The 85,570-nt window shown below is 69.2% G+C and carries 85 protein-coding genes and 1 CRISPR repeat array; of the genes, 34 read left to right on the top strand and 51 right to left on the bottom strand.

Annotation, left to right across the window (positions count from 1 at the left end; translation table 11 throughout):
- The 3 genes from ACTOWL_RS16845 to ACTOWL_RS16835 all read left to right on the top strand — a co-directional run.
- On the top strand, positions 1–325 hold a 325-nt coding region (locus tag ACTOWL_RS16845), incomplete at its 5' end, for an FHIPEP family type III secretion protein (protein WP_441322411.1).
- An 8-nt stretch (positions 326–333) separates the two neighbouring features.
- Entirely contained in the window at positions 334–1,929 is a 1,596-nt protein-coding gene (locus ACTOWL_RS16840) for a type II and III secretion system protein family protein (RefSeq protein ID WP_441322410.1), read from the top strand.
- A gap of 8 nt (positions 1,930–1,937) precedes the next feature.
- Positions 1,938–2,615 carry a CpaD family pilus assembly lipoprotein gene (locus tag ACTOWL_RS16835; protein ID WP_441322409.1) on the top strand — a complete coding sequence of 226 codons (678 nt, stop codon included), beginning with the start codon at positions 1,938–1,940 and terminating at the stop codon, positions 2,613–2,615.
- 25 nt (positions 2,616–2,640) lie between these two features.
- On the opposite strand, the gene ACTOWL_RS16830 is transcribed toward ACTOWL_RS16835, so the two are convergent.
- Positions 2,641–3,408: a tetratricopeptide repeat protein gene (locus ACTOWL_RS16830; protein WP_441322408.1), complete on the bottom strand. Its 768-nt coding sequence runs from the start codon at positions 3,406–3,408 to the stop codon at positions 2,641–2,643.
- A 139-nt stretch (positions 3,409–3,547) separates the two neighbouring features.
- Positions 3,548–4,144, bottom strand: a complete 597-nt coding sequence (locus tag ACTOWL_RS16825) for a YcbK family protein (protein WP_441322407.1) — start codon at positions 4,142–4,144, stop codon at positions 3,548–3,550.
- A 209-nt stretch (positions 4,145–4,353) separates the two neighbouring features.
- On the opposite strand from ACTOWL_RS16825, the gene ACTOWL_RS16820 reads away from it, so the two are divergent.
- Positions 4,354–4,959, top strand: a complete 606-nt coding sequence (locus ACTOWL_RS16820) for a CDP-alcohol phosphatidyltransferase family protein (protein ID WP_441322406.1) — start codon at positions 4,354–4,356, stop codon at positions 4,957–4,959.
- On the opposite strand, the gene ACTOWL_RS16815 is transcribed toward ACTOWL_RS16820, so the two are convergent.
- The 5 genes from ACTOWL_RS16815 to aepX all read right to left on the bottom strand — a co-directional run bounded on the left by ACTOWL_RS16815 (position 4,950) and on the right by aepX (position 10,409).
- Positions 4,950–5,369, bottom strand: coding sequence for a DUF2141 domain-containing protein (locus ACTOWL_RS16815; protein WP_441322405.1), 420 nt, complete (start codon positions 5,367–5,369; stop codon positions 4,950–4,952). The two genes, ACTOWL_RS16820 and ACTOWL_RS16815, sit on opposite strands and share 10 nt — an antisense overlap.
- The gene (locus ACTOWL_RS16810) at positions 5,366–6,472 is read right to left on the bottom strand and encodes a 2-aminoethylphosphonate--pyruvate transaminase (protein ID WP_441322404.1); all 1,107 of its coding nucleotides are present in this window, start codon (positions 6,470–6,472) and stop codon (positions 5,366–5,368) included. The genes ACTOWL_RS16815 and ACTOWL_RS16810 overlap by 4 nt, the downstream gene beginning before the upstream one ends.
- The gene (locus tag ACTOWL_RS16805) at positions 6,469–7,467 is read right to left on the bottom strand and encodes a flippase-like domain-containing protein (protein WP_441322403.1); all 999 of its coding nucleotides are present in this window, start codon (positions 7,465–7,467) and stop codon (positions 6,469–6,471) included. Before ACTOWL_RS16805 ends, ACTOWL_RS16810 begins: the two co-directional genes overlap by 4 nt.
- A complete protein-coding gene (gene aepY, locus ACTOWL_RS16800; protein WP_441322402.1) occupies positions 7,464–8,636 on the bottom strand; it encodes a phosphonopyruvate decarboxylase in 1,173 nt (390 codons plus the stop codon). Before aepY ends, ACTOWL_RS16805 begins: the two co-directional genes overlap by 4 nt.
- A 78-nt stretch (positions 8,637–8,714) precedes the next feature.
- Positions 8,715–10,409, bottom strand: a complete 1,695-nt coding sequence (gene aepX, locus ACTOWL_RS16795; protein ID WP_441322401.1) for a phosphoenolpyruvate mutase — start codon at positions 10,407–10,409, stop codon at positions 8,715–8,717.
- Between the two features lie 110 nt (positions 10,410–10,519).
- Between aepX and ACTOWL_RS16790 the strand changes: the two genes are divergently transcribed.
- Together ACTOWL_RS16790 and ACTOWL_RS16785 are read left to right on the top strand one after the other, a co-directional pair.
- Positions 10,520–11,278: an NTP transferase domain-containing protein gene (locus ACTOWL_RS16790; RefSeq protein WP_441322400.1), complete on the top strand. Its 759-nt coding sequence runs from the start codon at positions 10,520–10,522 to the stop codon at positions 11,276–11,278.
- Between the two features lie 2 nt (positions 11,279–11,280).
- The gene (locus ACTOWL_RS16785; RefSeq protein ID WP_441322399.1) at positions 11,281–12,075 is read left to right on the top strand and encodes a phytanoyl-CoA dioxygenase family protein; all 795 of its coding nucleotides are present in this window, start codon (positions 11,281–11,283) and stop codon (positions 12,073–12,075) included.
- Positions 12,076–12,143: 68 nt separating this feature from the next.
- Positions 12,144–12,904: direct repeats of the CRISPR family, unit length 36 nt; unit sequence GCTGCGGTTTGCGGCCGTTCCCGGGGTTGCTACACT.
- A 50-nt stretch (positions 12,905–12,954) separates the two neighbouring features.
- On the opposite strand, the gene cas2 is transcribed toward ACTOWL_RS16785, so the two are convergent.
- The 4 genes from cas2 to ACTOWL_RS16765 all read right to left on the bottom strand — a co-directional run bounded on the left by cas2 (position 12,955) and on the right by ACTOWL_RS16765 (position 17,843).
- Positions 12,955–13,302 (bottom strand): CRISPR-associated endonuclease Cas2, encoded by a 348-nt coding sequence (gene cas2 / locus ACTOWL_RS16780; protein WP_441322398.1) that lies wholly within the window; start codon positions 13,300–13,302, stop codon positions 12,955–12,957.
- Complete coding sequence (gene cas1 / locus ACTOWL_RS16775; RefSeq protein WP_441322397.1) at positions 13,283–14,227, bottom strand: type II CRISPR-associated endonuclease Cas1; 945 nt, start codon at positions 14,225–14,227, stop codon at positions 13,283–13,285. Before cas1 ends, cas2 begins: the two co-directional genes overlap by 20 nt.
- Positions 14,228–14,319: 92 nt before the next feature.
- A complete protein-coding gene (gene cas9 / locus ACTOWL_RS16770) occupies positions 14,320–17,355 on the bottom strand; it encodes a type II CRISPR RNA-guided endonuclease Cas9 (protein ID WP_441322396.1) in 3,036 nt (1,011 codons plus the stop codon).
- 209 nt (positions 17,356–17,564) lie between these two features.
- The gene (locus tag ACTOWL_RS16765; RefSeq protein ID WP_441322395.1) at positions 17,565–17,843 is read right to left on the bottom strand and encodes an antitoxin; all 279 of its coding nucleotides are present in this window, start codon (positions 17,841–17,843) and stop codon (positions 17,565–17,567) included.
- 126 nt (positions 17,844–17,969) lie between these two features.
- On the opposite strand from ACTOWL_RS16765, the gene ACTOWL_RS16760 reads away from it, so the two are divergent.
- The 3 genes from ACTOWL_RS16760 to ACTOWL_RS16750 all read left to right on the top strand — a co-directional run bounded on the left by ACTOWL_RS16760 (position 17,970) and on the right by ACTOWL_RS16750 (position 20,224).
- Complete coding sequence (locus ACTOWL_RS16760) at positions 17,970–18,659, top strand: hypothetical protein (protein WP_441322394.1); 690 nt, start codon at positions 17,970–17,972, stop codon at positions 18,657–18,659.
- Positions 18,660–18,818: 159 nt separating this feature from the next.
- On the top strand, positions 18,819–19,121 hold the full coding sequence (locus ACTOWL_RS16755) for a hypothetical protein (RefSeq protein WP_441322393.1): 303 nt from the start codon (positions 18,819–18,821) through the stop codon (positions 19,119–19,121).
- A 110-nt stretch (positions 19,122–19,231) separates the two neighbouring features.
- Positions 19,232–20,224, top strand: a complete 993-nt coding sequence (locus ACTOWL_RS16750; protein WP_441322392.1) for an LLM class flavin-dependent oxidoreductase — start codon at positions 19,232–19,234, stop codon at positions 20,222–20,224.
- Here ACTOWL_RS16750 and hpnE read toward each other — a convergent pair.
- Entirely contained in the window at positions 20,133–21,494 is a 1,362-nt protein-coding gene (gene hpnE, locus ACTOWL_RS16745; protein ID WP_441322391.1) for a hydroxysqualene dehydroxylase HpnE, read from the bottom strand. The two genes, ACTOWL_RS16750 and hpnE, sit on opposite strands and share 92 nt — an antisense overlap.
- Entirely contained in the window at positions 21,491–23,227 is a 1,737-nt protein-coding gene (locus ACTOWL_RS16740) for a squalene/phytoene synthase family protein (protein WP_441322390.1), read from the bottom strand. Before ACTOWL_RS16740 ends, hpnE begins: the two co-directional genes overlap by 4 nt.
- Before the next feature lie 254 nt (positions 23,228–23,481).
- Between ACTOWL_RS16740 and hpnA the strand changes: the two genes are divergently transcribed.
- Genes hpnA through ACTOWL_RS16720 form a run of 4 tightly spaced genes read left to right on the top strand, consistent with a single transcriptional unit; the run spans position 23,482 to position 28,282 of the window.
- On the top strand, positions 23,482–24,477 hold the full coding sequence (gene hpnA, locus ACTOWL_RS16735) for a hopanoid-associated sugar epimerase (RefSeq protein WP_441322389.1): 996 nt from the start codon (positions 23,482–23,484) through the stop codon (positions 24,475–24,477).
- Positions 24,474–25,655: a glycosyltransferase gene (locus ACTOWL_RS16730; protein WP_441322388.1), complete on the top strand. Its 1,182-nt coding sequence runs from the start codon at positions 24,474–24,476 to the stop codon at positions 25,653–25,655. Before hpnA ends, ACTOWL_RS16730 begins: the two co-directional genes overlap by 4 nt.
- Complete coding sequence (gene shc, locus ACTOWL_RS16725) at positions 25,652–27,607, top strand: squalene--hopene cyclase (RefSeq protein WP_441322387.1); 1,956 nt, start codon at positions 25,652–25,654, stop codon at positions 27,605–27,607. Before ACTOWL_RS16730 ends, shc begins: the two co-directional genes overlap by 4 nt.
- Positions 27,608–27,619: 12 nt before the next feature.
- A complete protein-coding gene (locus tag ACTOWL_RS16720) occupies positions 27,620–28,282 on the top strand; it encodes a phosphorylase family protein (protein ID WP_441322386.1) in 663 nt (220 codons plus the stop codon).
- Here the strand turns inward: ACTOWL_RS16720 and hpnH are convergent.
- Both hpnH and ispH read right to left on the bottom strand, forming a co-directional pair.
- On the bottom strand, positions 28,229–29,323 hold the full coding sequence (hpnH, locus tag ACTOWL_RS16715) for an adenosyl-hopene transferase HpnH (RefSeq protein WP_441322385.1): 1,095 nt from the start codon (positions 29,321–29,323) through the stop codon (positions 28,229–28,231). The genes ACTOWL_RS16720 and hpnH overlap by 54 nt on opposite strands.
- A gap of 108 nt (positions 29,324–29,431) precedes the next feature.
- Complete coding sequence (gene ispH / locus ACTOWL_RS16710; protein ID WP_441322384.1) at positions 29,432–30,370, bottom strand: 4-hydroxy-3-methylbut-2-enyl diphosphate reductase; 939 nt, start codon at positions 30,368–30,370, stop codon at positions 29,432–29,434.
- Positions 30,371–30,674: 304 nt separating this feature from the next.
- Here ispH and ACTOWL_RS16705 point away from each other — a divergent pair, with 304 nt between their 5' ends.
- The gene (locus tag ACTOWL_RS16705; RefSeq protein ID WP_441322383.1) at positions 30,675–31,292 is read left to right on the top strand and encodes an ABC transporter substrate-binding protein; all 618 of its coding nucleotides are present in this window, start codon (positions 30,675–30,677) and stop codon (positions 31,290–31,292) included.
- A gap of 42 nt (positions 31,293–31,334) precedes the next feature.
- Here the strand turns inward: ACTOWL_RS16705 and ACTOWL_RS16700 are convergent, their stop codons facing one another.
- From ACTOWL_RS16700 to ACTOWL_RS16660, 9 genes are all read right to left on the bottom strand, one after another.
- Positions 31,335–32,180, bottom strand: a complete 846-nt coding sequence (locus ACTOWL_RS16700) for an MlaA family lipoprotein (RefSeq protein ID WP_441322382.1) — start codon at positions 32,178–32,180, stop codon at positions 31,335–31,337.
- A 325-nt stretch (positions 32,181–32,505) separates the two neighbouring features.
- Positions 32,506–35,127, bottom strand: a complete 2,622-nt coding sequence (locus ACTOWL_RS16695) for an MMPL family transporter (RefSeq protein ID WP_441322381.1) — start codon at positions 35,125–35,127, stop codon at positions 32,506–32,508.
- Positions 35,128–35,223: 96 nt separating this feature from the next.
- The gene (locus ACTOWL_RS16690) at positions 35,224–36,393 is read right to left on the bottom strand and encodes an MFS transporter (protein ID WP_441322380.1); all 1,170 of its coding nucleotides are present in this window, start codon (positions 36,391–36,393) and stop codon (positions 35,224–35,226) included.
- Positions 36,394–36,403: 10 nt separating this feature from the next.
- Complete coding sequence (locus ACTOWL_RS16685) at positions 36,404–37,678, bottom strand: Gfo/Idh/MocA family protein (protein ID WP_441322379.1); 1,275 nt, start codon at positions 37,676–37,678, stop codon at positions 36,404–36,406.
- 38 nt (positions 37,679–37,716) lie between these two features.
- Positions 37,717–38,568, bottom strand: coding sequence for a carbohydrate ABC transporter permease (locus tag ACTOWL_RS16680; RefSeq protein WP_441322378.1), 852 nt, complete (start codon positions 38,566–38,568; stop codon positions 37,717–37,719).
- Complete coding sequence (locus ACTOWL_RS16675; protein ID WP_441322377.1) at positions 38,565–39,488, bottom strand: carbohydrate ABC transporter permease; 924 nt, start codon at positions 39,486–39,488, stop codon at positions 38,565–38,567. The genes ACTOWL_RS16680 and ACTOWL_RS16675 overlap by 4 nt, the downstream gene beginning before the upstream one ends.
- 4 nt (positions 39,489–39,492) lie before the next feature.
- Positions 39,493–40,737, bottom strand: a complete 1,245-nt coding sequence (locus ACTOWL_RS16670; RefSeq protein ID WP_441322376.1) for an ABC transporter substrate-binding protein — start codon at positions 40,735–40,737, stop codon at positions 39,493–39,495.
- Positions 40,738–40,792: 55 nt separating this feature from the next.
- Positions 40,793–41,938: an ROK family protein gene (locus tag ACTOWL_RS16665; protein ID WP_441322375.1), complete on the bottom strand. Its 1,146-nt coding sequence runs from the start codon at positions 41,936–41,938 to the stop codon at positions 40,793–40,795.
- 115 nt (positions 41,939–42,053) lie between these two features.
- On the bottom strand, positions 42,054–42,650 hold the full coding sequence (locus tag ACTOWL_RS16660) for a TetR/AcrR family transcriptional regulator (protein WP_441322374.1): 597 nt from the start codon (positions 42,648–42,650) through the stop codon (positions 42,054–42,056).
- Positions 42,651–42,732: 82 nt separating this feature from the next.
- On the opposite strand from ACTOWL_RS16660, the gene ACTOWL_RS16655 reads away from it, so the two are divergent.
- Together ACTOWL_RS16655 and ACTOWL_RS16650 are read left to right on the top strand one after the other, a co-directional pair.
- Positions 42,733–43,437 carry a glutathione S-transferase N-terminal domain-containing protein gene (locus ACTOWL_RS16655; RefSeq protein ID WP_441322373.1) on the top strand — a complete coding sequence of 235 codons (705 nt, stop codon included), beginning with the start codon at positions 42,733–42,735 and terminating at the stop codon, positions 43,435–43,437.
- 3 nt (positions 43,438–43,440) lie between these two features.
- Positions 43,441–44,139, top strand: a complete 699-nt coding sequence (locus tag ACTOWL_RS16650; protein ID WP_441322372.1) for a glutathione S-transferase family protein — start codon at positions 43,441–43,443, stop codon at positions 44,137–44,139.
- Here the strand turns inward: ACTOWL_RS16650 and ACTOWL_RS16645 are convergent.
- The 3 genes from ACTOWL_RS16645 to ACTOWL_RS16635 form a co-directional block, all read right to left on the bottom strand.
- The gene (locus ACTOWL_RS16645) at positions 44,136–44,633 is read right to left on the bottom strand and encodes a GNAT family N-acetyltransferase (RefSeq protein ID WP_441322371.1); all 498 of its coding nucleotides are present in this window, start codon (positions 44,631–44,633) and stop codon (positions 44,136–44,138) included. The genes ACTOWL_RS16650 and ACTOWL_RS16645 overlap by 4 nt on opposite strands.
- Positions 44,634–44,648: 15 nt before the next feature.
- Positions 44,649–44,855, bottom strand: a complete 207-nt coding sequence (locus ACTOWL_RS16640) for a hypothetical protein (protein WP_441322370.1) — start codon at positions 44,853–44,855, stop codon at positions 44,649–44,651.
- Positions 44,856–44,933: 78 nt separating this feature from the next.
- Positions 44,934–45,467, bottom strand: a complete 534-nt coding sequence (locus ACTOWL_RS16635; protein WP_441322369.1) for a DUF1579 domain-containing protein — start codon at positions 45,465–45,467, stop codon at positions 44,934–44,936.
- Positions 45,468–45,558: 91 nt separating this feature from the next.
- Between ACTOWL_RS16635 and ACTOWL_RS16630 the strand changes: the two genes are divergently transcribed.
- Positions 45,559–46,518 carry a helix-turn-helix transcriptional regulator gene (locus tag ACTOWL_RS16630; protein WP_441322368.1) on the top strand — a complete coding sequence of 320 codons (960 nt, stop codon included), beginning with the start codon at positions 45,559–45,561 and terminating at the stop codon, positions 46,516–46,518.
- Between the two features lie 2 nt (positions 46,519–46,520).
- On the opposite strand, the gene ACTOWL_RS16625 is transcribed toward ACTOWL_RS16630, so the two are convergent.
- Positions 46,521–47,183 carry a GntR family transcriptional regulator gene (locus ACTOWL_RS16625; protein WP_441322367.1) on the bottom strand — a complete coding sequence of 221 codons (663 nt, stop codon included), beginning with the start codon at positions 47,181–47,183 and terminating at the stop codon, positions 46,521–46,523.
- Positions 47,184–47,376: 193 nt separating this feature from the next.
- Here ACTOWL_RS16625 and ACTOWL_RS16620 point away from each other — a divergent pair, with 193 nt between their 5' ends.
- Positions 47,377–49,083 carry an IlvD/Edd family dehydratase gene (locus ACTOWL_RS16620; RefSeq protein WP_441322366.1) on the top strand — a complete coding sequence of 569 codons (1,707 nt, stop codon included), beginning with the start codon at positions 47,377–47,379 and terminating at the stop codon, positions 49,081–49,083.
- Positions 49,084–49,101: 18 nt separating this feature from the next.
- The gene (locus ACTOWL_RS16615; RefSeq protein ID WP_441322365.1) at positions 49,102–50,013 is read left to right on the top strand and encodes a dihydrodipicolinate synthase family protein; all 912 of its coding nucleotides are present in this window, start codon (positions 49,102–49,104) and stop codon (positions 50,011–50,013) included.
- A gap of 240 nt (positions 50,014–50,253) precedes the next feature.
- Here ACTOWL_RS16615 and ACTOWL_RS16610 read toward each other — a convergent pair whose 3' ends face one another.
- The 4 genes from ACTOWL_RS16610 to ACTOWL_RS16595 all read right to left on the bottom strand — a co-directional run bounded on the left by ACTOWL_RS16610 (position 50,254) and on the right by ACTOWL_RS16595 (position 54,448).
- Entirely contained in the window at positions 50,254–50,904 is a 651-nt protein-coding gene (locus ACTOWL_RS16610) for a hypothetical protein (protein WP_441322364.1), read from the bottom strand.
- Positions 50,905–50,966: 62 nt separating this feature from the next.
- Complete coding sequence (locus tag ACTOWL_RS16605) at positions 50,967–51,467, bottom strand: MEKHLA domain-containing protein (RefSeq protein WP_441322363.1); 501 nt, start codon at positions 51,465–51,467, stop codon at positions 50,967–50,969.
- Positions 51,467–53,209 carry a thiamine pyrophosphate-dependent enzyme gene (locus ACTOWL_RS16600; protein WP_441322362.1) on the bottom strand — a complete coding sequence of 581 codons (1,743 nt, stop codon included), beginning with the start codon at positions 53,207–53,209 and terminating at the stop codon, positions 51,467–51,469. Before ACTOWL_RS16600 ends, ACTOWL_RS16605 begins: the two co-directional genes overlap by 1 nt.
- A gap of 60 nt (positions 53,210–53,269) precedes the next feature.
- Positions 53,270–54,448: a LeuA family protein gene (locus ACTOWL_RS16595; protein ID WP_441322361.1), complete on the bottom strand. Its 1,179-nt coding sequence runs from the start codon at positions 54,446–54,448 to the stop codon at positions 53,270–53,272.
- A 458-nt stretch (positions 54,449–54,906) separates the two neighbouring features.
- On the opposite strand from ACTOWL_RS16595, the gene ACTOWL_RS16590 reads away from it, so the two are divergent.
- The 4 genes from ACTOWL_RS16590 (at position 54,907) to ACTOWL_RS16575 (ending at position 57,053) form a co-directional block, all read left to right on the top strand.
- Positions 54,907–55,224, top strand: a complete 318-nt coding sequence (locus ACTOWL_RS16590) for an ArsR/SmtB family transcription factor (protein WP_441322360.1) — start codon at positions 54,907–54,909, stop codon at positions 55,222–55,224.
- Positions 55,217–55,675, top strand: coding sequence for an SRPBCC family protein (locus ACTOWL_RS16585; RefSeq protein WP_441322359.1), 459 nt, complete (start codon positions 55,217–55,219; stop codon positions 55,673–55,675). The genes ACTOWL_RS16590 and ACTOWL_RS16585 overlap by 8 nt, the downstream gene beginning before the upstream one ends.
- Positions 55,663–56,268, top strand: a complete 606-nt coding sequence (locus tag ACTOWL_RS16580; protein WP_441322358.1) for an ATP-dependent Clp protease proteolytic subunit — start codon at positions 55,663–55,665, stop codon at positions 56,266–56,268. Before ACTOWL_RS16585 ends, ACTOWL_RS16580 begins: the two co-directional genes overlap by 13 nt.
- A gap of 383 nt (positions 56,269–56,651) precedes the next feature.
- Positions 56,652–57,053 (top strand): hypothetical protein, encoded by a 402-nt coding sequence (locus ACTOWL_RS16575; RefSeq protein WP_441322357.1) that lies wholly within the window; start codon positions 56,652–56,654, stop codon positions 57,051–57,053.
- A gap of 15 nt (positions 57,054–57,068) precedes the next feature.
- Here the strand turns inward: ACTOWL_RS16575 and ACTOWL_RS16570 are convergent, their stop codons facing one another.
- From ACTOWL_RS16570 to pcaD, 8 genes are read right to left on the bottom strand one after another with little or no spacing between them, the layout of a single operon-like run.
- Complete coding sequence (locus tag ACTOWL_RS16570) at positions 57,069–58,409, bottom strand: 3-carboxy-cis,cis-muconate cycloisomerase (protein WP_441322356.1); 1,341 nt, start codon at positions 58,407–58,409, stop codon at positions 57,069–57,071.
- Between the two features lie 10 nt (positions 58,410–58,419).
- Positions 58,420–59,625 (bottom strand): 3-oxoadipyl-CoA thiolase, encoded by a 1,206-nt coding sequence (gene pcaF / locus ACTOWL_RS16565; RefSeq protein ID WP_441322355.1) that lies wholly within the window; start codon positions 59,623–59,625, stop codon positions 58,420–58,422.
- Positions 59,622–60,404 carry a CoA-transferase subunit beta gene (locus ACTOWL_RS16560; protein ID WP_441322354.1) on the bottom strand — a complete coding sequence of 261 codons (783 nt, stop codon included), beginning with the start codon at positions 60,402–60,404 and terminating at the stop codon, positions 59,622–59,624. Before ACTOWL_RS16560 ends, pcaF begins: the two co-directional genes overlap by 4 nt.
- Before the next feature lie 2 nt (positions 60,405–60,406).
- Complete coding sequence (locus ACTOWL_RS16555; protein WP_441322353.1) at positions 60,407–61,264, bottom strand: CoA transferase subunit A; 858 nt, start codon at positions 61,262–61,264, stop codon at positions 60,407–60,409.
- 8 nt (positions 61,265–61,272) lie between these two features.
- Positions 61,273–61,848, bottom strand: coding sequence for a protocatechuate 3,4-dioxygenase subunit alpha (gene pcaG, locus ACTOWL_RS16550; RefSeq protein ID WP_441322352.1), 576 nt, complete (start codon positions 61,846–61,848; stop codon positions 61,273–61,275).
- A gap of 2 nt (positions 61,849–61,850) precedes the next feature.
- On the bottom strand, positions 61,851–62,549 hold the full coding sequence (pcaH, locus tag ACTOWL_RS16545; protein WP_441322351.1) for a protocatechuate 3,4-dioxygenase subunit beta: 699 nt from the start codon (positions 62,547–62,549) through the stop codon (positions 61,851–61,853).
- Positions 62,546–62,944: a 4-carboxymuconolactone decarboxylase gene (gene pcaC, locus ACTOWL_RS16540; RefSeq protein ID WP_441322350.1), complete on the bottom strand. Its 399-nt coding sequence runs from the start codon at positions 62,942–62,944 to the stop codon at positions 62,546–62,548. The genes pcaH and pcaC overlap by 4 nt, the downstream gene beginning before the upstream one ends.
- Positions 62,937–63,725, bottom strand: a complete 789-nt coding sequence (gene pcaD / locus ACTOWL_RS16535; RefSeq protein ID WP_441322349.1) for a 3-oxoadipate enol-lactonase — start codon at positions 63,723–63,725, stop codon at positions 62,937–62,939. Before pcaD ends, pcaC begins: the two co-directional genes overlap by 8 nt.
- 126 nt (positions 63,726–63,851) lie before the next feature.
- On the opposite strand from pcaD, the gene pcaQ reads away from it, so the two are divergent.
- On the top strand, positions 63,852–64,796 hold the full coding sequence (gene pcaQ, locus ACTOWL_RS16530) for a pca operon transcription factor PcaQ (RefSeq protein WP_441322348.1): 945 nt from the start codon (positions 63,852–63,854) through the stop codon (positions 64,794–64,796).
- A gap of 17 nt (positions 64,797–64,813) precedes the next feature.
- Here the strand turns inward: pcaQ and ACTOWL_RS16525 are convergent, their stop codons facing one another.
- On the bottom strand, positions 64,814–66,193 hold the full coding sequence (locus ACTOWL_RS16525; RefSeq protein WP_441322347.1) for a calcium-binding protein: 1,380 nt from the start codon (positions 66,191–66,193) through the stop codon (positions 64,814–64,816).
- Positions 66,194–66,374: 181 nt separating this feature from the next.
- On the opposite strand from ACTOWL_RS16525, the gene ACTOWL_RS16520 reads away from it, so the two are divergent.
- From ACTOWL_RS16520 to ACTOWL_RS16480, 9 genes are all read left to right on the top strand, one after another.
- The gene (locus ACTOWL_RS16520; RefSeq protein ID WP_441322346.1) at positions 66,375–67,775 is read left to right on the top strand and encodes a selenium-binding protein SBP56-related protein; all 1,401 of its coding nucleotides are present in this window, start codon (positions 66,375–66,377) and stop codon (positions 67,773–67,775) included.
- Positions 67,776–67,778: 3 nt separating this feature from the next.
- Positions 67,779–68,432 (top strand): hypothetical protein, encoded by a 654-nt coding sequence (locus ACTOWL_RS16515; RefSeq protein WP_441322345.1) that lies wholly within the window; start codon positions 67,779–67,781, stop codon positions 68,430–68,432.
- Positions 68,433–68,638: 206 nt separating this feature from the next.
- Entirely contained in the window at positions 68,639–69,907 is a 1,269-nt protein-coding gene (locus tag ACTOWL_RS16510) for a multidrug effflux MFS transporter (RefSeq protein WP_441322344.1), read from the top strand.
- 17 nt (positions 69,908–69,924) lie between these two features.
- Positions 69,925–70,599 (top strand): HAD family hydrolase, encoded by a 675-nt coding sequence (locus ACTOWL_RS16505; protein WP_441322343.1) that lies wholly within the window; start codon positions 69,925–69,927, stop codon positions 70,597–70,599.
- Positions 70,600–70,841: 242 nt separating this feature from the next.
- A complete protein-coding gene (locus ACTOWL_RS16500; protein ID WP_441322342.1) occupies positions 70,842–71,450 on the top strand; it encodes a helix-turn-helix transcriptional regulator in 609 nt (202 codons plus the stop codon).
- Between the two features lie 135 nt (positions 71,451–71,585).
- Complete coding sequence (locus tag ACTOWL_RS16495) at positions 71,586–72,494, top strand: metal ABC transporter substrate-binding protein (RefSeq protein ID WP_441322341.1); 909 nt, start codon at positions 71,586–71,588, stop codon at positions 72,492–72,494.
- Positions 72,481–73,278: a metal ABC transporter ATP-binding protein gene (locus ACTOWL_RS16490; RefSeq protein WP_441322340.1), complete on the top strand. Its 798-nt coding sequence runs from the start codon at positions 72,481–72,483 to the stop codon at positions 73,276–73,278. Before ACTOWL_RS16495 ends, ACTOWL_RS16490 begins: the two co-directional genes overlap by 14 nt.
- Entirely contained in the window at positions 73,275–74,117 is an 843-nt protein-coding gene (locus ACTOWL_RS16485; protein ID WP_441322339.1) for a metal ABC transporter permease, read from the top strand. Before ACTOWL_RS16490 ends, ACTOWL_RS16485 begins: the two co-directional genes overlap by 4 nt.
- Positions 74,118–74,391: 274 nt before the next feature.
- Entirely contained in the window at positions 74,392–75,249 is an 858-nt protein-coding gene (locus ACTOWL_RS16480; RefSeq protein WP_441322338.1) for a metal ABC transporter permease, read from the top strand.
- A 94-nt stretch (positions 75,250–75,343) separates the two neighbouring features.
- Here ACTOWL_RS16480 and ACTOWL_RS16475 read toward each other — a convergent pair whose 3' ends face one another.
- Positions 75,344–75,811, bottom strand: coding sequence for an NUDIX hydrolase (locus ACTOWL_RS16475; protein ID WP_441322337.1), 468 nt, complete (start codon positions 75,809–75,811; stop codon positions 75,344–75,346).
- A gap of 57 nt (positions 75,812–75,868) precedes the next feature.
- Positions 75,869–76,183: a hypothetical protein gene (locus tag ACTOWL_RS16470; protein ID WP_441322336.1), complete on the bottom strand. Its 315-nt coding sequence runs from the start codon at positions 76,181–76,183 to the stop codon at positions 75,869–75,871.
- Positions 76,184–77,112: 929 nt separating this feature from the next.
- Here ACTOWL_RS16470 and ACTOWL_RS16465 point away from each other — a divergent pair.
- A complete protein-coding gene (locus ACTOWL_RS16465; protein ID WP_441322335.1) occupies positions 77,113–77,445 on the top strand; it encodes a hypothetical protein in 333 nt (110 codons plus the stop codon).
- A 91-nt stretch (positions 77,446–77,536) separates the two neighbouring features.
- Here the strand turns inward: ACTOWL_RS16465 and ACTOWL_RS16460 are convergent, their stop codons facing one another.
- The 8 genes from ACTOWL_RS16460 to treY form a co-directional block, all read right to left on the bottom strand.
- Positions 77,537–78,430, bottom strand: a complete 894-nt coding sequence (locus ACTOWL_RS16460) for a phosphotransferase family protein (RefSeq protein ID WP_441322334.1) — start codon at positions 78,428–78,430, stop codon at positions 77,537–77,539.
- Positions 78,431–79,021, bottom strand: coding sequence for a hypothetical protein (locus ACTOWL_RS16455; protein WP_441322333.1), 591 nt, complete (start codon positions 79,019–79,021; stop codon positions 78,431–78,433). It abuts the gene before it with no gap.
- A gap of 259 nt (positions 79,022–79,280) precedes the next feature.
- Complete coding sequence (locus ACTOWL_RS16450; RefSeq protein ID WP_441322332.1) at positions 79,281–79,937, bottom strand: hypothetical protein; 657 nt, start codon at positions 79,935–79,937, stop codon at positions 79,281–79,283.
- A 109-nt stretch (positions 79,938–80,046) separates the two neighbouring features.
- Positions 80,047–80,676, bottom strand: coding sequence for a hypothetical protein (locus tag ACTOWL_RS16445; protein ID WP_441322331.1), 630 nt, complete (start codon positions 80,674–80,676; stop codon positions 80,047–80,049).
- A 3-nt stretch (positions 80,677–80,679) separates the two neighbouring features.
- Positions 80,680–80,904, bottom strand: a complete 225-nt coding sequence (locus tag ACTOWL_RS16440) for a DUF2188 domain-containing protein (RefSeq protein ID WP_441322330.1) — start codon at positions 80,902–80,904, stop codon at positions 80,680–80,682.
- Between the two features lie 148 nt (positions 80,905–81,052).
- Positions 81,053–83,188, bottom strand: coding sequence for a glycogen debranching protein GlgX (gene glgX / locus ACTOWL_RS16435; protein WP_441322329.1), 2,136 nt, complete (start codon positions 83,186–83,188; stop codon positions 81,053–81,055).
- Positions 83,189–83,235: 47 nt separating this feature from the next.
- The gene (locus tag ACTOWL_RS16430; protein WP_441322328.1) at positions 83,236–83,760 is read right to left on the bottom strand and encodes a hypothetical protein; all 525 of its coding nucleotides are present in this window, start codon (positions 83,758–83,760) and stop codon (positions 83,236–83,238) included.
- Positions 83,750–85,570, bottom strand: a 1,821-nt coding sequence (gene treY, locus ACTOWL_RS16425) for a malto-oligosyltrehalose synthase (protein WP_441322327.1), incomplete at its 5' end; no start/stop codon positions are given. The genes treY and ACTOWL_RS16430, both read right to left, overlap by 11 nt.

Below are 85,570 nucleotides of genomic sequence, written 5' to 3'. Positions count from 1 at the left end.
GCTGATGATCCTGCCGCTGCCGACGCTGCTGGTCGACGTGCTGATCGCCTGCAACATCACCTTCGCGGTCCTGCTGCTGATGGTGGCGGTCTATCTGCGCAGCCCGCTCGAGCTGTCGGTGCTGCCCCCGGTGATCCTGACCGCGCTCGACACTCGCCGCTTCCTGCGCCAGGCCCTGGCCCGCAACCATGTCGAGGCGTCGGTGCTGTCCTATGCCGAGATCGCGTCGGACTACACGGTGCAGCCGGTGGCGGTGGTCCGGCTGACCGGCCGCCGGGTCCGCCAGGATGCCGAGGCCGGGCTCGACCGGGCCGCCGCGGAGTGAGGGGGAAGATGGACCAGTCACGATCCCTGGCCCGGTTGCGTCACGCACTCACCGCCACGGCTGTCCTGGCCGCGGCCCTTGCCGCCGGCGTTCCGCTCGCGCAGGCCCAGGCCGAGCCGCCGGGCATGACCGTGCAGCCGCTGCCGCCGCAGGCCCAGCTACCGGCGGTGCCCGGCGCGACGGTGACCCCGACCGAGGACATCACCGCCATGCGCGCGCCGGCCACGGCGCCGAAGATCGTCACCCTGCCGCCGGGCGCGCCGGCCGATCCGCCGCCGCAGGTGACGCCGGCGATGCAGCCGCCGCCGTCGCTCCCGCCGGGCCAGCCGACGAGGCAGGTCTCGCCGGCGCCGCCGCGGCAGCCGGCCCAGCCGGCGCTGACGCCCAGCCGGTCGCTGATCGAGATGAAGGTCGGGCAGGGCAACCTGCTGACCTTCGCCCTGCCGGTGCAGACGGTGCTGGTGGCGAATCCGAACGTGCTCGACATCGAGATGGTGTCCGCCCGCTCGGCCTATATCTACGGCGTGTCGTCCGGCACCACCAACCTGTTCGCGCTCAGCAGCGCCGACCAGGTGGTGGCGGCGGCGAATGTCCGGGTCAGCCAGGACGAGACCGCGGCGCAGCGCGAGATGATGCGGGTGGCGCCGTCCAGCGGCGGCCAGATGGGCTACATCCAGGACCGGCCGGTCACCACCGGCACGGTGGCCGATCTCGGCAGCGCCATGAAGCTCGACGCCCTGGCCCAGCAGCTCGGCAGCAATGCCGGCGGGGCGATGAACCTGAACACGGTGCGGGGGTCGCAGCAGGTCGGCATCCGCGTCCGCTTCGCCGAGGTCCAGCGCAACGCGGTGGAGAATCTCGGCGTCAACTGGCAGGCGATGTTCGACATCGGCAAGTTCAACATCGGCCTGGTCAGCGGCGGCTTTGCCGGGGTCGGCCTGCCCGGCACCGCCAATGCCGGCTACCACAGCGGCGGCAACAACGTCGACGCGGTGATCGACGCGCTGCAGCGGGAAGGGCTGGTCAGCATCCTGGCCGAGCCGACCCTGACCGCGGTCAGCGGCGAGACCGCGAACTTCCTGGCCGGCGGCGAGTTCCCGATCCCGGTGCCGCAGGGCAACGACACGGTGACCATCGAATACAAGCAGTTCGGCGTGTCGCTGTCCTTCGTCCCGACCGTGCTGCCGGGCGACCGCATCGCCATGCGGGTGAAGCCGGAGGTCAGCGAGCTCAGCGATGACGCCCGGGTCGAGAGCGACGGAGTCTCGGTGCCGTCGCTGATCATACGCCGGGCCGAGACCACGATCGAGCTGGCCTCGGGCCAGACCTTCGCGCTGGCCGGCATGTTCCAGCGCAACATGTCGAATTCCGCCGACAAGATCCCGGTGCTCGGCGACGTGCCGATCCTCGGCAAGCTGTTCCAGTCGAGCCGGTACAAGCGCAACGAGACCGAGCTGGTGATCCTGATCACCCCGTTCCTGATGAAGCCGGTGGACTCGCCGAAGGCGGTGGCGGTGCCGGCGCAGCGCACCGCGCCGACCGTGCGGCAGGTGCGCCAGTCCCCCTCCATGACCGGCGGCAGCGCCGGCTTCGTGCTCGAATAGGACGCGCCATGAGGTTCCCGATCCACCATCTCGCGGTCATCGCCCTGGCCGGTGTCCTGGCCGCCTGCGAACACAAGATCCCGGACTGGCCCGACGACGGCTACACCACCCTGTCGACGCCGATGGCCCATCCGGTGCTGTTCGCGCCCCAGGCGTCGAGCCTGAGCCCGACCGAGCGCGCCCGGCTGGTCGAGTTCGTCCGCGGCTCCGGCCTGACGCCGGGCTCGTCGGTCACCGTCGCGGCCGGCGGCCCGAAGGCGGCGGCACGGCAGGAGGCGATCGCGGCGGTGGTGCGCAGCGCCGGGCCGTACAGCATCTCGCTGGTCAACGATCCATCCGCTTCCGACACGGTGCAGGTGGCGGCGGCCGGACAGCCGGTGCTGTGGCCGAAGCGCTGCATGAACCCCGACGGCTCGCTGCCGGAGGACTTGCCGCTCGGCTGCGCCAGCGACCTCAACCTGGCGCAGCAGGTCGAGCGCAAGAGCGACCTGTTCCAGGGCCGCCAGATGGGGCCGGCCTTCGCCAACCCGTCGGTCCGCGCGGCCGAGCGCTATCTGCAGCTGGGCGGCGACGACCAGACGGATTCCGGGACCGACTCCCGCGCCGACCACGGTCAGGCGGGCGTGGTCCTGCCGCCGGCGGCGGCCGGGTCCGGCACCACCGACATCTCCGGCGCCGCCCAGTAGCCGGGGGCGGCACCGGTGCTGCGGCTCAGCCGATCGTGCCGATCGCCTGGGCCCGCCGCACGGGGTCCTTCATGCCGCGGATCCGGCGCGCCGCGTTGAGCAGGTTGCGCGCCTCCTTCGCCGGCAGGACCGCATCGGCCACCTTGCGCGCCTCCTGGGTCTTGCCGTCCATCGCCAGAACCAGCGCCAGGTTGCGCTGCTGCACGGCGGTGGCGTCCGGCGCGGCGGCGGCCTCGCGCATCACCCGCACCGCCTCGCCGGTGTTGCCGGCCAGGGCATAGGAGAGGGCCAGGTTGGTCTTCAGGCTGACATTGGCGGGCTCCTTGGCCAGCGCCTTCTGATACAGCCCCTGCGCCTCCTGCGGCCGGCCCAGCAGGGCCAGGGCGGTGCCCTTGGCCAGCACGGTCGAGACGTCCTCCGGCTTGCGGGCCAGCGCCTGGTCGAGGACCGCGATCGCCTCCTGCGGCTTGCCCTGGGCCAGCTGCACCTTGCCCAGGCCGCGCAGGGCGTCGGCGTTGGTCGGCTCGATCGCCAGGGCGGCGTGATAGTAGCTGGCGGCGCGCACCGGGTCGCCGCCCTGCAGCGTCGCGTCGCCCAGCTTGATCATCGGCAGGGGATTGTCGGGGTCCTCGGTCGCGGCGCGCTGGTAGAAGGTGACCGCGGTCTCCGGGTCGCCGGCGGCGCGGATGCTGTCGCCCATCCGCAGCAGCGAGGTCGTCGACGATTCGCCGCAGCCCGCGACGATTAGGGCGAGGCCGAAGGCGGCGACGGCACGGGTGAACGGGAACGGCATGGCGGCGGGCTCTCCCCTTGGAAAAGCGAGTCCGGGGCGCCTCTGACGGGCGCGCCTGCGCGGTCACGCATGGCTGGAACATGGATAGGACGATCACGCGGTCGCGTCGACCCCGCGATTGGGAATCGCGTCCCTGGTCTCAACCTCCCCAGGTGCGCAGATTGCCGGAATCGATATGGGTGAAGCCGGGATACTGGCCGACGCCGCCGATCTGCAGCGCCAGGGCGCAGCCGACGAGCTGGCTCGGCGGGACCTTCTCGAAGGTCAGGTCGATGGCCCGGCCGGCCATGTGCAGGGAGTTGCGGGCCGTCCCTTCGAGCGAGGAGTTGGTCTTCAGCGTGCGATAGCCGGAATTGACCGTCGCCTTGCCGCTGAAGCCGGCCCGCTGGGTCACGGCGCGGATCACCGCCAGCGCCCAGAACAGCCGCGGGTCGATCTGCACGCTCGCGCGCTGCCGCCAGTCGCGCAGGAACCAGTCGAGCTTCTGCAGCTCCGCGACGTCATAGCCGGCGGCGCCGTAGAACCGGCCGGTATAGCTCTCGCCGGTGTGGGCGTGGCCGAGTTCGAGATAAGGCTCGACCCGGTTGTGCACCTCGTCCAGCAGCGAGCCGGGCCGGGCGGCCGGGGGCAGGGCATAGGCGGCCGGCCCGGCCAGGGCAATGCCGCCGACCACGCCGAGCGCGGCGCGGCGAGTCAGAATGGGGCCCAGGGGGCGGGAGGGTATGGGCGCAGTCATGCGAAGACAGCCTCGGCAGGCAGCGGAACCCAGCGCGACGTTTCTATCATTTCGCAGGACCGGCGACGGATTGCAATCGCGTCGGCGTGTGGAGATGCATCGCCGGTTCGACGCCGCGGCATGGCCAGACCGTTGCCTTGCTTTCGGCTTGATGGTTTAGAAACCTAGAGGGGCGCCTCCGGGACGGGCGCGGAGACAGCAGACCTAGGATGAGCCAAGACACCCTGATCCACCGTATCGTCCGCCCCGCGGTCCGGCGGGTGGCGCCGACCGGCGTCACCCCCAACCAGCTCACCACCATGCGGCTGGCCACCGGCGTGGCGGCCGCGGTTGGCTTCGCCTGCGGCGGGATCTGGGCCGATCTCGGCGGGGTCGTGTTCCTGCTGTCGATGCTGCTCGACCGCGCCGACGGCGAGCTGGCCCGGCAGACCGGGCAGGCCAGCCCCTGGGGCCACCGCTACGATCTGTGCGTCGACTGCCTGTGCGACGCGATCGCCTTCATCGGCATCGGCATCGGCTTGGCCCTGGCCGGTCTCGGCTTCGCCCCGGTCCTGCTCGGCGCCGCCGCCGGCCTCGGCATCGGCGTGCTGTTCTGGCAGCTCAACGTGACCAAGGTGATCGAGCTGTCGCGCTACGCCATGCGCCATCGCGGCGTGGTGGTCGATCCCGACGACGCCCTGGCCCTGGTGCCGGTCTTCGTCTGGCTCGGCCTGGCCTGGCCGATGCTGGTCGCGGCGGCGGTGATCACGCCGGCGGGCGCGCTCTGGCTCGGGGTGCTGGCGCGCCGCCCGAAGCCCGCGACGGTTCAGAAGTAGCGCAGCCGGACGGTGATCAGCGCCTCGCGCGGGCCGACGGTGAAGGACGCGTCCTTGAAATCCGGCGGGGCGAAGAAATAGGAGGGGTTGCGCGAGAAGGCGACGCCTTCCTCCGGCACGCCCAGCAGGGTCCGGTCGACTTCGTGGTTGTCGTTGACGTCGTGATAGCCCTGCGCCGCGTAGACGCCGGGGGCGACGTTCTGGATCACCACGGTGGCCTGCGGCACCGTGGCCGGCGCCGTGCCGCTGTAGGGGCAGTCGTCCTTCAGGAACTGCGCCTGCGGGCACAGGGCCATCCGGATCGTGCCCTTGGCTTCCCTGATGTCGGTGACGGTGATCTCGACCGTCGCCGCAGACGCCGCGGCGGCGCCGAACCCCAGAAAGGCGCAGGCGAGGAATGGGATCTTCATCGGCGCATCTCCGACAACGCGTCCTCGATGGCAACGAGCAGGGCCTGGAAATCGTTGCGGTCGAGGGCCCCGATGCAGCCGATGCGGAAGCTGTCGGCCCGGGTCAGCTTCCCTGGATAGATCAGGAAGCCGCGCGCGGCCAGCGCCTCGTAGAAGGGCTCGAAGGCGAAGTGCGGGTCGTCCAGCGGGTGGAAGGTGGCGATGATCGGCGCCTGCACCGCCGGGTCGAGGAACAGGCGGAAGCCCAGCCGGGCCATGCCGGCCGCCAGCGTGTCGAAATTGTCCTGGTAGCGGCGCAGCCGGGCGGCCGGCCCGCCCTCGGCCTCCAGCAGCCGCAGCGCCTCGACCAGCGCCGCCACCACCTGCACCGGCGGGGTGAAGCGCCACTGGCCGTTGCCCTCGAAGCCGTGCCATTGGTCGTGCAGGTCGAGGCTGACGGACGGGCTGTTGCCCTTCGCCGCCGCGATCGCCTGCCGCTCCACCAGGGCGAAGCCGATTCCGGGCACGCCCTCCAGCCCCTTGTTGCTGGAGGCCAGCACCGCCGCGGCCGGCGTGGTCGAGAGGTCGATCGGTAGCGCGCCGAAGCTGCTCATCGCGTCCAGGATCAGCGCCCGCCCGTGCTTGGCGACGACGGCAGCCACCGCCTCGAACGGATTGAGGATGCCCGAGGTGGTCTCGCAATGGACCAGGGCAACATGGGTGATGGACGGGTCGGCCGCCAGCGCCGCGTCGACCCGCTCCGGCTCCACCGGCCGGTCCTCCGGCCAGCGCAGGGCCTCGACCGACCGGCCCAGGCGGCTGGCGATGGCGACCATGCGCTCGCCATAGGCGCCGTTGGCCAGCCCCAGCAGCTTGCCGGAGGGCGGCAGCAGCGTGGCGATGGCGGCCTCGACGATGAAGGTGCCGCTGCCCTGCAGCGGGATCGCGACATGGCTGGCTTCGGCGCGGGCGACGTCCAGCAGCCGCTGCCGCAGCTCCGCCGTCAGGGCGATGAAGGCGCGGTCGCGCGAGCCCCAGTCGCGCAGCATGGCGCGGCGCGTCTCGATCCGGGTGGTCAGCGGGCCCGGGGTCAGCAGGGCCGGCTCTTCCGCGGACCAGGTCATGACGAGGCCTCCGAGGCGCGGGCGCGGCGGCGCCGGGCCAGGTGCCGGCCCTCCATGGCCTGCCAGGCCATCAGGCCGGGCACGCCCAGCGCGATCTCGCGGATGCGGCGGATCAGCGCCATGGCCACGGCGCTGTGCGGCGGGATGCCGAGCAGGCCGCAGATGACGATGAAGCCGCCCTCCTGCACGCCCAGCGCGCCGGGCACCAGCACCCCGGCGACGCGGACGGCCTGGGCCAGGCTCTCGATGATCACCGCGTCGCGCAGGCTGGGCTCGAGGCCCAGCGCCCACAGTGTCGCCCAGATCTCCAGGCAGCCGAGCAGCCAGGAGACCAGGTGCTGGCCGCCGGAGATCCAGACCCGGCGGGCATGGTTGCCATACAGCGACACGATCGAATCATGCAGGCCGGAGACCTCGCCCAGCGAGGACCAGCCGAACTTGTCGGCCAGGCGGATCAGCGCCCGCTCCAGCACCTTGAACATGCCGAAGCGCTGGGCGCCGACGAACAGCACGACAAGCACCAGGCCGACGCCGGCGCCGGCGATGATCCAGGGCGTCATCGTGCCATCATGGGCGCCGAGGAACAGCAGGACCAGACCGAAGACGGTGAACACCACCTGGCTGGCCATCTGCGTGGTCAGGTCGACGACGATGGCGGCGCCGGACCGGTTCAGCGGCACGCCGCGCATCGCCAGCAGCCGGGCGGTGATCAGCTCGCCGCCGATCTGCGCCACCGGCAGCAGCGAGTTGATCGCCTCGCGGATCCAGCGCAGCCGGATGAAGAAGCTCAGCGGCGGCACCGGCCGCTCCGGCACCAGCACGCGCCAGCCGAGCGAGGAGAACAGGAATTGCGGGAAGTGCAGGGCGATGACGGCCAGGATGCCCCAGCCGGCGCCGGTCAGCGCGGCCCAGATCTCGGCCGCGCCGGTCAGCCAGACCAGCACGACCGCGACCGTCAGGCCGACGGCGATCCCGATGCAGGCAGGCCATTTCATGATGCGGAGCCGACACCCGTTGCGGCCGGGCGCAGGCCGGCGAGGAAGGCTTTGAACCGGCGGGCGACATCGGCCGGCGACACAGTCGGTCGGCCCAGCTTCTCCATCGAGCCCGGGGCGATGCGGACATGGATCAGCGCCGGCCGCGGTGCCTCGGAGGCAGCGCGGAACGCGGCCTCGAACCCGTCCAGGCTGGCGCAGGCGGCGGCGAACTGATAGCCGCAGGCCAGCGCCACAGCGGCGAAATCGACCGAGGCGGAGACCGTGGCCTGGCCGCCGGTCGAGTCATGCACGCCGTTGTCGAGCAGGATGTGGATCAGGTTGCCGGGCGCCTGGGCGCCGATGGTGGCGAAGGTGCCCAGCTTCATCAGCGCGGCACCGTCGCCGTCCAGCACCACGACCGGCGCCGGGGTGTTCAGCGCCACGCCCAGGGCCATGCCGGAGGCGCCGCCCATCGACCCGACCTGGTAGATATGCTGCTTCCGGTCGGCCAGGGTGAACAGCTCGCGCCCGGCCTTGCCGGTGGTGGCGACCACGGCGGTGCGGTCGTCGGTCAGGGCCAGGAAGCGCTCCAGCACCGCCGCCCGGGTCGGGCGCGGCCCGACCTCCGGCCAGTCGGCGCGGCGGCCGGGGCGGGGCAGGGCGGGCGGCGGCGCCCGCAGATCCGCGTCGCGGACGTCGCCCTTCTTCATGACGAAGGCATAGGGCAGCCCGGTCTCGTCCATGCGGGCCGAGGCCTGGTCCAGCGCCGGACCCAGTGCCTCGGGCGTAGCCGGGAAGGGAGCCTGCGGCACCTCGATCAGCTCCAGCAGGTCCTGGGTGATGCGGCCCATCACCTCGTGCTGCGGCTCGTCCGGCTGACCGGGCTGGCCGCGCCAGGTGGTGATGAACAGGGTCGGGATGCGGAACGGCGCGTTCAGCGAGGTCAGCGGGTTGACCGCGTTGCCCAGGCCGGAGTTCTGGCACATCACCACGGTGCGGCGCCCGGCCAGCCAGGCGCCGGCGGCGATTGCCACCGCCTCGCCCTCGCTGGCGGCGCCGACATAGGTCAGGGCCGGGCTCGACAGCACGCCATTGATCAGCGGGGTCAGGAAGCTGCACGGAACCCCGGTGTAGAAGTCGTGGCCGCGCGCCTTCGCCGCTGCGATGAACTCGTCTGCGGTGATCATGCCGGACGTTCTAGAGCGCGATCGGCCTGGAGGGAAGCGGCGCACGGACGCATGGCAGGGTCGCGCGCCGCTTCTCCACTAGGTAAAATTGCGCGCGTCGGCCAGGTCGCTCAGCGTGTCGACATCCAGCCAATGGGCGGTGAAATACTGCACCGCCACCGGGTGGCGGACGGCCAGCCGGGTCAGCAGCAGTGGCAGGTCCGCCGTCTCCAGCAGCCCCTCGGCCTCGATCCGGTCGATCTCCTCGCGCAGCCAGACCGAGCCCTGAGCGCTGAACCGGGCCAGGCCGATCCATTCGCCGCTGACTTCGCCGGCCGGGATCGACTCCGACATCGCCCTCAGATGCACCGGGGTGTCGTCGAGATAGCTGCCGGAATAGGGCCGGTCGGCGGCCACCAGGTCACGCAGGGTCTTCTTCGGCTGCTTGACCGACAGGCTCATGGCGTCGACCGCCAGGACGATGTCGCCCTCGCTCGACATCAGCCCGTCCAGGATGTAGCGGCGGAACAGCACGTCGCCATAGGCCACCACCGTCTCGCCCTCCAGCGCCTTGCGCGCCTGGGCCAGGGAGTAGACCTCGCCGGTCTCGTCATAGCGGTCGTTGTCGACCGTCTTGATGCCCGGCACCACCACCGCCTCCTTGCGGTAGCCGCGGACCACGGTGACGTCTTTCAGGCCGCTGTCGCCCAGGGTCGAGACCAGACGCTGCAGCAGCGACTGGCCGCGCACGTCGATCATGCATTTCGGCTGGTCGCGGGTCAGCTCGTCGCCCAGGTCGCCGCGCGACGCCGCCAGCACCACGGCCTTCGGCACCGCCTTGCCGGGCAGGTAGCGCCGCTCCGCCGCCTCCAGTTCGGCATTGCCGACCAGGGCGAAGATGTCGCGGACGCTGGCGACCCGGCCCTCGACCTCGCGCAGCGACTGGTCCTCGAAGATCCGGTGCGCGGTCTCGCGCATCGCCGTGATCGAGGAGCGCAGCAGGTGGTTGGCCCAGATCACGGTCGAGATGCCGGCCTGGCGGAACAGGTCGGTCGAGGTGGCGTAGTACATGGTCGGCACGATCACCACCGGCGACCGGTTGGCCCAGCGCTCGGTGAAGCCGAAGATCTCGTTGGCCGTGGACTGCTTGGAATGGATCAGCACCGCGTCGGCACCCGCGGCGTGGTAGGCCTCTGCCCGGCGCAGCGCCTCCTCCATGCCGCGGCCGGAGATCAGCGCCTCGATCCGCGCCACCAGCACGAAGTCGTCGTCGGTCTGGCTGTCCTTGCCGGCCTTGATGCGGCCGCAGAACTCGTCGATATCGGCCAGCGGCTGGGCCTCGCCGATGAAGGAGTTGGTCTTCGGGAACAGCTTGTCCTCGATGCAGACCCCGGCGATCCGCCGCTCGCCCAGCTTGCGCACCAGGCGGCGGACATTGTTGAAGTTGCCGTAGCCGGTGTCGCCGTCGACCAGGATCGGCAGCCGGGTCGCGTCGGCCATGTATTCCAGCACGTCCAGCACCTGGGTCCAGGACGCCTCGTTGCTGTCGCGCAGGCCCAGGCTGGCCGAATTGGTCAGGCCCGAGGCCCAGATGCCGCGGAAGCCGGCTTCCTCGACGATCTTGGCGGACAGGCCGTTATGGGCCTCCATCAGGAAGGACAGCGTCGGGGAGAAGATCTCCTGGCGCAGCGCCGCGAACACCGTCTTCGGGCGGTCGGCCGGGGCGGAGGAGCCGGCGTCGGACGGGCCCGTCAGGGCGGTGTCGTCGAGAGCCTTCATCGCGTTCTCACTCATGAACCGGATGTCCGGGTTGCGGAATCTCGGCCGTCCAGCGCCTTGCCGGGCCGGCATCGCGATCTTATCTTTGGCCGGCGTCAGAAAAATGCAACCGGGACATCACGATCTTGTCATACTCGGATAGGCGGGCGGCCACCGCGATCATCCTCGCGGCCGGCGTCGGCCGGCGCCTGGGAACGGCCGCCGGCGGGCCGAAGATCCTGCTCCGGTTCGGCGGAAAGTCGCTGCTGGAACGGCATATTGCCGCGCTGCATGCGAACGGCGTCGAGGACATCTCGATCACCATCGGCCATGAGGGCGACTCGATCCGGCGCGAGATCGACCGGCTCGGACTCGGCGGCCGCATCGGCTTCGTCGAGAACCCGCGCTACCGCGAGGGCAGCTTGGTCTCGCTGTGGGTCCAGCGCGAGCAACTCGCCACCGGGGCGCCGGTGGTGCTGATGGATGGCGACGTCCTGTACCCCGAGCCGATGATCGGCCGGCTGCTGGACGGCGCGGCGGAGAACGTGCTGCTGGTCGACCGCGAGATCGAGCCGGGCGACGAGCCGGTGAAGATCTGCTTCCGCGGCGACACCATCGTCGATTTCCGCAAGAAGCCCGAGAACGCGCATGACTGGCACGGCGAGTCGGTCGGCTTCTTCCGCTTCTCGCCCGACATGGCCCGTGCGCTCGGCGACCGCACCGACTGGTATGTCCGCCAGGGCATCACCACTGTCGAGTACGAGGAAGCGATCCGCGACCTGATCCTGGCGCATCCGCACCGGTTCGGCGTGGCGGACATCAGCGACCTGCCCTGGACCGAGATCGATTTCGACGTGGATGTGGCCCGCGCGCAGCGGGAGATCCTGCCGCAGCTGGAGCCCTGAACATGCCCGATTCGCTGCCCTCAGCCGACGCCATGGCCGTCGGCCCGCTTTCGGCTGAGGATCTGTCCTGCTATGCCCGCACCGGCTGGGTCGCCGCCCGCGGCTTCTTCGACGCCGCCGAGACCGCGGCGATCACGCGCTGGACCGAGGAGCTCAGCGCCATGCCCGAGGAGCCGGGCAGGCACATGGTCTATTACGAGCCGAGCCTGCTCGACCCCAGCAAGCGGGTGGTGCAGCGGATCGAGAATTTCTGCCCTTACCATGCCCAGTTCGACGGGCTGGTCCGGCACGGCCGCCTGTTCAAGGCGGTGGAGCAACTGCTGGAGGCGCCGTCGTGCCTGTACAAGGAGAAGATCAACTTCAAGATGGCGGGCGGCGCCGGCTTCGAGCCGCACCAGGACCAGCAGGCCGGCTGGTCGCGCTATGCCCCGATCTTCCTGACCGTGATGGTCTCGGTCGACCGCGCCACGGTCGAGAACGGCTGCCTCGAGATGGCCGACATGCCGCGCCTGACCGGGCTGATCGGCGAGGAGTGGAAGCCGCTGACCGACGAGCAGATGGCCAGCTTCAAGCTGGTGCCGGTGCCGACCGAACCGGGCGACGTGCTGTTCTTCGACAGCTACGCCCCGCACGCCTCGAAGCCGAACCTGACCGGCGCGGCGCGGCGGATCCTGTACCTGACCTACAACCGCCTGGCCGATGGCGACCACCGCGAGCGCTACTTCGCCGAGAAGCGCGCCAACTTCCCGCCCGACATCGAGCGCGAGCCGGGCAAGGAGTACAAGTTCCGGGTTTGATATTGACGAACCCATTATCGAACTCCCGACCGTCATCCCGGGCGCGGCGCAGCACGAAGTGGTGCGCCGCAGCGGTTTGCGGCCGTTCCCGGGGTTGCTACACTGGCGATGGAGGACCGGACCTGCATCGAATGGCTGCGGTTTGCGGCCGTTCCCGGGGTTGCTACACTCAACGAGATCGTCTTTCGTATTGGCATTGGGCTGCGGTTTGCGGCCGTTCCCGGGGTTGCTACACTCAAACTCTGATAAAACTCAGAGTAGACCGCGCTGCGGTTTGCGGCCGTTCCCGGGGTTGCTACACTCGGCTGCCGCATACGACCGGAGAGTCCCGGGCTGCGGTTTGCGGCCGTTCCCGGGGTTGCTACACTGGGCGAGCGCCTCGATCACCTGAAAGGCCCGCTGCGGTTTGCGGCCGTTCCCGGGGTTGCTACACTGCTGGAAGCCGGCGAGGTTGAGGCGGAAAAGCTGCGGTTTGCGGCCGTTCCCGGGGTTGCTACACTGGACGAGCTGCGCGCCGAGACCAGGATCTCGCTGCGGTTTGCGGCCGTTCCCGGGGTTGCTACACTCGCCGTCGGCCCCGACACGATCGTGACCTAGCTGCGGTTTGCGGCCGTTCCCGGGGTTGCTACACTTTGACAGGATTGCCCTACCGCCGCCTTCCGCTGCGGTTTGCGGCCGTTCCCGGGGTTGCTACACTCGGTAGAACCGGCTGGTCTTGGCCTCGCCGGCTGCGGTTTGCGGCCGTTCCCGGGGTTGCTACACTTCGCAGGCGGCAGAACAGGTTCAGGCCATCGCTGCGGTTTGCGGCCGTTCCCGGGGTTGCTACACTACCCTGCGCATAAGCAGCTGAAAAAGCGGCGAAATCGCCACCCAGATGGATCAGAAAAGCTCCATCTGGGTGGGCGAGGGCGCGTTCGGCTGGCGATCCCGGCCCCAGAAGGTGGCGATATTGCCGAACTGGCGATCAGTGATCACCAGGAACCGGACCTCGCCTTCTGCCGGCAATAGCGACCCCATGCGTCGGATGCGCACATCGGCGTTCTCCCGGCTGGCGCAATGGCGCTGGTACACCGAGAACTGCATCATGGTGAAGCCGTCTTCCAGCAGGTCTTTCCGAAACCTGGCATAGGCCCGGCGATGGGCCTTGGTTTCGGTCGGCAGGTCGAACAGGGCCAGGACCCACACGCTGCGCCATCCGTAGGGGGTGTCACGGATCGTCGTCGACATTGTCGGGCTCGACCGGCAGGCCGTCGGGCAACACCAATAGCCCCTTGCCGTCGCCGAACAGCCGGGCCAGCGAGGCCGAACCCTGCGAGACCGCCAGCGATACCGGCGTCTTTCCGCCGCCTGTCAGCGGCACGACGTCGTTCAGTACCGACAGCAGAAGCCGCTTTTCCTCGCGTCCGATGCCGTCCCGCCCGTCGCCCCGCGCGGCCAATGCTGCAACCTTTCGATCGACGAGAGGTCGATATGGCTCCAGCAGGTCGTCGGCCAGGCAGAAGGGGTTGCCGCGATGGCTGTGGAACAGGCCGATGGAGGGCAGAAGGCCGGAAGCGACGACGGCCCGCGCCACTGCCGCGCGTAGCACCATGTATCCGTAGTTCAGCAAGTCATTGGGCGGCTTCCCCTCGCGATGCCGACGGAATCCGGGTCCCAACAGGCGGGGGAAATAGCGCTGCGCCGCCTGGGCTTCCAGGTTCTCGACGTCACCGGGGCGCACGCGGGCGGCCATCGCCCGCAGCCCCCAGTCGGACCCGCAGGCCTCTTCCAACACCAGCGCCTGCATCCGAATCTTCGCCACCACCACAGCCTGCCAGGCCCTCTTTCGCAAAGGCTCGCTTACGGTGATCTGTGCCTGTTGGCGTTCGGTCTGTACTGCATTGCCGACCACCGGAATCATGATCGAAGCCGGCAGGTGGCGACCGTCGCATAGAATGACGACGGCACCGGCCTCGCCCAGCCGACTCAGCACCGCCTGGGTGTAGGTGACGGTCGGATGATCGACGATCAGTACGCCGACATCCTCGATCGGCACTGTGGCCGGAGGCAGTGCCTCGCGTTCAATCACCAGTTGCGAATACGCCACCGAGAGGCGTGTTGGCACCGATGAAATTTCAATTGTGCGCTTGATCACGTAAACAAACAAATTCAATCAAAATCAGATATCAATCATGGTATCTTGCTACGATAACTCTATTCCGATTGTCAGTCTACGATCGATATACGAACAGGAGGCCATGTCGCCTAATCATTTGCTGGCAAGATCTCGCCGATCGGGCTGATTCGGACCTTCCGAGCTCCGGCGGCGAGGACGGACGCCGCCGTCGGGCGCTTCCAGACCGAGCGGTCCGCCGCACTGTGGTCGCATAGCACGATCGGGCCTGCCGCCCAGACGCTGGTGACGATGCGATAGTCGTGTCCGCCATCCCCTCTCGGGAATTCCAGCGCGTCACCCGGGCACAACGACATCACGAACGCACCGCCGTCCGGGCTCTGTCGCCTGACCACCGGTTCCCCGGCCGACAGACGACGCGCGGCATTGAAAAGGCTGACGATCTCATGCCGCACCCTGCCGTCCGGCATCCGGAATACCGCCATGTGATGGTTCGCAGCCGTGTCGGCGAAGGCGTGGATACTCTGATCCAGGGGCGCCATCAACGCTGGCTGCTGCTTGATCTCGACGCGGATCTTACGGATCTCCCGACCGATGCCATCCGGCGTGGGCAGGCGAGGATAGGGAGGAATGGCCTTTTTGAGGTCTCCTCCTCTCTCGACCACATGGTCCCGAACAATCCTGCGGATTGTGGAATCTACTACGCGGCGATCGGAATCTTCTTCCAGATCGCTGAGCTTCAGGTCCTCGATTCGCTTTCGTGTCACGTACCAGCGATAGTGAACGCCTTTGGTTACTTCATCCCGCCCGGTATCGCCCATGGCCGTCTGCGCGTGCAGCGCCCCCGACACCTTGCGCCAGACACGGTGCGACACGACGATCTGGTCGACCGACGCCTTTAGATCAGCCCGAATCGACGGCCAAGGCGGTGCCAACTCGGGCTTCTCGCCCTGTCGGTCCCGGGCGTAGTGGTCGGACAGGCGTTTCACCCGTGCCGCTGTCGCCAGCGCCACCGCGGCGGCATCCACGGCATGGTGGCGATGGTCGGCCCGGTTCTTCTCTCCTGTGTCGCCCAGGATGTTGTCCAGCCCCCAGGCATGGCGCAGCTGCGCTGTCACCCTGCCGTTGCAGCTTTCGATCGTCACGTCCCGTCCTAGGAGCTTTAAGAAATCGCGCGCGGCGACGCTGATATAGCCAGTGTCTCGCAACTGCCGTTCCGCCAATTCCTCGCTGGTCTCGGGCCGATCCTCGCGCAGGAAGGCGCGTACCTTGTGCAGTGGCAGCACGGCCTTGACGCGTGCGGTGACCGTGGCCCAATCGTCCGGACGGCCGGTGTAGAACTCAAATGGTGTTCGATTTCGCTTCAGGATGTTGGTCTGGGCATCGCACAGCGTCTTGTTGGCGAAGCCGTTGTCCAGGCTGCGCGACCGGGGGGCAATGTGTTCGACCTGGAACCGACCCAGCCGGAACAGGTCGTCGAAGCAGATCTTTGCGCCGGTATAGGGGCAGGTCTCCTTGCATTCCCGCCACAGGAGCCAAGCCTCGATCGCAGTCCGCGTTGGCTCGATGCCATTTTCGCGTAACGCGGCCTCGGCCTTCTTGCGCTCTCGTTCCTGGTCGCGATTGCGCTTGTCCAGTTCCTCCCGCTTGCGCTTCGGCAGGCGCAGGTCCCTCGCCAGCTCGATCCGGATCACGGCCGGCCGTCCGTGTGCCCGGATCAGGTTGTTGACGACTTTGCGCAGTTCGGTCAGGGCCCGATTGACGGTCGGGTTTCGGACATCCGGCATTGCCGACTGGCGGGATGGCAGCGCGTCTCGGATTTCTCCGGTCTCTTCCGCCTGGCTATGAGAGACGCCAAACACGCTGGCGACTGCCTGGTCATAGCGCTCGCCGGCCTCCAGAGCGGGTAGCAGCCGATCCACCGCCGCGCGTGAGATGCTCAGCCAGGCGCTGGGGAATGACAGATCAGACAAGGCCTCGGCCTGATGTTCGGCAATGCCCCAGTCGCGCTGCGCGGCCGCAATAAAGGCAACCTTGGCTGGCGCAACCTCGTCCTCGCGGCGGATCTCGATCCTGTCGCCAACCCGGCGATACCAGATCTCGAACCATCGATCATGCAAATCGCAACGGATCATATCGCATGCCGGATGGCTGTCCCAATCGATGCCGAAGGCGTGGCGGAGAGTGGCTTCGAACACATTGCCCTTCAGCTTGTCACGGCCGCCGATCTCGAAGTTGAATGACTGGTCACGCCGTAGGCCCAGCACCTTGCGCAACGTCGAAAAACTCACCGTGGCCTGCCGATCGAGAAGGTCGAGGACCTTCGCCCGTTCCACCGACTCCAGAGGTTGTTCGTTGCCGCCCACAAGGCGCAGGCTGTTTAACGTTTGCAGCAGGACATAGCGCTGTCCTGCCCATGAGCCGCGGGCGCAGAGTGGCGAGTCCGGCACCAAGCGGCACCTTCCCAGGGTCGACAGACGCCAGAAGGTCGGCCGCTGATGGAACGCCGTGACCCGCACGGCTTCGCGCAGCCCCTCGGTCACTATTCCGGGATGGTGCGGCGCCTGCGCGGCCCACAGCCGATCAAACTCGTCCTCGACCATGTCGCGGCCGACATAACCGCCGCGCTTCTTTTCCTGGTTGGACAGATACACACCCAGTGTTGTGCCGCCCATGCGCCCGTCAAGCGCAGCAATCGCCTGTTTGACCTTGCTGGTCTCCTTGTCTTCCGTGCCACCGTTGCGCGCCGTCTCCTCGAGGCGTGAGGATTTGAAGCCGCGCCGTTTCACGAGGTGGTACAGCGCGCGACCGACTTCCATGGGTGTCAGCGCCGCGTCCAGGCCTTTCGCTCGCAGGTTGTAAGGATCGGCAGCTATCATGCGCTGCCATGCCGACCCAGGCGATGGATCGAAAGCAGGCAATAGGCCCGCCTCATTCAGGAGGTGGCCAAGGTCGCGGCGGCGCCAGCGCCGCCGCCGGATTTGGCGCCGCAACAGCCGTTTGGCTCGCCGCTCCTTGTTGCGCGGCTCGCGCTCCTTCTCTGTCACGCCTTCTGGAAAGATGCGCACGCCAGTCCGCAGGAACCGGCTTGCACCATTGCCGTGCTCTTCAACCACGGCAAAGCCTATCGATGTGGTACCGATATCGAGCCCGAATATCAGTGTCATATGGGAAGCGCACTATTTTCTATTGAAACGAGCTAACTATGCAGCCACACTTTGCTTCGTAGCAACCCCGAGAACGGTCGCTTGCCGCAGGCAAAACGTAAAGCGTCTGTTCGTGCGGGCTGGGCGTCCCGAGACGCAACCACCGCCCACGCTTCACCCCGCCTCATGCGGGGTGTTTCGTTTTCGGGGCTATTTTACTCCCCACCGATCTATAGCCCTGGCAAGCGAACAAGGGGACACGGGCCGACCGGCGGCATCGGCGGCTGCCCGGGTCGGCCCTCGGGCAAGAAGTCGATGCCGCGCAGCCGGTCGATCTCGGCGAAGATCGCCTGGATGTCCTCGACGCTCCGCTCCATCGGCTCCAGCAGCACGCAGCGGCCATGGCGGCGCGCCCGGATCTCCTTGCCAGGCAGGTGGAACCCCTCAGGCAGACGCACGACCTGGCTGCGGCCGGTCTGGAACAGTTTGGCGATGGCCGTGTCGCTCATGGGGAACCTCCACCTGCGGACGTCGACACGGAAGATATCTGTCGCAAGAGAGGCGGCAACCGGCCGGGCGCCTGCCTCGGGCGAGTGAACAAAATGTTCAGTTGCGTTAACCCGCGACTCTCGTTCATGATACGTTCTATGGACGTGGCGCAATCCGATTCCGACGAGATCCGGCCGACCGATCCCGACATGAAGTGGACGGGGTGGGCGCTGGATTCGCTGCGTGAACTGGTCACGATCGACTTGCGCACCAAGCGGATCATCTCGACGCAGCAGCAGGCGATGCGGGCAGGGCCGGAGTCGACCCCCGATTTCGACCTGAAGCAGTCGCGGCTGTCCCGGTCGGTGCGGCTGTCGATCGCCATGACCGAGCGAATCCGCGCCAACTATCTGATGCGCCGGGAAAAGCGCAAGGAGTCGGGCGAGCAGGAGCACCGCCGGCAGCGGCGGGAGCAGGCCGCCCAGGCCGTGGCCGAAGCGGTCGCGCAGCCCGAGGACGTCGAGTACATGCGGTCCTGGGTGTGGGAGAAGCTGGTCGAGGACGAGATCCTGGACGAGCAGCTCGACACGCTGTCGGCCGAGGAGTTCGTGCGCGAGGTCTGCCGCAAGATCGGCCGCCCACCGAATCCGGCCTGGCAGCCGCGGGGCTGGGACGATGCCGCCGACATCGACGGCGATGGCACCGTCGTCACGCCCGGCAGCTGCGCGGACCTGGTCGCTGCGAGCGCCACGGCCGCGGAGGGCTGGGCCGAGCCGCCGGAGGAGTCCGGAGACGGCTGCCTGCCATCCCGACTGCCGAAGCCGGATAGCAGTTGAACGCCGCCGCGGTCGCGATATGCCCCATCTCCATGACACATCGAATTGTTTCGCCTCTCCCGCCCGCGGGAGGGGCTGGAGGCGTTGGCCAGAGGTGGTTGACCGCGCTCGCCAGGGCTGGGTTTCTATAGGGAACGACCCCCGCCACAGGATTCCCCGATGCTCGACCGTCTGAAGGATCAGTTCGAGGCCGCATCCTGCCGCTACGCCGAGGCCAACGGGCTGCGGCGCGACCCCGACTGGTTCCTGCTGAAGCTGCAGGAGGAACTGGGCGAGCTGACCCAGGTCTCGAACAAGCTGACCGGCCGCGGCCGGACGCATGGCCGGTCCGAGGCCGAACTGCGGCAGGCGCTGGCCGACGAGACCGCCGACATGCTCGGCCACATCCTGCTGTTCGCGCGGGCGAACGGGATCGACCTGGCCGCGGCGGTGGAGCGGAAATGGCGCTTCCGGCCGGAATGAGCGGGCGAAAGGTTCCAAGCTTGGGACAGTCTGTTTCCAATCGATGCAGTTGACCGGCCTCGCGGGGTGGCCATCTCTGCCGTGACCTGCCTCGTGACCCAGAGACCATCATGGCCCAGCCTCTCGAACTCGGACTCGACACCTTCGGCGACGTGACCACGGGGCCGGACGGCGCCCCGCTGCCGCATGGCCAGGTGCTGCGGAACGTGATCGAGGAGGCGGTGCTGGCCGACCAGCTCGGCATCGGCTTCTTCGGCGTCGGCGAGCATCATCGCGCCGATTTCGCCGTCTCCGCGCCCGAGGTGCTGCTGGCGGCGATCGCCGGGCGCACGACGCAGATCCATCTCGGCTCGGCGGTCACCGTGCTCAGCTCCGACGACCCGATCCGCGTGTTCCAGCGCTTCTCGACCCTGGACGCGGCCTCGGGCGGCCGGGCCGAGGTCATCCTCGGCCGCGGCTCTTTCACCGAATCCTTCCCGCTGTTCGGCTATGAGCTCAGCGACTACGAGACGCTGTTCGAGGAGAAGCTGGATCTGTTCGCGGCGCTGCTGAAGCAGGAGCCGGTGACCTGGCAGGGCAGCACCCGGCCGCCGCTCCGCAACCAGCACGTCTACCCGCCGGTCGAGAGCGGCCGGCTGAAGACCTGGATCGGCGTCGGCGGCAGCCCGGAATCGGTGGTCCGCGCCGCGCGCTACGACCTGCCGCTGGCGCTCGCCATCATCGGCGGCGACCCGAAGCGCTTCCGCCCCTATGTCGACCTCTATCACCGCGCCTTCGAACAGCTGGGCCGGCCGGTGCTGCCGATCGGCGTCCATTCGCCGGGCTATATCGCCGACACCGACATCCAGGCGCGCGAGGAGCTGTTCGCCGACTACAAGCGGATGCGCGACAAGATCGGGGCGGAGCGCGGCTGGCCGCCGATGGGGCAGGGCGAGTTCGAGCGCGAGGCCGAGCACGGCTCGCTCTATGTCGGCTCGCCCGAGACCGTGGCGCGCAAGATCGCCGCGACCGTCACCGCGCTCGGCGCCGTGCGCTTCCAGCTGAAATACAGCGCCGGGCCGCTGCCGCACGACAAGCTGATGCGCAGCATCGAGCTCTATTGACCTTGCCTTTCCGCGCCGCTCCCGGGGCCGCCCCGGCGGCGCGGACATGGTCGGCGGCGCGGAAGCCGGACAAGAGGCTGCCCTCGATCGTCGCCGGCAGGCCGGTCGCGGTCCAGTCGCCGGCCAGCCAGAGGTTGGGGTAGGGGGTCGGGCAGCCCGGCCGCCGGGCCTCGTCCGCCGGGCTCTGGCGGATCGTCGCCCGCTTCTCCTTGATGATGCGGTAGGCCGGCAGGGGGCCGGCCAGGTCCGGGAAGGCCCGCACCACATCGGCCCACAGCAGCGCCGCCAGCTCCTCCGCCGGCGCGTCGACCAGGCCGCGCGCGGCGCTGACCGTGGTGCTGGCGATGCCAGGCCGGCGGAACACCCAATGCGCGGTGGCGCCGACGATGCCGGCGATGTCGTGCGGCTCTTCCCGGAACGGGATGGCGAAATGGCCGTTGACGATAGGCTCGTCCGTCTCCGGCGGCGTCAGCCCCGGCACCAGCCGGGCGGCGATGGCCGGCGGCACCGCCAGCACCACCTGGTCGTCCGGCGCCAGGGGCAGGGTGCCCTGGTCCAGCTCCAGCGCGATGATGCGCCCCTCCTCGAACTCCAGCGCCTTGACCCGCATGCCGGTCCGGACCGTCACGCGGTGCCGGTGCAGGAAGTCCAGCGCCGGGTTGATGAAGGTGTCGGCCAGGTCGGTGCGGGCGATCAGCGGGATGGTCTGGGCGCCGCCCTTGGCCAGGGTCTGCTCGATCACCGCCCACAGGCCGCGGGCCGAGGCCTCGTCGGCCGGGGTGTTGAGGGCGGAGACGGCCAGCGGCTCGATCAGGCAGCGATACAGCTCGCCCGGCGGCACCACGCCGGCCACTGTGTCCTCCGGCCCGGCCTTGGACAGACGGCGCAGCGCCAGGTAGTCGCGCGGGCCCGTGCCGGGCACCCGGCGGCCGGAGAGCAGGACCCACCAGGGCAGCCGGCCGCGGTTCGGCCGCACGGTGAACTCACGGCCGCGCTCCAGGTCGACGAAGCGGAAGCCGGGCCGGGCCGGGGCCGCCAGCCGGTCGCCGGCGCCGATCAGGTCGAGATAGCGCCGGACGTTGCGGTTGCCGGACAGCACCAGGTGGTTGCCGTTGTCGATCACCCGGTCCAGCGCCGGCTCGTGGAAGGCGCGGCAGCGGCCGCCGGGGCGTGGCGTGGCCTCGTACACCACCGCCGGGACGCCGGTGCGGGCGAGCTCGACCGCGGCGGCGAGGCCGGCCAGCCCGCCGCCGATCACATGGACGGTCATTTCAGCAGGACCGAGAGCAGGATGCCGATCTTCTCGCCCTTCGACAGGCGCGGCCGCACCGACCGGTCGGCATAGCCGCGGGCCTGCAGCCTCTCGAAGATCCGGCGATAGCTGCGCTGCATGATCAGCGCCGCCTTCATCCGCTTCTCCGTCCCGGCTGGCATCAGCCCGGGCAGGGCGGCGTAGAGCGGCTGGATCTCCGCCGCCAGCCGGGCGCAGACCTGGGCGATGCGCGGGTCGGCGGCGATCGTCGGGATCGGCGCGTCGGTCGGGATCCCGGCTTCGCGCAGCCAGCTCTCCGGCAGGTACAGCCGACCCAGCCCGGCATCCTCGTCGACGTCGCGCAGGATGTTGGTCAGTTGCAGCGCCTCGCCCTGGGCCACGGCGAAGGCCGCGCTGGCCTGGTCCGGGCAGCCGAAGATCTTGACCGCCATGACGCCGACGGTGCCGGCGACGCAGCGGGCGTAATGCGCCAGCCCGGCGCGGTCGGCGATCCGCACCTCGGCGGCGGCGTCGATGGTCATGCCGTCCAGCATGCCGTCGAATTCGGATCGCGGCAGGTCGAAGCGGCGGATCGCCCAGATCAGCTCGCGGTCCAGCTGGTCGTCGCCGCGGCCGGCGAAGATTCGGTCCAGCCGTTGCCGCCACGCCTGGAGGCCGGCGGTCTTCTCCGCCACCGTCGCGCTGGAATCGGCGATGTCGTCGACCTGCCGGCAGAAGCCGTAGACGGCGTAGATGGCGCGGCGGCCCTCGGCCGGCAGGATGCGCATGCCGGAGGCAAAGGAGGATTTGGCCCGGAACACCGCCATCCGCACCAGCGCCGCGTCGTCCAGCGGCCTGGCGCCGAGGGCCATCACCGACAGGCCGGGGCGCAGCGCCCGGGCGAAGTCTGGCTTGCTCAGCGCCACCCGGGCCAGCAGCGGGTCGCCCCGGCGCAGCCGCGCCGCCAGCTTGCGGGCCAGCCACAGCATGACGCTGACCTCCGCCGCCAGCGGCCGCGAGGTCAGCTGCCCCGGCAGGGTGGACGCGGTGTCCAGCATGGCGTCGACCAGGTCGAGGCAGCGGTCGAGCACCGGCCGGCGCAGGCGGGCCGACGCCTCGTCCGGGGTGAAGAAGCGGTCGATGCCGCCGGCCGCGTCGATCCAGTCGGTCGGCACGTAGATCCGGCGCAGCTTGCGCCAGTCGTCGCCGCAATCCTGCAGGTGGTTCAGGATCTGCAGCACGGTGCACAGCGCGTCGCCGGCCGGGAAGGTCGATTCGGCCTGGCCGTGCAGCCGCAGCAGGTAGCGCCCGACCGGGTTGGCCGAATAGCGGCAATAGTCGATCAGGTCGTCCCGGCTATGGCAGCTGCGATTCTCGGAATCGCGGCGGAAAGCGACCAGCAGGTCGCGGCAGTCGACCAGGCCGACGCCGGTGGCGGCGATCGAGGCGCGGATCCCGGCGGCGGCCTCCGGCCCCGGCTGGACCAGACCGGTTTCCAGCGCGTCCAGCCGGGCCAGCTTCTCGGCCGCCGGCAGGTCCGGGTCGTCGCCGATGTCGTCGGCGGCACGGGCGAAGCGGTAGAAGGTGGCGATATGCGGACGATGGCGTTTCGGCAGCAGCCAGGACCCGACCGGGAAGTTCTCCTGGCCCGAGGTCTTGCTGGCCGCCAGCGCCGCGGCGCCCGGCCCGGTCGATGCGGCGCCGGCAGGCGGGGGAGAGTCGACGATGGCTCGGTCGGCCGGCACGGTCATGATCGCCTGTCTTGTCTCGGCCGGGGCCGTTCGGAAACGGTGGTGCGGCGGCTGATCCGCCGCGCGGCCCCGGACCGGGCCACCAGATCGCAGACCCCGCTGAATTGTCAAGGCAAACGGCCCCGGACCAAGGGCCGCAGCAGGGGTGGTCTACGGCTTTTTCGGTTGCGGTCGCCGGTCCGGTTCGACAGTGTCGCCGCCATGATGACAATGCCGCGACAGGCCCTACTCCCGGCAGATCCCCGCGGGGACGAATGACCGAGATCGCCCTCGTCACCGGGGCCACCGGCTTCGTCGGCTCGGCCGTGGCCCGCGCGCTGCTGGCCGAAGGCCATCGGGTCAAGGCGCTGGTGCGCCCGAACAGCGACCGCCGCAACCTCGCCGGGCTCGATGTCGAGCCGGTGACCGGCGACCTCGACGACCTGGCCTCGCTGGCGCCGGCGCTGCAAGGCTGCACCGCGCTGTTCCATGTCGCGGCCGATTATCGCCTCTGGGTCCCCGACCCCAAGGCGATGCTGCGCACCAATGTCGCGGGCACCGCGGCGATCCTGCGCGCCGCCGCGGCGGCCGGGGTGGTGCGCGCCGTCTACACCTCGAGCGTGGCGACGCTCGGCCATCATGCCGACGGCCGGCCGGCGGACGAGGCGACGCTGGCGACCGAGGCCCAGATGATCGGCCCCTACAAGCGGTCGAAGTTCCTGGCCGAGGACGCGGCCCGCCAGGCGGCCGCCGAGACCGGGCTGCCGGTGGTGGTCGTCAACCCGTCGACCCCGATCGGGCCGCGCGACGTCAAGCCGACCCCGACCGGGCGGATCATCGTCGAGGCCGCGACCGGCCGCATCCCGGCCTTCGTCGACACCGGGCTGAACCTCGTTCACGTCGACGACGTCGCCCAGGGCCATCTCGCCGCCTTCGCCCGTGGCGTGCCGGGCGAACGCTACATCCTGGGCGGGGAGGATTTCGCCCTGTCCGCCATCCTGGCCGAGATCGCCGCCCTGGTCGGCCGCAAGGCGCCGAAGATGCGGCTGCCGCTGGGGCCGATCTGGCCGGTGGCGCTGGTGGCCGAGACCGTCTCGCGCTTTACCGGCAGGGAGCCGATGGTGACGCGCGACGCGCTGCGCATGGCGCGCAAGACCATGTATTTCTCCTCGGACAAGGCCCGGGCGGCGCTGGACTACCGGCCGCGGCCGGCGCGCCAGGCCCTGGTCGACGCGCTCGGCTGGTTCCGCGAGAACGGCTACCTCCAATGATCGGTCTGGTCCTCGCCCTCGCCAGCCTCGCGGCGTGGCTCAAGCTGTGGCTGGCCCAGGGCCGGTTCTGGGAGACCGCGACCGCGCCCGCCGCGCCGCCGCCGGCCGCATGGCCCGGAGTCGTCGTGGTGATCCCGGCGCGCAACGAGGCCGAGGGCATCGGCGCCGCGGTCGGCTCGCATCTGCGCCAGGCCTATCCCGGCCGGCTGCAGGTGGTGGTGGTCGACGACCAGTCGGCCGACGGCACCGCCGATCTCGCCCGCGCCGCGGCGGCGGACGCAGGGGCGTCCGGCCGGCTGACCGTTATCTCGGGAACACCGCTGCAGCCCGGCTGGGTGGGCAAGATGTGGGCGGTGTCGCAGGGCGTCGCGGCGGCGGAGCGGACCGACCCTGAAGCGCGCTGGATCCTGCTGACCGATGGCGACATCGTTCACCGGCCGGGCAATGTGGCGCAGCTGGTGGCGCGCGGCGAGGCCGACGGGCTCGACCTGGTGTCGCTGATGGTGCGGCTGCGCTGCCTCGACTTCGCCGAGCGCTGGCTGGTGCCGCCCTTCGTCTTCTTCTTCAAGATGCTGTACCCCTTCGCCTGGGTGAACCGGGCGGACAAGGCCACGGCGGGCGCGGCCGGCGGCTGCATGCTGGTGCGGCGTGAGGCTCTGGCCCGGATCGGCGGCATCGCCGTCCTCCGCGACGCGCTGATCGACGACTGCACCCTGGCGGCGGCGCTGAAGCGCAACGGCAGGATCCAGCTCGACCTCACCGACGAGGCGGAAAGCCTGCGAATCTACGGCGATGTCGGCGAGATCTGGCGCATGGTGGCCCGCACCGCCTATACCCAGCTGCGCTACTCGCCCTGGCTGCTGCTCGGCACCGTCGCCGGCCTGATCGTCACCTATATCGCGCCGCCGGCCCTGACCCTCCTGGGGGAGGGGGCGGCACGCTATGTCGCCCTGGCCGCATGGGCGATCATGAGCGGCTGCTACGTGCCGATGCTGCGCTTCTACCGGCGCTCGCCGCTGTGGGCGCCCTTCCTGCCGCTTGCCGCGCTGGTGTATCTCGGCGCCACCATCGATTCGGCGCGGCGCCATTGGGCCGGTGTCGGCGGGGCCTGGAAGGGCCGCGTCTACGACCAGCCCGGCGCCTCCCTGTCCCGTCAGCCGTCAGACCCGTCCCCATGACCATCTCCAGCCCCTCCTTCCAGACCGACGACCTTGCCGGGCCCACGCGCGCCAGCCTCGACGACGCGATCGGCCGCGGCGTCGGCGGGCTGCTCGACCTGCAGCGCGAGGACGGCCACTGGGCCTTCATCCTGGAGGCCGACGCCACCATCCCGGCCGAATACATCCTGCTGAAGCACTTCCTCGGCGTGGTCGACCGGGAGAAGGAGGCGCTGCTGGCGACCTATATCCGCGGCATCCAGTCGGACAGACATGACGGCTGGCCGCTATGGCATGACGGGCCGTTCAACATCAGCGCCAGCGTGAAGGCCTATTTCGCGCTGAAGGCGGCGGGCGACGACCCGGACGCGCCGCACATGGCCCGTGCCCGTGCCGCCATCCTGGCCGCGGGCGGCGCCGCGCGGTCCAACGTCTTCACCCGCATCCTGCTGGCGCTGTTCGAGCAGGTGCCGTGGCGCGCCGTGCCGGTGATGCCGGTGCAGATCATGGTGCTGCCCTCCTGGTTCCCGTTCCACCTGAACAAGGTGTCGTACTGGAGCCGCACGGTGATCGCGCCGCTGCTGGTGATCATGGCGAAGAAGCCGCGGCCCGTGAGCCCGGGAGCGCTGTCGATCCAGGAGCTGATGGTCGAGCCGCCGGAGCACGTGAAGAACTGGCACGTCCATGTCGACGGCAGCTTCTGGGGCCGGTTCTTCCGCCGGCTGGACGGGGTGCTGCGGCCGATCGAGCCGTTCTTCCCGCGCCGGCAGACATCGATCGACAAGGCGGTGGCGTTCGTCACCGAGCGGCTGAACGGCGAGGACGGGCTGGGCGCGATCTACCCGGCCATGGCCAACTCCGTGATGATGTTCAAATGCCTGGGTTACGCGGACGACCATCCGGACCTGCAGATCGCCTGGGCCTCGATCGAGAAGCTGGTCGCCACGGTCGACGGCGTCACCTACGCCCAGCCCTGTTTGTCGCCGGTCTGGGACACGGCGCTGACCGCGCATGCCCTGCTGGAATCCGACGACCCCGAGGCGGTGGCGCGGGCCAAGCAGGGGCTCGACTGGCTGGTCCCGCGCCAGGTGCTGGACGTCAAGGGCGACTGGGCGGAGCGGCGGCCGGATGTGCGGCCGGGCGGCTGGGCCTTCCAGTACAACAACGCGCACTACCCGGACCTCGACGACACCGCGGTGGTGGTCATGGCCATGCACCGGGCCGACCCGGAGCGCTACCGCGAGGCGATCGACCGGGGCGTCGAATGGCTGCTCGGGCTGCAGAGCAAGAATGGCGGCTGGGCGGCCTTCGAGGTCGACAACACCTATCACTACCTGAACCACATCCCCTTCGCCGACCACGGCGCGCTGCTGGACCCGCCGACCTCCGACGTCACGGCGCGCTGCCTCGGCATGCTGGGCCAGCTGGGCCGGCGCATGGACGATCCGGCGGTGGCCCGCGGCGTCGCGTTCCTGCGCCGGGAGCAGGAGGCCGACGGCTCCTGGTTCGGGCGCTGGGGCACCAACTACATCTACGGCACCTGGTCGGTGCTGTGCGCCCTCAACGCCATCGGCATGGACCCGCAGGACCCGATCATCCGCCGCGCCGTCGACTGGCTCGCGGCGCAGCAGCGCGAGGATGGCGGCTGGGGCGAATCCGGCGACAGCTACTACGAGGGCAGGCCGGAGATGACGCCGGCGACCTCGACCGCGTCGCAGACCGCCTGGGCGGTGCTGGGGCTGATGGCGGTGGGCGAGACCGGGCATCCGGCGGTCGAGCGCGGCGTCGCCTGGCTCTCGGCGCATCAGCGTGCGGACGGGCTGTGGGACGAGCCGAGCTTCACCGCGGTTGGGTTTCCGCGGGTGTTCTACCTGCGCTATCACGGCTACCCGGCCTTCTTCCCGACCTGGGCCCTGTCCCGCTATCGCCGCCTGCGCGACAGCAACAGCGGCCGGGTCGAGGTGGGCATGTAAGCGGCGCCTCGCATGCTCGGCATCCTGACCGGACTGGCGAAGGAGGCGGAGATCGCGCGGCGGATCTCGCCGCTGGTCGCCTGCTCGGCCAGCGATCCGGGCCGGGCTGCCGCTCTGGCCCGTGATCTGATCAGCAGGGGCGCCACGGCGCTGCTCAGCTTCGGCATCGCCGGCGGGCTGGCGCCGGAACTGGCGACCGGGGATCTGGTGATCGGCGCTGCCGTGGCGACGGGCGGGGCACTCTACGCCTGCGATCCGGACCTGGCGGCACGGATCGCGGCCGTCCTGCCCCATGCGGTTCGCGGGGATGTCTGGGGCGGCGACGTCATCGTCGACACGGCCGCAGCCAAGGCCCGGCTGCATCGCGACAGCGGCGCGGTCATCGTCGATCTGGAAAGTGCTGCGGTGGCGGCGGCCGCGGCGGAAGCCGAGCTGCCCTTCGGCGTGCTGCGGGCCGTGGCCGACCCGGCCGCGCATGGACTGCCGCCGGCGGCGCTGGTCGGTCTCGACAGCGAGGGGCGCCCGGCGATCGGGCCGGTGCTGCGGGCCTTGGCCCGCAGTCCGAGTCAGCTGCCGGCGCTGATCCGCCTGGGGCGGCAGAGCAGCGCGGCGATGGCGGCGTTACTTGCCGCCGCCGGCGCCCTTGGCGGCCGCGACCTTCGGGGTGTGGCGTAGCTTCTCCAGCGCCTTCTGGACATGGGAGGAGAACACGAACTCGGCCGGGCGCTGCCGGTCCAGCGAGATCTCCGGCGCCATCGGCCCCTCGGTGCGGATGCCGCGCATGCCGACGAGGAAGGCCTTCAGCGGGTTGCGGAACATGTCCTTGACAGCGCTGGCCTCATAGCCCGAATGCACCATGCAGTTGGCGCACTTCTCGTAGTTGCCGGTGCCGTACTTGTCCCAGTCCGTCTCCTCCATCAGCTCCTTGTAGGTCTGGGCGTAGCCTTCGCCGAGGAGGTAGCAGGGCCGCTGCCAGCCGAAATAGGTCCGGGTCGGGTTGCCCCACGGCGTGCAGTGATACGTCTGGTTGCCGGCCAGGAAGTCGAGGAACATCGAAGACTGGCTGAACGACCAGCGCTTGCCGTTGTCGCCGCGCTTGAAGATGTCGCGGAACAGCTGCTTGGTGGTCTGGCGGTTGAGGAAGTGCTGCTGGTCCGGCGCCCGCTCATAGGCGTAGCCCGGCGACACGGTGATGGCGTCGACGCCCATCGCCTTGACGTCGTCGAAGAAGTTCGCGACGCGCTCCGGCACGGCGTTGTTGACCAGGGTGCAGTTGATGTTGACGCGGAAGCCGCGGGCCTTGGCGGCCTTGATCGCACTGACCGCGCGGTCGTAGACACCGTCCTGGCACACCGACCGGTCATGGTCCTCCTGGTCACCGTCGAGATGCACCGACCAGATCAGGAACGGGCTCGGCTTGTACTGATCGAGCTTCTTCTCCATCAGCAGCGCGTTGGTGCACAGGTAGACGTATTTCTTGCGGTCGATGATGCCCTGCACCACCTCCGCCATCTCCTTGTGCAGCAGCGGCTCGCCGCCGGCGATCGAGACCACCGGCACGCCCGAATCATCCACCGCCTGCAGGCAGTCGGCCACCGACAGGCGCTGGTTCAGGATCTCGTTCGGGTAGTCGATCTTGCCGCAACCGGCGCAGGCCAGGTTGCACCGGAACAGCGGCTCCAGCATCAGAACCATCGGGTACCGCTTGGTGCCCATCAGGTGGTTCTTCAGAAGGTAAGCGCCGATACGGATCTGCTGTTGAAGCGGTATACCCATGGGACCTTCGCAAAACTGTCGGCCAAAATCCGGGCCAAGCGACTATGCCTACTCGGCGGGAACCGGTGCGGTCAACTGGGAGGGCAGACGGAAGCGGATATTCTCATCGACGCCGCGCAGCGTCGAGACCTCGACGTCGCCAAAACGTCGCAGGGTCTCGACCAGCTCCTGCACCAGGCTGTCGGGGGCGGAGGCGCCGGCGGTGATGCCGACCGTCTCCTTGCCTTCCAGCCAGGCCGGATCCAGCGCCGAGGCGTCGTCGATCAGGTAGCTCGGCACCCCGAGCTCGTCGCCGATCTCGCGCAGGCGGTTCGAATTCGAGCTGTTGCGGGCGCCGATCACCAGCAGCACGTCGACCCTCTCCGCCAGCTCGCGCACCGCGCCCTGGCGGTTCTGGGTGGCGTAGCAGATGTCCTTGGTGTCGGGGCCGACGATGGCCGGGAACCTGGCCTTCAGGGCGTCGATCACCGCCTTGGTGTCGTCGACGCTCAGCGTCGTCTGGGTGATGTAGGACACCCGCTGGGGATCCGGCACCTCCAGCGTGGCGACATCCTCGACCGTCGAGATCAGGGTGACGCCGCCGGGGATCTGCCCGGTGGTGCCCTCGACCTCGGCATGGCCGGCATGGCCGATCAGGATCACGGTGCGGTCCTGGGCCGCGTATTTGCGGCCTTCGATATGCACCTTCGACACCAGCGGGCAGGTCGCGTCGATCACCTGCAGCCCGCGCTGCGCCGCGTCGCTCTCCACCGACTGGGCGACGCCATGCGCGCTGAAGATCGTGATGCTGCCGGCCGGCACCTCATCCAACTCTTCGACGAAACGGGCACCCTTCGCGCGCAGGCTCTCGACCACGTGCCGGTTGTGCACGATCTCGTGCCGGACATAGACGGGCTGGCCGTAGATCTCCAGCGCTCGCTCGACGATCTCGATCGCGCGTTCGACGCCGGCGCAGAAGCCTCGCGGCTGGGCCAAGATGATCCGCATTACGCACCTTGATGTTCTGGCTGGGCCTGGAATTCGCCAGAGTGAATCGCTCTCAATTTGAACCATACTACGCACCAACTTTGCGTGTCACTAAGGTGACCACGAGCGGGACGTGCAATGGGTTGGGATTGATATTTATCAAATTCACCGCATGGCCGATGTGCTGGCCGTCACAGCTGAATTCCGACGCGGCGGCGTTCGGAACTTCTCGGCAAAGGGGCGGGTTGAAGCCATCATGGGTCGATTGCGCCGCGTCGCGAGCCCGGATGGCGGCGGACCAACATTCCGAATCGGAAGAGAAACCATGCGCTCGCCTGCCTTCTCCAGACGCCTTGCCCTGGCCTTCGCACTCCTGCTGCCGTTGCCCTTCGCGGCGCTGCCGGCACAGGCCGCGGAGCCGCGCCAGGTCGTCGACACCCTCGACAACGCCCTGCTCGACGTCATGAAGAACGCCGACTCGCTGGGCTTCCGCGGACGCTATCAGAAGCTCGAGCCGGTGCTCGACCAGGCGTTCAACCTGCCGCTGATGGCCCGAATCTCCGTCGGCCCGGACTGGTCGACCCTGAGCCCGACCCAACAGCAGAAGGTGACGGATGCCTTCCGCCGCTTCAGCATCACCACCTATGCCGCCCGCTTCAACGGCTACAGCGGCGAGAGCTTCCAGGCCGAGGACGCCAAGCCGGTCAGCGGCGGCGACCAGGTGGTCAACACCAGGCTGGTGCGGCCGAACGGGGATCCGGTGCCGCTGAACTACCGGCTGCGCGGGCCGAACTGGCAGATCATCGACGTCTATCTGAACGGCACGATCAGCCAGCTCGCCAACTACCGGTCCGAATTCGGCGCGACCCTGCGCAGCGGCGGCGGCGACGCGCTGATCAAGCTGATCGAAGGCAAGATCGTCGAGCTGACGCCGAAGAAATAGGCCTCGATCCGGGCGGGAGCGTCGCTCCCGCCCGGCCGTCGGTCAGGGAATGTCCGGCAGCTGCGAGGCCGGGACGTCGCTGGCGGCGCCGGCCGCGGCCGGGCCGGCCGCCGCCGCTCCGGCGGGATCGGTGTAGAGGTCGCCGCCCGACGGGGCCTGGCCGCCGTCGAGTTCGGCCTGCCGGTACTGCCGGAACACGCTGCGCAGCGTGGCGTAGTAGTCGACCGAGTTGCGCTCCAGCTCATCCGTGGCGTCGACCGTGCGCGACCGCACGTCGACGCCCCTGAACACGAACTGGCCGACGCTCGCCTCGGTCGGGATATTGACGATGTAGCCCCAGGGGCTGCTGACCGTGTCGACCGCGAAGCCGACCGTATCACGCGGATTCGAGGGGCCGAGCAGGGGCAGCATCAGGTACGGGCCGTCGCCGATGCCCCATTTGTACAGCGTGGCGCCGAAATCGCCGGCCTGTTGCCGGACCACGCCCTGGGGCGTGGCGACGTCGATGAAGCCGCCGAGGCCGAAGGTCGAGTTCGCCAGGAAGCGCAGTAGCGTCTTGATGGCGGCGATCGGCTCGCCCTGCAGCACCTTGTTCACGAAGATCACCGGCTCGCCGAAATTCTGCAGCGCGTTGTGCAGGCCGTCGCGGGCGAACTCCGGCACCACGTCGCGATAGGCGATCGCCACCGGCCGGATGGCGTTCTTGTCGAGCGCCTGATTGAAGTCGAAGATCGCCCGGTTCATCGGCTCGAGCGGATCGTTGATCCGGTCGAACTCGGCCCGCTGCGCCGGGTCGGTCGGCGGCGTGGCGCAGCCGCTCAGCGCGGAGGCGGCGAGGAGCGCGGCGACGCCGAGGGCAAGGGGGCGAAAGGATCCACGTGAGCGCAACGGCATGTCCGGTCCGATCCCGTAAGCAACCGAAAGTCGGTGAAGTATCCCGCCGGGAATCGGCGGCCTGGCACGTTTCCGACCGCGGTCCGGATCGACCCGATCCCGCGACGGAGTGGAAAGTTACAATCCGAACAATATCCTGCGGCCTGTGCGGCAACAACCACCTGACGAAAAACTTTGTTCCCCTTCCGTCAGACCGCTTCGTATTGGGCGCCGGAACCCGGGCGCCGACCGGGGCCGCGACAGTCGCGGCCGGGCGAGACTAGCCGCATCCGGCCGGGCCGTCACCGGGCCTGATCCGGACGCTCCGTGAAGCCTGGCTTCACGGTGGGGCCTGATGATGGCGCCGCGGTGGCGCGGGCGGGCCGAGCAGCGCTGGCATGAACACCAGCACGGCGAACAGGGTGAACAGCAGCTCGACCGTCAGCAGCTCGCCCATGCCCGCCGTCCCGGGATGGGGCGAGAGCCACAGGCTGCCGAAGGCAGAGCCGGTGGTGAGCGCGCTGAACACGATGGCGCGGGTGGTGCTGGACTGCAGCGGCTCGCCGCGCCTGGCGCGCCAGTTCACCACGAAGTAGATGTCGAAGGCGACGCCGACGCCGAGCAGCAGCGGCAGGGCGATGATGTTGGCGAAGTTGATCGGCATGCCGGTGACGATGGTGGCCGCCAACGTCAGGAGGCCGGCCAGCAGCAACGGCGTCAGCGCCAGCAGCACGTCGCGCAGCCGGCGCAGCGCGACCGCGAGCAGGGCCGCGATCATCACGGTCGCCAGAATGCCGGCGGTGATGAAGGCGCCGACGATGGTGCGGCTCGATTCCTGGATCGTCACCGCGGTGCCGGTGGCGTGCGGCGCGATCGCGCGGACGGCGTCGACGAAGCGCTCCATGACCGTGTTGTCGGCGGCATTGCCCTTGGGGAACGCCGTCAGCTTGGCCTGGCCGTCCGGCGCGACCCAGGTCTCCCTCAGGTCCTGCGGCAGGTCGGCCAGCGTCACCGGTCCGGCCGAGAGCAGCCGCCGCAGCCGGTCCAGCGTCATCGGCAGCGCGTTCAGCAGGGCTTCGCTGACCCGGGCCAGGGTCGCCGCATCGGCCTTGGACAGCCGGTCCAGCCCGTCGGCCAGGCGGCGCTCGGGGCTGTCCGGCTCCGGCGCGATCTGGCGCAAAGTCGCCGCGGTCTTGGCGGCAGCCGCGCGAACCGCATCGTCGGACGGCGGCGCCTCGCTGGCCGGCGCGTCGAGGGTCGGGCCGATCAGCAAGGCGAGGTCGGACAGGATCGCCAGCTTGGCCTCCTGGTCGGTCGGCACGAAACTGTTCAGCGACAGCACGGTGTCGACCTCGGGCAGGGCCTGCAGCTTCGGCGTCAGCGCCGCCGCGGCCTCGACCGACGGGGTCAGGATGTCGATGGTGTTCGGCGTGGTCAGCGGGTCCCGCATCAGCTCGAGCATCGTCGAGGCCGCTTCGGAGCGCGGATCCACCAGGTTCAGCGGGTTGAAGTCGAAGGTCAGCCGCGGCATCAGCGCCAGACACGCCAGCGCCAGCAGCGCACCGGCGGCCAGCACCAGGCGCCGGTGCTTCAGCAGGAAGCGGTCGGCCGGGGCCAGCTCCGTCCAGCCGACCTCGCGCGGCTCGGCCCGCACCGGCAGCACCGCCAGCAGCGCCGGCAGCAGCGTCAGGTTCAGCGCGACGGCGATCAGCATGCCGACGCCGGCGATCAGCCCGAGCTCGGAGACGCCGCGATAGTCGGTCGGCAGGAAGGCGAAGAAACCGCTGGCGGCGGACAGCGCGGCCAGCACCAGGGCGCTGCCGACGCGGCGGATGGCGGCGTTGGTGGCGGCGAAGCTGTTGGGCGCGGTGGTGCGCTTGGCCCGCACGGCGATGCAGAGCTGGACGCCGAAATCGACGGCGATGCCGACGAACAGCACGGCGAAGGCGACCGAGATCAGGTTCAGGGCGCCCACGGCCAGCGCCGCGAAGGCCGCGGTCATCAGCAGCCCGACCGCCAGCGTGATCATGATCGCCGCGGTCATGGCGAAGGAGCGCAGGGCCAGCAGCAGCAGCCCCAGCACCAGCACCACCGACACCGTGGTCGACAGGCCGATGCCCTCGCTGACGCTGGCGAACTGGTCGTCGTTCAGCGGGATGTTGCCGGTCTGCCGCACGGTGACGCCGTAAGCCGGGGTCAGGTGCAGCGTCTCCGCCGTGGCGCGGACGAAGTCGGTGGCCTTTGCCCCGGGTTCGAGCGCGCCGTAGTCGAGCACCGGCTGCGCCAGCACGAAGCGGCGCAGGGCCCGCGGCGAGGGCGGGCCCGAGGACAGCAGCGACTGCCAGGACAGCGGCTGGACCACGTGGTCGGACGTCAGGTTGGCGTCGATCGTCGCCGCCATCCCGGTGAAGGCCGGCTGCATCTGCGACCGATCCGCCTGGCCCGTCTGGACGCCCTGCAGGACGAGGTCGAGGACGCCGAACAGCCCGCGCAGCGTCGGGTCGGCGGCCAGGCCGCCGAGCAGCGGCTGGGCGGCGATGACGTCGTCAGCCGTCTGCTGCACCTCCTTCAGCGACAGGAACAGGAGGCCGTTCTTGTCGAAGAACGGCCCACCATCCGGGCGGCGGACGGTCCTGAACAGCGACGGCTCCGCCGTCAGTGCCTTGGTCAGCTGCGCCGCCGCCGATTCCGCCAGCTCCGGCGTCTGGCCGTCGATGACGATGGCCAGCAGGTTGGTGTTCTGCGGAAACGCCTTGTCGAGCGCGGCGTTGTCCTGCTGCCAGGGCAGGTCGGGATCGATCAGCGTGCCGGTGTCGGTGTTGATCGACAGGCGGTGCATCACCACCAGCACGGCGCAGACCGACAGCACCAGCGCGGCGCCGATCACCCATAGCGCATGGCGTTGGCAGAAGGCGCCCAGATAGACCAGGGCACGGGTCAGGGACAGTCTGGAGGCAGGCACGCGGTCTGCTTTGCGATGATGGGGAGGGCAGGCGGGCGGGCGGAGTTGTATCCTGCTTCGCCGATGCGCGGAAGCGGTCCGGTGACCTGCGCAGCACTATGGCGCGGGGCGGGCGATCCGGGCCAGGCCCAGCCAGGCCAGCGCCGCCGCGGCGATCGCGGCCATCAGCAGCCAGGGATCGGTTCCGGTGACGCGCAGCGCCCAGGGGATCAGCGCGGTGGTCCCGGCCAGGCCGACGAAGGTGGTCAGGAAGGCGTAGCCGGCCTGGGCCATGTAGTGCAGCTCCGGCCGGATCTTCGTCCGGATCACGGTCTGGGCCGCCAGATAGGCGCCGCCGAAGGTCATGGCGTGGCCGAACTGGCTGAGGATGATCAGGGGCAAGGGCGGGTCGGTCGCCAGCAGCAGCCAGCGGCCGATCGCGACCAGGCAGCACACCGCCAGCAGCGTCGCCGGCGGGATCTTCTCCAGCCGCCGGGCGGCATAGCGGTAGACCACGATCTCGGCGGCGACGGCGGCGCCCCAGACGATGCCGGTGCTGCCCTTGGCGACGCCGTGGTCGATCCACCACAGGGTGCCGAAGGAATAGTAGAAGGCGTGCGAGGCCTGCAGCAGCAGGGCCGGGGCCAGCAGCGGCGCCGCCACCGCCAGGGCCGCGGCGGCGGCGCGCGGGTCGAGGCGCGGCGTCGGCGGCTGCCAGGACGGGCCTAGCACCGACAGACACAGGCACAGCAGCAGCCCGGCGGTGATGTAGGGCAGCAGCGCGGCGCCGTCCGGCAGGATCAGCAGCGCCCCCATGCCGACATTCCCGATCAGGAAGGCGAAGGAGCCCCAGGCCCGCATCCGGCCGTAGCCATGGCCGCTGCGCAGGGTCACGGTGTTGGCGAAGCTTTCGATCAGCGGGATCGAGCCGTAGACCAGCCCCACCGCCAGGACCGACAACAGGCCGACGGTGCCGGGATTCGCGATCAGCGTGGCCGCGATCAGCACCAGGGCGGCGGAGACGGCGGCGCCGGCGGCCACGCCGCCGGCCGGCAGCAGCAGGGTCGCGACCATGCCGAAGCCGAGGATGCAGACGGCGCGCAGGGCGAAGCCGGCGGCCATGGTCCAGCCGACCGCGTCGGCTGCCAGGCCGCTCGCCGCCAGCCACACCGGCAGATAGGGGGTCAGGATGCCGCTGACCCCGTAATGCGCCGACAGTGCGGCGACGGCGCGCAGCCTGCCGTGATCCGGCCGCGTCTCGGCCCCGCCCGCCGCGCCGTCGCTCAAGGCAGACCCATCACAGCCGGACCGCGGTGCCGGTGCGGCGCGAGCGTTCGGCGGCGAAGGCCATGAAGTGGCTGTCCAGCGACTCCTCCAGCGAGGTCAGCGAGACGTTCACCTGGCTGCGGCCGCGGCGCTGGATCTGCCGGCCCAGGAACTCGGCCATCAGCCGGTCGTCGCCGCCGCTGTGGCCGCTGTCCTCGACCGTGGTCAGGCGGATGGTGGTGACGTCGTCGGTGCGGAAGTCGATCACCGTGATCTCGTTGTTCTCCAGGTGCCCGGAGATCTCGCCATGGGTGCCCATCAGATGCAATGTCCGCGTGTTCTCGGCGGTGAAGGCGCTGACATTCAGCGTGCCGCTGACGCCGTTGGCGAAGCGCATCGCCACCACCTGGTTGTCGACCACGTCGTTGTCGCAGCGATAGACGCAGCGGCCATAGGGCCCCTCCCGCAGCGCCGTGCGGATGCCGTCGGGCGAGGTGTCGAGGGTCAGCACCTTGTGCGGCCAGCGGTCGGCCGGCTTGAACTTCTCCAGGTACAGGCGCTGGGCCGAGTAGGGGCAGCTGCGCTCGACCTTGCAGCCCTCGTCGCAGCGGTCGGTCGACCCGTCGGGCGCGTTCTCGCGCCGGAACTGGGACAGCGAGCCGTAGGAGGAGAGCTCCGTGCAGGGCGCGCCGGCCAGCCAGCGGATGATGTCCAGGTCGTGGCAGGTCTTGGCCAGGATCAGCGGGCTCGATTCATCCTCGCGCCGCCAGTTGCCGCGCACGAAGCTGTGGGCGAAGTGCCAGTAGCCGATATGCTCGGTCTGGCGCAACGTCACCAGCCGGCCGATCACGCCGCGGTCCAGGATCTCCTTGATGCGCGAGAAGAAGGCGGTGTAGCGCAGCACATGGGCGACGGTGACGTCCGCGCCGGTCTCCCGCGCGGCCTCGGCCAGGATGCGGGTCTCCTCCTCGGTCGGCGAGATCGGCTTCTCCAGCAGGATGCCGAGGCCGCGGCGGATCGCGGCCAGGGCCGGCTCCAGATGCAGCGCGTCCGGGGTGGTGATCAGGACGGCGTCGAGCTCGGTCTCGCGGGCCAGCAGGTCGCGCCAGTCGGCGTAGAGATGCTCGGCGCCCAGGCCGTGGCGGGCGGCGGCGTCCTGCAGCCGGTCGGCCCGCGGATCGGCGATGGCGACGACCCGGGCCTGATCGGGCCGGCGGCGGATGTAGTCGCCATAGGCCTCGATGCCGCGGCTGCCGGCGCCGATGACGGCGACGCGGATCTGCTGGGATTTCAGGGATTTGGACATCGGTCTTGGCTTTCAGGCTCGAACGATGGAGTTGCAGGCTATCCCTTCACCGCGCCGGCGACCATGCCGCGGGTGAAGTGTTTCTGGACCAGGGCGAACAGGATGGCGGCGGGCAGGGTGGTGACGACGCCGGCGGCCATCAGAGTGTCCCAGCGGATCACGTTCTCGCCGACGAAGCGGGTCAGGGCCAGGGTCATCGGCCATTTGCCGTCGTCGGTCAGCATCACCAGCGGGAAGATCAGGTCGCTCCAGGCATGGATGAAGGTGTAGATCGCGGTCATCGCCAGCCCCGGCCGCACCACCGGCAGGATGATGTGCCACAGGCTCTTGAGGCGGGAGCAGCCATCGACCATCGCCGCCTCCTCCAGCTCGCGCGGGATGCCCAGCAGGAAGCCGTGCAGCAGCCAGATCGCGATCGGCGTGGCCAGGGCTACGTCGCACAGGATCACCGACAGGTAGGTGTCCAGCAGGCCGGCCGCGATCATGAATTCGTAGAGCGGGATGACGATGACGACCGGCGACAGCATCTGCGTCGCCAGCACCACGAACAGCAGCGTGGTGCGGCCGGTGAAGCGGAACCGCGCCAGGCCGTAGGCGCCGAGGAAGCCGAAGCTGGTGGAGATCGCGGCGGCGCAGCCGGCGATGATCAGGCTGTTGCCCAGCGCCTCGACCACCCGGTACGGACCGAACAAAGCGCGGGCGTAGTTGCCCAGGTCAAGGCTGGTCGGCAGGAACTCCGGCGGCCAGACATAGAGTCGGTCATAGGGGGTGAAGGAGGTCTTCAGCATCACCCAGACCGGCAGCAGCAGGAAGCCCAGCAGCAGGATCAGCGCGCCGTGCCGGCCGATCTCGGGCAGGGTGCGACGCCCAAAGGTGCTGGGGGCGGTCATTCCTCGCCCCCCTTCAGCACGCGCCAGTACAGCAGCGACACCGACATCAGGATGGCGAAGACCACGACCGCCATGGCCGAGGAGGTGCCGAAATCGAAGCTGCCGAAGGCGGTCTCGTAGATCTGGATCGGCAGGGTCGCGGTGGCCCCGGCCGGTCCGCCCTTGGTCAGCGGCCAGATCACCTGGAAGGAGTTGAAGGTCCAGACGGTGGACAAGAGCACGCAGGTCATCAGCACCGGCCGCAGCAGCGGCAAGGTGATGCGGCGGAAGATCTGAACCGGGCCGGCGCCGTCGATCCGCGCCGCCTCGACATAGTCGTCGGGGATGCGCTGCAGCCCGGCCATCAGCGTCACCACCATGAACGGGATGCCCAGCCAGGCGTCGACCACCACGGTAGCGATGAAGGCCGTGGTCTCCTGGCCGAGGAAGGAGATCGGCTCGCGGATCGCGCCGGTGACCAGCAGCACGGCGTTGATCCAGCCGGACTGGCCGTCCAGCACCCAGCGCCAGGAAATGGCGGCGATCACCGCCGGCGTCACCCAGGGCAGCATCAGCAGCGCCAGATAGACCTTGCGGCCGGGAAAGGGGCGCTGCAGCAGCAGCGCCCCGCCCAGGCCGATCAGCAGCTTCGCCCCGACCGAGCAGGCGGTCCACACCACGGTCAGCTGCAGCGTCCGCAGGAAGGCCGGCTCCTGCACCAGCGCCAGGAAGTTCTCGGCGCCGACGAAGTCGTTGCCCTCCCAGGGCGCGGTCAGCACCACGTGATGCACCGACTGCCAGAATATCCGCAGCACCGGCAGGCCCAAGAGGGCGACGATCAGCAGCAGCGGCAGCGCCAGATAGGGCCAGGGCGCCCGGTCCGGCGACCAGGGGCGGGCCCGGGCGGCCCGGCGCGGCACGGTGGAGGCGAGCGCGACCACGGGGTCAGGCGCGCGGTTCGATGCGGGCCTTGCGGATCTTCTCCGCCGCAGTGTCCAGCGCCTCCTGCGGCGTCACCTTGCCCAGGATGGCCGACTGCACCGCCTCGACCAGGATCTTCTCGAAGGGTTGCCAAGCGCGCGGCGTCGGCTGGGAGAAGCCGTTCGCCTTCATGGCGATGAAGGTCTGCCAGAACGGCGTCTTGAAGGTGTCCATCTGCTCCTCCTCGGCCAGCAGCGGCACCAGGCCGCGCTGGTCGTCCCACTTGGCGTGGACCTCGGGCTGCAGCAGATAGGCGACGAACCTGCCCGCGGCCTCGGGATGCTCGCTCTTGGCCGAGATGGCGAGGCTGTCCGACACCAGCTCGCCCTTGCATTCCTTGCCGCAGGGCAGCGGCGCGACGGCATAGGGGGCGGTCTTGTTGTCCGGGTCCAGGCCCATGATCGACTTGCCCCAGGGGCCGCTGACCATCATCGCGATCTTGCCCTGGGCGAACAGCGGCGGGTGCTGCTCGCGGTTCAGCTCCAGCGGGTTGGGCACGACCTTGTCCTTCTGGAACAGGTCGACATAGAACTGCAGCGCCTGCGCCGCCTCCGGGCTGTTGATCCTGGTCTCGCCTGCCGCGTCGAAGGCCTCGCCGCCATTCTGGTAGACGAAGTTCAGGAACTGGCTGACCAGGGTGACATGCGCCGCGGCCGAGGTGGCGTAGCCATACATGCCGGGGTTCTTTTCGGTCACTGCCTTGGCCGTGGCCACCAGTTCGTCCCAGGTCTTGGGCGGGGTCGGGATCAGGTCGGTGCGGTAGTAGAGGGCCTGGGTCGAGAAGGCCATGGGCGCGGCCATCTGCTTGCCGCCGAACTGCGCCGCGACGCGCAGCGGTTCCGGGATCCGCCCCAGCGTCGCGGCGTCGACCAGCCCGTCGATGGGCTGGATCGCGCCCATCATCGAGAATTCGGCGACGTTGCGGGTGCCGATGTAGACGACGTCGGCGGCGCGGCCGGCGATGAAGTCGGTCGACAGCTTCTGGAACGCCTCGTCCCAGCCGACGCCTTCGACCTTCACCTTGATGTCGGGGTTCTTGGCCTCGAAATCGGCGATGAAGACCGGCAGGGTCTTCTGGCTGACCTCGTCGCTGGCGCCGGGGATGAAGAAGCGGATCTCGGCAGTCTCGGCCAGGGCCGGGCCGGACAGGCTGGCGGCCAGAGCGAGGATGCAAAAGGCTGGCCCCAACCGCATGCTGCGCAGGTTCATTGTAGCCTCCCGTGGCTGGCTGGTGTTGCTTGGCGACGCCCCGATCCCGGCGGGATCAGGGCGGGCGTCTCATCCCGCCCTGGCGCAGCAGTAGGTCCAGCGCCAGGCCGACAGCGCCGCGCAGATAGCCGTCGCCCTCGTCGGGGCTGATGACGATCCCGGTGCGGCACTCGTCGAAATTGTAGCCATGGGCGCGGAAGCTCTCGTTCAGCGCCTTCAGCAGGTAGATGTTCAGGGCCGGCTGCGGCGCCCGGAACACGATCGCCTCGAGGTCGAACAGGTTGGCGATCTGGGCCAGGGCCTGGCCGATCCAGCGGCCGGCGCAGTCGAAGATCTCGATCGCCTCCGGGTCGCCCTGCGACGCGATATGGGCCAGCACGGCGATGTCGTCCGACAGGCCGCGCTTCAGCGCCTGGCGCGAGATCGCGGAGAGCGAGGCCAGCGAGGCCAGGCAGCCGCATTTGCCGCAGCGGCAGGCGGCGCCGGAATAGGGCGCCAGCGACAGATGGCCGATCTCGCCGGCCTGGCCCTTGCCGCGATAGACGTCGCCATTGATCGAGATGCCGGAGCCGATCTCGTTCTGCAGGCTGACCACGGCGTAGTTCTCATAGGCCCGGGCCAGGCCCAGCATGCGCTCGGCGACGACGATGGCGTTGGACGGCGTCTCGGCCGTGACGCCGATGCCGAAGGCGTCCTGCAGCGCCGCGGTCAGGCGCTGGCCGGCGCCGATCACCTCGGCCCGGCGCGGCCCGACCTCGCCCAGCACTACGCCGCCGGCGGCGAGGGTGTCCCAGCCGGCACCGCCCTTGCGGCGCAGGCGGTCGAGGGCATCGACCAGCGGCGACGGGTCGTCATTGGCCGGGGCGGGCAGGGGGATCGGGCTCTGCTGCGGCGTGCCGGCCAGGTCGGCGATCACCAGCTGCGCCGCGTCGGCGCCGAGATGCAGGCCCAGCAGCGTGCCGTAGCCGGGGTCGAGGCCCAGCATCATCCGGGGCCGGCCGCCGCCGGACGCCTTGGCGCCGGTCTCGCGCAGCAGGCCGTGGCCGATCAGGGTGCGGACCAGGGGGGTCATGGCCGAGGCGCTGAGGCCGAGCTCGCGCGCCGCCTCGATCCGGCTGGCGCCGCCGCGGCGGTGGATCAGGCGCAGCAACTCCGAGGCATCGCGCCCGCGCAGGTCCAGCTCTCCGGTGCCTCGCCCCATCTCGCCCCCGCTGCGCCGCCCTTCATTCGCGAGGACGGCGTCCGATGGGATTCATATTTCACGATACCGAGGAGGACAAGCCGGATAATTTCGATTTTCGAAATAAGTCGGGACGTTAGCGGAACAGCGCCCGCACCAGCGCCGCGACGATCCGGTCGAGATGGGCCGCGTCCTGGTAGACGCGCTCCATCACCGCCAGGCCGCGGGTGAAGGTGACGACCAGGTCGGCGGCCTCGTCCGGCGTCACCGCCAGCCGGGCGCGGGCCGCCTCGGTCGACAGCGCGGCCAGGACGATGCGGCGCAACTCGTCCAGCATGCCGCGCAGCCGTGCCTGCAGCCGCGGGTCGTCCAGCGCCGCCGGCTCGGTCGCCGTCCTGGTGCTCAGGCAGCCGCGCGCCGGCGAGCCGCTGGTCATGCTGGCGATGGCGGCATCGAACAGCGCCCGCAGCCCCTGTTCCGGGGCCGGCGTCGAGCCCAGGGCCTGCCGGATGTTGTCCAGGAACCGCCCGACATAGGAGTCGAAGGCCAGCAGGAAGATCTCCTCCTTGCCGCCATAGGCGTTGTAGAGCGAGCCGCGCAGCACGCCGGTCGCCTGGGCGATGTCCTGCATGGTGGTGGCGCGCAGCCCCTTGCGCCAGAACACGCCCAGCGCCTCCGCCAGCATCTCGCCTTCGTCGAATTGCCGCACGCCGGCCATGGCAGCTCCGATCATCCTTGACATCGATGTCAAATTTGACATTGATGTCAAACATAGCCGATCGACCTCGCGACGGCCAGACCCTGAGGATCGGATGATGATCGACCTGCATTACTGGACCACGCCGAACGGCCACAAGATCACGATCGCGCTGGAGGAGCTCGGGCTGCCCTACCGCATCCTCCCGGTGAACATCTCCCAGGGCGACCAGTTCAAGCCGGACTTCCTGGCCATCGCCCCGAACAACCGCATCCCCGCCATCGTCGACCATGACCCGGCGGAGGGCGGCGCGCCGATCTCGATCTTCGAATCCGGCGCCATCCTGGAATACCTCGCCGACAAGACCGGCCGGCTGCTGCCGCGGAGCCCGCGCGAGCGGTTCGGGGTGCTGCAGTGGCTGTACTGGCAGATGGGCGGCCTCGAGCCGATGGCCGGGCAGAACCATCACTTCTCGGTCTATGCGCCGGAGCGCATCCCCTATGCGACCGAGCGCTACGTCAAGGAGACCGGGCGGCTCTATGGCGTGCTCGACCGCCAGCTGGCCGGCCGGGAGCACGTGGCCGGCGAGTTCTCGATCGCCGACATCGCCATCTATCCCTGGGTCGTGCCGTATCAGCGGCAGCAGCAGCGGCTCGAGGATTTCCCGAACGTCGCGCGCTGGTTCGCCGTCATGGCGGCCCGGCCGTCGGTGGTCCGCGCCTATGAGATCGCCGCCCAGATCAACACCGTGCCGACGGTGACGGAGGAGTCGAAGCGTCATCTGTTCGGCCAGTCGGCGGCGACCGTGCAGGGCCGGGCCTGAACCATGGGCGACGCTGCTCTCACCCTCTACGAGCTGGCCGGCGCCGACGCCGCGCTGCGCTTCAGCCCGCATTGCTGGAAGACCCGCATGGCCCTGGCCCATAAGGGGCTGGAGGCCGAGCGCGTCCCCTGGCGCTTCGCGGAGAAGGAGGCGATCGCCTTCTCCGGCCAGGGCCTCGTGCCCGTGCTGGTGCATGACGGCGAGTCCGTCTCCGATTCCTGGCGGATCGCGCTGCATCTGGAGGAGCGGTTCCCGGACCGGCCGTCGCTGTTCGGCGGGGCCGCGGCGATCCCGCTGGCGCGCTTCGCCAACGCCTGGGCCGACACCACGCTGCTGCCGGCCATCGTCCGGATCATCCTGGTCGACATCTTCGGCTGCCTCGACGAGCGCGACCTCGACTACTTCCGCAGCTCGCGCGAGATCCGCTTCGGGCAGCGGCTGGAAGAGGTGGTGGCCGACCGGCCGGCCCATATGGCCGCCCTGAAGCAGGTGCTGACGCCGCTGCGCCGGGTGCTGGCCCAGGACCCGTTCCTCTCCGGGCCGCAGCCGGCCTATGCCGATTACTGCGCCTTCGGCATGTTCATGTGGGCCCGCTGCACCAGCCCGATCGAGCTGCTGCAGCCGGACGATCCGGTCTTCGCCTGGCGCGACCGGCTGCTCGACGCCTTCGGCGGCATGGCGCGGTCGGCGCCCTGCGCCTAGGGCTCGACGCCGAATGCCGCGTGGAACGTCACCGTTCCGTCCGGCACTTCGGCGCCGAAGGGCAGCACCAGGAAGTATTGGGCCGGGATGCCCGGCGACTGCAGCCGCGGGTCCGCGGCGAAGCCGAAGCGGCCGTAGTAGCCCGGCGCCCCGGCCAGGACGCAGCCTTCGGCCCCGAGGGCGCGGATCCGGTCGAGGCCGGCGCGGATCAGGGCCTGGCCGATGCCCTGGCCCTGCCGGTCGGGACGCACCGCCACGGGGCCGAGTCCGTACCAGTCCCGGGCCGTGCCATTGATGGTGATGGGCGAGAAGGCGACCTGGCCGACGATCTCGCCGTCCTCCTCCGCCACCAGCGCCACCGTCAGCACCCCGGCCGCGCGCAGGGCCTCGACGATGGGGGCTTCGCTGCCGTCGCTGTAGGGCCGGCCGCGGAACGCGTCCTCGACCAGCTGCCGCACCACCGCATCGTCGTCCGGCTGCTGGTCCCTGATCATGCCGCTGCCCCCGACTCAGGTGTCCAGCATGGTCAGGGCGGCTTTGCGGTCGCCCGGCTTCAGCTTCAGGAACAGGGCCCGGGCCGCCTTGATGTCGCGCTCGATCCCGCTCTCCGCCGCGGCCTTCAGGGCCAGCGCGGTCGCATGCTCCGGCCCGCAGATGAAGGCCACCGCCTTGGCCAGGCGCCCCATGGCCTCCCGATCGATCTTGGTCTCGTCCATCCTGGTCCTTCCCCGTGCCGCCGGATATCTCCGGTTCTGGACCATCGTGGGAGCGCTGCCCAGGAGATTCGGCGCCGGTCAGTCGCCGGTCCGCTCGAAGCGCATGATCCAGTTGGTCTCCCAGCTCGCGCCGCCATCGGTCGAGAACGCTTGCTCCCAGCGCGCCGACCGGCCGGTGATCTCCGACCAGATGAAGCGCACCCGGATCGGCGTGCCCTCCCAGACGTCGTCGGCGAAGAAGGTGCCGACGCCGTTATCGAACCGGCCGCGCAGCGGCGCCTCGTCCATGTGCAGGGTGCGGCCGTCGAACCACCAGATCGACCACAGCCTGGTCTCGGTGTCGAACAGGCGCAGCGTGGCGGCGCGGTAGGTCCCGGCCGGCAATTCGAGGATGTTGTCGTCGATCGTGCCCAGGCCGCCGATCAGCGAGCGCATCTCGGAGGCGCCGGCGAACTCGTCCCACAGGGTGTCGCCGGCCAGGCGCTTGCGCAGCCGGCGGTGCGACACCGACCAGCGGCCGAACAGGGGGCCGAAATCGTCGCGGCCGTCGCCGGCTGAGTCGGGGACGCTGGGGTCGGTGCCGGGGGCGGGCTTGGCGAACAGTGCGGGCATCGGTCTCTCCGGGTTGGAATGGCGATGCGACGAATGATGCCGGCCACCAACTGACATCCAGTGTCAGGATTTTTTCGGCTATGCTCGCGTCATGCGCGCCAACCGCCTGCTGTCGATCCTGCTGCTGCTGCAGTCCCGCGGCCGCCTGACCGCCCAGGCGCTGGCGGAAGAATTCGAGGTGTCGGTGCGCACCGTCTATCGCGACATCGACGAGCTCTCGGCCGCCGGGGTGCCGGTCTATGCCGATCGCGGGCCGGGCGGCGGCTTCGCGTTGCTCGACGGCTACCGCACCCGGCTGACCGGGATGACCGCAAGCGAGGCCGAGACGCTGCTGCTGGCCGGGCTGCCCGGGCCGGCGGCGGATCTCGGCCTGGCCGAGCCGCTGGCGGCGGCGCGGCTGAAGCTGCTGGCGGCGGTGCCCCAGGCGGCGGGGGAGGGGGCGGCCCGGGTCGGCGACCGCTTCCACCTCGACCCGGTCGACTGGTACCGCCGGGCCGAGCCGCCGCCGCACCTGCCGGCGATCGCCCGGGCGGTGTGGGGCCAGCGCCGCTTGGTGATCCGCTACGAGAGCTGGTCGGCCACGGTGCGGCGCACGGTCGATCCGCTCGGCCTCGTGCTGAAGGCCGGCGCCTGGTACCTGATGGCGCGGATCGGCGACGGCATCCGCACCTACAAGGTGGCCAAGGTGCTGGATCTCGACGTGCTGCCGGACGGCTTTGACTATCCGCCTGGCTTCGACCTGGCAGCGCAATGGCAGGAGTCGCTGCAGCGCTTCGCCAGGGAGCTGCGCCGGGCCGAGGCGGTGCTGCTTGTGTCGCCGGAGGCGCTGCCGCTGCTCGACCGGCTCGGCGCCGACGCGGCGGAGGCAGTGCAGCAGGCGGAGCCGGACGCCGAAGGCTGGCGGCGGGCGACGGTGCCGATCGAGGGCGTCGGCCATGCCGCGCGGCTGCTGCTCGGCTTCACCGACACGATCGAGGTGCTGGAGCCGCCGGAGCTGCGGCAGGCCCTGGCCGATGGCGCCCGTCGGGTGGCGGCGCTGTACCCCGGCTGAGCTCAAGCCGCGTCGGACGTCCGCTCGGCCCGGGCCAGATAGTCCTGCTTGCTCGGCTGCAGATGGTCGATGCAGAGCTGGGCCAGGGCCCAGCTGTCCCGGCCCTTCAGCAGCTCGATCATCAGCCGGTGGTGCCGGCGCGACACCTCCAGGTTCTCCGGATCCGCCAGGGTCTTGGCCCGGATCGGCAAGCTCAGCCGCATGTAGTGCTCGATCGAGGCGACCAGATAGGCGTTGCCGCAGGCGCCGAACAGGGTCAGGTGGAAGCGGTCGTTGCACTCGTGCACGCCGCGCAGATGGCCGCGCGCGACATGGCCCTCGAGCTCCAGCTCGATATCGAGCAGCCGGCCGATCAGGGCCGGCGGGGCGGGCAGGGGGATGGTCAGCGCCGCCTGGCGCTGCAGCAGCTCGCGCACCTCGTAGATCTGCCGCACCTCGTCCGGGTCGAGGGAGCGGACCGCGGCGCCCTTGTTGCGCTCGCGCACCACGATGCCCAGCCGCTCCAGCTCGACCAGCGCCTGGCGGACGGCATGGCGGGTGACCGGAAAGCGGGCCAGCAGCGCGTCCTCGACCAGCCGCGTGCCGGGCGGCAGCCGGCCGAAGATGATGTCCTCCTCCAGCGCCCGCACGACCGTGGCTTCCTTGCCGCCGGCGATGTCCGTCATGATCCGCGGTGTCCCGAGGCCCGATCCGATGCCGGATCAGATCACATCCATCTGCGAGGTTGTCAATAATCGGGCCTTGGATCGGGGTGATTTCGCCATCGCATCCCCGGATTATTGACAATCCGGGGACGCGGCGTAGGGTGCAGCGGTCTTGCGGCGGTTCCGCCGCGATCCGCCATATCGGAAGGTTCCCATGGACAAGCGCGGCCTGCGGAAGGGGCTGACCAGCTACGGCGACGCCGGGTTCTCGCTGTTCCTGCGCAAGGCCTTCATCAAGGCCATGGGCTATTCCGACGACGCGTTGGACCGGCCGATCATCGGCATCGTCGACACCGGCAGCGACTTCAACCCGTGCCACGGCAACGTGCCGGCGCTGATCGAGGCGGTGAAGCGCGGGGTGATGCTGGCGGGCGGCATGCCGATGGCGTTCCCGACCATCTCGATCCATGAATCCTTCGCCCACCCGACCAGCATGTTCCTGCGCAACCTGATGGCGATGGACACGGAGGAGATGATCCGCGCCCAGCCGATGGATGCGGTGGTGCTGATCGGCGGCTGCGACAAGACCGTGCCGGCCCAGATTATGGCCGCGGCCAGCGCCGACCTGCCGGCGATCGTGCTGCCGACCGGCCCGATGGTGGTCGGCCACCACAAGGGCGAGGTGCTGGGCGCCTGCACCGACTGCCGGCGGCTGTGGGGCCGCTGGCGGGCCGGCGAGATCGACGATGAGGAGATCGAGGCGGTGAACGGCCGGTTGGCGCCCTCGGTCGGCACCTGCATGGTGATGGGCACCGCCAGCACCATGGCGATCCTGGCCGAGACGCTGGGCCTGTCGCTGCCCGGCGCCGCCGCCATCCCGGCGACCCATGCCGACCGCATCCGCTGTGCCGAGGCCACCGGCCAGGCGGCGGCGCGGATGGCGGTGTCGGGCGGGCCGCGCCCGTCCGAGATCCTGGTCCCCGGCGCCTTCCGCAACGCCATGGTGGCGCTGCAGGCGGTGGGCGGGTCGACCAACGGGCTGGTGCATCTCGCCGCCATCGCCGGCCGGGTCGGCCAGCCGCTCGACTATGCCGAGTTCGACCGGATCGGGCGCGAGACGCCGGTGCTGATCGACCTCAAGCCCTCCGGCGCGCACTACATGGAGCATTTCCACCATGCCGGCGGCGTGCCGCATCTGCTGGCGGAGCTGCGCGACCTCTTGGACCTGACCGTGCCGACCGTGGCCGGCGGCACCCTGGCCGACACGCTGCCGGCGCCGGGCGAATGGCGCGACGAAGCGGTGATCCGGCCGCGGTCGAACCCGCTGAAGGCTCAAGGAGCGATGGCGGTGCTGCAGGGCAACCTGTGCCCGCGCGGCGCGGTGATCAAGCAGTCGGCGGCGACGCCTTCCCTGCTGCAGCACACCGGCCGGGCGGTGGTGTTCGATTCGGTCGAGGACATGGCGGCGCGGATCGACGATCCCGGGCTCGACGTCGCGGCCGACGACGTGCTGGTGCTGCGCAGCGCCGGGCCGAAGGGAGCGCCGGGCATGCCGGAGGCCGGCTATCTGCCGATCCCGCGCAAGCTGGCGCAGCAGGGGGTGAAGGACATGGTCCGCCTGTCCGACGCGCGGATGAGCGGCACCGCCTTCGGCACCATCGTGCTGCACATCACGCCGGAATCCGCGGTCGGCGGGCCGCTGGCGCTGGTGCGCACCGGCGACCAGATCCGGCTCGACACCGCCGGCCGGCGACTGGACCTGCTGGTCGACGAGGCCGAGCTGGCCCGCCGCGCGGCCGAGGCGCCGCCGCCGAGGCCGGCGCCGGACCGCGGCTATGCCCGGCTGTTCCACGACAGCGTGCTGCAGGCCGACGAGGGCTGCGATTTCGACTTCCTGGTGCCCGGCCGCAAGGCCGGCTGAACCGATGGGGATGCTTCCATGTCGAGACTGACCGGCGTCATCGCCGCCGCCGCCACGCCGCTGCGCGACGACCTCTCGATCGACCATGAGCGGCTGGTCATGCATTGCCGCTGGCTGCTCGGTGACGGCGGCTGCGATGCGATCAACCTGCTCGGCACCACTGGCGAGGCGACCTCCTTCTCGCTCGAGCAGCGCCTGGCGGCGATGAAGGCGGTGGCCGAGGCCGAGCTGCCGATGCATCGCTTCATGGTCGGCACCGGCGCCTCGGCGCTGCAGGATGCGGTGCGGCTGACCCTGGCGGCCAAGGCGTTCGGCTTCGCCGGGGCGCTGCTGCTGCCGCCCTTCTACTACAAGGGCATCGACGATGAGAGCCTGGCCGCCTATGTCGACACGGTGATCGCGCAGGTGGGAGCGGAGGGGCTGGGCCTCTACCTCTATCACATCCCGCAGAACACCGGCGTGCCCTGGCCGATCGAGGTGGTGGCGCAGCTGGCGGAGCGGCATCCGGGCACGCTGGCGGGGTTGAAGGATTCCTCCGGCGACATCGCCTATTCGACCGATCTGGCCAAGCGGGTGCCGGGCATCGCCGTGTTCCCGAGCTCCGAGGCGACGCTGGGCCTGGCCAGGGAACGGGGCTTCGCCGGCTGCATCTCGGCCACCACCAACGTCACCGGTCCCCTGGCGCGGATCGCCTTCCACCAGGCCGGCACGCCGGAGGCGGCGGCCGCGGTGGCCGCCGCCGCGGCGCTGCGGGCGGCGCTGAGCACGGTGACTCTGGTGCCGGCGGTCAAGGACACGCTGGCCGAGATCCATGGCGACGCGGCCTGGCGCCGGCCGCACCCGCCGCTGCGTCCCCTGACCGAGGCGGAGCGCCGGACGTTGCGCGAGGCGCTGGCTGGGACGGAGTATCCGCGGCTGTTCGGGCGCTGAGGGGGGAGGGGCTGGCGCTTTCCGGTCTCTTGACCGCTATTACCGGCATGGCCTTTGCGTTGCCTCTCCCGCCTGGCGGGAGAGGTCGGGCTCGCGCAGCGAGACCGGGTGAGGGCGGGCCCAGGCCTCGACAAAACCCCCTCACCCGGAGGCGCAAGCGCCTCCGACCTCTCCCGTAAACGGGAGAGGCAAAACCGTCCGATCTGCCTGTGAGGGAGAGCGCTCGGCGACGTTCGGCGCTCAGCTGCTGTCCGGTTTCGGTGGCTTGGGCATGGGCCGGCCGGCGACGGGTTCGTCCGGCGCCCGGGGCCAGCTCTCTTCCGGCACCGCATCGACGGCCTCCGCCGCGGCGACGTTGTCCCAGCCCTGCGGCAGCCGGATCGACGGCGGCATGCGGCCGATCTTGCGGCAGACCTCGCGCAGGAACTCCTCGGGCGACAGCGTGTCGAGCTGCACGTCCAGGATCTCGTCCTCGACCAGCGACTCCCACACCATCGACCGCACGCGTTCGACGTCCCCCGCCTCGTCGGGCACCGCCAGCGCCTCGACGACGGCGTCGGCCGCCCGTTCCCGCCACTGCCGGCGGCGCTCCTGCTCGCCTGATTCGGTCCGCTTGGCCCGGCGCATCAGATAGCCGGCGCGGATCCGCTCGGTCATGGCGATCGACAGCCGCACCGACCGCGACAGCCGCGACTGCATCAGCGGGTAGTCCGGCATCTCCGCCCCCCGCAGGATCTGCGACTGCTCCTGCGCGGTCATCCGCTTGGTCCGGATGTCGAGCTCGACCACGTAGCGCAGCGAATCCAGCGCCCACCCCGTCCATTTCATGTCGGGGTCGGTCGGCCGGATCTCGTCGGAGTCGGATTGCGCCATGTCCATAGAACGTATCATGAACGAGAATCGCGAATGAACGCAATGAACATTGCGTTCACCACCGGCGCACCCCAGCGGCGCTACACCGCCCGCCAGTCGCGGAAGGCGGCGGCCTGGCCGTGCAGCGTGCCGGCCTCGTCGATCAACTGCCAGACGACGGCGCTCTCGATCCAGAAGCTGCGGCCGGATTTGGCGATGCGGATGCCGCGATAGTCGCCGATGAAGCCGTCGCGGGTGACGGCATCCAGCAGGCGCTGCCGCTCGGCCCGGTCCGGCGCCTCGGCGGAGAGGCGGGAGGGCAGCGTCGTGAACTCGTCCCAGCCGTATTCGAAGCAGGCCTGGGCCGCGCGGTTGGCGTAGACGAAGCGGGGATCGGCCGCGGTGTCGTGCGCCAGCACGCAGAAGGGCGCGTCCTCGTACAGCCAGCGCGCCCGGGCGATGTCGTCTCCGGTGTCTTCCGGCAGCAGCGGCACACCGACCAGCCGGGCATGGCTGCCGGCCAGGAGGCGGAGGAAATCGGGATCGAGGGCCAGGCCCAGGGGGCCGAGCCCGGGACGCGGGGCGGGGAGGGGCTGCGCCATCACAGGTTGCCGGCCCGGGGGTTGATGCCGAGGATGTGCCCGGGATCGACCGGCACCGTGACCAGGGTCGAAGCCGCGGCGTCGTGGCGATGGGCGTCGAGGATGTCGTCCAGATTGGCGAGGTCGGGGCGGAGCGCGGCCGAGCGCCAGCCGCAGGCGCCGGCCATGGCGGCGAAGTCCATCCGGGCCAGGCGGTGGTGGCGGCGCGAGGCCGGCGCGTCCGGGATGATCGTCTGCACCCCCTGCTCGATGATGCCGTAGCTGGCGTTGTCGAGCAGGAACAGCAGGATCCCCAGGTCGCGGGCCTCCGCCAGATATCCGGCGAACAGGCGGAAGCAGCCGTCGCCGGTGAAGCCGACGACATCGCTCTCCGGCGCGGCGAGCCTGGCGCCGATCGCCAAGCCTAGCACATTGCCCATGGCTGAGCCGCGATAGAGCGAGAAGAAGCGCGCATGCGGGTGAGGGCGCTGGATCACGTATTGCCGGTCCTTGTAGGCCAGGCAGACGTCGTCGAAGCCGATGGTGCCCGGCCGCCAGCGCGCATCCAGCGCCCGGAACAGCGCGGCCATGTCGACATGGCCGGGCCTCGGGGCCTCGAGGCGGCGCGTGTTGAGGTCGTCCGGCGCCGGGCCGGTCCGGCGGGTCTCCGGCGGCTGCCATTCGAGCCGGCCGAGCAGGGACCGGAGCGCCGTGTCCAGGGGGGCGACGAGCTGCCGGTAGGCGCCGCCGGCGCGGTGCCCGAACCCGCCATCGACCTGGCCATAGCCGTCCTGCAGGCCGGTCAGGACGAAGGTGTCGCCGGCCGCATAGGGGGCCAGGTTGACCGTGTATTCGTCCGGGCAGGCCCCCAGGACCAGCAGCACATCCTCCGCCCCGATGCCCTGCCACAGCCGGATCGCGGCATCGTTGCCACCGAAGGAGATGGTGCCGTGGCCGCGGGGATTGCCGCGCTCGACCCCGTTGGCGCCATTGATGCTCCAGACGATGGGGGCGCCGAGCCGCTCGCACAGGCGCGAGGTCAGAAGCGGCGCGTCCGGATACCGCGCCAGTTCCTCGCCGGCGAGGATGACGACGCGCCGGCCGCGGATGCGCCGGCAGAACGCCTCCGCGAACGCATCCGCTTCGGCCGAGGCGAGCGCCGGATCCGGCTGCGGCGGCGCACGATGCGGGGCCATCCCGGTCTTGAGCGCCACATGGTCCAGGACGAGGACGACCGGCTTGCAGCGCTGCAGCTGGGCATGGGCCTGCCGCAGCTGCCGGTCCATGGTCGCGGCGTCGTCCAGCACGAAGACGCCGTCCGGCAGCTCAGCGCGCAGCTGCGCCAGCATGTGGCTGCCGTGGCGGCTGGTGTCCTGCAGCGGGGACAGCCCTTCGGTCTCCACCGGCGAGGCCGGGATGATGTAGACCGCCGGGATGTCGTGCAGCTTGGCGTCGCTGAGGCCGCAGCCGAGCAGCTTGGTCGCCGCGCCCGTGGTCGCGACGCAGGCGCCGATGCGGCCGGACGCCAGATAGACGCCGAGCGGGACGAAGCCGGAGGCATATTCGCCGAGCGACAGGAAGCGCATCCCATCAGGCTCGGGCTGGTCGGCCGAGGCCTCTTCCGCGTGGAGCGGAGGGAGCTGCTCCAGGAAGCGGATGGTGCCGCCGCCGGTGACGCCGGCACAGATTTCGATGCCCCAGGATTCCAGCGCCACCACCAGGGCTTCGTAGCCGGTCACGGTTTCCGCAACATGAATATCCATGCGAACGCCTCGTATTCACGGAAGTGTGATGCGACGACTATGCGTGTCGGGGATTCCGGTTCAGGCCGGCAGCGCCGCCGATTCCGGCGTGTTCTGCAGGACCAGGGAGCGCAGCTTGCTGTCGCTGCAGACGGGCTCTTCCGACGCCGTCAGCTCGCGATAGATCGATTCGACCAAGCCGGGCGTCGGCGACAGGCCGAAGGCCTCGATCTTCGCCTTCAGCGCGTGCCGGCCGGAATGGCGGCTGATCACCATCCGGCGCTCGGCGCCGAACCTGTCCGGCTCCAGGAACTCATAGGTCTGAGGGTTGCGGATGATGGCGGCCTGGTGGATGCCCGCGGCGGTGGCGAAGGCGTTCTCGCCGATGATGGCCTTGCCGCGCGCCATCGGCAGGTCGAGGCTCTCGATCAGCAGCCGGCAGGCGGCATAGACCCGGCCGACATCGATCGTCGTCGACCGGTTGAAATGCGTCGGATGGGCGGTCAGGGCGGCGACCACCTCCTCCAGGGCGCAGTTGCCGGCGCGCTCGCCGATGCCGCACAGCGTCACCTGGATCTCGTCGATGCCGGCCTCGATGGCGGCCAGGGTGTTGGCGACGGCCAGGCCGAGATCGTCATGCGCGTGCATGGCGACCTTGACCTCCGGCGGCACGCTCGCCCGCACGGTGTCGATCAGGGCGGGCACCCGGCCGGGCAGCAGGCAGCCGACCGTGTCCGGGATCAGGATCATCGTGGCGCCGGCCCGGGCGGCGGCCTGGCACATCGCGCCGAGGAACTCCGGGTCTGCCCGGGTGGCGTCCTCGGGGGCGACGCAGATGTCGTCGAAGCCGATCCGCCGGGCGAGCTGGACGGCGCTCTCGATCTCGTCCAGCGCCTGCTGGCGGGTGATCTGGCGCTTGTGGCGCAGGTGGATCTCGGAGGCGACGCCGAGGATCTCGATCTGGGCCGCGTGGGCCTTCTCGACGGCCTTGGCCGCGCGCTCGATATCGGAGGCGCTGGCCCGGGCGAAGGCGCAGATCCGGCTGTCGCGCACGGCCTCGGCGATGGCGCGCACGGCGGCGAAGTCGCTGTCGGACGCCGCCGGGAAGCCGGCCTCGATGGTGCTCACGCCGAGGGCTTCGAGCTCGCGGGCGATGCGCAGCTTCTGCTGCAGCGACATGGCATTGCCGGGCGCCTGCTCGCCGTCGCGCAAGCTGGTGTCGAAGATCGTCAGCGGCCTCTGCGTTGCAACAGTCGACATGATCGAACCTCCATTCAGGGCGCCCTCTTCTTCCGAAGGACGCCAGACCCTGATTTCAGGATGCGAACTGCATCACCCGATCCGTATTGGCTCTCCATGGCGGAGCCGGATCGGTGCGGCGGGCGCGTTGGTTGGATACAGTTTTCTGAACCTTATTCGCGCCACGCGAATATAGTTGAAATGCGCGAATCCTTTGTTTGACGTTATTTAAGTTCCTGGAAGTATCAGAGTAAAAAGATTCTTTATGTCAAAAAGTGCAATCAATTTTATTTTAATGATGTAGAAGACGCAAAGAAGTGCATTGGCTTTGTCGCGATATTAGGATTTCTGTCGTAGTATTTTCCTGCCTATTGTCGCGGCATATGCTCAAAATACAGCAAATGCTATTCTTAGCGTCCCTACCGGCGGCGGTGAGGAGCGGTGTTGCGAATCGAATAAGTATCCGCTTATATGTTCGCATGACCGCGCCCGAGATCTTCCAAGCCCTGGCCGACCCGACCCGCCGCGCCGTGTTCGAGCGGCTGGCCGACGGCGAGCTGAGCGTCACCGAGCTGAAGGCCGGCTTCGCCGTGTCGCAGCCGGCGATCTCGCAGCATCTCGCCGCCCTGCGCCGCGCCGGGCTGGTGGCGGAGCGGCGCGACGGCCGCTTCGTCTACTACCGCGCGGCGCCGGATGGCCTGGCGCCGCTGGCCAGCTGGATCGACCGCTACCGCGCCTTCTGGCCGGAGAAGGTGGCGCGCCTCAAGACCCTGCTCGAGGACATGGATGATGCGTGACCCGAAGACCGACGATGCCGTCGTGGTCGACTGCGACCTGGACCATCCGCCGGAGAAGGTGTGGCGGGCGCTGACCGAGCCGAAGCTGCTCGGCGCCTGGCTGCTGCCGAACGACATCGAGGCCGAGGCGAAGCGGCGCTTCACCCTGCGCGACGGGCCGGGCGCGCCGATCGACTGCGAGGTGCTGGCGGCGGAGCCGCCGCGGCTGCTGCGCTACAGCTGGCGCGGCCGCGACGCGGATGCCGGTGGCCGGACGCTGGACACGGTGGTGACCTTCACCCTGGACGGCACCGCGGCGGGCGGCACCCGGCTGCGCATCGTGCACAGCGGCTTTCGGGCCGAGGCCCGGGCGCTGCCCTGGACCGGGACGCCGGCGCCGCGGCGGCCCCGTCTCGCGCGCCCGCTGGTCAAGGCGTCGGCCGGCGGCGGGAGGCTGCGATGGGCGGCCTGAGCCTGGTGCCGAGGGTGGTGGAGCAGTCGGGCCGCGGCGAACGGGCCTTCGACATCTTCTCCCGCATGCTGCGCGACCGGATCATCTTCCTGAACGGCCCGATCGACGACGGCGTCTCGGCCCTGGTCTGCGCCCAGCTGCTGTTCCTGGAATCGGAGGATCCGCGGAAGGAGATCGCGATGTACGTCAACTCGCCCGGCGGGGTGGTGAGCAGCGGCCTCGCGATCTACGACACGATGCAATACATCAAGAGCCCGGTGTCGACCGTGTGCATGGGCACGGCGGGGTCGATGGGGGCTTTCCTGCTGATGGCCGGGGCGCCGGGCCGGCGCATCGCCCTGCCCAACGCCCGGGTGGTGCTGCACCAGCCCTCCGGCGGCTTCCAGGGCCAGGCCTCGGACATCGAGCGGCATGCCGAGGACATCGTGAAGCTGAAGCGGCAGCTGAACCAGATCTACGCCCGGCATTGCGGCCGGACCACTGACGAGGTCGAGCGCACCCTCGACCGCGACCGCTTCATGACCGCCGCGGAGGCGAAGGACTGGGGCATCGTCGACCATATCTTTGCGCGTCGGGAAGACCCCGCGGCCTGATGCCTGCCGCCCTTTTTTCATCGTCATTCCCGCGAAAGCGGGAATCTCATGCCGGTGAAGCCGTGACGAGATCCCCGCTTTCGCGGGGATGACGAAAATAGGAAAGCCGATCACCCGCCTTCGCCGCCGGAACGCGGTCGATGCAGGCGTCGACGGCGCCCGCCAGGCCGCCGGTCTGTTTCGCGAACACAAGGTCTATCGTACTCAAGCCGGACGAATACAAAATATTGATAATAAACCAGTATGCAATTGCTGTTGTGCGATATATTCTAAAAATATCGATAAATTTCCGATTTGAATTTTATTTGACTCTCTATTTCTAGGAACAAATTCAGTATATTCTGGATAAATGTCCGTTGTCTGAACATAAGGGAGGACGATCCATGCCCGTCAACAGGGTCACGCTCTATTCCGAGCCGGGTTACAAAGGCAAGAGCCAGACCTTCGCCTTCGATCGGAAGATCTATGCCCTCAGCGTCACCCGGCTCGAAAAGATCGGCTCCGTGCGCGTGTCGAACTGGGACCGGAAGCCGATGATCGGAGAGTTCAGGCACACCGTCCGGCTGTGGGCGGACCGGCCGAACCGGCAGTATCCGATCCACCGCGTGGAAAAGAATTTGTATCGGAGATTCTCGGAGAACAGCGCCGACATCGGCGAATGGGGAGAGAAGACGCGCTATATCGAGGTGCTGTTTGAATCGAAGCTGGATTCAGTGATCCCGGACGACACATCGCGGTTTCGCGGCTTTGAAAGCGCCGAGCGGCTGCCCCACATCATCGAATAGCATCGCATAGCGGCTTCAGCCCCGCTTCGCCGCGGCCAGCACGCGGTCGATGAAGACACCTGCCGCGCCGAGATGGCGGGCGGGGTCGCGCAAGGCGGGCCAGTCGATTGGGGCCGGAGAGGCCTCGGCCAGCACCTCGAACAGGTGGCGGCCGGTGGCGGTGGCCTTGGTCGCCGCCTCCTTCACCAGGCGCTGGGCCTCGGGGCGCGGCATGTGGGCGGCGAGGACGAAGCTCGCGGCCTCGGCCAGCAGCAGGCCGTGCGAGGCCTCGAACTGGTTCGCCATCCGGGCCGCGTCGACCGTCAGGCTGCCGGCGACGGCCAGGGCATGGTTCAGCGCCGCGCCGGCGGCGACCGCCATCTGCGGCAGGGCCAGCCATTCGACCGGCCAGGCGGCGCCGTCACGCTCATGCTCATGCAGCATCGCCTGCTGCATTTGGCCGGCCATCCCGGCGTTGAAGCGGGCGAGGGCGACCAGCGTCTCCGGCCCGACCGGGTTCGACTTCTGCGGCATGGTCGAGGAGCCGCCGCCGGCGCCTGGCCGCACCTCCGCCACCTCGGTCTGGGCCAGGAGGATCAGGTCGCGGCCCAGCTTGCCGAGCGTGCCGGTGACCAGCGCCAGCCAGCCGGCGAATTCGGCGATGCCGTCGCGCTGGCTGTGCCAGGGCATCGGCGGCACGGCGAGGTCGAGGATTTCGGCCAGCGCCGCCTCGACCTTGGTGCCGTCTTCGCCCAGCGCGCCCAGCGTGCCGCTGGCACCGCCGAAGGAGAGCACCAGCAGGCGGGGCTTCAGCTCGGCGAGCCGGTCGCGGTCGCGCAGCAGCGGCGCCAGCCAGCCGGCGGCCTTGAGGCCGAAGGAAATGGGCGTCGCCTGCTGCGACCGGGTGCGGCCCGGCATCACCGTGGCGCGATGGGCGTCGGCCAGCCCGGCCAGGGCCTCGATCAGCGCCGCCAGCCGGGTCTCCAGGATCGCGATCACCCGGCGCAGCCGCAGCACCAGGCCGGTGTCGAGGATGTCCTGGCTGGTGGCGCCCCAATGCACCGCCTGGGCCGCCTCGTCCCCGGCCGACGCCGCCACCGCTTGGCGCAGCGCCGCGACCAGGGCCGGCACCGGCACGCCGTCCTCGGCCGTCTTCGCGGCCAGCGCCGCCGGGTCGGGCATCAGCGCGCCGGCGGCCGCGGCGATGGCGCTGGCGGGGGCGGCCGGGATCACGCCGCAGCGCGCCTCGGCCTCGGCCAGCGCCCCCTCGACCATCAGCATCGCCCGCAGCGCCGCCTTGTCACTGAACAGGACGGCGGTCTCCGCGTCGGAGAGGAGCGGGCCGAACAGGGCGGAGTCGAAGGGCGAGACGGTCATGGCCCCCAGGCTAGACCGCTTCCAGCGCCAGGGCGATGCCCTGGCCGACGCCGATGCACATGGTGGCCAGGGCGCGCTTGCCGCCGGTCAGGCTCAACTGCAGCGCCGCGGTGCCGGCGAGGCGGGCGCCGGACATGCCGAGCGGGTGGCCGAGCGCGATGGCGCCGCCATTCGGGTTCACCTGCGGCGCGTCGTCCGGCAGGCCGAGGTCGCGGGTCACCGCCAGGGCCTGGGATGCGAAGGCCTCGTTCAGCTCGATCACGTCGAAATCGCCGATCGAGAGGCCGAGGCGGGCCAGCAGCCTGCGGCTGGCCGGGGAGGGGCCGAAGCCCATGATCCGCGGCTCGACGCCCGCCGCGGCGCCGCCCAGGATGCGGGCGATCGGGGTCAGGCCGTGGCGCGCCGCCGCGGCCTCCGACGCCACGATCAGCGCCGCGGCGCCGTCATTGACGCCCGACGCGTTGCCTGCGGTCACGGTGCCGCCCTTGCGGAACGGGGTGGGCAGGGCGGCCAGCTTGTCCAGCGAGGTCTGGCGCGGATGCTCGTCGCGGTCGACCACCACCGGCTCGGCCTTGCGCTGCGGGATGGTCACCGGGACGATCTCTCGTGCCAGGCGGCCATTGGCCTGGGCGGCCAGCGCCTTCTGCTGGCTGCGCAGGGCGAAGGCGTCCTGGTCGGCGCGGGTGACGCGGAACTGCTCGGCCACGTTCTCGCCGGTCTCCGGCATCGAATCGGTGCCGTACAGCTCCTCCATCCGCGGGTTGACGAAGCGCCAGCCGATGGTGGTGTCGTAGACCGCGTTGGACCGGGAGAAGGCGCTGTCGGCCTTCGGCATGACGAAGGGAGCGCGCGACATGCTCTCGGCGCCGCCGGCCAGCATCAGCTCGGCGTCGCCGGCCTTGATGGCGCGGGCGGCGATGGTCACGGCGTCGAGGCCGGAGCCGCAGAGCCGGTTGATGGTCGAGCCGGGGATCCCCGCCGGCAGACCGGCCAGCAGCACGGCCATGCGGGCGAGGTTGCGATTGTCCTCGCCGGCCTGGTTGGCGCAGCCGAGGACGACATCGTCGACCGCCTCCCAGTCGACCTTGCCGTGACGTTCCATCAGTGCCTTGAGCGGGATCGCGGCGAGGTCGTCGGCGCGGACGGCCGACAGGGCGCCGGCATAGCGGCCGATCGGGGTGCGCAGATAGGCGCAGATATAGGCGTCGCGGCTCATGCGGCCTCTCCATGGGCGATGCGGGTGCGCTCCTTCAGGTCGCGGAGCGTCTTCAGCTCCAGCGCCGAGGGCGGCGGGGTCTGTTCCAGGTTGTCGGCGAAGCGGACGGTCCAGCCGCAGGTCTCCTGCACCTGCTCGCGGGTCGCGCCCGGATGCAGCGAGACCACGGTGAACTCCTTGGTCACCGGGTCGGGCCGCCACACGGCGAGGTCGGTGACCAGCAGGGTCGGGCCCTTGGTGGTGACGCCGTAGCGGGCGCGGTCGTCGCCGCCGGTGCCGTGGCCGAGCGAGGTGAAGAAGTCGATCTTATCCACCATGCCGCGCTTGTTCTGCTTCATGGTGATGAAGATCTCGCCCGAGGAGGTCGCGATCTCCGGCGCGCCGCCGCCGCCCGGCAGGCGGACCGACGGCTTGTGGTAGTCGCCGATCACCGTGGTGTTGATGTTGCCGAAGCGGTCGAGCTGGGCGGCGCCGAGGAAGCCGATGGTGACCCGGCCGCCCTGCAGCCAGTAGCGGAACATCTCCGGCACCGAGACGGTGGTGACGGCGGTGTCGCACAGCTCGCCGTCGCCGATCGACAGCGGCAGCACCTCCGGCGCGGTGCCGATGGTGCCGCTCTCATAGATCAGGGTGATGTCCGGGGCGTGGGTCAGCCGCGCCACGTTGCAGGCGGCGGACGGCGCGCCGATGCCGACGAAGCAGACGTCGTCGTTGCGCAGCGCCCGGGCCGCCGCGATGGTCATCATCTCGTCGGGGGTGAAGGTGTTGGCGTCGGCCATGCTCAGGCCCTCCCGCTCAGCGTCGCGACCCGGCCGGCGAAGGCGTCGGGGCCGCTGTCGATCACGTTGGTCTTCATCCAGGCCAGGAAGGCGTCGCGGTCGGTCGCGATCTTGTCCCAGGCCAGATAGAAGGCGTTGTCGCGCGGATAATAGCCATGGGCGTAGGACGGATGGGCGCCGCCCGGCACAGGAACGATCGAGGTCACGGTCCAGCGCGGCAGCACGCAGGCGTTGGGGTGGATGTCGTCGAAGTCGTCGACGATCTCCTCCACCGTCACCACCGACCGCTTGGCCGCCAGTACAGCTTCCTTCTGCACCCCGACGATGCCTTCGATCAGCACGTCGCCGCGGCGGTTGGCCTTCTGGGCGTGGATGAAGCTCACGTCCGGGCGGATCGCCGGCACCGCCGCCAGGGTCTCGCCGGTGAAGGGGCAGGTGACCGACTTGATGTTCGGGTTCACCTCGGCCAGGCCGGCGCCGCGATAGCCGCGGAACACGGCGCAGGGCAGGCCGGCCGCCCCGGCCTCATAGGCGTTGGCCATCGCGGCGTGGGAGTGCTCCTCGATCTCGACCGGGTTCGGCCAGCCCTTCTCGATCGCGTCGCGCACGCGGCGCAGCAGGCCGACGCCGGGGTTGCCGGCATAGGAGAAGATCAGCTTCCGGGCCATGCCCATGCCGACCATCTGGTCGTAGACCAAGTCGGGGGTCATCCGCACCAGGGTCAGGTCGCGCCGGCCCTGGCGGATCGCCTCATGCGCGGCGGCGTGCGGAATCAGATGGGTGAAGCCCTCGAAGGCCGCGGTGTCGCCGTCGTGGAGGTTGCCGGCGACGGCCTCGGCCAGGGTCTGGAATGTGGCCATGAGCTCTCTCAGATCTCGAAGAAGACGGTCTCGCCGTCGCCTTGCATGCGGATGTCGAAGCGATAGCGGCCGGGGCCGTCGCTGTGCGCGATCAGGGTGCCGCGGCGGGACTCGGGCACGGCGTTCAGCACCGGATCGCCGGCATTGGCGGCTTCCTCGGGGAAGTAGATCCGGGTGTAGACGTGCACCAGCATGCCGCGCATGAAGACGATGACGCTGAGATGCGGCGCCTGGCCCGGCCCCGGCGCGCCCGGCCGGATGGTGTCGAAGACGAAGCGCCGCTCCGGATCCGTGCCGGTGCCGCAGCGGCCGAAGCCGGTGAAGCCGTCATTGGCGGTGCGCTGCGGCCCCGGGAACACGCCCTTGGCATCCGCCTGCCAGATCTCGACCAGCGCGTCCTCGATCGGCTGGCCGGCGCCGTCCAGCACCCGGCCGCTGACGCGGATGCGCTCGCCCGGCACGGCGTCGCCGGCGAGGGCGCCGTCGGCGACCTGCGGGAAGTCGTAGCCATATTGCCGCGGCGTCAGGCCGTAGGCGAAGAAGGGGCCGACCGTCTGCGACCCGGTCTGGGGAAGCTTCGCCACGATCAACCCTCCATCGGCGTCGCCAGGCGCCCGCGCAGCACGATGTCGAATTCGTAGCCGAGCGCGTATTCCGGCTCGGTCAGGTCGAGCTTGAAGGCCGCGATCAGGCGCTCGCGTCCGGCCGGGTCGGGGATGCTGTTGAACATCGGGTCCAGCGTGTGCAGCGGGTCGCCGGGGAAGTACATCTGCGTCACCAGCCGGGTGGCGAAGGCCGGGCCGAACAGCGAGAAATGGATGTGCTGCGGCCGCCAGGCGTTGGCGTGGTTGCGCCAGGGATAGGCGCCCGGCTTGATGGTCAGGAAGCGGTAGCGGCCTTCGGCATCGGTGACGCAGCGCCCGGCGCCCAGGAAGTTCGGGTCCAGCGGCGCGTCATGCTGGTCCACCTTGTGGATGTAGCGGCCGGACGCGTTGGCCTGCCACAGCTCGACCAGCGTGTTCGCCACCGGCCGCGCATCCTCGTCCAGCACCCGGCCGGTGACGATGATGCGCTCGCCCAAGGGCTCGCCATTGACCCGGCCGTTGCGGGTCAAATCGGCCTCGCCGGACGGAGCCGCGGCGGCGGAGAAAGCCGGGCCCTGATGCTCGGACAGGGCGCCCGAGAGCGGGATCAGCGTCTGCGACGGCGCCCGCAGCACGGTCGAGCGGTAGCCTTCGAAGAGATGGGGCGGATGGATGCGCCAGTCGCGCGGCTGGAAGCTCACTTGGTCTCCTCCCGGTCAGCGCCGTCGCGTTCGGCGAAGACCTGCTTGGCGATGGCGAAGGCGGAATTCGCCGCCGGCACCCCGGCATAGACCGCGACATGCAGCAGCGCCTCGCGGATGTCCTCCGGCGTGGCGCCGGTGTTGGCGGTGGCGCGGATGTGCATCGCCAGCTCCTCATGATGGCCCAGCGCAGCCAAGAGGGCGATGGTCAGCATCGACCGCTCGCGATGGGTCAGTTGCGGCCGGGTCCACACCCCGCCCCAGGCGCCGCGGGTGATGAACTCCTGGAACGGCGCGTCGAATTCGGTGGTGCGGGACTGGGCGCGGTCGACATGGGCGTCGCCCAGCACCTTGCGGCGCACCGCCATGCCCTGGTCGTGCAGCGGGTCAGCCATGGCGACCTTCCTCGATGAAGTCGCGGATCAGCCGGGCCAGCAGCTCCGGCGCCTCGACGCAGGGCAGGTGACCGGCGCCGGGGATGTCCTGGTAGCGCGCGCCCGGGATCAGCGCGGCGAGGGACCGCACCAGCTCCGGCCTGGTGGCGATGTCCTCGGTGCCGCACAGGCACAGGGTCGGCACCGCCACGCCCTGGGCCGCCGCGGTCAGGTCGCCGTCGCGCAGCGCGGCGCAGGCGCGGATATAGCCGTCGGCCGGGGTGCGGCTCAGCATGTTGCGGGCGATGGCGACCAGCTCCGGCTGCCGGGCCCGGAACTCGGCGGAGAACCAGCGCTCCATCGTCGCCTCGGCGATGCTGCCGACGCCGCCGGCCTCGACCCCGGCGATCCGCGCCTGCCAGGCCTCGGCCGTGCCGATCTTGTGGGCCGTGTCGCAGAGCACCAGCCGCCCGACCAGGTCCGGCCGCAGCCGGGTGAGGCCGAGCGCGATCATGCCGCCGATCGACAGGCCGACCACCGTGGCCCGGCGGATGCCGCTGGCATCCAGCAGCGCCGCGAGATCGGCGGCGTGGGCGTCGATGCTGTCGCCGCCCGCGCTGGTCGACAGGCCGTGGCCGCGCTTGTCGTAGCGCAGGGTGCGGTGGTGGGGGAATTGCGGCACCACCGCATCCCAGATGCGGAAATCGGTGCCGACCGAGTTGATGAAGACCAGGGCGGGCGCGTCGCGCGGACCCCTGTCCTCGACATGCAGCACGATGCCGTTCGCCTTGACCGCGTCCATCCCTATCCTGGCCCTCGTTCCTGGCTCGTTTCCTGCGGTTCGCCCCGCCGTGATGCCGCACTGTGCGCGGCCGGCACGGTTATGTAAAATGAGGAATTCGCCAGGAAACATAACCGGACGATTATGGTGGAGCGCGACAACGCAGGGGCGATCGAGCGGCGGATCAAGCTGCGCCACCTGCAATGCTTCCTCGAGGCGGTGCGGCTGCGCAGCGTGGTGGCCGCGGCCGACGCGCTGGGGGTCAGCCAGCCGGCGGTGTCGAAGACCCTGCGCGAGCTGGAGGAGGCGCTGGGCGCGCCGATGTTCGACCGCAGCCGCAAGGGCGTGGTGCTGACGCCGTTCGGCCGCACCTTCCTGCACCATGCCGGCACCAGCGTCACGGCGCTGCGCCAGGGCATCGAGAGCGTGGTGCGGGCGCGGGCGGCGGGGGAGGAGCTGCTGCGCGTCGGCGTGCTGCCGACCGTGGCCGGGCAGATGATGCCGGCGGCGCTGGAGCGGTTCCGCACCGCCTGCCCCGGCGTGGTGGTGCGGGTGGTGGACGGGCCGAACCAGATGCTGCTGGGCCAGCTGCGCGTCGGCGGCCTCGACCTCGTGCTCGGCCGGCTGGCGGAGCCGGAGCAGATGACCGGCCTGTCCTTCGAGCATCTCTATTCCGAGCGCATCGCCTTCGCCGTGCGACCCGGCCATCCGCTGCTGTCGCGCCCGGCGGTGGCGGTGCGCGACATCCGCGCCTATCCGGTGATCGCGCCGCCGCCGGGATCAGTGATCCAGCCGACCGTCGACCGCCTGCTGATCGCCGCCGGGATCGAGGCGCTGCCGGACCGGATCGAGAGCGTGTCGCCGACCTTCGGCCGGTCCTATGTGCGCCGCACCGACGCGGTCTGGATCATCTCGCGCGGCGCCGTGGCCCAGGATGTGGAGGAGGGCGTGCTGGCCGAGCTGCCGCTCGATTCCGGCGATTCCACCGGCCCGGTCGGGCTGACCATGCGGGCCGAGGTGCCGCCGACCGATGCCGGCCGGATCTTCATGGCCATGGTGCGCGACGCGGCGCGGGAGGTGCGGGGCACGTGACCCCGCACCGCGACCGGCTACAGCACGAAGTCGGTCCCCTGCATGGGAATGACGCCCACCAGGCGGATCAGGAGATCGGTCGTCGCGTCGCCATCGATGTCGGCCTGGACGAGGGTCGTGTATTCGTCGAGGAACTCGTAGCGCAGCTGGCCGGCATAGCCGGTGATGAAGGGATTGCTGCCGATGAAGAGGAAGGCCTGGTTGCCATCGGCCCAGACATTGGCATCGATCGCCGACAGGTCGATCCGGTCGCCGGCCTCCCGGCCGAAGTCTCTGATGAAGTCGGACGAACCGGTGCTGGTTTCGAGATAGGTGAACGTGTCGGCCCCGGCATTACCGTCCAGAATATCGTCGCCGTCGCCGCCGATGAGAACATCGTCGCCGTCGCCGCCGGTCAGCGTATCAAGCCCCTGGCCACCGTTGAGAACATCGTTGCCGCCCTGGCCCCAGATGTCGTCGAAGCCCCCGAATCCGGCCAGGACATTGGCGGCGTCCGATCCGATGATCTGGTCGAAGAGGGCGTTGGTGCCGAACACGTTCTCGATGCCGGACAGCGTGTCGCCTTCGGCCTGGCCCCAATGCCCCAGGCCGGTGCTGAGGTCGACGAACACGCCTCCCTCGTCGCCGGTGCCCAGGTAGTCGACCGTGTCGACGCCGCCGCCGCCTTCCAGCCGGTCGGCCCCGTTGCCGCCCTGCAGGACATCATCGCCGTCCATGCCGTACAGGACATCGTCGCCGTCCAGGCCGTAGAGACCGTCGTTGCCGCCATAGCCATAGAAGGCGTTGGCAGCCCCATTCCCGATCAGCGTGTCGCTGTAGCCGACGGTGCCGAGCACGTTCTCCACGTCCCACAGCTGGTCACCCTCAGCTTCGCCGCCATATCCGGCGCCGGTGCCGAGGTCGACAGTGACCCCGGCATTGCCGTTGTAATCGGCGGTGTCGATGCCGGTGCCGCCGATCAGCCGATCGGCCCCGCTGCCACCTTGCAGGAAGTCGTCGCCGTCCATGCCCGAGAGCAAGTCGTCGCCTTCCAGCCCACGGAGATTGTCGTCACCGCCATAGCCGAGCAGGCCGTTGGCCGCCCAGCTCCCGATCAGGGTGTCGCCGTAGCCGATCGTGCCCAGCACGTTCTCGATGTTCCGCAGCACGTCGCCTTCGGCTTCGCCGCCATAGCCGACGCCGTTCGCCAGGTCGACATAGACGCCGGTGTTGCCGTTGTAGTCGGCGGTGTCGACGCCATCGCCGCCGTCCAGCCAGTCGGCTCCTGCCCCGCCTTGGAGGAAGTCGTTGCCGACGAAGCCGTAGAGGTTGTCGTCGCCGCCATAGCCATAGAGGCCGTCGTCCTGGGAACTGCCGAACAGGCCGTCATTGCCCTCGGTGCCATAGAGCACTGCCATCGGTGCCTCGCGGGTGGTTCAGCGTCGCGCTGATGATGTCGGGACGGGGGAGGGGGCCTCAACCCCCGACGATTCAGGGATTGCCGGGCCTGGGCTGTGCTAGGCTCGGTCCGTTCGGAGGGGTACCGAACCCGCACATTCGAGCCGCCGAGCGCATCGACCTCACACAGGGAGACCGCCCATGGCCATGCGACCCGACCCGACCTTCCACGCCTCGCCGAAGCTGGCGATGGAAGCGCCGCCGGAAGACTTCGCCTACACGCTGCTGCTCAGTCCGGATGCCTCGCAGCCCGACGCGCTGGCGGTGATCGACGTCAAGCCCGGCTCGCCGACCTACAGCCGGATCGTCCACACCGTGGCGATGCCGCACAAGGGCGACGAGTTCCACCATTTCGGCTGGAACGCCTGCTCCTCTTCCCTGTCGCCGCTGACCGGCCACGCCTTCCTGGAGCGGCGCTATCTGATCATCCCCGGCATCCGCTCGTCGCGGATCTACGTCGTGGACACCAAGCCGGACCCGACCCAGGCCAAGATCCACAAGGTCATCGAGCCGGAGGAGGTGTTCCGGAAGACCGGGTATTCCCGGCCGCACACCGTGCATTGCGGCCCGGACGGCATCTATGTCTCGACCCTCGGCGGCGGCGGGAAGGACGGCACCGACGGCCCGCCCGGCATCTTCATCATGGATTGCGAGACGTTCGAGGTGCTGGGCCGCTGGGAGATCGACCGCGGGCCGCAGGAACTGCATTACGATTTCTGGTGGAACCTGCCGCGCGACTACATGGTGAGCAGCGAATGGGGGCTGCCGCCGCAATTCGAGAACGGCATCGTGCCGGAGGACCTGCTGGCCAACAAATACGGCCACCGGGTCCATTTCTGGGACCTACGGGCCCGGCGCAACGTCCAGACCATCGATCTCGGCGCCAACCACCAGATGGCGCTGGAGATCCGGCCGGCGCACGATCCGGCGAAGGAATACGGCTTCCTCGGCGTCGTGGTCGACACCACCAACCTGGAGGGGTCGATCTGGACCTGGTGGCGCGAGGGCGGCCGGTTCCACATCGAGAAGACGGCGACGATCCCGCCCGAGCCGGCGGAGGCGGAGCGGCTGCCGCCGCTGCTGAAGGGCTTCGGCGCGGTGCCGCCGCTGGTGTCCGACATCGACCTGTCGCTCGACGACCGCTTCCTCTACGTCTCCTGCTGGGGCACCGGCGAGATGCGGCAATACGATGTCCGCGACCCGCGCAAGCCGAAGCTGTCCGGCTCGGTCCATATCGGCGGCATCGACCGGCGCACGGCCCATCCGAACGGCAAGGCCTATACCGGCGGGCCGCAGATGGTCGAGATCAGCCGCGACGGCAAGCGGGTGTACTGGACCAACTCGCTGTACTCGACCTGGGACGACCAGTTCTATCCGGACGGCGTGCCGGGTGCCCAGGTGATGGCCCAGGCCGGGCCTGATGGCGGGCTGGAGCTGGCCAAGGACTATTGGGTCGAGTTCCCCGACGGCTACCGGGCGCACCAGGTCCGGCTGCAGGGCGGCGACTGCTCGACCGACAGCTTCTGCTACCCCTCGGCCTGAGGGATGCCGGAGGCGGCCGGCCTGTGGCTGGCGGTGGTGGCGAGCGGCCTCTATCACGGGATCAACCCCGGGATGGGCTGGCCGCTCGCCGTCTCGGCCGGGCTGATGGAGCGCAGCCCGCGCGCCCTGGTGGCGGCGCTGGGGCCGTTGACGATCGGCCATCTGCTGGCGATGGCGGTGGTGATCCTGCCCTTCGCCCTGCTGGTCACGCTGGTGGCCTGGCAGCAGCCGATCCGGATCGGCGCCAGCCTGCTGGTGATCGGCTTCGGCGTCTATCGGCTGGTGAACCGGCGCCATCCGCGGGCGCTGGCGCGGATCCGGCCGACACAGCTCGGCCTGTGGTCCTTCGCGGTGGCGATGGCGCATGGCGCCGGGCTGATGCTGGTGCCGATCTATCTCGGCCTGTGCCGGGTGGCCGGGACCGACCAGGCGGCCGGGGCGCTGATCGGCGGCGATCTCGGCATGGGCGTGCTGGTCTCGGCCGTGCATTCCCTTGCCATGGTCGCGGCCGGCGGCGCCTTCGCCTGGCTGGTGTACCGGTATCTGGGGCTGAAGGCGGTGGCGCGCAGCTGGTTCAACCTCGACACCGTCTGGGCCGGCAGCCTGGTCCTGGTCGGCGGCCTGTCGCTGGCGCTCGCGCTGCACGGGGGGATGTGACCCGCAGCTCAGACCGGATGTGAAGACCTGCCGCTCCGGCGCGCGGCAGCGTTGCGCGACAAGCCCTTGTCCCGGATCGCGGTTTGGGCCGAAGCTCTAGTCGTTTCTCATCATCCCCGCGGGGGCGGGCAGCGCTCGACCGGCACCACCGCCCAGGCGGCATGGCGCGGGCCGGGCCGTGCCGCATGCAAGCGAGACCGGAGCGGATGTCGTTCGTCAGCAGGATCACCGGGGCCGCGACCGGCCGCGCCATGCCGGCGCCGGGCTTCGTCGAGTTCGTCGGCCTGATCGCCTTCATGATGGCGCTGATCTCGCTGTCGATCGACAACCTGCTGCCGGCCTTCGGCGCCATCCAGGCCGATCTCGGCATCGCCGACGCCAATTCGCTGCAATATGTGCTGACCGCCTACATGGCCGGCTTCGGCGTGATGCAGCTGGTCTACGGCCCGATTTCCGACGTCATCGGGCGGCGGCCGACGCTGATGATCGGGCTGACCATCTACACTTTCGGCAGCATCCTGGCGATCGTCGCCCACGGCTTCGAATGGCTGCTGATCGCCCGGGTGGTGCAGGGCATGGGCGCCGCCGCGGCGCGCGTGCTGACCGTCACCATCGTCCGCGACCGCTACTCCGGCCGCGAGATGGCGCGGGTGATGTCGCTGACCATGATGGTGTTCATCATCGTTCCCATCCTCGCCCCGGCGATCGGCCAGGGCTTCCTGTTCCTCGGCGGCTGGCATGCGATCTTCGTCAGCATGCTGGTGCTGGCGCTGGTGCAGATCGTCTGGTTCAACCTGCGCATGCCCGAGACGCTGCATCCGGAATACCGCAAGCGGTTCTCGCCGACGCAGATCGCCGGCGCCGCGCGGCGCTGCGTCACCACCCGGGTGTCGATCGGCTACGCCACCGCCATGGGGCTGATGATGGGGGCGCTGATGTCCTATCTCGGCTCGTCCCAGGCGATCTTCGAGACCGATGTCTATGCGCTGGGCACCTACTTCCCGATGGCCTTCGGGCTGATCGCGATGGTGATGGGTTTCGCCTCCTTCCTCAACTCCCGGCTGGTGCGCCGGCTGGGCATGCGGCGCCTGTCGCACACCGGCATCCTGGGCTTCGTCGCCGTCGGCGCGCTGCAGGTGATCTTCGCCTTCGCCTTCGGCGGCAAGCCGCCGCTGTTCCTGTTCGGCGTGGTGCTGGCCGCCAACATGTTCCTGTTCAGCCTGACCGTGCCGAACTTCAACGCCATGGCGATGGAGCCGCTGGGCGACGTCGCCGGCACCGCCTCCTCGGTGTTCGGCAGCTACACCACGATCGTCAGCGCGGTGCTCGGCGCCGTGGTCGGCCAGGCCTTCGACGGCACGGTGGTGCCGCTGGCCTTCGGCTATTTCGGCCTCGGCCTGCTGGCGCTGCTGATCGTGCTGTGGACCGAGCGCGGCCGGCTGTTCATACCGCACCATCCGGATCCCGCCCGCTGAAGCCAGGAGACCATGAGATGCGCCAGCAGACCTCGTTCCTGTTCGACCTCGACGGCACGCTGGTCGACAGCGTCTACCACCACGTCATGGCCTGGCGCGAGGCGCTGGACGCCGAGGGCATCGAGCTGTCGGTCTGGCGCATCCACCGCAAGATCGGCATGAGCGGCGGGCTGTTCACCAACATGCTGCTGCGCGAGACCGGCCTGGACATCAGCGACGAGCGGGTGGAGCGGCTGCGCCGCCGCCACGCCGAGGCCTACAACCGGCATTCCGAGCAGAGCGTGCCGCTGCCCGGCGCGCGCGAACTGCTGGCCTGGCTGACCGAGGCCGGCATCCCCTGGGCGATCGCCACCAGCGGCCGGATGGAGACGGCGCGGCCGGTCTTGGAGAATCTCGGCGTCGATTTCGACAAGGTCCCGGTCGTCACCCGCGACCAGGTGAAATACGCCAAGCCCGACCCGGACCTGTTCCTGGCCGCGGCCGAGAAGCTGGGCGTGCCGATCGAGCGCGCCCATGTGGTCGGCGACAGCGTCTGGGACATGCTGGCGGCGCAGCGGGCGCGGGCGCTGGGCGTCGGCTTCCTGTCCGGCGGCTACGGCCAGGACGAGTTGGAGCGCGCCGGCGCCTACCGCGTCTTCGAGGACCCGGCCGACATGCTGCTGCACATCGACGAGGTCGGCGGTCGTCGCTGAGACCGCCTGATACTGCTACTGGCGCGGCCGTCTGACGGCGGTTTCTCCGCTTCCGGTGCTCACGCACCAAACGTGCGCTGCGCTCCGGTTCTCGAAACCACCGCCAGCCGACTCACGCCAGCGCAGTCTCAGACGATCTCAGGGTGATCACCGGGAGACACACAGCCGTAAGCGATCCGTAAGCCGGGGCCGGTCAGGATTTCCGTCAGCCGCATTAGGCGGCGGGACCTGGAGGCATCGACATGCTGGCATTGCTCGACGAACCGGGCCTGGAGCGGGACGACGTGCTCGCGGTGCTGGACCGGCTGGCCCATGGCGTGGCGCTGGTGGCGCCCGGCGGGCGCGTCCTGTTCCTGAACGGCGCGGCGGAGGACATCGTCGGCGCCCGCGACGGGCTGGCGATCGGCCCGGGACGGATGCTGCGGCTGGGGCGGCCGGCCGAGGACGCCGCGCTGCAGCGGCTGATCGCGCAGGCCGTGCCGGGGTGCCTTGCCGTCAGCCGGCCCTCGGGCGCGCGGTCCTATGCGGTGCAGGTGGCGCCGCTCGGCTCCGTGCTGCGGCCGGCGGACCGGCCCCCGGCGCCGGCGCTGCTGATGATCCTCGACCCCGAGGCGGGGCCGGAGCCGCGGCCGGCGACGCTGCAGCTCCTGTACGGCCTGACCGCGGCGGAGGCGCGGGTGGCGCTGCTGACCCTGCGCGGCGCCGGGCTGCGGCCGATCGCCGAGGAGCTGGCGGTCGCCGTCTCCACCGTCCGCATCCATCTGCAGCGCGTGTTCGAGAAGACCGGCACGCATCGCCAGGCCGCCCTGGTGCGGCTGATCCTGGGCGCGGGCCTGGTCGCTGGCGGGTGACGGATTTGTGAAAGCCGCGGCATCAAGACGAAGCTCATGAGCCTCTATTAAGCTCGCATTTCAAAATTTAGCTTGAGCTACATTTGCGTCGATGCGAGCATTCCCCGGGCAATGGCGATGCGACGGGAGAGGCTGATGGTGAGAGTTCGGAGCGTGCTGGCGGCGGTGCTGGCACTGGCGGGGATGCTGACGGCCGGGAGCGCCTGGGCGGAAGGGGCGCGGCCGAAGCGCATCGTCACCACCTTCACCATCCTGCAGGACATGGCCCAGCAGGTGGCCGGCGACGCGGCGATCGTCGAATCGATCACCAAGCCGGGGGCGGAGATCCACGACTACGACCCGACGCCGCTGGACGTGGTCAAGGCGCAGGACGCCGACCTGGTGCTGTGGAACGGCCTGGGCCTCGAGAGGTGGTTCGAGAAGTTCTTCCAGGGCGTCAGCGACGTGCCGAGCGTGGTGGTGACCGACGGCATCCAGCCGGTCTCGATCGTCGAAGGCCCCTACACCGACAAGCCGAACCCGCACAGCTGGATGTCGCCGGCCAATGCGGTGATCTATGTCGAGAACATCCGCAAGGCGCTGGTGGCGGTCGACCCGGCCAACGCCGCCACCTACGACCGCAACGCCGCCGCCTACACCGCCGAGCTGAAGGCGCTGGACGCGCCGATCCGCGAGGCGCTGGCCAAGATCCCGGCCGACCAGCGCAAGCTGGTCAGCTGTGAGGGCGCGTTCTCGTACCTCGCCCGCGACTACGGGTTGACCGAGGGCTATCTCTGGGCCGTCAACGCCGATGAGGAGGGCACGCCGCAGCAGATCCGCAGGGTGATCGACACGGTGCGCAGCGACCATGTGCCGGTGGTGTTCTGCGAGAGCACGGTCAACGACAAGGCGATGCGGCAGGTGGCGCAGGAGACCGGCGCCCGCTTCGGCGGCACGCTGTATGTCGACAGCCTGACCACCGAGGACGGGCCGGCGCCGACCTACCTCGCCATGCTGCGCTACAACGCCAGGCTGATCCAGGACGGGTTCAATGTCGGCCAGTGAGGCTCCTTCGATCTCGGTGTCGGGCATCACCGTCCGCTACCGCGCCGGCAATGTCGCGCTGAGCGACGTGTCGCTGACGCTCGACCGGCCCAGCATCTGCGGCCTGATCGGCATGAACGGCAGCGGCAAGTCGACCCTGTTCAAGGCGATCATGGGCTTCGTGACGCCGGCCGCCGGCTCGGTCTCGATCTGCGGCCGGCCGGTGGCCTGGGCGCAGAAGGCCAACATCGTCGCCTATGTGCCGCAGACCGAGGAGGTCGACTGGAGCTTCCCGGTCTCGGTCCGCGACGTGGTGATGATGGGCCGGCAGGGGCGGATGGGCTTCCTGCGCATCCCGTCGGCGGCCGACCGCGCGGCGGTATCGGCCAGCCTGGAGCGGGTGGGCATGCAGGATTTCGCCGGCCGCCAGATCGGCGAGCTGTCCGGCGGCCAGCGCAAGCGGGTGTTCCTGGCCCGGGCGCTGGCGCAGGAGGCGCGGATCATCCTGCTGGACGAGCCCTTCACCGGCGTCGACGTCAAGACCGAGCGGGCGATCACCGGCATCCTGGCCGGGCTGCGCGACGCCGGCCACCTGATCCTGGTGTCGACCCACAACCTGGCGAGCGTGCCGGAGTTCTGCGACCAGGCGGCGCTGATCAATCGCAGCCTGGTCGCCTTCGGCCCGGTCGAGGCGGTGTTCACCGCCGACAACCTGGCCCGCACCTTCGGCGGCGCGCTGCACCAGCTGCCCTTCGGCCTGACCGGGCTGAACGACGCCGAGCCCCGGCTGCGGGCGGCGGGATGAGCGGGCTGCTCGACCTGCTGGCCGAACCCTTCGGCTACCAGTTCATGGTCAAGGCCATCCTCGGCGGCGGCGCGGTCGGGGCGGTCTGCGCCGTGCTGTCCTGCTTCGTCACGCTGAAGGGCTGGTCGCTGCTGGGCGACGCGCTGTCCCACGCCGTGGTGCCGGGCGTCGCCATCGCCTATCTGGCCGGCGCGCCCTTCCTGCTCGGCGCCGTGCTGTCCGGCCTCTTCGCGGTGCTCGGCATCGGCGCCATCGAGCGCGCCACCAAGCTGCGCAGCGACGCGGTGATCGGCGTCGTCTTCACCGCCTTCTTCGCCCTCGGCCTGCTGCTGATCTCGCTGTATCCCAGCAACCTCAGGCTGACCACGATCCTGTTCGGCAACCTGCTGGGCATCGCCGATGCCGATCTGTGGCAGCTCTTCGCCGTCGGCGCCGGCTGCCTGCTGGTGGTGGCGGTGAAGTGGAAGGATCTGCTGCTGTACTGCTTCGATGCCCAGCACGCCCGCGCCATCGGCCTGCCGACCGGGCGGCTGCACCTGCTGCTGCTGGGCCTGCTGTCGCTGACCGCGGTGGCGGCGCTGCAGGCGGTCGGCGCGCTGCTGGTGGTCGCCATGCTGATCACGCCCGGCGCCACCGCCTTTCTGCTGACCGACCGGTTCCCGCGCATGCTGGTCCTGGCCGCGGTGATGGGGGCGGTGACGGCGATGGCCGGCGCCTATGCCAGCTATTTCCTCGACGGGTCGACCGGCGGGCTGATCGTGCTGGCCCAGACCGGCCTGTTCCTGCTGGCCCTGGCCCTGGCGCCGAAGCACGGGCTGCTGCGAAAGGCACAGGCATGAGCGGTTTTCAAACCCGATCGCCCAGCCGGCCCGAACCAATCAATCCTCCCCCTCCCCCCGCGGGAGGGGGTAGGGGGAGGGGGTGTCGATCGAAGGGAGCCGGTCTTGGTCATCCGGGATCGTTCTACGGTCGCGCCGATCGTTTGATATCGGTCCCGGCGGCACCAAACCCCTCCCCCTACCCCCTCCCGCAAGGGGAGGGGGAGGATGAAAACTTCGGCGCCGGGGAGAGACGCGCTCTTCCGCGGGGGCGCCAGGCCGCAGGAAGGCCTCGATGACCGCGCTGCTGTCCCTGCTCGAAGCCGCCGCCGAGCCGCTGCGGCACGGCTTCATGGTCGAGGCGATGCTGATCGCCGCCTTCGTCGGCACGGTCTGCGCCGTGCTGTCCTGCTTCGTCGTGCTGAAGGGCTGGGCCCTGGTCGGCGACGCGGTCTCGCACGCGGTGCTGCCCGGCATCATCCTGGCCTATGTCGCCGGGCTGCCGATGTCGCTCGGCGCCGTCGCCAGCGGCATGGCCTGCGTGCTGTCGGCCGGCGCGATCGAGGCGCGCTGCCGGGTCAAGAGCGACGCCGTGCTCGGCATCGCCTTCACCGGCTTCCTGGCGCTCGGCATGGTGCTGCTGGTGGCGACGCCGAGCGACATCCACTTCATGCATGTGCTGTTCGGCAACCTGCTGGGCATCGAGCCGGCGGACAAGATCCAGACGCTCGCGGTCGGCTCGGTCACGCTCGCGGCGGTGCTGCTGCTGCGCAAGGACCTGATCCTGTTCTGCTTCGACCCCGGCCAGGCCCGGGTGATGGGGATCTCGCCGCGGCGGCTGGAGCTGATCCTGCTGCTGCTGGTGGCCGCCACCATCGTCGCGGCGCTGCAGGCGGTCGGCGTGGTGCTGGTGATGGCGATGCTGGTGACGCCGGGTTGCATCGGCCTGCTGCTGGCCGATCGCTTCGGCCGGGTGATGGTGGCGGCGGTCGCCTCCGCGGTGCTGTCGAGCGTGCTCGGCACCCTGCTCAGCTTCTGGCTCGACGGCGCCACCGGCCCGTCGATCGTGGTGGTCCAGGCCCTGCTGTTCGCCCTGGCCTTCCTGTTCGCCCCGAAGAACGGGCTGCTGCGGCGGCAGGTGGCGAGCGCGTAGGTTGGGTTCGCGGATGCGAACCCAACACTGGTTCGGGCTGCGCGATGTTGGGTTCGCTCACGCGAACCCAACCTACAACTGCGGGGAACCCAGCCTAGCCGCGCGGATGGATCAGGAGCCAGCGGCTCGGCTCCCGGTCCACGAACTCCCGCTCGACATGGCGCAGGACATGGCGCTGGCCGGCGAAGGGCACCATCCCGGCCGCCTCGTCGAAGCCGACCCAGCGGAACGCGCTGTGCTCCGGGTTCAGCCGGATTTCGGCGTCCGGCGCCGCGATGCCGACGAAGACAGGCAGCAGGCTGATGGCGTCGCGCTCCGCCTCGTAGAACTGCTCGCAGATATCGGCGGAATACAGCTGTTGCACCACCAGCCCGGTCTCCTCCCGGGTCTCGCGCAGCGCCGCCTGCCAGGCGGTCTCGCCGGGCTCGATGGCGCCGGCGATCTGGCACCACTCCCCGGCCAGCGACCGGGTGCGGCGCAGCAGCAGCACCTCGGCGCCCGGCTCGGTGCGCCGGATGACGACGACGGAGACGGCAAAGCTCCGGATCGGGATCTCCTGCATGTGGTCCTCGGGTTGCTGCGCCGCTCCGGCGGCTCGCCGGCCGAGCCGGGCGTGCGCTCAGAGCACGAGTGCAAATATCACAATCATCATGGCAATCATGACAGGGAAAGCGGCCAAAATGAGAAGCAGGGATTTGAGTATCTGCTTGGGATTGATCGGCATTGGCCGGGTCAATTGGCGATGCCTGAACGAAAGATACACGCTTAGCGTGAGAAAGAAGATGGCCAGCGCTGCGACAAGGCCAAATCCAAGGTCCGGCTTGGTGAACGGAAACCATTCGGGAAGAGTGAGTTGTGGATAGAATATGAAAAATAGATAGGGGATGAGCGCGATGATCGAGCCGAGCCGGTATCGGCTGAAGGTGGTGTCCATCGCACAATCTCCTGGCGATTGCGCGAGTGCAGGGCACGCCGGCCCCAGCAACCCGCACTATCGAAAATTGCTCATGCAAACGCAGTCCTGCTCTACCCGTGATTGCATCATCGGCTGCCGGGCACGTCAATGGGATGATGCGACTTCGTGCCTAATGGGTGCAGATGAATGAAGATCGGTAACGCCATCCTGGACGCACGCTGGAACCTCCGAGAGGTCGTGCCCATGCTGTAGAGCGCCTCATGATCACGAAATGTCAGAAAGGAAATATTAACATGAGTATTAAAATAAATCCAAGTATTATGAGCGATACTCTCGAAATATATTTCTGATATACTGAAGAATATTCATGATATTTACTGTTATTTATGATAATTTTATTGCCAATTGTGAAAAAAATAGGCTTACAAAAAGGAATATCCCGAATAACGAAGTGGTTTCCTTTTCATCCATCGGTGGAGCGAACGGAAGAAATGCCGGAAGATTGAATTTCTGATAGTTCAAAAATAGGAAGCTGATCAGGAGCGCGGTGGCCGCGCCCAACTGATAGTAGCTCGAGCGAATGGGGAGTCTCATCCGTGATCTCCTCGCCGTCGCGTAGGCTCCGGGGCGGCTCTACGTGCCGGCCGGACAATCCCTATCGAAAATCGTCCATGAAAACGCAACTCTGCCCTACCCGCGATTGCATCATCGGATGCGGACTGCGTCAATCGAATGCGTCGACTTCGCGCCTGGTCAGGGGTGCGTGACCAGACAGAGGTGATCTCGATCAGAATGGCTGGCGTGCTCTCGGAGATGGTAGGATTTTCGGCGTCGCCCCGGGGAATGCGTGCCGCGGGGGCCGAATGGGCAGGCCAGGACACGCGACGTTTCACCGATCTGCTTTGGGGATGAATTTTCAGCCGCGTATTTGTGAAGGCGAGGAGAAGATGCAGAAATTCTCGTTCTTTAAAAAGGTTGCCTTTCCGGGATTTTTCGTATTCGCGGTATCCGGTTTTGTGCTGAGGACGGCGAAGGATTTGTCCGTGCTCCCGGACTGGCTCTTCTTCCTGTTCGTCGACCCAGCGGCGTCGGTGATCGAATTCCTGGGGGCAGTCGGACTGCTCGTGCTGTCCGTCAGCTTGTACAGGGAGGCGGACGACGTGGCGGCCGCCTACAAGCTCTCGAGAAAATTCGTTCACCGCTATTCCGTGTTCATGGTGGTTGTATCGGCGGCCAGCATGGCTCTGGTGCTCCTGAGCTATGTGCCGATGGTCGTGTAGGCCATCTGGAGTCACCGTCCGGTTGCGGGCGGGAGAGGATGCCCGGCATCTCGGCGGAGCTGTCTCACGGATAGCGGAGCGGTCGGCACCGCTAGCTGCCGACCTCCGCCAGGGCCCGGCCGGTGAAGGCGCGGTGGCGGGTGCGCAGGCGGTGCTCCGCCGCGGGATCCAGGCCCCAGCCGGGCAGGTCGACGATCGGGCGCAGCGCCGCCCACAGGTCCCAGAGGGGCAGGGCGGCCGTGTCGATCGCGGACAGGGCGAGATAGTGGCGGGTGAGGGCGGCCATGGCGTCCGCGTCGAGGGCGATGAACAGCTCCAGCCGGGCATTGGCCAAGTCGGCCAGCGGGTCGCCGAGGGCGGCGTCCTCCCAGTCGACCACGGCCTGCAGCCGGCCGCCGCGCCACAGCAGGTTGCCGGGCCAAAAGTCGCCATGCAGCAGCACCGGCGGGTTGCGGCGGGGCGGGGGCCAGGCAGCCACCAGGGCGGCGCGCAGGCGGGATTCGGCCAGGGTCTCGTCCGGCTTGGGCCGATGCTCCGCGATCAGCGCCGCCGCCTGCTCCTCCTGGAGCGGCAGGAACGCCAGGTCGGCCGCCGGCACGCGGTGGATCGCGGCCAGCGCCCCGGCCAGCTGGCGCATGTGCTCGTCGGGATCGGCCGGCACGTCTTCGGTGTCGCCGTCGACGAAGCTCTGCAACAGCCAGGGCGTGGGCAGGATGGTGCCGCTCGTGTCCAGGTGCAGCGGCAAGGGCGCGGGCACGCCGGCCGCCTGCAGCAGCTGCAGCAGCCGGAACTCATGCGCCGCGATCTCCGGGTCGCGCGCCAGGTCGGCGGCGCCGTGCCGGCGCAGCACCAGGGTCCGGCCGTCCGGAGGCGCGATCTCCAGCGCCGTCACCTGGGCCGAGACGCCGCCGGCCAGGGGTCGGGCCACCAGCAGGCGGGCGCCGGGCGCGACGCGCTGGAGCAGGCGCGCCAGGAGATCCGGCACCTACCGGCCCAGCGCGATGGCCGAGCCGGTGAAGGGCACCACCGCCGTGAAGCCCGTCGGCGTCGGCGAGATCGGCGCGCCGGCGGCGGTGCCGAACTGGGTGACGCCCCGGCCGAGATGCTCGGCGACGTCGTGGCGGCCGCCGGCGAAGTCGAAGGGCCGGCTCTCGACCAGGCGGGCGGAGAACACGTTGGTGCCGACCAGCGACACCGCCGTCGTTCCATCGGGCTGGGTGACCGTGGTGCCGACCACCAGGCTGGCGCGGCGGAAGGTGGCGATGCAGTCGCCCCGGGCGAAGGAGGCCGGGTCGTCGAAGGTCCCGGCCGGCGGGCGCTGCAGGTAGATCGAGAACTCCCCGACCGGATCGACCCCGAGCTTCAGCGCGCCATTGTCGACGCCCTTCGCCTGGAACGGCCTGGCGGCGAAGGTGAAATGCGCGGTGGCCTCGCCGCGCGGGCCGTCGAACAGCGGTACGTCGAGGAAGGGCAGGTGCAGGAAATAGCCGTAATCCGCCACCGGGCCGTCCGGCTCGGCCTGGTAAAAGCGCCCGGTGACGTACCAGGCGAGCTCGGCGGGGAGGAGGGAGGGCATGGGGCGGTCCTTCCGAGGCTGATCGAAGCCGTGCGCTGGGGCGAGGGCGCGCTATGATGCCGGAACCGGTGCCAGGATTCGATGCCGAGATGGCGCCGATCGATCCCTCGACCCCCTGGGGGAGCCATGCCGGAACGGATCGCTGTCCTCGCCGATATCCACGGCGTCCTGCCGGCGCTCGAGGCGGTGCTGGCCGAGCCCGAGGTGATGGCCGCCGACCGCGTCTTCCTTATTGTCACCTCAAGTTCGACCGACAAAATTAGTATTGCTTTTTTAGTTCCTCCCATTCATCCAATATCTCTTTGTATCTTCTCAAAAATATATCTTCCTCATTTCCCAGTAAGGGGAAATATTGAACGGAGAAAGATTGGCTTCGTAGTATATCTAGTATTCTCATATCTTCTATTTTATAGCTGCTTAGCGCTTGATGCATGAGCCACAAGCCAATTCGCGCTCCCTCTGAGGAAAGTATCGGTTTTTCGCTAAAATAAGGATATATAATCCGAAACGTATCATCAGATATCTGGAAGGCTAGAATATTTTCGACCTTGATCGTAGTTTTTAGTTGTGTGATGGAATGCCTTCCTTTTATATCGCCTTTAACGATATTGAATGGTTCGTTTCTCCATCGACGTTTTTCGTTCCACCACTTCAAGAAGCCCTCTATTAATATTGGGTAGAGCCTTTTTCTCACGTCGTTTTTGGAGACGCGATGCGCTCCTTCTGTTTTTAGATCGACTTCGCCTGACGCATGCTTCTTCGCATCCGACCAAAATGGTCCGTGAAAATCCCCGCCCGAAGACCCACTTTTTCTGTTATCCTGTCTTATGTCGTCTCGCAGGGTAGAGATTTTAATATTTTTGGGTGCCTCCAATAATTTAAGAGCCTTTCTTAAGTGAGTCATTCGTATCGACATCTTGTAATTCCTATGTATATTTTAAATCTATTCTTTATGACCTCATTTTCGCTCGGAGTAACCAACCGCATAGGCTTGGGAGCGCAAACCGGCTCCGGTGTCCGGAGAATTAAACAGGCATGCCATTAGATACCCAAATCTTCATCGCATCCAAAAGCTCCTTTGTAGGATAATCTTGTATATCTGCGTGTGAAAAGCCGGCGGAGAGTTGCCTTTCATAATACCATGCCTGAAAATCGATATAACGTCCGAGGATCCGGCTAGCGCCCTCCGCGTTTATGCCGGTTTCCGTAACGAACCAATTTCGAACCGCCCGTATGGCTTTTTGATAGTCTCCCGCATGTGCCTGAATATCGCAGCCGGCAAGATCAGAAATTGCTGCTTGGTATCGATATGGCTGTTCTTCAAGAATAAGGATTTTCTTATTTTCTCGTCCATTTCTACAATATTGGCGACAGCCGTAATCTATTCCTAATTCAAATGGCATGTTTAATCTAAAGTGTTCGCCTTCCTTGGTCGCTTGGCATCTGCTCAAGTCGTGTATTGAATATTGCGAGTTCTCGATAAGACCGATAATCTTATTGAGCCTAATCGTCCCAGAATCGCCACTTTCGGTCGCTAGCCTGGGGGAGAAGCCAAGATAGATGGCGCAAAATGCGATTGCCTGCAAGATTGGTTCATAATCTTTGTCAAAAGGACAATTGATAAAAACACTTTTTGAAAAGGAAAAATTGGACAATTTCTATCCTTTTGGTGGATAGGTATCTCGACCAAAGGAGCTTCGTTCCCTGATTCGTCCATCTCGACCATGAACATAAAGTTCACTTTTCTGATTCTTGGCCAAATCTCGAGCCCTCTTAATGGCCTCCTCTTGCGTCTTGTAGGTGCCTGAGGCGCGAGATGCACCGGCGCTTCTCACGCTCCATCCTTCACCATTGGGTACTACGTGTTGATCCTTCCTTGACATCGCGCGCCGCCTTTCATCGGACTATCAGCGTGAACCAGGGCAGGCACCAATCATATCCTGCCCTTCGCAAAACTTCCCAATGCAATTTGCGCCTCCAATCTTGCGCTGTTTGTATACAAGCGGCGAGACAGGGAGCGATTCATGCGCCTCACACCCCCGTCTGCGCCGACAGCAGCACCACCGCCCGGCCCTGCAGCGCGAAGGTCTCCCCCGCCGGCAGGTGCCCCCGCGGCGCCGCGTCAGGCTCTGCCGTGTCGACCAGGGCGGTCCAGAAGGCGCCGTCGGGGACCTCCGGTAGCAGGAAGGGCACCGGCTCGTGGTGGGCGTTCAAGAGGAGCATGAGCGTCGCCTCCGAGCCGCGGCGGCGGATGCCGGTGGGCTGGGCGCGGCCGTCGATCAGCATGCCCAGGCAGCGGGTCTGGGAATTGGTCCAGTCGCCATTCTCCATCTCCTTCCCGTCGGGGCGCAGCCAGGCCACGTCCTTGACGTCCAGCTCCTCGTTGTAGAGGCCGGTCAGGAAGCGGGTGCGGCGCAGCACTGGGAAGCGCTGGCGCAGCCCGATCAGCCGGCGGGTGAACTGGATCAGCCGGCGGCCGTCCTCGCCGATCGCCTCCCAATCCACCCAGCCGATCTCGTTGTCCTGGCAATAGGCGTTGTTGTTACCCTGCTGGGTGCGGCCGAACTCGTCGCCGCCCAGCAGCATCGGCGTGCCCTGGGACAGCAGCAGCGTGGCCAGCAGGTTGCGCTTCTGCCGCTCGCGCAAGGTCCGGATGGCCGGGTCGTCGGTCGGGCCCTCGGCGCCGTGGTTCCAGGACAGGTTGTCGGCATGGCCGTCGCGGTTGTCCTCGCCGTTGGCCTCATTGTGCCGGTCGTTGTAGGAGACGAGGTCGTTCAGCGTGAAGCCGTCATGGGCGGTGACGAAGTTGACGCTGGCCCAGGGCCGGCGGCCGCGGCGGTTGAACAGGTCGCCCGAGGCGGCGAGGCGGGAGGCGAGGTCGGCCACCTGGCCCTCGTCGCCCTTCCAGAAGGCGCGGGCGGTGTTGCGGAAGCGGTCGTTCCACTCCGCCCAGCCGGGCGGGAAGCCGCCGACCTGGTAGCCGCCGGGGCCGAGGTCCCAGGGCTCGGCGACCAGCGTGACGCCCTCCAGCACCGGGTCCTGGCGGCAGCTGTCGAGGAAGCCGCCGCCCTCGTCGAAGCCGTGCGCCTCGCGGCCGAGGATGGTGGCGAGGTCGAAGCGGAAGCCGTCCACCCCCATCTCGGTGACCCAGTAGCGCAGGCTGTCGGTCACCATCTGCAGCACCCGCTGGTGGCTCAGGTTCAGCGTGTTCCCGGTGCCGGTGTCGTTGATGTAGTAGCGCTTGTCGTCCGGCATCAGCCGGTAGTAGTTGGCGTTGTCGATGCCCTTGAGCGACAGGGTGGGGCCGCGCTCATTGCCCTCGGCGGTGTGGTTGTAGACCACGTCGAGGATCACCTCGAGCCCGGCATCGTGCAGCCGCGCCACCATCTCCTTGAACTCCGCGGTCTCGCCGGTGGCGGCGTAGGCGGGGTGCGGGGCGAAGAAGCCGATTGTGTTGTAGCCCCAGAAATTGGTCAGGCCGCGGTCCAGCAGGTGGCGGTCGGGGATGAAGGCATGCACCGGCATCAGCTCGACCGTGGTGACGCCGAGGGTCTTCAGATGGCCGACCACCTCGGGGTGGCCGAGCCCGGCGAAGGTGCCGCGCTGGCGCCGCGGCACCGAGGGGTGGCGCATGGTGTAGCCGCGGACATGCAGCTCATAGACCACGCTGCGGTCCCAGCCGATGGCGGGCGGGCGCGAGCGGCCCCAGGTGAAGGCAGGGTCCACCACCCGGCATTTCGGCACGAAGGGGGCGCTGTCGCGGGTGTCGAAGGACAGATCCTCCTCCGGGGCGCCGATGGTGTAGCCGAACAGCGCGTCGTCCCAGGAGAGGTTGCCGACCAGCCGCTTGGCATAGGGGTCGAGCAGCAGCTTGTTCGGGTTGAAGCGATGGCCGGCGGCGGGCTCATAGGGGCCGTGCACGCGATAGCCGTAGATGCTGCCGGGACGGGCGTCGGGCAGATAGCCGTGCCAGACCTCGTCGGTGTATTCCGGCAGCTCGACCCGGGCGAGCTCGCGCTTGCCCTCGTCGTCGAACAGGCACAGCTCGACCTTGGTGGCATTGGCCGAGAACAGGGCGAAGTTCACGCCCAACCCGTCCCAGGTGGCGCCGAGCGGGAAGGGCTGACCCTCCAGCACCCGCACGGCCGCCGGCCTTACCCGCTTCATCCGCTTCTTTCCCTCCGGGCCGGCTGAGCCGGCCCCGCCTGCAACTGTCAAAGCGCCTCGCGCCAGCGGGCCCGCCACAGCCGGTAATCCGCCCCGTATTCGCACGCCGGGCTGGTCTCGTTGCCGAAGCGATCGCGGAAGGGGTTGAGCACCCGGTGGCCGCGCCAGTCGAACACATCGGTGGCCGCCGTAGGTCCCAACGCCTCGGCCAGCGCATCGTTCCGCAGGCCGCGCAGCAGGGCGAAGGCGTCGACCGGGCGCAGGCCGAGCCATTCGTCGAGATCGGTCGGGTGCAGGCACAGCAGCCGCCGCTTGCGCCAATGGCCGAGCACGTCCCAGACCAGCGGGGCCGGCTCCTCGTCATCCTCCGGCGGGCGGGCGACGGCGCGGATGTCGACCCGCCCGGCGAAGCAGCCGGTCAGCTCGGCCCGGTCCGGGCCGGCGGCCGCGACCGACAGGCCCAGCCGCTCGAAATGCTCGCGCTGCGGCTCGTCGGGGGAGAGGGGGCGGGGCAGGGGCAGCCCGCTTTGCAGGGCGGGGTTCGAGATCAGGCGCAACACCCTATTGACCATCGCGACCTCCAAGCTGATGCAGGAACACCGGCAGCCGGCCGAAGACAGGGCCGAGATCGGCCCGGCTGCCCCCATTCCCCCGCACGTCACCCCCACCATCGATCCCATCCGGAAGATTCAGCGCCGTGCCGTCGAAGCCGGTCAAGCCCAGCGCCCCGTTCAGCTTGCCGGCCACCAGCCGCGGCACGGCGACGACCAGGTGCCGGTCGTCCAGCGACCGGCGCCAGGCCACGACATGTGCCGCCGCCGGCCCTTGCACCGGCACCGGCGCGTAATCGCCGCGGGCGAACAGGGCCGGGTCGTCGCGGCGCAGGCGCAGCAGCCGCGCCGCCAGCCAGTGCTTGATCCGCCCGTCCGGCCAGGCCGCGGCCAGCTCCACCGGATTGGCGTCGGCGATCGCGTCGAGCTGCCGCGCCAGCCGGTCCCACTCGACCGGGCGGCGGTTGTCGGGGTCGACCAGCGACAGGTCCCATTCCTCGGTGCCCTGGTACAGGTCGGGCACGCCAGGCAGGGTCATCTGTAGCGCCAGCTGGGCCAGGCCGTTGACCGCGCCGATGCGGGCGACGCGCTCGGCGAAGGGCGCGATTGCGGCCGCGAAGGGGCCGGCCAGCGCGGCGCGGACGAAGCGCTCCAGCCCGGCCTCATAGGCCTGGTCCGGGTCGGTCCAGTTGGTCTCGTCCTTGCCCTCGCGCGCCGCCTTCAGCAGATAGGCCGTGATCCGGTCGGCATAGGCGGAATCCGGGCCGCCGGCGGGCCAGGTGCCGATCACGGTCTGGAGGAACATGTGCTCGTGCCGGCGGCTCGGCACCGGGCGGTCGTTGCCGCCGCCGCGATGGGGGGCCAGCAGGGTCGACCAGGCGGCGAGGCCGGACTGCCACTCCGGCGCCAGCTCGGTCAGCGCCGCGAGGCGGGCGCGGACATCGGCGCCGCGCTTGTGGTCATGGGTCGACAGCGACGACAGCGCATCCGGTGCGTCGCGCCGGCGGCGGGCGAAGACGGCGTGAAAGTCGTCGGGCTCGATCCCGAACCGCTCCGGCCAGCCGCCGACCTCGTTCAGCGAGGCGAGCGGCAGGTGGCGGTAGAAGGCCGCGTCCTCCACCGCCTTGGCCGCGACCGCGCCGGTCAGCTGCTGGAAGCGCTGCAGGATCAGGGCCGCCTCGGCGCCGGGGGCGCGGCCGGAGAGGAGCTTCGCCACGAAGTCGAGCGCCGGCCCGGGCACGGTGTCGCGGGCCCGGGCGATCGCGGCGGCGAGGCCGAAGGTCGCGCCGCCCGGATAGCCGCGATAGGCGGAGAGATGCTCGATCACCGTAGCCAGGGCCTCGCGCAGCGCGGCACGGGTCAGGTCGCGCTCCTCCCAACCGGCATAGGCCAGGCGGTCGACGGCGTCGACCAGCGCCTCGAAGGGCGCGGCCAGGTTGCCCTCGATCACGGCGCGGCGGCAGCGGCGGATGGTGTCGGCCATGCTGCCGTGGTCGCCGGTGAAGCGGGCATAGGCGGCGCGGATCGGGCCGGCGGCGGCGGGATCGACCTGCAGCCCGTGGATCGCGTTGGCGATCTCGTAGCCGGTGGTGCCCTCGGCCGGCCAGCCCGCCGGCAGGTCCTCGCCCTCGGCCAGGATCTTCTCGACCCAGATGGTGAAGGGCCCGGGCCGGACGGCCCCGGGCCGGACGGCGTCGACCGCCTGGCGCAGCCGGGCCAGATAGCCGGCCGGGTCGGCCAGCCCGTCGATGTGGTCGATGCGCAGCCCCTGGACCTGGCCGGCGGCGACGGCGGAGTCGATGCGGCCATGGGTGGCGTCGAACTCCACCGG

Source organism: Inquilinus sp. CA228, from assembly GCF_052078665.1.
Classification (GTDB): domain Bacteria; phylum Pseudomonadota; class Alphaproteobacteria; order DSM-16000; family Inquilinaceae; genus Inquilinus.
Note: the sequence above shows the minus strand (reverse complement) of the source record. Positions and strands in the feature narration are given on the sequence as shown.

Excerpts from the sequence above, each read along its gene's own strand:
- glgX (WP_441322329.1), bottom strand. The coding sequence starts at position 83,188 with ATGAAGCGGGTAAGGCCGGCGGCCGTGCGGGTGCTGGAGGGTCAGCCC.
- ACTOWL_RS16720 (WP_441322386.1), top strand. The coding sequence starts at position 27,620 with ATGCTCGGCATCCTGACCGGACTGGCGAAGGAGGCGGAGATCGCGCGG.
- ACTOWL_RS16755 (WP_441322393.1), top strand. The coding sequence starts at position 18,819 with ATGCTCGACCGTCTGAAGGATCAGTTCGAGGCCGCATCCTGCCGCTAC.
- ACTOWL_RS16600 (WP_441322362.1), bottom strand. The coding sequence starts at position 53,209 with ATGGATATTCATGTTGCGGAAACCGTGACCGGCTACGAAGCCCTGGTG.
- ACTOWL_RS16705 (WP_441322383.1), top strand. The coding sequence starts at position 30,675 with ATGCGCTCGCCTGCCTTCTCCAGACGCCTTGCCCTGGCCTTCGCACTC.
- ACTOWL_RS16740 (WP_441322390.1), bottom strand. The coding sequence starts at position 23,227 with ATGACCGTGCCGGCCGACCGAGCCATCGTCGACTCTCCCCCGCCTGCC.
- ACTOWL_RS16595 (WP_441322361.1), bottom strand. The coding sequence starts at position 54,448 with ATGTCGACTGTTGCAACGCAGAGGCCGCTGACGATCTTCGACACCAGC.
- ACTOWL_RS16510 (WP_441322344.1), top strand. The coding sequence starts at position 68,639 with ATGTCGTTCGTCAGCAGGATCACCGGGGCCGCGACCGGCCGCGCCATG.
- ACTOWL_RS16580 (WP_441322358.1), top strand. The coding sequence starts at position 55,663 with ATGGGCGGCCTGAGCCTGGTGCCGAGGGTGGTGGAGCAGTCGGGCCGC.
- ACTOWL_RS16575 (WP_441322357.1), top strand. The coding sequence starts at position 56,652 with ATGCCCGTCAACAGGGTCACGCTCTATTCCGAGCCGGGTTACAAAGGC.
- ACTOWL_RS16750 (WP_441322392.1), top strand. The coding sequence starts at position 19,232 with ATGGCCCAGCCTCTCGAACTCGGACTCGACACCTTCGGCGACGTGACC.
- hpnH (WP_441322385.1), bottom strand. The coding sequence starts at position 29,323 with ATGGGCACCAAGCGGTACCCGATGGTTCTGATGCTGGAGCCGCTGTTC.
- ACTOWL_RS16465 (WP_441322335.1), top strand. The coding sequence starts at position 77,113 with ATGCAGAAATTCTCGTTCTTTAAAAAGGTTGCCTTTCCGGGATTTTTC.
- ACTOWL_RS16525 (WP_441322347.1), bottom strand. The coding sequence starts at position 66,193 with ATGGCAGTGCTCTATGGCACCGAGGGCAATGACGGCCTGTTCGGCAGT.
- pcaF (WP_441322355.1), bottom strand. The coding sequence starts at position 59,625 with ATGAGCCGCGACGCCTATATCTGCGCCTATCTGCGCACCCCGATCGGC.
- ACTOWL_RS16485 (WP_441322339.1), top strand. The coding sequence starts at position 73,275 with ATGAGCGGGCTGCTCGACCTGCTGGCCGAACCCTTCGGCTACCAGTTC.
- ACTOWL_RS16640 (WP_441322370.1), bottom strand. The coding sequence starts at position 44,855 with ATGGACGAGACCAAGATCGATCGGGAGGCCATGGGGCGCCTGGCCAAG.
- ACTOWL_RS16440 (WP_441322330.1), bottom strand. The coding sequence starts at position 80,904 with ATGTCAAGGAAGGATCAACACGTAGTACCCAATGGTGAAGGATGGAGC.
- ACTOWL_RS16430 (WP_441322328.1), bottom strand. The coding sequence starts at position 83,760 with ATGGTCAATAGGGTGTTGCGCCTGATCTCGAACCCCGCCCTGCAAAGC.
- ACTOWL_RS16680 (WP_441322378.1), bottom strand. The coding sequence starts at position 38,568 with ATGACCGCCCCCAGCACCTTTGGGCGTCGCACCCTGCCCGAGATCGGC.
- ACTOWL_RS16610 (WP_441322364.1), bottom strand. The coding sequence starts at position 50,904 with ATGATACGTTCTATGGACATGGCGCAATCCGACTCCGACGAGATCCGG.
- ACTOWL_RS16520 (WP_441322346.1), top strand. The coding sequence starts at position 66,375 with ATGGCCATGCGACCCGACCCGACCTTCCACGCCTCGCCGAAGCTGGCG.
- ACTOWL_RS16760 (WP_441322394.1), top strand. The coding sequence starts at position 17,970 with ATGATACGTTCTATGGACGTGGCGCAATCCGATTCCGACGAGATCCGG.
- ACTOWL_RS16450 (WP_441322332.1), bottom strand. The coding sequence starts at position 79,937 with ATGTCGATACGAATGACTCACTTAAGAAAGGCTCTTAAATTATTGGAG.
- ACTOWL_RS16685 (WP_441322379.1), bottom strand. The coding sequence starts at position 37,678 with ATGTCCAAATCCCTGAAATCCCAGCAGATCCGCGTCGCCGTCATCGGC.
- ACTOWL_RS16630 (WP_441322368.1), top strand. The coding sequence starts at position 45,559 with ATGCGCGCCAACCGCCTGCTGTCGATCCTGCTGCTGCTGCAGTCCCGC.
- ACTOWL_RS16560 (WP_441322354.1), bottom strand. The coding sequence starts at position 60,404 with ATGGCCGACGCCAACACCTTCACCCCCGACGAGATGATGACCATCGCG.
- ACTOWL_RS16605 (WP_441322363.1), bottom strand. The coding sequence starts at position 51,467 with ATGGCGCAGCCCCTCCCCGCCCCGCGTCCCGGGCTCGGCCCCCTGGGC.
- ACTOWL_RS16785 (WP_441322399.1), top strand. The coding sequence starts at position 11,281 with ATGCCCGATTCGCTGCCCTCAGCCGACGCCATGGCCGTCGGCCCGCTT.
- pcaD (WP_441322349.1), bottom strand. The coding sequence starts at position 63,725 with ATGGACGCGGTCAAGGCGAACGGCATCGTGCTGCATGTCGAGGACAGG.
- ACTOWL_RS16495 (WP_441322341.1), top strand. The coding sequence starts at position 71,586 with ATGGTGAGAGTTCGGAGCGTGCTGGCGGCGGTGCTGGCACTGGCGGGG.
- ACTOWL_RS16555 (WP_441322353.1), bottom strand. The coding sequence starts at position 61,264 with ATGGCCACATTCCAGACCCTGGCCGAGGCCGTCGCCGGCAACCTCCAC.
- ACTOWL_RS16625 (WP_441322367.1), bottom strand. The coding sequence starts at position 47,183 with ATGACGGACATCGCCGGCGGCAAGGAAGCCACGGTCGTGCGGGCGCTG.
- ACTOWL_RS16470 (WP_441322336.1), bottom strand. The coding sequence starts at position 76,183 with ATGGACACCACCTTCAGCCGATACCGGCTCGGCTCGATCATCGCGCTC.
- ACTOWL_RS16820 (WP_441322406.1), top strand. The coding sequence starts at position 4,354 with ATGAGCCAAGACACCCTGATCCACCGTATCGTCCGCCCCGCGGTCCGG.
- ACTOWL_RS16645 (WP_441322371.1), bottom strand. The coding sequence starts at position 44,633 with ATGATCAGGGACCAGCAGCCGGACGACGATGCGGTGGTGCGGCAGCTG.
- ACTOWL_RS16805 (WP_441322403.1), bottom strand. The coding sequence starts at position 7,467 with ATGAAATGGCCTGCCTGCATCGGGATCGCCGTCGGCCTGACGGTCGCG.
- ACTOWL_RS16500 (WP_441322342.1), top strand. The coding sequence starts at position 70,842 with ATGCTGGCATTGCTCGACGAACCGGGCCTGGAGCGGGACGACGTGCTC.
- ACTOWL_RS16480 (WP_441322338.1), top strand. The coding sequence starts at position 74,392 with ATGACCGCGCTGCTGTCCCTGCTCGAAGCCGCCGCCGAGCCGCTGCGG.
- ACTOWL_RS16620 (WP_441322366.1), top strand. The coding sequence starts at position 47,377 with ATGGACAAGCGCGGCCTGCGGAAGGGGCTGACCAGCTACGGCGACGCC.
- ACTOWL_RS16475 (WP_441322337.1), bottom strand. The coding sequence starts at position 75,811 with ATGCAGGAGATCCCGATCCGGAGCTTTGCCGTCTCCGTCGTCGTCATC.
- ACTOWL_RS16455 (WP_441322333.1), bottom strand. The coding sequence starts at position 79,021 with ATGCCCTCCCTCCTCCCCGCCGAGCTCGCCTGGTACGTCACCGGGCGC.
- ACTOWL_RS16810 (WP_441322404.1), bottom strand. The coding sequence starts at position 6,472 with ATGACCTGGTCCGCGGAAGAGCCGGCCCTGCTGACCCCGGGCCCGCTG.
- ACTOWL_RS16590 (WP_441322360.1), top strand. The coding sequence starts at position 54,907 with ATGACCGCGCCCGAGATCTTCCAAGCCCTGGCCGACCCGACCCGCCGC.
- ACTOWL_RS16665 (WP_441322375.1), bottom strand. The coding sequence starts at position 41,938 with ATGGGGCGAGGCACCGGAGAGCTGGACCTGCGCGGGCGCGATGCCTCG.
- hpnE (WP_441322391.1), bottom strand. The coding sequence starts at position 21,494 with ATGACCGTCCATGTGATCGGCGGCGGGCTGGCCGGCCTCGCCGCCGCG.
- ACTOWL_RS16570 (WP_441322356.1), bottom strand. The coding sequence starts at position 58,409 with ATGACCGTCTCGCCCTTCGACTCCGCCCTGTTCGGCCCGCTCCTCTCC.
- aepX (WP_441322401.1), bottom strand. The coding sequence starts at position 10,409 with ATGAGTGAGAACGCGATGAAGGCTCTCGACGACACCGCCCTGACGGGC.
- ACTOWL_RS16635 (WP_441322369.1), bottom strand. The coding sequence starts at position 45,467 with ATGCCCGCACTGTTCGCCAAGCCCGCCCCCGGCACCGACCCCAGCGTC.
- ACTOWL_RS16840 (WP_441322410.1), top strand. The coding sequence starts at position 334 with ATGGACCAGTCACGATCCCTGGCCCGGTTGCGTCACGCACTCACCGCC.
- ACTOWL_RS16830 (WP_441322408.1), bottom strand. The coding sequence starts at position 3,408 with ATGCCGTTCCCGTTCACCCGTGCCGTCGCCGCCTTCGGCCTCGCCCTA.
- ACTOWL_RS16655 (WP_441322373.1), top strand. The coding sequence starts at position 42,733 with ATGATCGACCTGCATTACTGGACCACGCCGAACGGCCACAAGATCACG.
- ACTOWL_RS16815 (WP_441322405.1), bottom strand. The coding sequence starts at position 5,369 with ATGAAGATCCCATTCCTCGCCTGCGCCTTTCTGGGGTTCGGCGCCGCC.
- cas9 (WP_441322396.1), bottom strand. The coding sequence starts at position 17,355 with ATGACACTGATATTCGGGCTCGATATCGGTACCACATCGATAGGCTTT.
- ACTOWL_RS16670 (WP_441322376.1), bottom strand. The coding sequence starts at position 40,737 with ATGAACCTGCGCAGCATGCGGTTGGGGCCAGCCTTTTGCATCCTCGCT.
- pcaC (WP_441322350.1), bottom strand. The coding sequence starts at position 62,944 with ATGGCTGACCCGCTGCACGACCAGGGCATGGCGGTGCGCCGCAAGGTG.
- ACTOWL_RS16835 (WP_441322409.1), top strand. The coding sequence starts at position 1,938 with ATGAGGTTCCCGATCCACCATCTCGCGGTCATCGCCCTGGCCGGTGTC.
- ACTOWL_RS16490 (WP_441322340.1), top strand. The coding sequence starts at position 72,481 with ATGTCGGCCAGTGAGGCTCCTTCGATCTCGGTGTCGGGCATCACCGTC.
- ACTOWL_RS16650 (WP_441322372.1), top strand. The coding sequence starts at position 43,441 with ATGGGCGACGCTGCTCTCACCCTCTACGAGCTGGCCGGCGCCGACGCC.
- ACTOWL_RS16585 (WP_441322359.1), top strand. The coding sequence starts at position 55,217 with ATGCGTGACCCGAAGACCGACGATGCCGTCGTGGTCGACTGCGACCTG.
- ACTOWL_RS16515 (WP_441322345.1), top strand. The coding sequence starts at position 67,779 with ATGCCGGAGGCGGCCGGCCTGTGGCTGGCGGTGGTGGCGAGCGGCCTC.
- ACTOWL_RS16730 (WP_441322388.1), top strand. The coding sequence starts at position 24,474 with ATGATCGGTCTGGTCCTCGCCCTCGCCAGCCTCGCGGCGTGGCTCAAG.
- ACTOWL_RS16615 (WP_441322365.1), top strand. The coding sequence starts at position 49,102 with ATGTCGAGACTGACCGGCGTCATCGCCGCCGCCGCCACGCCGCTGCGC.
- hpnA (WP_441322389.1), top strand. The coding sequence starts at position 23,482 with ATGACCGAGATCGCCCTCGTCACCGGGGCCACCGGCTTCGTCGGCTCG.
- shc (WP_441322387.1), top strand. The coding sequence starts at position 25,652 with ATGACCATCTCCAGCCCCTCCTTCCAGACCGACGACCTTGCCGGGCCC.
- ACTOWL_RS16825 (WP_441322407.1), bottom strand. The coding sequence starts at position 4,144 with ATGACTGCGCCCATACCCTCCCGCCCCCTGGGCCCCATTCTGACTCGC.
- cas2 (WP_441322398.1), bottom strand. The coding sequence starts at position 13,302 with ATGTCGACGACGATCCGTGACACCCCCTACGGATGGCGCAGCGTGTGG.
- ACTOWL_RS16660 (WP_441322374.1), bottom strand. The coding sequence starts at position 42,650 with ATGATCGGAGCTGCCATGGCCGGCGTGCGGCAATTCGACGAAGGCGAG.
- ACTOWL_RS16505 (WP_441322343.1), top strand. The coding sequence starts at position 69,925 with ATGCGCCAGCAGACCTCGTTCCTGTTCGACCTCGACGGCACGCTGGTC.
- ACTOWL_RS16765 (WP_441322395.1), bottom strand. The coding sequence starts at position 17,843 with ATGAGCGACACGGCCATCGCCAAACTGTTCCAGACCGGCCGCAGCCAG.
- aepY (WP_441322402.1), bottom strand. The coding sequence starts at position 8,636 with ATGATCACCGCAGACGAGTTCATCGCAGCGGCGAAGGCGCGCGGCCAC.
- ispH (WP_441322384.1), bottom strand. The coding sequence starts at position 30,370 with ATGCGGATCATCTTGGCCCAGCCGCGAGGCTTCTGCGCCGGCGTCGAA.